At 68.6% G+C, this 108,714-nt stretch carries 109 protein-coding genes, 3 tRNA genes, 1 other RNA gene, 1 pseudogene and 1 riboswitch (1 of these 115 only partly in view); of the genes and pseudogenes, 71 read left to right on the top strand and 43 right to left on the bottom strand.

Annotation, left to right across the window (positions count from 1 at the left end; all coding sequences use genetic code 11):
- Positions 1-77 precede the first annotated feature (77 nt).
- From AC3A3G_RS11635 to AC3A3G_RS11625, 3 genes are all read left to right on the top strand, one after another.
- Positions 78-2,933, top strand: coding sequence for an SEL1-like repeat protein (locus AC3A3G_RS11635; RefSeq protein WP_487488249.1), 2,856 nt, complete (start codon positions 78-80; stop codon positions 2,931-2,933).
- 119 nt (positions 2,934-3,052) lie between these two features.
- Positions 3,053-3,976 (top strand): sulfite exporter TauE/SafE family protein, encoded by a 924-nt coding sequence (locus AC3A3G_RS11630; RefSeq protein ID WP_087138814.1) that lies wholly within the window; start codon positions 3,053-3,055, stop codon positions 3,974-3,976.
- Complete coding sequence (locus tag AC3A3G_RS11625; protein ID WP_200166280.1) at positions 3,976-4,794, top strand: TIGR02186 family protein; 819 nt, start codon at positions 3,976-3,978, stop codon at positions 4,792-4,794. Before AC3A3G_RS11630 ends, AC3A3G_RS11625 begins: the two co-directional genes overlap by 1 nt.
- 242 nt (positions 4,795-5,036) lie before the next feature.
- Here AC3A3G_RS11625 and AC3A3G_RS11620 read toward each other — a convergent pair whose 3' ends face one another.
- The 3 genes from AC3A3G_RS11620 to AC3A3G_RS11610 form a co-directional block, all read right to left on the bottom strand.
- Complete coding sequence (locus tag AC3A3G_RS11620) at positions 5,037-7,229, bottom strand: 3-hydroxyacyl-CoA dehydrogenase NAD-binding domain-containing protein (RefSeq protein ID WP_487488248.1); 2,193 nt, start codon at positions 7,227-7,229, stop codon at positions 5,037-5,039.
- A gap of 17 nt (positions 7,230-7,246) precedes the next feature.
- Positions 7,247-8,452 carry an acetyl-CoA C-acetyltransferase gene (locus AC3A3G_RS11615; RefSeq protein WP_292056697.1) on the bottom strand — a complete coding sequence of 402 codons (1,206 nt, stop codon included), beginning with the start codon at positions 8,450-8,452 and terminating at the stop codon, positions 7,247-7,249.
- A gap of 292 nt (positions 8,453-8,744) precedes the next feature.
- Positions 8,745-9,977: a PQQ-dependent sugar dehydrogenase gene (locus AC3A3G_RS11610; RefSeq protein WP_487488289.1), complete on the bottom strand. Its 1,233-nt coding sequence runs from the start codon at positions 9,975-9,977 to the stop codon at positions 8,745-8,747.
- A 198-nt stretch (positions 9,978-10,175) separates the two neighbouring features.
- Between AC3A3G_RS11610 and AC3A3G_RS11605 the strand changes: the two genes are divergently transcribed.
- Positions 10,176-10,252, top strand: a tRNA-Met gene (locus tag AC3A3G_RS11605).
- A gap of 362 nt (positions 10,253-10,614) precedes the next feature.
- On the opposite strand, the gene AC3A3G_RS11600 is transcribed toward AC3A3G_RS11605, so the two are convergent.
- From AC3A3G_RS11600 to AC3A3G_RS11590, 3 genes are all read right to left on the bottom strand, one after another.
- Complete coding sequence (locus AC3A3G_RS11600) at positions 10,615-10,809, bottom strand: hypothetical protein (RefSeq protein WP_200166284.1); 195 nt, start codon at positions 10,807-10,809, stop codon at positions 10,615-10,617.
- A 324-nt stretch (positions 10,810-11,133) separates the two neighbouring features.
- Positions 11,134-11,361, bottom strand: coding sequence for a hypothetical protein (locus AC3A3G_RS11595; RefSeq protein WP_200166286.1), 228 nt, complete (start codon positions 11,359-11,361; stop codon positions 11,134-11,136).
- A 74-nt stretch (positions 11,362-11,435) separates the two neighbouring features.
- Entirely contained in the window at positions 11,436-12,026 is a 591-nt protein-coding gene (locus AC3A3G_RS11590; RefSeq protein ID WP_200166288.1) for a manganese efflux pump MntP, read from the bottom strand.
- A gap of 4 nt (positions 12,027-12,030) precedes the next feature.
- Positions 12,031-12,206, bottom strand: a riboswitch (yybP-ykoY riboswitch).
- Positions 12,207-12,324: 118 nt separating this feature from the next.
- On the opposite strand from AC3A3G_RS11590, the gene rlmN reads away from it, so the two are divergent.
- The 3 genes from rlmN to AC3A3G_RS11575 all read left to right on the top strand — a co-directional run bounded on the left by rlmN (position 12,325) and on the right by AC3A3G_RS11575 (position 14,898).
- Positions 12,325-13,488, top strand: a complete 1,164-nt coding sequence (gene rlmN, locus AC3A3G_RS11585) for a dual-specificity RNA methyltransferase RlmN (protein ID WP_200166290.1) — start codon at positions 12,325-12,327, stop codon at positions 13,486-13,488.
- A gap of 131 nt (positions 13,489-13,619) precedes the next feature.
- Positions 13,620-14,063, top strand: coding sequence for a DUF350 domain-containing protein (locus tag AC3A3G_RS11580; protein WP_003166326.1), 444 nt, complete (start codon positions 13,620-13,622; stop codon positions 14,061-14,063).
- A 10-nt stretch (positions 14,064-14,073) separates the two neighbouring features.
- Positions 14,074-14,898 carry a S1 family peptidase gene (locus tag AC3A3G_RS11575; RefSeq protein ID WP_088410597.1) on the top strand — a complete coding sequence of 275 codons (825 nt, stop codon included), beginning with the start codon at positions 14,074-14,076 and terminating at the stop codon, positions 14,896-14,898.
- A 160-nt stretch (positions 14,899-15,058) separates the two neighbouring features.
- Here the strand turns inward: AC3A3G_RS11575 and AC3A3G_RS11570 are convergent, their stop codons facing one another.
- Entirely contained in the window at positions 15,059-17,914 is a 2,856-nt protein-coding gene (locus AC3A3G_RS11570; RefSeq protein ID WP_487488247.1) for a M16 family metallopeptidase, read from the bottom strand.
- Between the two features lie 106 nt (positions 17,915-18,020).
- Positions 18,021-18,896 (bottom strand): isoaspartyl peptidase/L-asparaginase family protein, encoded by an 876-nt coding sequence (locus AC3A3G_RS11565; RefSeq protein ID WP_487488246.1) that lies wholly within the window; start codon positions 18,894-18,896, stop codon positions 18,021-18,023.
- Between the two features lie 107 nt (positions 18,897-19,003).
- Here AC3A3G_RS11565 and AC3A3G_RS11560 point away from each other — a divergent pair, with 107 nt between their 5' ends.
- Positions 19,004-20,005 carry an NADPH:quinone oxidoreductase family protein gene (locus AC3A3G_RS11560; protein ID WP_487488245.1) on the top strand — a complete coding sequence of 334 codons (1,002 nt, stop codon included), beginning with the start codon at positions 19,004-19,006 and terminating at the stop codon, positions 20,003-20,005.
- A gap of 2 nt (positions 20,006-20,007) precedes the next feature.
- Here AC3A3G_RS11560 and AC3A3G_RS11555 read toward each other — a convergent pair whose 3' ends face one another.
- On the bottom strand, positions 20,008-20,412 hold the full coding sequence (locus AC3A3G_RS11555) for a YkvA family protein (RefSeq protein WP_125900359.1): 405 nt from the start codon (positions 20,410-20,412) through the stop codon (positions 20,008-20,010).
- Positions 20,413-20,466: 54 nt separating this feature from the next.
- Here AC3A3G_RS11555 and AC3A3G_RS11550 point away from each other — a divergent pair, with 54 nt between their 5' ends.
- The gene (locus AC3A3G_RS11550) at positions 20,467-21,249 is read left to right on the top strand and encodes an SDR family oxidoreductase (protein WP_087141363.1); all 783 of its coding nucleotides are present in this window, start codon (positions 20,467-20,469) and stop codon (positions 21,247-21,249) included.
- A 271-nt stretch (positions 21,250-21,520) separates the two neighbouring features.
- Positions 21,521-21,595 (top strand) — tRNA-Gly (locus tag AC3A3G_RS11545).
- A gap of 240 nt (positions 21,596-21,835) precedes the next feature.
- Here the strand turns inward: AC3A3G_RS11545 and AC3A3G_RS11540 are convergent.
- Positions 21,836-22,942 (bottom strand): phytase, encoded by a 1,107-nt coding sequence (locus AC3A3G_RS11540; RefSeq protein WP_487488244.1) that lies wholly within the window; start codon positions 22,940-22,942, stop codon positions 21,836-21,838.
- 253 nt (positions 22,943-23,195) lie between these two features.
- Here AC3A3G_RS11540 and AC3A3G_RS11535 point away from each other — a divergent pair, with 253 nt between their 5' ends.
- The 3 genes from AC3A3G_RS11535 to AC3A3G_RS11525 all read left to right on the top strand — a co-directional run bounded on the left by AC3A3G_RS11535 (position 23,196) and on the right by AC3A3G_RS11525 (position 28,855).
- On the top strand, positions 23,196-26,000 hold the full coding sequence (locus tag AC3A3G_RS11535; protein ID WP_487488243.1) for a TonB-dependent receptor: 2,805 nt from the start codon (positions 23,196-23,198) through the stop codon (positions 25,998-26,000).
- Between the two features lie 201 nt (positions 26,001-26,201).
- Complete coding sequence (gene lpdA / locus AC3A3G_RS11530) at positions 26,202-27,623, top strand: dihydrolipoyl dehydrogenase (protein WP_368923409.1); 1,422 nt, start codon at positions 26,202-26,204, stop codon at positions 27,621-27,623.
- Between the two features lie 149 nt (positions 27,624-27,772).
- Complete coding sequence (locus AC3A3G_RS11525) at positions 27,773-28,855, top strand: DUF5694 domain-containing protein (RefSeq protein WP_487488242.1); 1,083 nt, start codon at positions 27,773-27,775, stop codon at positions 28,853-28,855.
- Here AC3A3G_RS11525 and AC3A3G_RS11520 read toward each other — a convergent pair.
- Positions 28,830-29,405: a GNAT family N-acetyltransferase gene (locus AC3A3G_RS11520; RefSeq protein ID WP_487488241.1), complete on the bottom strand. Its 576-nt coding sequence runs from the start codon at positions 29,403-29,405 to the stop codon at positions 28,830-28,832. The two genes, AC3A3G_RS11525 and AC3A3G_RS11520, sit on opposite strands and share 26 nt — an antisense overlap.
- A gap of 69 nt (positions 29,406-29,474) precedes the next feature.
- On the opposite strand from AC3A3G_RS11520, the gene AC3A3G_RS11515 reads away from it, so the two are divergent.
- The gene (locus AC3A3G_RS11515; protein WP_200166310.1) at positions 29,475-30,266 is read left to right on the top strand and encodes an SDR family oxidoreductase; all 792 of its coding nucleotides are present in this window, start codon (positions 29,475-29,477) and stop codon (positions 30,264-30,266) included.
- Here AC3A3G_RS11515 and AC3A3G_RS11510 read toward each other — a convergent pair.
- From AC3A3G_RS11510 to fsa, 4 genes are all read right to left on the bottom strand, one after another.
- Positions 30,253-31,281, bottom strand: coding sequence for an aspartyl protease family protein (locus AC3A3G_RS11510; RefSeq protein WP_487488240.1), 1,029 nt, complete (start codon positions 31,279-31,281; stop codon positions 30,253-30,255). The genes AC3A3G_RS11515 and AC3A3G_RS11510 overlap by 14 nt on opposite strands.
- A 65-nt stretch (positions 31,282-31,346) precedes the next feature.
- A complete protein-coding gene (locus AC3A3G_RS11505) occupies positions 31,347-32,276 on the bottom strand; it encodes a tyrosine recombinase XerC (protein WP_487488239.1) in 930 nt (309 codons plus the stop codon).
- Positions 32,258-32,959, bottom strand: a complete 702-nt coding sequence (locus AC3A3G_RS11500; protein WP_487488238.1) for a DUF484 family protein — start codon at positions 32,957-32,959, stop codon at positions 32,258-32,260. The genes AC3A3G_RS11505 and AC3A3G_RS11500 overlap by 19 nt, the downstream gene beginning before the upstream one ends.
- A gap of 24 nt (positions 32,960-32,983) precedes the next feature.
- The gene (gene fsa, locus AC3A3G_RS11495; RefSeq protein ID WP_003166309.1) at positions 32,984-33,637 is read right to left on the bottom strand and encodes a fructose-6-phosphate aldolase; all 654 of its coding nucleotides are present in this window, start codon (positions 33,635-33,637) and stop codon (positions 32,984-32,986) included.
- Between the two features lie 203 nt (positions 33,638-33,840).
- Here fsa and AC3A3G_RS11490 point away from each other — a divergent pair, with 203 nt between their 5' ends.
- Entirely contained in the window at positions 33,841-36,003 is a 2,163-nt protein-coding gene (locus AC3A3G_RS11490) for a primosomal protein N' (protein WP_487488237.1), read from the top strand.
- 170 nt (positions 36,004-36,173) lie between these two features.
- On the opposite strand, the gene AC3A3G_RS11485 is transcribed toward AC3A3G_RS11490, so the two are convergent.
- Positions 36,174-36,959: a glutaminyl-peptide cyclotransferase gene (locus AC3A3G_RS11485; RefSeq protein WP_487488288.1), complete on the bottom strand. Its 786-nt coding sequence runs from the start codon at positions 36,957-36,959 to the stop codon at positions 36,174-36,176.
- A 26-nt stretch (positions 36,960-36,985) separates the two neighbouring features.
- The gene (locus AC3A3G_RS11480) at positions 36,986-37,813 is read right to left on the bottom strand and encodes a TerC family protein (RefSeq protein ID WP_200166318.1); all 828 of its coding nucleotides are present in this window, start codon (positions 37,811-37,813) and stop codon (positions 36,986-36,988) included.
- Positions 37,814-38,145: 332 nt separating this feature from the next.
- Here AC3A3G_RS11480 and AC3A3G_RS11475 point away from each other — a divergent pair, with 332 nt between their 5' ends.
- From AC3A3G_RS11475 to AC3A3G_RS11455, 5 genes are all read left to right on the top strand, one after another.
- Complete coding sequence (locus tag AC3A3G_RS11475; RefSeq protein WP_200166320.1) at positions 38,146-38,700, top strand: F0F1 ATP synthase subunit delta; 555 nt, start codon at positions 38,146-38,148, stop codon at positions 38,698-38,700.
- Positions 38,701-38,767: 67 nt separating this feature from the next.
- Positions 38,768-40,300, top strand: coding sequence for a F0F1 ATP synthase subunit alpha (gene atpA, locus AC3A3G_RS11470; protein WP_200166322.1), 1,533 nt, complete (start codon positions 38,768-38,770; stop codon positions 40,298-40,300).
- A gap of 37 nt (positions 40,301-40,337) precedes the next feature.
- Positions 40,338-41,207 (top strand): F0F1 ATP synthase subunit gamma, encoded by an 870-nt coding sequence (locus AC3A3G_RS11465; protein WP_125900373.1) that lies wholly within the window; start codon positions 40,338-40,340, stop codon positions 41,205-41,207.
- A 37-nt stretch (positions 41,208-41,244) separates the two neighbouring features.
- Positions 41,245-42,768: a F0F1 ATP synthase subunit beta gene (gene atpD, locus AC3A3G_RS11460; protein WP_087140936.1), complete on the top strand. Its 1,524-nt coding sequence runs from the start codon at positions 41,245-41,247 to the stop codon at positions 42,766-42,768.
- 3 nt (positions 42,769-42,771) lie between these two features.
- Positions 42,772-43,041 (top strand): ATP synthase F1 subunit epsilon, encoded by a 270-nt coding sequence (locus AC3A3G_RS11455; RefSeq protein WP_003166300.1) that lies wholly within the window; start codon positions 42,772-42,774, stop codon positions 43,039-43,041.
- Between the two features lie 254 nt (positions 43,042-43,295).
- On the opposite strand, the gene AC3A3G_RS11450 is transcribed toward AC3A3G_RS11455, so the two are convergent.
- Positions 43,296-43,775 carry an RNA pyrophosphohydrolase gene (locus tag AC3A3G_RS11450; protein ID WP_368923429.1) on the bottom strand — a complete coding sequence of 160 codons (480 nt, stop codon included), beginning with the start codon at positions 43,773-43,775 and terminating at the stop codon, positions 43,296-43,298.
- Positions 43,776-43,853: 78 nt separating this feature from the next.
- Between AC3A3G_RS11450 and AC3A3G_RS11445 the strand changes: the two genes are divergently transcribed.
- Complete coding sequence (locus tag AC3A3G_RS11445; RefSeq protein ID WP_487488236.1) at positions 43,854-44,264, top strand: Tat pathway signal protein; 411 nt, start codon at positions 43,854-43,856, stop codon at positions 44,262-44,264.
- A gap of 224 nt (positions 44,265-44,488) precedes the next feature.
- On the opposite strand, the gene AC3A3G_RS11440 is transcribed toward AC3A3G_RS11445, so the two are convergent.
- Positions 44,489-45,463 (bottom strand): ABC transporter ATP-binding protein, encoded by a 975-nt coding sequence (locus AC3A3G_RS11440; protein WP_487488235.1) that lies wholly within the window; start codon positions 45,461-45,463, stop codon positions 44,489-44,491.
- 186 nt (positions 45,464-45,649) lie between these two features.
- On the opposite strand from AC3A3G_RS11440, the gene AC3A3G_RS11435 reads away from it, so the two are divergent.
- The 5 genes from AC3A3G_RS11435 (at position 45,650) to AC3A3G_RS11415 (ending at position 48,136) form a co-directional block, all read left to right on the top strand.
- On the top strand, positions 45,650-45,940 hold the full coding sequence (locus tag AC3A3G_RS11435; RefSeq protein ID WP_368923432.1) for a hypothetical protein: 291 nt from the start codon (positions 45,650-45,652) through the stop codon (positions 45,938-45,940).
- Between the two features lie 57 nt (positions 45,941-45,997).
- Complete coding sequence (locus tag AC3A3G_RS11430; protein ID WP_125900379.1) at positions 45,998-46,237, top strand: zinc-finger domain-containing protein; 240 nt, start codon at positions 45,998-46,000, stop codon at positions 46,235-46,237.
- Between the two features lie 8 nt (positions 46,238-46,245).
- The gene (locus tag AC3A3G_RS11425; RefSeq protein WP_312219560.1) at positions 46,246-46,686 is read left to right on the top strand and encodes a VOC family protein; all 441 of its coding nucleotides are present in this window, start codon (positions 46,246-46,248) and stop codon (positions 46,684-46,686) included.
- Positions 46,683-47,300 (top strand): DUF6655 family protein, encoded by a 618-nt coding sequence (locus AC3A3G_RS11420; protein ID WP_125900381.1) that lies wholly within the window; start codon positions 46,683-46,685, stop codon positions 47,298-47,300. Before AC3A3G_RS11425 ends, AC3A3G_RS11420 begins: the two co-directional genes overlap by 4 nt.
- 173 nt (positions 47,301-47,473) lie before the next feature.
- Positions 47,474-48,136 carry a nicotinate-nucleotide adenylyltransferase gene (locus AC3A3G_RS11415; protein ID WP_200166332.1) on the top strand — a complete coding sequence of 221 codons (663 nt, stop codon included), beginning with the start codon at positions 47,474-47,476 and terminating at the stop codon, positions 48,134-48,136.
- A gap of 18 nt (positions 48,137-48,154) precedes the next feature.
- Here AC3A3G_RS11415 and AC3A3G_RS11410 read toward each other — a convergent pair whose 3' ends face one another.
- Both AC3A3G_RS11410 and AC3A3G_RS11405 read right to left on the bottom strand, forming a co-directional pair.
- Positions 48,155-48,679 (bottom strand): YybH family protein, encoded by a 525-nt coding sequence (locus tag AC3A3G_RS11410; protein WP_368923438.1) that lies wholly within the window; start codon positions 48,677-48,679, stop codon positions 48,155-48,157.
- Positions 48,676-49,869, bottom strand: coding sequence for an acyltransferase family protein (locus AC3A3G_RS11405; protein ID WP_487488234.1), 1,194 nt, complete (start codon positions 49,867-49,869; stop codon positions 48,676-48,678). The genes AC3A3G_RS11410 and AC3A3G_RS11405 overlap by 4 nt, the downstream gene beginning before the upstream one ends.
- Positions 49,870-50,099: 230 nt before the next feature.
- On the opposite strand from AC3A3G_RS11405, the gene rsfS reads away from it, so the two are divergent.
- The 8 genes from rsfS to AC3A3G_RS11365 all read left to right on the top strand — a co-directional run bounded on the left by rsfS (position 50,100) and on the right by AC3A3G_RS11365 (position 57,012).
- A complete protein-coding gene (gene rsfS / locus AC3A3G_RS11400) occupies positions 50,100-50,534 on the top strand; it encodes a ribosome silencing factor (protein WP_368923443.1) in 435 nt (144 codons plus the stop codon).
- Positions 50,535-50,538: 4 nt separating this feature from the next.
- Positions 50,539-51,003, top strand: coding sequence for a 23S rRNA (pseudouridine(1915)-N(3))-methyltransferase RlmH (rlmH, locus tag AC3A3G_RS11395; protein WP_487488233.1), 465 nt, complete (start codon positions 50,539-50,541; stop codon positions 51,001-51,003).
- The gene (locus AC3A3G_RS11390) at positions 51,003-52,097 is read left to right on the top strand and encodes a murein hydrolase activator EnvC family protein (RefSeq protein WP_487488232.1); all 1,095 of its coding nucleotides are present in this window, start codon (positions 51,003-51,005) and stop codon (positions 52,095-52,097) included. Before rlmH ends, AC3A3G_RS11390 begins: the two co-directional genes overlap by 1 nt.
- 354 nt (positions 52,098-52,451) lie before the next feature.
- Positions 52,452-53,894 carry a S41 family peptidase gene (locus tag AC3A3G_RS11385; protein WP_368923449.1) on the top strand — a complete coding sequence of 481 codons (1,443 nt, stop codon included), beginning with the start codon at positions 52,452-52,454 and terminating at the stop codon, positions 53,892-53,894.
- 121 nt (positions 53,895-54,015) lie between these two features.
- The gene (locus tag AC3A3G_RS11380) at positions 54,016-55,218 is read left to right on the top strand and encodes a divergent polysaccharide deacetylase family protein (RefSeq protein ID WP_200166485.1); all 1,203 of its coding nucleotides are present in this window, start codon (positions 54,016-54,018) and stop codon (positions 55,216-55,218) included.
- A gap of 182 nt (positions 55,219-55,400) precedes the next feature.
- The gene (locus AC3A3G_RS11375; protein ID WP_487488231.1) at positions 55,401-56,366 is read left to right on the top strand and encodes a hypothetical protein; all 966 of its coding nucleotides are present in this window, start codon (positions 55,401-55,403) and stop codon (positions 56,364-56,366) included.
- 50 nt (positions 56,367-56,416) lie between these two features.
- Positions 56,417-56,614, top strand: coding sequence for a hypothetical protein (locus AC3A3G_RS11370; RefSeq protein ID WP_125900388.1), 198 nt, complete (start codon positions 56,417-56,419; stop codon positions 56,612-56,614).
- 53 nt (positions 56,615-56,667) lie between these two features.
- The gene (locus AC3A3G_RS11365; RefSeq protein ID WP_200166343.1) at positions 56,668-57,012 is read left to right on the top strand and encodes a hypothetical protein; all 345 of its coding nucleotides are present in this window, start codon (positions 56,668-56,670) and stop codon (positions 57,010-57,012) included.
- Here AC3A3G_RS11365 and AC3A3G_RS11360 read toward each other — a convergent pair.
- The 4 genes and pseudogenes from AC3A3G_RS11360 to AC3A3G_RS11345 form a co-directional block, all read right to left on the bottom strand.
- A pseudogene (locus AC3A3G_RS11360) lies at positions 57,009-57,332 on the bottom strand (GNAT family N-acetyltransferase); the annotation flags it as partial. The gene AC3A3G_RS11365 and the pseudogene AC3A3G_RS11360 sit on opposite strands and share 4 nt — an antisense overlap.
- A gap of 15 nt (positions 57,333-57,347) precedes the next feature.
- The gene (locus AC3A3G_RS11355) at positions 57,348-57,515 is read right to left on the bottom strand and encodes a hypothetical protein (protein WP_487488230.1); all 168 of its coding nucleotides are present in this window, start codon (positions 57,513-57,515) and stop codon (positions 57,348-57,350) included.
- Entirely contained in the window at positions 57,512-58,528 is a 1,017-nt protein-coding gene (bioB, locus tag AC3A3G_RS11350) for a biotin synthase BioB (RefSeq protein WP_487488229.1), read from the bottom strand. Before bioB ends, AC3A3G_RS11355 begins: the two co-directional genes overlap by 4 nt.
- 132 nt (positions 58,529-58,660) lie before the next feature.
- A complete protein-coding gene (locus AC3A3G_RS11345; RefSeq protein ID WP_200166348.1) occupies positions 58,661-60,154 on the bottom strand; it encodes a methyl-accepting chemotaxis protein in 1,494 nt (497 codons plus the stop codon).
- Between the two features lie 235 nt (positions 60,155-60,389).
- Here AC3A3G_RS11345 and ahcY point away from each other — a divergent pair, with 235 nt between their 5' ends.
- Positions 60,390-61,781, top strand: coding sequence for an adenosylhomocysteinase (ahcY, locus tag AC3A3G_RS11340; RefSeq protein ID WP_412876356.1), 1,392 nt, complete (start codon positions 60,390-60,392; stop codon positions 61,779-61,781).
- A 65-nt stretch (positions 61,782-61,846) separates the two neighbouring features.
- On the opposite strand, the gene AC3A3G_RS11335 is transcribed toward ahcY, so the two are convergent.
- Together AC3A3G_RS11335 and AC3A3G_RS11330 are read right to left on the bottom strand one after the other, a co-directional pair.
- Positions 61,847-62,968: a hypothetical protein gene (locus AC3A3G_RS11335; RefSeq protein WP_412876355.1), complete on the bottom strand. Its 1,122-nt coding sequence runs from the start codon at positions 62,966-62,968 to the stop codon at positions 61,847-61,849.
- Between the two features lie 118 nt (positions 62,969-63,086).
- Entirely contained in the window at positions 63,087-65,243 is a 2,157-nt protein-coding gene (locus AC3A3G_RS11330; protein ID WP_487488228.1) for a TonB-dependent receptor domain-containing protein, read from the bottom strand.
- Positions 65,244-65,385: 142 nt separating this feature from the next.
- On the opposite strand from AC3A3G_RS11330, the gene AC3A3G_RS11325 reads away from it, so the two are divergent.
- Both AC3A3G_RS11325 and AC3A3G_RS11320 read left to right on the top strand, forming a co-directional pair.
- Positions 65,386-65,589, top strand: a complete 204-nt coding sequence (locus tag AC3A3G_RS11325; RefSeq protein ID WP_087139562.1) for a twin transmembrane helix small protein — start codon at positions 65,386-65,388, stop codon at positions 65,587-65,589.
- Positions 65,590-65,623: 34 nt separating this feature from the next.
- Positions 65,624-66,196: a cob(I)yrinic acid a,c-diamide adenosyltransferase gene (locus tag AC3A3G_RS11320; RefSeq protein WP_200215539.1), complete on the top strand. Its 573-nt coding sequence runs from the start codon at positions 65,624-65,626 to the stop codon at positions 66,194-66,196.
- A 9-nt stretch (positions 66,197-66,205) separates the two neighbouring features.
- On the opposite strand, the gene AC3A3G_RS11315 is transcribed toward AC3A3G_RS11320, so the two are convergent.
- On the bottom strand, positions 66,206-66,547 hold the full coding sequence (locus tag AC3A3G_RS11315; RefSeq protein ID WP_125900396.1) for a hypothetical protein: 342 nt from the start codon (positions 66,545-66,547) through the stop codon (positions 66,206-66,208).
- Between the two features lie 124 nt (positions 66,548-66,671).
- On the opposite strand from AC3A3G_RS11315, the gene AC3A3G_RS11310 reads away from it, so the two are divergent.
- The 5 genes from AC3A3G_RS11310 (at position 66,672) to AC3A3G_RS11290 (ending at position 71,866) form a co-directional block, all read left to right on the top strand.
- Complete coding sequence (locus tag AC3A3G_RS11310; RefSeq protein ID WP_200166360.1) at positions 66,672-67,436, top strand: electron transfer flavoprotein subunit beta/FixA family protein; 765 nt, start codon at positions 66,672-66,674, stop codon at positions 67,434-67,436.
- The gene (locus tag AC3A3G_RS11305) at positions 67,436-68,365 is read left to right on the top strand and encodes an electron transfer flavoprotein subunit alpha/FixB family protein (protein ID WP_200215541.1); all 930 of its coding nucleotides are present in this window, start codon (positions 67,436-67,438) and stop codon (positions 68,363-68,365) included. The genes AC3A3G_RS11310 and AC3A3G_RS11305 overlap by 1 nt, the downstream gene beginning before the upstream one ends.
- A gap of 271 nt (positions 68,366-68,636) precedes the next feature.
- Positions 68,637-68,918, top strand: coding sequence for a DUF167 family protein (locus AC3A3G_RS11300; RefSeq protein WP_200215542.1), 282 nt, complete (start codon positions 68,637-68,639; stop codon positions 68,916-68,918).
- A 104-nt stretch (positions 68,919-69,022) separates the two neighbouring features.
- Positions 69,023-70,519 carry an amidohydrolase gene (locus tag AC3A3G_RS11295; RefSeq protein WP_200215544.1) on the top strand — a complete coding sequence of 499 codons (1,497 nt, stop codon included), beginning with the start codon at positions 69,023-69,025 and terminating at the stop codon, positions 70,517-70,519.
- A gap of 3 nt (positions 70,520-70,522) precedes the next feature.
- Positions 70,523-71,866, top strand: a complete 1,344-nt coding sequence (locus AC3A3G_RS11290) for an amidohydrolase family protein (protein WP_487488227.1) — start codon at positions 70,523-70,525, stop codon at positions 71,864-71,866.
- Between the two features lie 209 nt (positions 71,867-72,075).
- Here the strand turns inward: AC3A3G_RS11290 and AC3A3G_RS11285 are convergent, their stop codons facing one another.
- Positions 72,076-72,870 carry an SDR family oxidoreductase gene (locus AC3A3G_RS11285; RefSeq protein ID WP_487488226.1) on the bottom strand — a complete coding sequence of 265 codons (795 nt, stop codon included), beginning with the start codon at positions 72,868-72,870 and terminating at the stop codon, positions 72,076-72,078.
- On the bottom strand, positions 72,867-73,163 hold the full coding sequence (locus tag AC3A3G_RS11280; RefSeq protein ID WP_191743950.1) for a 4a-hydroxytetrahydrobiopterin dehydratase: 297 nt from the start codon (positions 73,161-73,163) through the stop codon (positions 72,867-72,869). The genes AC3A3G_RS11285 and AC3A3G_RS11280 overlap by 4 nt, the downstream gene beginning before the upstream one ends.
- Positions 73,164-73,287: 124 nt before the next feature.
- On the opposite strand from AC3A3G_RS11280, the gene AC3A3G_RS11275 reads away from it, so the two are divergent.
- The 3 genes from AC3A3G_RS11275 to AC3A3G_RS11265 are packed head-to-tail and all read left to right on the top strand — an operon-like array spanning position 73,288 to position 76,168.
- Positions 73,288-74,073, top strand: a complete 786-nt coding sequence (locus tag AC3A3G_RS11275) for a class I SAM-dependent methyltransferase (RefSeq protein ID WP_487488225.1) — start codon at positions 73,288-73,290, stop codon at positions 74,071-74,073.
- Positions 74,061-75,644 carry a 2-polyprenylphenol 6-hydroxylase gene (gene ubiB / locus AC3A3G_RS11270; RefSeq protein WP_487488224.1) on the top strand — a complete coding sequence of 528 codons (1,584 nt, stop codon included), beginning with the start codon at positions 74,061-74,063 and terminating at the stop codon, positions 75,642-75,644. Before AC3A3G_RS11275 ends, ubiB begins: the two co-directional genes overlap by 13 nt.
- Positions 75,645-75,664: 20 nt before the next feature.
- Positions 75,665-76,168 carry a hypothetical protein gene (locus AC3A3G_RS11265; RefSeq protein ID WP_487488223.1) on the top strand — a complete coding sequence of 168 codons (504 nt, stop codon included), beginning with the start codon at positions 75,665-75,667 and terminating at the stop codon, positions 76,166-76,168.
- Here AC3A3G_RS11265 and arfB read toward each other — a convergent pair whose 3' ends face one another.
- The 6 genes from arfB to AC3A3G_RS11235 form a co-directional block, all read right to left on the bottom strand.
- A complete protein-coding gene (gene arfB / locus AC3A3G_RS11260) occupies positions 76,169-76,570 on the bottom strand; it encodes an alternative ribosome rescue aminoacyl-tRNA hydrolase ArfB (RefSeq protein WP_487488222.1) in 402 nt (133 codons plus the stop codon).
- Complete coding sequence (locus AC3A3G_RS11255) at positions 76,567-77,025, bottom strand: YaiI/YqxD family protein (RefSeq protein WP_453986530.1); 459 nt, start codon at positions 77,023-77,025, stop codon at positions 76,567-76,569. Before AC3A3G_RS11255 ends, arfB begins: the two co-directional genes overlap by 4 nt.
- Positions 77,026-77,179: 154 nt before the next feature.
- Positions 77,180-79,120: a threonine--tRNA ligase gene (gene thrS / locus AC3A3G_RS11250; protein ID WP_487488221.1), complete on the bottom strand. Its 1,941-nt coding sequence runs from the start codon at positions 79,118-79,120 to the stop codon at positions 77,180-77,182.
- The gene (gene yidD / locus AC3A3G_RS11245; protein WP_412876343.1) at positions 79,117-79,365 is read right to left on the bottom strand and encodes a membrane protein insertion efficiency factor YidD; all 249 of its coding nucleotides are present in this window, start codon (positions 79,363-79,365) and stop codon (positions 79,117-79,119) included. Before yidD ends, thrS begins: the two co-directional genes overlap by 4 nt.
- 80 nt (positions 79,366-79,445) lie before the next feature.
- A complete protein-coding gene (locus tag AC3A3G_RS11240; RefSeq protein ID WP_487488220.1) occupies positions 79,446-79,931 on the bottom strand; it encodes an iron-sulfur cluster assembly scaffold protein in 486 nt (161 codons plus the stop codon).
- A 205-nt stretch (positions 79,932-80,136) separates the two neighbouring features.
- Positions 80,137-80,961: a tetratricopeptide repeat protein gene (locus AC3A3G_RS11235; RefSeq protein WP_200166382.1), complete on the bottom strand. Its 825-nt coding sequence runs from the start codon at positions 80,959-80,961 to the stop codon at positions 80,137-80,139.
- 89 nt (positions 80,962-81,050) lie between these two features.
- Between AC3A3G_RS11235 and AC3A3G_RS11230 the strand changes: the two genes are divergently transcribed.
- Together AC3A3G_RS11230 and AC3A3G_RS11225 are read left to right on the top strand one after the other, a co-directional pair.
- The gene (locus AC3A3G_RS11230) at positions 81,051-82,433 is read left to right on the top strand and encodes a leucyl aminopeptidase family protein (RefSeq protein WP_487488219.1); all 1,383 of its coding nucleotides are present in this window, start codon (positions 81,051-81,053) and stop codon (positions 82,431-82,433) included.
- 80 nt (positions 82,434-82,513) lie between these two features.
- A complete protein-coding gene (locus AC3A3G_RS11225; RefSeq protein WP_487488218.1) occupies positions 82,514-83,314 on the top strand; it encodes a C40 family peptidase in 801 nt (266 codons plus the stop codon).
- Between the two features lie 78 nt (positions 83,315-83,392).
- On the opposite strand, the gene AC3A3G_RS11220 is transcribed toward AC3A3G_RS11225, so the two are convergent.
- Positions 83,393-84,115, bottom strand: a complete 723-nt coding sequence (locus AC3A3G_RS11220) for a c-type cytochrome (RefSeq protein WP_234287597.1) — start codon at positions 84,113-84,115, stop codon at positions 83,393-83,395.
- Positions 84,116-84,247: 132 nt separating this feature from the next.
- On the opposite strand from AC3A3G_RS11220, the gene AC3A3G_RS11215 reads away from it, so the two are divergent.
- A complete protein-coding gene (locus AC3A3G_RS11215) occupies positions 84,248-84,970 on the top strand; it encodes a 3-deoxy-manno-octulosonate cytidylyltransferase (RefSeq protein WP_487488217.1) in 723 nt (240 codons plus the stop codon).
- Between the two features lie 32 nt (positions 84,971-85,002).
- On the opposite strand, the gene nudC is transcribed toward AC3A3G_RS11215, so the two are convergent.
- Positions 85,003-85,920 carry an NAD(+) diphosphatase gene (gene nudC, locus AC3A3G_RS11210; RefSeq protein WP_487488216.1) on the bottom strand — a complete coding sequence of 306 codons (918 nt, stop codon included), beginning with the start codon at positions 85,918-85,920 and terminating at the stop codon, positions 85,003-85,005.
- A 71-nt stretch (positions 85,921-85,991) separates the two neighbouring features.
- Here nudC and ffs point away from each other — a divergent pair.
- From ffs to AC3A3G_RS11195, 3 genes are all read left to right on the top strand, one after another.
- An RNA gene (gene ffs, locus AC3A3G_RS11205) (signal recognition particle sRNA small type) lies at positions 85,992-86,085 on the top strand.
- A 356-nt stretch (positions 86,086-86,441) separates the two neighbouring features.
- Complete coding sequence (locus AC3A3G_RS11200) at positions 86,442-86,840, top strand: DUF3597 domain-containing protein (RefSeq protein WP_368923492.1); 399 nt, start codon at positions 86,442-86,444, stop codon at positions 86,838-86,840.
- A gap of 57 nt (positions 86,841-86,897) precedes the next feature.
- Entirely contained in the window at positions 86,898-88,835 is a 1,938-nt protein-coding gene (locus AC3A3G_RS11195; protein WP_487488215.1) for a DNA polymerase III subunit gamma/tau, read from the top strand.
- A 41-nt stretch (positions 88,836-88,876) separates the two neighbouring features.
- On the opposite strand, the gene AC3A3G_RS11190 is transcribed toward AC3A3G_RS11195, so the two are convergent.
- Positions 88,877-89,491, bottom strand: coding sequence for a malonic semialdehyde reductase (locus AC3A3G_RS11190; protein ID WP_125900417.1), 615 nt, complete (start codon positions 89,489-89,491; stop codon positions 88,877-88,879).
- Positions 89,492-89,665: 174 nt separating this feature from the next.
- On the opposite strand from AC3A3G_RS11190, the gene AC3A3G_RS11185 reads away from it, so the two are divergent.
- The 11 genes from AC3A3G_RS11185 (at position 89,666) to AC3A3G_RS11135 (ending at position 96,785) form a co-directional block, all read left to right on the top strand.
- On the top strand, positions 89,666-89,995 hold the full coding sequence (locus AC3A3G_RS11185) for a YbaB/EbfC family nucleoid-associated protein (RefSeq protein ID WP_003166260.1): 330 nt from the start codon (positions 89,666-89,668) through the stop codon (positions 89,993-89,995).
- The gene (recR, locus tag AC3A3G_RS11180; protein WP_289648097.1) at positions 89,995-90,597 is read left to right on the top strand and encodes a recombination mediator RecR; all 603 of its coding nucleotides are present in this window, start codon (positions 89,995-89,997) and stop codon (positions 90,595-90,597) included. Before AC3A3G_RS11185 ends, recR begins: the two co-directional genes overlap by 1 nt.
- A 65-nt stretch (positions 90,598-90,662) precedes the next feature.
- Positions 90,663-91,877, top strand: a complete 1,215-nt coding sequence (locus tag AC3A3G_RS11175; RefSeq protein ID WP_289648098.1) for a DNA recombination protein RmuC — start codon at positions 90,663-90,665, stop codon at positions 91,875-91,877.
- A 93-nt stretch (positions 91,878-91,970) separates the two neighbouring features.
- Positions 91,971-92,399 carry a hypothetical protein gene (locus AC3A3G_RS11170; protein ID WP_234287598.1) on the top strand — a complete coding sequence of 143 codons (429 nt, stop codon included), beginning with the start codon at positions 91,971-91,973 and terminating at the stop codon, positions 92,397-92,399.
- A 10-nt stretch (positions 92,400-92,409) separates the two neighbouring features.
- The gene (locus AC3A3G_RS11165) at positions 92,410-92,853 is read left to right on the top strand and encodes a hypothetical protein (protein ID WP_200166399.1); all 444 of its coding nucleotides are present in this window, start codon (positions 92,410-92,412) and stop codon (positions 92,851-92,853) included.
- Positions 92,850-93,047 carry a helix-turn-helix transcriptional regulator gene (locus AC3A3G_RS11160; protein ID WP_003164157.1) on the top strand — a complete coding sequence of 66 codons (198 nt, stop codon included), beginning with the start codon at positions 92,850-92,852 and terminating at the stop codon, positions 93,045-93,047. Before AC3A3G_RS11165 ends, AC3A3G_RS11160 begins: the two co-directional genes overlap by 4 nt.
- Positions 93,048-93,084: 37 nt before the next feature.
- Positions 93,085-94,038, top strand: a complete 954-nt coding sequence (locus AC3A3G_RS11155) for a TraB/GumN family protein (RefSeq protein WP_234287599.1) — start codon at positions 93,085-93,087, stop codon at positions 94,036-94,038.
- Between the two features lie 95 nt (positions 94,039-94,133).
- Positions 94,134-94,208, top strand: a tRNA-Gly gene (locus AC3A3G_RS11150).
- A 215-nt stretch (positions 94,209-94,423) separates the two neighbouring features.
- Complete coding sequence (locus tag AC3A3G_RS11145) at positions 94,424-94,606, top strand: hypothetical protein (RefSeq protein ID WP_234287600.1); 183 nt, start codon at positions 94,424-94,426, stop codon at positions 94,604-94,606.
- Positions 94,607-94,699: 93 nt separating this feature from the next.
- Positions 94,700-95,128 carry a TadE/TadG family type IV pilus assembly protein gene (locus AC3A3G_RS11140; RefSeq protein WP_200215553.1) on the top strand — a complete coding sequence of 143 codons (429 nt, stop codon included), beginning with the start codon at positions 94,700-94,702 and terminating at the stop codon, positions 95,126-95,128.
- 16 nt (positions 95,129-95,144) lie between these two features.
- Entirely contained in the window at positions 95,145-96,785 is a 1,641-nt protein-coding gene (locus AC3A3G_RS11135) for a TadG family pilus assembly protein (protein ID WP_487488214.1), read from the top strand.
- A gap of 37 nt (positions 96,786-96,822) precedes the next feature.
- On the opposite strand, the gene AC3A3G_RS11130 is transcribed toward AC3A3G_RS11135, so the two are convergent.
- Positions 96,823-98,178, bottom strand: coding sequence for a M23 family metallopeptidase (locus tag AC3A3G_RS11130; RefSeq protein ID WP_200166403.1), 1,356 nt, complete (start codon positions 98,176-98,178; stop codon positions 96,823-96,825).
- Between the two features lie 426 nt (positions 98,179-98,604).
- Between AC3A3G_RS11130 and AC3A3G_RS11125 the strand changes: the two genes are divergently transcribed.
- The 4 genes from AC3A3G_RS11125 to AC3A3G_RS11110 all read left to right on the top strand — a co-directional run bounded on the left by AC3A3G_RS11125 (position 98,605) and on the right by AC3A3G_RS11110 (position 102,674).
- The gene (locus tag AC3A3G_RS11125; protein ID WP_412878726.1) at positions 98,605-101,700 is read left to right on the top strand and encodes an intermembrane phospholipid transport protein YdbH family protein; all 3,096 of its coding nucleotides are present in this window, start codon (positions 98,605-98,607) and stop codon (positions 101,698-101,700) included.
- 88 nt (positions 101,701-101,788) lie between these two features.
- Positions 101,789-101,977, top strand: a complete 189-nt coding sequence (locus tag AC3A3G_RS11120) for a YnbE family lipoprotein (RefSeq protein ID WP_040346241.1) — start codon at positions 101,789-101,791, stop codon at positions 101,975-101,977.
- Between the two features lie 20 nt (positions 101,978-101,997).
- The gene (locus tag AC3A3G_RS11115) at positions 101,998-102,357 is read left to right on the top strand and encodes a YdbL family probable chaperone protein (protein WP_125900424.1); all 360 of its coding nucleotides are present in this window, start codon (positions 101,998-102,000) and stop codon (positions 102,355-102,357) included.
- Between the two features lie 8 nt (positions 102,358-102,365).
- Positions 102,366-102,674, top strand: coding sequence for a hypothetical protein (locus tag AC3A3G_RS11110; protein ID WP_125900425.1), 309 nt, complete (start codon positions 102,366-102,368; stop codon positions 102,672-102,674).
- Between the two features lie 4 nt (positions 102,675-102,678).
- Here AC3A3G_RS11110 and AC3A3G_RS11105 read toward each other — a convergent pair whose 3' ends face one another.
- The gene (locus AC3A3G_RS11105) at positions 102,679-103,827 is read right to left on the bottom strand and encodes a DNA cytosine methyltransferase (protein WP_487488213.1); all 1,149 of its coding nucleotides are present in this window, start codon (positions 103,825-103,827) and stop codon (positions 102,679-102,681) included.
- Between the two features lie 96 nt (positions 103,828-103,923).
- On the opposite strand from AC3A3G_RS11105, the gene AC3A3G_RS11100 reads away from it, so the two are divergent.
- From AC3A3G_RS11100 to AC3A3G_RS11080, 5 genes are all read left to right on the top strand, one after another.
- Entirely contained in the window at positions 103,924-104,376 is a 453-nt protein-coding gene (locus AC3A3G_RS11100; RefSeq protein ID WP_200166409.1) for a COG3650 family protein, read from the top strand.
- An 82-nt stretch (positions 104,377-104,458) separates the two neighbouring features.
- Positions 104,459-105,592, top strand: coding sequence for an acyltransferase family protein (locus AC3A3G_RS11095; RefSeq protein ID WP_487488212.1), 1,134 nt, complete (start codon positions 104,459-104,461; stop codon positions 105,590-105,592).
- 32 nt (positions 105,593-105,624) lie between these two features.
- Complete coding sequence (locus tag AC3A3G_RS11090) at positions 105,625-106,155, top strand: CHAP domain-containing protein (RefSeq protein WP_200166413.1); 531 nt, start codon at positions 105,625-105,627, stop codon at positions 106,153-106,155.
- 58 nt (positions 106,156-106,213) lie between these two features.
- Positions 106,214-107,056 (top strand): tryptophan 2,3-dioxygenase, encoded by an 843-nt coding sequence (locus tag AC3A3G_RS11085; RefSeq protein WP_487488211.1) that lies wholly within the window; start codon positions 106,214-106,216, stop codon positions 107,054-107,056.
- A 59-nt stretch (positions 107,057-107,115) separates the two neighbouring features.
- On the top strand, positions 107,116-107,586 hold the full coding sequence (locus tag AC3A3G_RS11080) for a PA2169 family four-helix-bundle protein (RefSeq protein WP_234287604.1): 471 nt from the start codon (positions 107,116-107,118) through the stop codon (positions 107,584-107,586).
- A gap of 154 nt (positions 107,587-107,740) precedes the next feature.
- Here AC3A3G_RS11080 and rplS read toward each other — a convergent pair whose 3' ends face one another.
- The gene (gene rplS / locus AC3A3G_RS11075; RefSeq protein ID WP_125900431.1) at positions 107,741-108,157 is read right to left on the bottom strand and encodes a 50S ribosomal protein L19; all 417 of its coding nucleotides are present in this window, start codon (positions 108,155-108,157) and stop codon (positions 107,741-107,743) included.
- A 16-nt stretch (positions 108,158-108,173) separates the two neighbouring features.
- Positions 108,174-108,714, bottom strand: the 3' portion of a protein-coding gene (gene trmD / locus AC3A3G_RS11070) for a tRNA (guanosine(37)-N1)-methyltransferase TrmD (RefSeq protein ID WP_303705396.1). It continues 170 nt past the right edge of the window; 541 of the gene's 711 nt are visible here — the last part of the coding sequence; its start codon lies beyond the right edge, outside the window — the gene reads right to left on this strand; its stop codon occupies positions 108,174-108,176.

Here is a 108,714-nt window from a genome sequence, read left to right as displayed (position 1 = left end):
CATCTAGCGGTTAACGACACGTTTACACGCTTTATCTGGAAGGATACCGTTCGCGCCATGGGTCGGGAGGCGAATCAGTGACCGCAGCGGCGCCGTGGAGCGTGAAGGGCATCGATCCCAAGGCGCGCGAGATCGCCAAGGATCTGGCGCGACGTTCGGGCATGACCCTGGGCGAGTGGCTGAACTCCATGATCATGGACGAGCCGGACGAGGACGACGGCGTCGCCACCCTGCCGCGCCGCTCGCCCATTCCTGATCCTTATGACCGTCGCAGCCGTTCGCGCCGCCTGGACGACGTCTATGGCGAGGACGCGTATCAGCAGCCGGGCATCGGTCGCATGGGCGCCTCGCTGGAAGTGATCGCCGAGCGTCTGGAGGCGGCCGAGCGTCGCTCGACCTTGGCCATTCAGGGCATCGACCAGGCGGTTGCCGGTCTGGTGCGCCGCCTCGAGAAACAGGATGAGGCCGAGACCGCCAAGGCCCGCCGCATCGATGACATCGCTGAAGAACTGCGCGAGGGCCATCGCCGCCTGCGCCGTCTGGAGCAGGACGCCGGGGCCGAGGCGCGCGAAGGGCTGGACAAGCTGGACGCGGCGCTGACCGCCGTCTCCACGCGCCTTTACGACATGGACGAGCGCCAGCGCGCGGGCGTCAGCGAGCTGCGCGACCGCATCGAGGCGATCGAGAAGACGGCCGGGCCGGGCGCCGGAACCTCCCTGCTGTCACAGGTCGGCGTGCGTCTGGACGACGCCCAGTCGCGCACCTCTGACGCGCTAAAGGGGTTGGAGCGGTCGTTCGCCGCCTTGGACCTGCGGATGCGCGACGCCGAGCGCCGCATCGAACCGGATCACGCGCGCGAAGCCTCGCGCTTCGAGAAACTGGCCGAGAGCCTGACGCGCCAAGTCGAGTCCAGCCGCACCGAGATGATCCGTCGCCTCGACGCGGCCGAGACCGAAGGCCGGGTCGACCGCATCGAGCGCGCCCTGGCCGCCATCGGCGAACAGGCGCGCGCCGCCGAGCAGCGCTCGGTCGCCGCCGTCGAGGGCATGGGGCGTGAAATCCTGCGGATCGCCCAGAACCTGAACGGTCGCGTCGAGAAGGTCGAGAAGATCGAAACGGGCGGCGCAGGCGTATCGGAGTCTGGCGTCGACGCCAAGGTCGAGGCCATGGGGCGGGCGCTGGAGCAGAAGCTGCAACGCGATATGGCGCGTCACGCCGAGGCCGTTGATCAACGCATCACTCGTTCTGACGATCAGCACGCCTTGGCGCTGGAGCGGCTGGGCGGCGAGATCACGCGTATCTCGGACCGTCTCAGCGAACGCATCGCCCAGTCCGAGCGTCGCTCGGCTCAGGCCCTTGACGACATCGGCCGCCGCTTGGCGGAAAGCTCGGACAAGCTGGTCCAGCGACATGACCGCGCCTCGGGCGATCTGGCCGAACGCATGCGGCAGAGCGAGGAGCGCACGGCTCGTCTGGTGGCTGACGCGCGCGACAGCATCGAACAACGCGCCGGCCGCGCCGAGCGTCGCGAGACGCCGCTGGAAAGTCCCGAGCCCGCGCCCTGGACCCCGGCCGAGAGCGCGAGCGGCGACTGGCGCGCTGCGGCCTTCGCCGATCCTGTAGAGCCTTGGTCGCAGGATCCTCTAGCGGGGGCGGTCGAGGCCGCGCCCTTCCCGGGCGATACGGACCGACATCCGGACGAGGGGGGCTTTGCTGACCCCTTCGAGGCTGATTTCCTGGAGCCTGGCCAGGGCGCTGCGCCGTTCGGTCGTGTTGCAGCTGAGGCTGTCGCGCCTGCGCCCTCAATCAGCGCGCCCGAGGCCTTTGGCGGCGCCGACATCAGCGATATTCTGGCGGCTTTCGAGGATCCGGCCGCGGACGTTTTTGAGCGCCCTGACGCCGTCTCTGCGACGACGGACGATCGTCCGCTGACGCTGGGCGACGACGAGGACGGCTTCGCCGCCGAACTGGAATTTGTAGATCCTGCGCCGCGCGCGACGTTTGATGACGAGCGCGCCTCGACACGCGACATTCTGGACGCGGCTCGCGCCGCCATGACGCCCGAAAGCGCTGACGACGGCGCCCGTTCGGGCTTCGGCCTGAAGAAGCGCGGCGGCAAGTCCAAGCTGCAGGAGCGGTTGGACAAGCAGGCGGGCCGTCAGGGCTCGACCGTGCGCAAGGCGCTGGGCGCTTCGGCCGTAGCAGCTCTGGTCGTCGGCGGCGGCTACGCCAGCCTGCAGGTGGCCGAGGGCGCAGGCCTGCGCTTTCCTGGCGTGACCCCGCCGGGCGTCGTGGCTGGCGAGACGGGGGCGGCCGCGGAGGCTGCTGCTCCGATTGCGGCTCTGGCCCTGGACGCGACCCCGACCGACGCCGTGCCTTCCCCCGAGGCGGCGGCGACCGAGGGTGCGGCCCTGTTCGCCCGCGCTGGCCTGATCCTGGACAACGGCGACGAAGCGGGCGTCGAGCCCCTGATCCGTGCGGCCAACCTGGGCTATGCGCCGGCGCAGTTGCGCCTGGCCATGCTGTATCAGGACGGTCAGGCGGGCCTGACCGCCGATCCGGTCGAGGCGCGCGCCTGGGCGCGTCGCGCGGCCGAGGGCGGCGAGGCCAAGGCCATGCATCATTACGCCATGCAGTTGTACGACGGCGTCGGCGGGGCCAAGAGCGGACCCGAGGCCCTGGCCTGGCTGAAGAGGGCCGCCGCCGCCGGTCGCGTCGACAGCCAGTACAACGTCGCCAAGATGCTGGAGCAGGGCGACGAGGGCGTTGCGGCCAACCGGTCCGAAGCCTTCAAGTGGTACATGATCGCGGCTCGTCGCGGCGACCAGCAGGCCTTGGCCTCGGTGCAGCGCCTGACGCCCGCCCTGTCGGCTGTGGAGCGTCGCAAGGCGCGCGAGGCCGCCGACGCCTTCACCGCGCCGCCGCTGAGCTGACGTTCAGCGCAAACAGGCGCGGCGCGGGGGTGGCGGTTCGCCGCAGGGGCCGCTAAGACCGGAAGCCTAGTCGCCTTTCCGGCGCCGATTGCCTGTCCTTCCAGCCGAAGGCGCGTGCCGTGGATATTTACCTGCCGATCGCCGAAGTCTCGGTGAACTGGCCGCTCCTGGTTCTGCTGGGGGCGCTGGTCGGATTCGTGTCCGGTCTGTTCGGCATCGGCGGCGGCTTCCTGATGGCGCCGGTTCTGGTCTTCCTCGGCATTCCGCCGACGGTGGCGGTGGCCAGCCAGGCCAGCCACGTCGTCGCCTCCTCGACCTCGGGCGTCATCCGCTATTCCGGCATGAAGGCGGTCGATTATCGCATCGGCGGCATCATGGCTGTCGGCGGGGCGCTGGGCGCCGTGCTAGGCGTTGAGCTGTTCCGCTATCTGCGCCTGCTGGGTCAGGCCGACCTGGTGGTGGCCCTGTCCTATCTGCTGTTCCTCGGCTCCATCGGCAGCATGATGCTGTACGAAAGCCTGACGCAGATCCTGCACCGCGTCAGGGGCGAGACGCCGCCGCGCAAGGAACGCCGCCGCCCCATGTGGCTGTACGGCCTGCCGTTCAAGATGCGCTTCCCGCGCTCGGGCCTCTACATCAGCGCCATTCCGCCGTTCGGCCTGGGCGTGTTCGCGGGCATTCTGTCGGCCATCATGGGGGTGGGCGGCGGCTTCATCCTGGTGCCGGCCATGCTCTATGTGCTGCGGATGAAGGCCAGCGTGGTGGTCGGCACCAGCCTGTTCCAGATCATCATCACCACGGCCATCACCACCGTGCTTCAGGCCGGACGCAACCAGACGGTGGACATCGTCCTGTCCACCATCCTGCTGCTGGGCGGGGTGGTGGGGGCCCAGTACGGCGCCAAGCTGTCGGGCCGCTTCCGCGCCGAGGAAATGCGCGCGGCGCTGGGGCTGATCGTCCTGCTGGTCGGCATCCAGATGGGGCTGGAGCTGTTCGTGCGGCCCAGCGACCTGTTCCTGCTGGCGCCGGGGGTGGCGGACTGATGTTCCAGATCCTGCCACCGGAGCCGCCGCCCCAGGTCGCGGCGCCTGAGATCATCATCGAACGCTCCGCCGCCACGACCGAGGAGGTGCGGGTCGCCGCCGCCCTGACGGACGCGCGGGTGGACGTGGACTCAGGCTTCAAGGGCGCGTCGATCGTCCTCTACGGCGCCGTGTTCAATCCGACCGACACGCCCGCCGATGTGGTGGTGGTGGTGCGCGGTCCCGACGCCCCGGTCCGCCTAGTCAAGAAGACGCGCAACATGGGGGTCTGGCTGAACAGCCGCCCGGTGCTGTTCGAAGGGGCGCCCGGTTTCTACATGACCGCCTCGACGCGGCCGCTGAGCGACATCGCCGACTTCGGCCAGTTGCGCCGTTTGGGCGTGGGCGTCGATCACCTGCGCATCGACGCGCCGGAAGAGGCCCGCACCGTCACCCGCTACGGCGTGCGCGACGTGGTCATCAGCCGCCTGGGCGAGGACTATCTGGACTGGCGCCGCGCCGTCATCCGGCTGAAGGAGGCGGCGGCCCTCTATGACACCGACCCCAAGGGGGTGGAGTTCGTCGATCGAGGCCTGTTCCGCGCCGAGGTCAAGCTGCCCGCCGTGGCGCCGACGGGGAAGTACTACGCCGAGGTCTGGCTGTTCCAGGAAGGGACGCCGGTGTCGGTGTCCAACATGACCCTGACCGTCGAGAAGGTGGGGCTGGAGCGCGACATCTATGAGTTCGCCCACAACCGCCCTTGGAGCTACGGCGTGCTGTGCGTGCTGCTGGCGGCGATGACGGGCTATGCGGCGTCGCGGGTGTTCCGGAGCAGATAATACCCACCCGCTCGTCCCGGCGGACGCCGGGATCCAGTGAGAGCCACGCGCTCCGCCTTTGAAGAAGGCCAAGGCTTCCACGCGCGCGGATGCAGCCAAAGGACTGGATCCCGGCGTCCGCCGGGACGAGCGGAGGTTGGGGCTGCGCTCAAGCAGCGAGCGACCGCGTTGCGAGCGATAGCGCAAAAAAGAAAGGGCGGCCCGCGAAGGCCGCCCTTTCCGTTTCAGCCTGTACCTGAGCCTCAGGCGGCCTTGGTCTGCGGCGCGAAGCGGCCGTAGAAGGTTTCGTCCTTGGCGGCCATGTCGCGCAGAAGCTGCGGAACTTTGAAGCGGTCGCCGTATTTGGCGGCCAGTTCGTCGGCCTTGGCCACGAAGGCCTTCAGGCCGGTCTGGTCCATGAAGGTGATGGGGCCGCCGGTCCAGGGCGCGAAGCCCCAGCCCAGGATGGCGCCCAGGTCGCCCTCGCGCGGGTCGTCGATGACGCCCTCTTCCCAGCAACGGGCCACTTCCACCGCCTGGCGATACAGCAGGCGGGTCTTCAACTCGTCGATGGCGGCCAGGGCCTCGGGGCTTTCGCCGAAGGCGTCGCCCTTGGTGGTCGGGGCCAGTTCGGCCAGGCCCGGCCAGATGACCTTGGGCTTCTGGTCGTAGTCGTAGAAGCCCTTGCCGTTCTTGCGGCCATAGCGGCCCTGCTCGACCATGGTGGCGACGATCTGCTCGCCCTCGGTCGGGACGTATTCAGCGCCCAGATCCTCGCGGGTCTGTTTGGCGATCTTGTACGACAGGTCGAGCGCCACGTCGTCGTGCATCTCCAGCGGGCCGCGCGGCATGCCGGTCATGCGGCCGACGTTGTCGATCAGCACGGGCGAATAGCCCTCTTCCAGCATGGCCATGCCTTCCATCAGGAAGGTCGAGAAGCAGCGCGAGGTGTAGAAGCCGCGGCTGTCGTTGACGACAATCGGCGTCTTCTTGATCTTCAGGACATAGTCCAGCGCCTTGGCCAGGGCCGCGTCGCCGGTCTTCTCGCCCATGATGATCTCGACCAGCATCATCTTGTCGACGGGCGAGAAGAAGTGGATGCCGATGAAGTCCTCGGGCCGGACGCTGGCCTCGGCCAGGCCGGTGATCGGCAGGGTCGAGGTGTTGGAGCCGAACACGGCGCCTTCAGCCAGTTGAGCCTCGGCGCGCTTGGTGACGTCGGCCTTGATCTCGCGGTTTTCGAACACGGCCTCGATGACCAGATCCGAGCCCTTGATCAGGTCATAGTCCGTCGTCGCCGTGACCAGGGCCAGGGTGGCGTCGAACTTCTCCTGCGTCATCTGACCGCGCGACAGGCGCTTCTTCAGCAGTTCCTCGACGTGGGCCTTGCCCTTGTCGGCGGCTTCCTGCGTCTGGTCGATCAGCACGGTCTCGATGCCGGCCATGACCTGAACATAGGCCACGCCCGCGCCCATCATGCCGGCGCCCAGGACGGTGACCTTCTTCGGGTCGGACTTGGGCGCGCCCGCCGGGCGCACGGCGCCCTTGTCCAGTTCCTGCTTGGACAGGAACAGGCTGCGGATCATCGCCTGGGCCTGCGGCGTCATCAGGGTCTTGATGAAGTAGCGCGTCTCGATGCGCAGGCCGGCCTCGATCGGCACCTGCACGCCTTCATAGACGGCCTTCATCATGTTCAGCACGGCCGGGTAGTTGCCGTAGGACTGCTTGCGCAGGATGGCGTTGCCCATGATGAAGACCTGGGCGCCCGCCGGGTGGTAGGGGCCGCCGCCGGGGATCTTGAACTTGGGATCGTCCCACGGTTGGACGGCCTTGCCGCCGTTCTTGATCCAGGCCTTGGCGGCCGCGACCGACTGGCCCTTCTCGACGACCTCATGGACGACGCCGGCGCCCTTGGCGTCGTTCGGGCGCCAGGATTTGCCCTCGGCCATCTGCATCAGGGCGGTCTGCACCCCGATCAGGCGCGTCAGGCGCTGGGTGCCGCCGCCGCCGGGGAAGAGGCCGACCTTGATCTCGGGCAGGCCCAGCTGGATCTTCGGGTCGTTCTCGACGACGCGATAGTGGCAGGCCAGGGTGAACTCCAGCCCGCCGCCCAGCGCCAGACCGTTGATGGCCGCCGCCACCGGCTTGCCCGAGGTTTCCAGCGCGCGGAAGGCGCCGTTCAGCGCCCAGCCGGTGTCGAACGCCTTCTGCAGGTCGCCGCCGCCGGCCAGCATGCCCGAGGCCATGTCGCCCAGGTCCGCCCCGGCGCAGAAGCCGGTCGTCTTGCCCGAGGTCAGGACCACGCCCTTGATGGCGTCGTCGGTCTTGATCTTTTCGACCAGGGCCGGGATCTCGGCGATCACGGCCGAGGTCAGGGTGTTCATCGAACGGCCCGGCACGTCGAAGGCGACCGTGGCGATGCCGTCGGCGTCGATGTCGATCTTGAAGTTTTCCATAGTCAGTCGCTCCCGGATCAGACGCGTTCGATGACGGTGGCGGTGCCCATGCCGCCGCCGATGCACAGGGTGGCCAGGGCCGTCGACTTGTTCGAGCGTTCCAGCTCGTCCAGCACCGTGCCCAGGATCATGGCGCCGGTGGCGCCCAGGGGGTGGCCCATGGCGATGGCGCCGCCGCAGACGTTGATCTTGTCGTGCGGGATGTCGAGCGCCTGCATGTAGCGCAGCACCACGGCCGCGAAGGCCTCGTTCAGTTCATACAGGTCGATGTCGCCCGGCTGCATGCCGAGCTTGCCCAGCAGCTTGCGGGTGACGGGCTCGGGGCCGGTCAGCATGATCGACGGCTCGGAGCCGATCGAGGCGCCGCCCAGGATCTTCGCGCGCGGCTTCAGGCCCAGGGCCTCGCCCATCTCCTTGGAGCCGACCAGGATGCCCGCCGCGCCGTCGACGATGCCGGACGAATTGCCCGGGGTGTGGACGTGGTTGACGCCGGCCGCCTCGGGGTAGCGCTGGTTGATCACGGCGTCGAAGCCCATGCCGCCCATCATGACGAAGGAGGGGTTCAGCCCGCCCAGGGTCTGCATGTCCGTCTTCGGACGAATGGTCTCGTCACGGTCCAGCTGGGTCAGGCCGAGCTGGTTCTTGACCGCGATCACCGACCTGTCGAAGCGGCGCTCGGCCCAGGACTGGGCGGCGCGCTTGTGGCTTTCGACCGAATAGGCGTCCACGTCGTCGCGGCTGAAGCCGTATTTAGTGGCGATCATGTCGGCCGAGACGCCCTGCGGCACGAAATAGGTCGGGAAGGCCGCCGAGGGATCGGTCGGCCAGGCGCCGCCGTCGGAGCCCATGGGCACGCGGCTCATGGCCTCGACGCCGCCGCCGACGGCCATGTCGGCCTCGCCGGACTTCACCTTGGCGGCGGCCATGTTCACGGCTTCCAGACCCGAGGCGCAGAAGCGGTTGATCTGCACGCCCGCCGTCTCCTGGCCCCAGCCGGCCGACAGCACGGCGGTGCGGGCGATGTCCGAGCCCTGCTCGCCCACCGGCGACACCACGCCCAGGATCACGTCGTCGACCTTGGAGGTGTCCAGGCCGTTGCGGTCGCGCAGGGCTTCCAGAACCTGGGTCGCCAGGCTCAGGGCCGTGATCTCGTGCAGGCTGCCGTCCTTCTTGCCCTTGCCGCGCGGGGTGCGCACGGCGTCGTAGATGTAGGCGTCGGCCATGGGGCGTCTCTCTTCTTTTGTGTCCCTACCGTTCGCTGCGCGGCGGCGAACTGCATGAGGGACGGTTTTCTGGTGTCCCTATCGCTCGGCGCGCGACGCCTCGCTGCATGAGGGACGGTTGTCGTCTTGGTTGGGAGGCGGTGGGCGGATGGATCCGATCATCGCGTCTGGAATTGAAACTCAGGTCGTTAGAAAGCCGACGTTTACGTCAACGTCAAGTAACAAGGCGCGTGAGGTCGCGGGATATGAAAAGGGCGGGCCGTTGTGCGCGGCCCGCCCTGTCTTCTTAGCCTCAGCGGCGCGCCAACCGCACCAGCTTGCCGTTCTCCTCGTCGGTGACGACCCAGACGGCGCCGTCAGGCCCGACCGCCACGTCGCGGATGCGCTCGCCCAGGCCGGTCAGCAGACGCTCTTCGCCGACCACGCGGCCGTCCTGCAGCACCAGGCGGACCAGATGCTTGCCGCCCAGGCCGCCGATCAGGGCGTTCCCCTTCCAGTCGGGGAACATGGCGCCGTCGTAGAAGATCATGCCGCCCGGCGCGATCACCGGATCCCAGTAGTAGACGGGCTGGACCGTGCCTTCCTGCGTCGTCGTGGCGCCGGGGATGGCGTCGCCGCTGTACTCGATGCCGTAGGCCGCGCCGGGCCAGCCGTAGTTGGCGCCCGCCTTCTCCAGGTTCAGTTCGTCGCCGCCGCGCGTGCCGTGCTCGATGCTCCAGACCGCCCCGGTTCCTGGCTGGACGGCGATGCCCTGCGGGTTGCGGTGGCCGTAGGACCAGATCTCGGGCAGGGCGCCCTCGCGGCCGACGAAGGGGTTGTCGGACGGGACCGAGCCGTCGGCGTTGATGCGGATGACCTTGCCGTGGTGCGAGGCCAGGCTCTGGGCCGTCGGCCGCATCGGCTTGTCCGACCGTTCGCCGATGGTGATGTACAGCTTGCCGTCCGGGCCGAAGACCAGGGAGGAGCCGAAATGCTTGTCCCCGTCATAGGTGTCCTTGACCTGGAAGACGACCTGCACGTTCTCGACGCGGCTCAGATCGTCCGACAGGCGGCCGCGGGCCACCGCCGTGCCGTTGCCGCCGTTGCGCGGCTGGGCGTAGGACCAGTAGATCATCCGGTCCTGGGCGAAGGTCGGGCTCAGGATCACGTCCAGCAGGCCGCCCTGGCCGCGCGCCGCCACGGCGGGCAGGCCGCTGATCGGCGCGCCGATCCGGCCCTGGGCGCTGACCACGCGCATCCGGCCGGGCTTCTCCGTCACCAGCCACTGGCCGTCCGGCAGCAGGGCCAGGCCCCAGGGGTGCTCCAGACTCTCGGCCACGACGGCGTGTTGCATGGCGATCGTGGTGCTGACCGACGGCGCGCGGGTCTGGCCTTCGACGGCCGGCTTCTGATCCGGGTTGTTGGGCGGACGAGTCTCGACCGGCGCGCCGGTGGGGGCGGAGGACGGCGCCTCATCCTGACCATTGGCCCCGCAGGCGGCGAGAGCCAGGGCGGCGACGGAAGCGGCGAAGAGGGCGGGGCGCAGCATGACGGCTCCTAAACGGCGTGGCTTTGAGGGGCAGTCTGCCGCCAGACCGCGCTTTGCGCGAGCCGAAACGCGCCGCGACCGATAGTCCCGCACGAAATCCGCATCGAAGCGGCTTGAACCGGAGAGAAGGCGGCGATATACGCACCCCTCTCGCGCTCAGGGGTCGTTCTCGATCCGGCGCGATGCTCCGTAAGGGGTTGGGTAGCTCAGATGGTTAGAGCGGTGGATTCATAACCCACAGGTCGGCGGTTCGATCCCGCCTCCAACCACCACGGATTTTCCAAGCATTGTTATAGCCTGACGTCGTTTTCAGCTTCGTTGGTCTTTGGCCGGCAGCAAATGTCGCTTCCGAATTTGGCGGCTTCAGTGGTTCAGTCGAAATTGAACTCGCATCAACTGATCGAAGGCCGATCGCCGCTTCGGCGCTATCGCGCAGATCATGGCCGCGTCAGCCTGAATGACTGACTCTGCTCGCAGATCGGCTTGCGACAGCAAAGTCCGTTGCTCCTCGTCGTTGCGCCGCTCATGGACGAGACTCTCACGAAATCTGACGGTTGATTGACGGCGGGGCGGAGCATAGGAGGGCCCGCCGCTCCTGAGAGGCGGCGGGCCAGAAATTCAGTCTTGAATTTAATTACAGCTGTTTGAATCTCTTAGGGTAGTTCGGAAGTTCGGCGCAGGCTCCATAGCCAAGCATCCACATGATGGCGCATCCGAGTTCATAGCCTGCCTCTCCGCGCGGGGAGTAGCGAGAGCTGGCGTGAGCGGCGCTCGCGACAGACGAGAACATCAAGGCAGCACAGGCGCCGGCGATCAGTTTCTTCTTCATAGTAGCCTCCCTCTACTGCTCACCCAGTGTGAGCGTGAAAACTCTACACAGGGCGATGTCGTTGCCGCTGTGGCAATTCGACGCTATCTGACAGTCAATGTCCGCAATGCTTGGGGGCTGCTATCGCAAGAGGGCTCATACAGCGATGGGTCTTGCGGCGGCGAAGCTGTATTGAGTCGTTCAGGATGATATCCGTGGCGAGGCGCACGACTTCGGTCGAGCGCGGGCGTTCTAGCCGTGCCGGAGAGCGGCTCCAGGCGGCGCCGGGAAGATGGAGATTGTCGCTGTTCTTGGCCAGGCAGGTTCTTGGCCTGCGAGGAGGTCTCAGCCTTGCGGGATTCGAGTTGCTACGCCCGTGATCTTGCAGGCATAATCCGTCTGAGGGCGACCTGTCTGACCGCCGGTGGGCGACAGGATGCCGCCGCGGTCGCGGCATTCGGTTTCCAGCTTGTCCATTTCCTGCTGATAGGTCGGCAAGGGTCGGCCCGAGGCGCAGGCGGCGAGCGCCAGCGGGGCGAGGATGGCGGCGGCGGCGAACAGGGGTGCGCGCATGACAATCTCCTTCGACAGGTGAAACGAGCGACGAGGCGCGATGATCTCTCCGAACGTTCCGCCGAGCAAGCGGTTCAGCCCGCCAGAACGCCCAGATGCTCCAGCAGGATCTTCAGGCCCAGCGCGATCAGGGCCACGCCGCCGATCAGTTCGACGATCTTGCCCAGCCGCGCGCCCGCCGCCTTGCCGACCAGCAGGCCCAGGGTCGCCAGGGCGAAGGTGGTGAAGCCGATGCAGGCGGCGATCAGCCAGATGTTGGCGTCCAGCAGGGCCAGGCCGACCCCCACGGCGCCGGCGTCGATCGAGGTGCCGACGGCGGTGGCGACCAGGGCCAGCAACCCGCGCGACGCGGCCTTGCCGCCGGCGTCAGCCGCCTCGACGGTTTCTTCGTCGCGCTTCAGCGCCTCCCAGATCATCTTGGCCCCGACCGCGCCCAGCAGGCCGAAGGCGATCCAGTGATCGATCGCCGCGACGAAGCCGGCGGCCGCCACGCCCAGGGCGAAGCCGATCAGGGGGGTGATGGCCTCGATCACGCCGAACACCAGGCCCGAGCGCAGGGCCTGGGACACCGTCGGCCGGTGCTGGGCGCCGCGCCCGATGGCGGCGGCGAAGGCGTCGGCGGACATGCTGACGGACAGGACGGCGATGGCGACGGGGGACATCATGGGAAAACACACTCGGCCGGACGCATGACAGCACGCTCCACGCGCGGGCCGGCCCCGCAGGTGCAGCATGCTGGTCTCGCTAGGCGGAGGTGATCCGCTGGTCGCGCCATGCCCCTGAATGACAGGAGGCAAGTGTGTTGACGCGACCCCGGCTGGGATATGCCGGAAGCTACTCCCCAACGGCCGCCCCTCTAACGCCTCGTTCCGAGTCTATCAACCCGCGCATGGCCAAAGGCGACAAGACGCCCCATCTGTGCTAGACGCCGCCGCTTCATTCTTCGCCGCAGGACATCCGCCCTTGAGCATTTCGCTCGATCTCTCGCGCGCCAGCGCCCCGGTAAAAGCGCCCGTCAACCTCAGCGGTCTGACGCGCGACGAGCTGCGCCAGGCCCTGATCGACGCCGAAATCTGTCCGCCTGAAAAGGCCAAGATGCGCGCCTCCCAGGTTTGGCGCTGGATTCACCACTACGGCGTCACTGACTTCGACCTGATGAGCGACGTGGGCAAGGACACGCGCGCCAAGCTGGCCGAGGCCTTCACCCTGGCCCGTCCCGAGATCGTCGAGCGTCAGGTGTCGAAGGACGGCACGCGCAAATGGCTGATCCGCACGGCGCCGGGCATCGAGATCGAGACCGTCTACATTCCCGACGTGGGTCGGGCGGGCGCCCTGTGCGTCTCGTCCCAGGTCGGCTGCACCCTGAACTGCACCTTCTGCCACACCGGCACGCAGAAACTGGTCCGCAACCTGACCACGGCCGAGATCGTGGCCCAGGTCCAGGTGGCCCGCGACGACCTGGACGAGTGGCCCTCGCCCAAGGAAGACCGCCGCCTGTCGAACATCGTCTTCATGGGCATGGGCGAGCCGCTCTACAATCTGGACCACGTCGCCAACGCCATCGACATCATCTCGGACAATGAGGGCATCGCCCTGTCGCGGCGCCGGATCACCGTGTCGACCTCAGGCGTCGTGCCGCAGTTGAACGCCCTGGGCGAGCGCACGGCGTCCATGCTGGCCATCAGCCTGCACGCCACCAACGACCCCTTGCGCGACCAGCTGGTGCCGTTGAACAAGAAGTATCCGCTGGATCAGCTGATGGCGGCCATCCGCGCCTATCCCGGCCTGTCCAACGCGCGCCGGGTGACGTTCGAATACGTCATGCTGAAGGGCGTCAACGACAGCCCGGCCGAGGCGCGCGCTCTGATCAAGCTGATCGAGGGCATTCCGTCCAAGGTGAACCTGATCCCGTTCAACCCCTGGCCGGGCACGGACTATCAGTGCTCGGACTGGAAGACGATCGAGACCTTCGCCGCCATCCTCAACAAGGCCGGCTACGCCTCGCCGATCCGCACCCCGCGCGGCCGCGACATCCTGGCCGCCTGCGGCCAGCTGAAGTCCGAGAGCGAGAAGCTGCGGGCCAGCGCGCGGATCAAGGCGGAACGCGAAGAGGCTGACGCGGCCTGAGACGCCCACCGTCCGGCTGGACGCTTTGTCCGCCGACTGTGGCGCGGGCGCCCTAGCGGAAGGGCCAAGCTTTCGGGCAAGGGTGTTTTGGTTTCGTTCCCCTTCAGGCTGGGAGGCTAGGGTTCGTCGTCATGGAGACCTCGTCGTTGCCGGGCGTGCTGTCGACGCCTGAACTCCAGGCGTTTGCGACGGGCTTTCCGATCCTGATGCTGCACCTGGCCGTGACCTTCGGCCTGCTGGCGGCGGGGGCGGCGGTCTATGCGCTGCTGACGCCGTGGCGCGAGATCGCCCTGATCCGCCAGGGCAATCCGGCCGCCGCCGTGGCCTTTTCCGGGGTGCTGGTGGGCCTGGCCATTCCGCTGGCGGTGTCCCTGTCGGTGTCGACCTCGATCCGCGACATCGCCATCTGGGGCGTGGCGACGGTGGTGCTGCAACTGCTGGCTTTCCGCGTCGTCGACTTCCTGCTGCACGGCTTGCCGCAACGGATAGAGAAGGGCGAGACCTCCGCCGCCGTGGTCCTGGCCGGGGCCAAGCTGTCGACCGCCTTGATCCTGGCGGCCGCCCTGACGGGTTGAGGGGGCGGCCTTGCGCTTTCCCCACCTTCCCGACTGGACCATCTACGCCGCCGTCATCGGGGTGATCCTGATTGCGTCCCTGAACCGGGGCGAGCGGGCTGATGCGCCGCACGACTTCCATGCCGAAGAACCGACAGGGCCGTTGCTGGGGCCGATCACCCCCTTTGATCCGTCCGTCACGGTCGACACCTCGGACGAGCATGAGCCGGTGTCGGGCACGGCCTTCTCCATCGCCGGGGACGGGCGCTGGATCACTGCGCGCCACGTGGTCGAGGGCTGCCGCAAGCCGGCCCTGGTGATCGACAAGACCCGCGCCCTGGCCGCCGACGTGCGCCTGGCCGCGCGGGCGGACGTGGCCCTGCTACTGACCGACGGCGGGCCGCCCGCCCTGCCGATCGCGCCCCAGGCGCCGCTCTACAAGGGCCAGCGCGCCTTCCACCCCGGCTTCCCCCAGGGGCGGCCGGGCGAGGTGGCCTCGCGCCTGATCGGCCGCGAGACGCTGAAGATACGCGGTCACCGCTCCTATGACGAGCCGGTGCTGGCCTGGGCCGAAGCCGGCCGCACGCGCGGGCTGAAGGGCACCTTGTCGGGACTGTCCGGGGCGCCGGTGCTGGATCGTCGCGGGCGGGTGCTGGGCGTGACCATCGCCGAGTCGCCGCGGCGCGGCCGTATCTACACCACGGCGCCCGACACCTTCGTCCCCACGGTTGGCGCCCAGCAGCGCGCCGATGAGGCCGCCCTGGGCCAGGCGGTGACGACCCAGAACTACGGCGCCGTCTCCGATCGCCTGCGTCAGGATCTGCGCGTCGCCCAGGTGGTCTGCCTGACGACGTGAGCGAATGATTTTCCTCCCTGTTCGCGAAGCGGACGGGGAGGTGGATCGGCGGCGTAGCCGGCGAGACGGAGGGGCCGCTTGGTTCCGCCGTCCTAGCCCCTCCACCGCTTTCGCGGTCCCCCTCCCCATTTGCATGGGGAGGAAAAGATCGCCCCGCGCCCTACTTCAGCGTCGCGCTGTCCAGATTGAGTTCGGTCAGCGGGATGACCTCGACGTTCGGATACTTGGCCCGCAGGCCGTCGATGAACTTCGAGGCGTCGCCGACCACGACCAGGCTGGCTCGGTCGGTCGGCAGGTGCTCGGCGAAGGCGGCCTCGACCTGCTGCGGCGTGACCGCGCGGACGCGTCCGGCGTAGTCGGCCAGGTCGCTCATCGGCAGGTCGTAGAGGGCCAGGTTGGCGACCAGGCCGCCCAGGCCGTCGACCGTCTCCAGCGAGCGGCCGAAGGCGCCGATCAGGGTGGCGCGGCGCGGAGCCAGTTCGGTCTCGGTCGCCGGGGCGTCGCCCAGCTTGCCGATCTCGGCCAGCATCAGCTCGACCACTTCGGTCGCCGACTCGTTCTTGGTCTGGGTCGAGGCGGTGAAGACGCCCGCGTCCGCCCGCGCGCCGAGAGACGATCCGGCGCCGTAGGACAGGCCCTTCTCGATGCGGATCTTCTGGTTCAGCCGCGAGGAATAGCCGCCGCCCAGCAGGGTGTTGCCGACCGTCAGCGGGAAGAAGTCGGCGTCGGTGCGGCTGACGCCGCGAATGGCGGCGACGACCGCCGCCTGGCCGGCGCCCGGCTGGTCGATGACGACGACGCGCGGGGCCAGGGCCTGACCCGCCTTGTCGATGGCGGCCGGCGCCGGACCGGCGTCGCGCCAGTCGCCGAAGGCCTCGTCCGCCAGGGCGCGGGCCTCGGCCGGGGTCACGTCGCCCGAGAAGACCAGGGTCGCCTGCGACGGGCGGAAGCGGTCGGAGTGGAACACCGCCACGTCATCGCGCGTCAGGGCGGGGATGCTGTTCACCGTGCCCGAGCCCGGCGCGCCGTAGGGGGCGTCGCCGTAGATCACGCGGCCCACCGACTGGGAGGCGATGGAGCCCGGCTGGCTCAGCGCCACGCGCAGGCCGTCCAGGGTCTGGGACTGCTGACGCTCCAGCTCCTCGGCGGCGAAGGTCGGGTTGCGCACCAGATCGGCCATCAGGGTCAGGGTCCGGCCGAACACGTCCTTGGGCGCATTGGCGTAGATATTGGTGAAGTCGGCGCCCGCGCCCGCGCCGATGCTGGCGCCCAGCTGCTCGATGGCGGTGGCGATTTCCGGCGCCGCCTTGGTCGTCGTGCCCTGGGTCAGCAGGGCGGCGGTCATGGAGGCCACCCCCGGCTTGCCCGCCGGATCATGGGCCGAACCGGCGTTGAGGTTCAGCCGCGCCGAAACCAGCGGCAGCCCCTGCGTCGGGGCGACCAGCACGCGCAGGCCGTTGTCCAGACGGAAGTCGGCGATGGCCGGGGTGGCGGGCGACACTTCCGCCCCCGGCTGGGGCAGGCGGGCGCGCTCGGCTTCCGGCAGCAGGACCGCGACCGGGCCGGCCGGGGCCAGGGCGGCGACCGTGACGGGGGCGTCGACGTTCTTCTTCTGCTCGCTGGGCGCGTTGGCGTCGTCGGCGGGCAGGTAGTTGATGGTGATCTGGCGCTGCGGCGTCAGATAGCGGCGGGCCACGCGCTGCACGTCGGCGGCGGTGACGGCCTGGATCTCGGCGATCTCGCGGTCGGCGGCGGTGGCGTCGCCGGTCATGATCAGGGCCATGCCCAGGGTGGTGGCGCGGTCGTCGATGCTTTCACGCCCGCGCAGGGCGTCGGCGACCAGCTCGTTCTTGGCCTCGGCCAGTTCGGCGGCGGTGACGGGCTCGTCGCGCAGGCGCGCGATCTCGGCCTCCAGCGCGGCCTTGCCGGTCTCGACCGTCTCGCCGCCCGCCATGATGGCGTAGGCGGCCAGATTGCCCGCCTGCTGGGCGAAGTCGGGGCTGGAGCCGATCGAGGCGGCGATCTGCTTGTCATAAACCAGCGAGCGGTACAGGCGGCTGCTCTCGCCGGTCGACAGGATGCCGTCCAGCACCGTCAGGGCCGCGCGGTCGGCGTCCTTGTAGGCCACGGTGTTCCAGGCCAGGGCGACGGCGGGCAGGGGCACGTTCGGCGCATAATAGGTGGCGGTGCGCGGGCCGGTCGGCTCGGGCTCCTTCACATCATTGGCGGGCATGGGCGTCGCCGGACGCTTCAGCGGGGCGAAGTATTCGTCGACCCAGCCGTCCAGTTGCGCCTGATCGAAATTGCCCGCCACGATCAGCATGGCGTTGTCCGGCCGGTAGTAGGTGGCGTGGAAACGCAGCACGTCGTCCAGGGTCGCGGCGTCCAGCTCCTCGATCGAGCCGATGCCGGGGCGGCGATAGGGGTGGTCCTGGTAGATGGTCTCGGGCGTGAACAGGCCGAACAGACGGCCGTAGGGGCTGGCCAGGATGCGCTGGCGGTATTCCTCCTTCACCACGTCGCGCTCGGAGGCGAAATTGGCCTCATCGACGACCAGCGAGCCCATGCGGTCGGCCTCGGCGAACAGGATGCGCTGAAGGTGGTTGGCCGGGACGACCTCGTAATAGGCGGTCACGTCGTCGGCGGTGAAGGCGTTGTTGAAGCCGCCGACGTCCTCGGTCAGACGGTCGAACGTCTCGGACGGCATGTTCTTCGTCGCCTTGAACAACAGGTGCTCGAACAGGTGGGCGAAGCCCGAACGGCCCGCCGGATCGTCCTTGGACCCCACGCGATACCAGACCTGGACCGTGACGTTGGAGGTCGAGGCGTCGCGCGCCGTATAGACCTCCATGCCGTTGGCCAGCACCCGCTTGGCGAAGCCCAGCGGCGGCACCTCGACCCCGCCCTGGGCGGCAGACGCGGCGGCGGGCGGCGCCTTGGCCCAGGCCGGGGCGGCGGCGGGCAGGCCGAGCAGCAGCGCCGAGGCGCAGGCGGTCAGGATCAGGCGTTTCTTCATGAGGGGCGGCTTTCCAACGCCCGCAGTCGAAGAAACGGGCGCTGAAAGCCTAGCAGGGCGAAGAGCCGCCGCGCACCTTACGGAGATGTAATGAAACGGGGAGCCGTTACCGCCCGAATACCTCGACGCCGATGCCGCCGTCGGTCGCCAGCCAGGCGCGCTTCATGCCCTGGCTGTTGTAGGGCTGGGCGATGTTCCCTTCGCGGTCCAGGGCGATCAGGCCGCCGTCGCCGCCCAGGGCGCCGATGCGGTCGATGACGGCTTGCGACGCCTCGGCCAGCGACTGACCGGCGGCCACGCCGATGGCGGTGCGCGCGGCGGCGGCGACGCGGATGAAATACTCGCCCTGGCCGGTGCAGGAGATGGCGGCGTGCTCGTCGGCCCAGGTTCCGGCGGCGGGGATGGGGGTGTCGCCGACGCGGCCCGGCATCTTGCCGAACACGCCCGCCGTCGAGGTGGCGGCGGCCAGGCGGCCCTGGCTGTCCAGCACGCAGCAGCCGACGGTGCCGTGGCTCAGGCCACTGGGCGGATGGTTGTCCTCGCCCTGACCGGCGCGGGTGTACCAGGCCTCGGGGTCTTCGACGCGCGCCAGACCCTGTTCGGCGGCGAAGCGGGCGGCGCCGTTCCCGGCCAGCATGACGTGGGGGGTGCGGTCCATCACCGCGCGGGCGGCGACGACTGGGTTGCGGAATCCTTGCAGGGCGGCGACGGCCCCGGCCTTGCCGGTGACGCCGTCCATCAGGCTGGCGTCCAGCTCATAGTCGCCCGCCAGATTGGGCGAGGCGCCGCGCCCGGCGACATAGAGGCCCGAATCCTCCAGCATGACGACCGCCTCGACCGCTACATCCAGCGCCGAGGCCCCGGCGTCCAGCCGCGCCTTCATCGCCTCGACGACTTCGCGCATGTGCACCACCTCCGCGTCATAGTTGCGCTCGCGCCGGGCGCCGGCGCCGCCGTGAAGGATGAGGGCGGTTTTCGCCATGATCGTCTCCTTGCCTCGTTTGGCCTCTTTGCATCCGGCCGTGCGCTGATTAGCGTCGTGATCGTGTCGGCGCCAAGGCCGATGGGGGATAGCTGAAAAGAGTTCCTATGCGTGCAGTCCTGTCCAAGGCCCCCGGCGGCCCGGAATCGCTCGTCGTCGAGGAGGTCATGGACCCCACGCCCGGTCCGGGCGAGGTGGTGATCGAGGTCAAGGCTGTGGGCGTCAACTATCCCGACGCCCTGATCATCGCCGACAAATACCAGTTCAAGCCCGAGCGCCCCTTCGCGCCGGGGGCCGAGGTCGCGGGCGTGGTCGACGCCGTCGGCGAGGGGGTGAAGGGCGTGTTCCGGGGCGACCGCGTCGTCGCCGTGCCCGGCTGGGGCGGCATGGTCGAACGGCTGAAGGTCAAGGCCGAGACCCTGATCCCCATCCCCGACGGCATGGACTATGAGACCGCCGCCGCCTTCATCATGACCTACGGCACCAGCTATTACGCCCTGAAGGACCGGGCGCAGTTGCAGCCGGGCGAGACCCTGCTGGTGCTGGGCGCGGCGGGGGGCGTCGGCGCCGCCGCCGTCGAGCTGGGCAAGGCGATGGGCGCGCGCGTGGTCGCCGCCGCCTCGACCAACGACAAGGTCGAGTTCGCGCTGGAGCTGGGCGCGGACAATGGCCTGATCTACCCCTCCGGTCCGATGGACAAGGCGGCCCAGAAGGAGCTGTCGGGCGAGTTCAAGCTGTCGACCGGCCGCGACGGCGCCGATGTGGTGTTCGACGGGGTGGGCGGCGATTACGCCGAGCCGGCCCTGCGCGCGATGGACTGGAACGGCCGCTATCTGGTGGTGGGCTTCCCGGCGGGGATTCCGTCCCTGCCGCTGAACCTGACCCTGCTGAAGTCGGTGGCGGTGGTCGGCGTCTTCTGGGGCGCCGCCGTCGCCCGCGATCCCAAGGCCCACGCCGCCAACATGGCCGAGCTGATGCAGCTCTACGCCGAGGGCAAGATCAAGCCGCGCGTCAGCCGCACCTTCCCGCTGGAACGCGCCCATGAGGCCATTCAGGCCCTCAGCGACCGCTCGGCCGTCGGCAAGATCGTGGTGAAGGTGGAGGACTAGGTCTAGCCCTCGTCTTCCCGCAGCCGCTTCAACGCCTGCGCCGCCTGATCGTGGTGGCGGGGCTTGAGGTGGGCGCCCAGGGTGGCCAGCACCGCCGCGATCACCGCCGCGTCGTCGGTGAAGCCGATGCCGGCGAAGATGTCGGGAATGGCGTCCACCGGCATGACGAAATAGGCCAGCGCCCCCAGGATCAGCCCCTTGGCCGCCAGCGGCGTCTTGGGATCCTGGGCGGCGTACCAGGCGGCCATCGCCTGTCCGGCGAAGGGGATGCGGGCGGCGGTGCGCCGCATCTTGGGCCAGAAGCCCTTGCGCACGCGCATCTCGTTCACCTTCTGCACGGCGGGAACCAGAGCCTTTTCAGGATTGATGGCGTCATCGGGCGACACCCCGTTGGTCTTTGCGGTCATGGCCGCTAAATCCTCGCACGAGCACTCGGTTCAATCGAATATAGGACGACTTTCATGAAACTCGACGCTTCGATCGCAGCAGTGGTGACGGGCGGGGCTTCGGGCCTCGGCGAAGGCACGGCGCGCGCCCTGGCGGCCAAGGGCGTCAAGGTCGCCCTGTTCGACCTGAACGAAGAGCGCGGCGAGGTCATCGCCCAGGAGATCGGCGGCGTCTTCTGCAAGGTGGACGTGACCTCGGACGACAGCGTCGCCGCCGGCTTCGCCAAGGCCCGCGCCGCCCACGGCCAGGAACGCCTGACCGTCAACTGCGCCGGCATCGCCACCGGCCAGAAGACCGTCAGCCGCAAGCGTGAGACCGGCGAGATCCGCGCCCATGACATGGCGCAGTTCGAGCGTACCGTCTCGATCAACCTGTTCGGCACCTTCCGCGTCCTGTCGCAGTCGGCGGCGGGCATGGTCACGCTGGAGCCGATGGACGACGGCGAGCGCGGCCTGATCGTCAACACCGCCTCGGTGGCGGCCCAGGACGGCCAGATCGGCCAGGCGGCCTATTCGGCGTCCAAGGGCGGCGTCTACGCCATGACCCTGCCCGTCGCGCGCGACCTGATGAACGAGGGCGTGCGGGTCAACACCATCCTGCCGGGCATCATGTGGACGCCGATGATGGCGGGCATGGACCAGAAGGTGCAGGACGCCCTGGCCGCCATGATCCCCTTCCCCAAGCGCCTGGGCACGCCGGCCGACTACGCCGCCCTGGCCCTGCATCTGGCGGAGAACACCTACATCAACGGCGAGTGCATCCGTCTGGACGGGGCGATCCGCCTGGCGCCTCGCTAAGGCGAGGAGCGGAAGGCCGCTAACGCTCGCCGCGCGGCGGCTCGCTGCTTGAGCGGGCGGGGCGCGTAGCGGCGGCAGCAGCTGCGCTTTGAAGCGGCCTCCGAGGCGTCCGCGCGGGCGTTTCGGGGGCCGTTTTCGTGTGAAGTTTCAGGGCTATTCGAAAAAAATCGACGGATTGGACGAAAATCGAAAAAGGGGCTTGCGCGATCCGAAGTCGGTCCGCTATACGCCCCTTCCTCGACGGGGAGCAGCACATCGCTCCCAACGGAGTGCGGGCGTAGCTCAGGGGTAGAGCATCACCTTGCCAAGGTGAGGGTCGGGCGTTCGAATCGCCTCGCCCGCTCCAGTCGAAAGGGAAAACGGGGTCCGGCCGCAAGGTCGGGCCCCGTTTCCTTTTGCGCTCAGACCTGTGACGTCCTTCGATACTCAAGTATCGTCACCCTCGGGCTTGTCCCGAGGGGCCAGGGTTGCTCCAGGCTTCGATGAAGGGGGTTCGAGCGAGAGCTCTTGAACGATCTTTCAGGTGCGTCTGCAATCTGGCCTAGCCCCTCGGGACAAGCCCGAGGGTGACGAGTGGGGTTCAACCCTACAGCCCCAGCGCGGCGCGGATGTCCCGCCAGTCGACGTATTTGAAGTTCTGGGTTCCGGTGTCGTTGACGTCGTCCTGGATCACCACCAGGCCCTCGGGGAAGGGGCCGACCGGACCGCCCAGAGCGGCCAGGCCGTCGGTGCCCGTCACCCCGTCGACCGTCCCGTCCACGACCACGAAGCGGCCCTCGTATTGCGGCGCAGCGCCGTCGATGCGCCAGACGGGGAAGGTCGAGTCGCCCTGGCTGGAGGCGATCAGATAACGTGCGGCGCCGTCGGTCAGCGTCGTCAGCCCTTCGGCGTCGGCGACCAGCAGCCCCGGCGCGACCGGCTGGACCAGGGTGCGCGTCCCGCCCGAGGCCGGGTCGAGGCCGTAGCGCCACAGGCCGACGTTCTCCTCGTTGACGTACAGGGCGTCGGTCGCCGGATCGGCGGCGCAGCCTTCGGAGATGGAGCCGATCTCGGCGCGGCGGACCAACTGTGCGGCGGGGCGGCCGTCGGGTCCGGCGGCGACGATGAACTGACGCAGCTCGCCCTCATGGCCGACCAGGACGGCGTGAACCTCTTCGCCGCGCCGGGCGAAGCAGAAGCCGTAGGGCTCGACCACGTCGGTGGCGATGGAGCCCCAGTAGCGCACCTTGTTGTCGCCGGTCCCGGCCGGGTCGAACAGGTAGAGGGCGACGCCGGTGCGGCCCGGCGTGCGGTCGCTGGCCCCGATCAGCAACTGCGGGCGGCCGTCGAGGCTCAGGCCCTCGACCACGTCGACGTTGTTCAACAGCCCCTCGGGCATGAACTGCAGGATGGCCCCGTCGAAGCCATAGACGTAGAGGCCCGCCTTCTTGTCGGTGCCGACGACGAAGCCGGGGGTCTGGACGCCGCCGATGGTAACGGGGGTCTTGAAAGCCCAGACGGCGGGATCGTCGGCCGCGTCGTCGCCGACCGTGCCGACCGAGGGCGTCTCCAGCACGGCGCGCACGGGCGCGCCCTGGCCGACGAAGCCGCCGCCCTCGCCCTGATAGTCCACCTCATGCCCGGCGCAGGCGGCCAGAAGCAGGGCGGGGGCCAGAAGGCCGGCGAGCGAACGCAGGGGCAGGGAGGCGAGCATGAGCGGGGCTTTCCGTCCGAATGAGGAATGTCCGCCCGAAACACGCGCGCGACCGAGCGGTCAACGGCGCCGCCGCGACGGTTCGGCGATGGTTCGACAACGGATGATCCGGGTCGGGACGAACTGTCGTCATCCCGTGTTCCGCTCGCAGATTCCTTTTCGTGAAACCGTCGCGGCCGCGTCGTCGCGGCGCATTAGCCATCCCGCCAGATCCGGGCCGCCAGAAGCGGCGCCGGCCTTCGGGGATATGGACATGAAGCTTAGACTTCTTCTCAGCGCGGCGAGCCTGCCGCTGGTTTTCGCTGTCGCCGCCCAAGCTGCCGACGTTGCGGTTGACGCCGCTCCGGCCGTCGCGGCCGCCCCGGCGGGCGACGGCCTGATCGGCCGTGTCGTCAACGCCGACGGTTCGCCCCTGCCGGGCGCCGAGATCATCGACCGCGTCAGCGGCCGCCGCGCCGTCAGCAACAGCCAGGGCGAGTTCAACCTGGGCGGCGTCTCGGGCCAGCTCACGCTGGAAGCGCGCTACATCGGCCTGCCGACCGCGACCCAGACGGTCGCCGCCGCGCCGGGCCGCCTGACCTCGGTCACGGTCATGATGGGCTCGGGCGATGCGGTCGCCGTGGCCGACGTCATCGTCAACGGCGTCATCACCGAGGGCGTGGCCCGCTCGCTGAACCAGCAGAAGAACGCCGATGGCGTGATCAACGTCCTGTCGGCCGACGCCATCGGCCGCTACCCCGACCCGAACGTGGCGGAATCGCTGCAGCGCGTGCCGGGCATCGCCATCCAGCGCGACCAGGGCGAGGGCCGCTACATCAACGTGCGCGGCGCGCCGTCGGCCTTCACCGCCGTGTCGGTGGACGGGGTGACGGTTCCGGCCGTCGATCCGGGCACGCGCGCGGTCGACCTGGACACCCTGCCCAGCGACATCGTCTCCAACATCGAGATCTCCAAGACCCTGCTGCCGAGCCAGGACGCCGACTCCATCGCCGGCGCCGTCAACATCAAGACCCGCTCGCCCTTCGACCAGCGTCGCCTGGCCGTCAGCGGCTATGCCGGCGGCAGCTACAACGACTACGGCGGCGAGGACATCCGTGCGGGCGCCACGGCGTCGAACGTCTTCGGCGCGGACCAGACCTTCGGCGGCCTGCTGTCCTACTCCTACTCCAAGACCAACCGCCGCCCCGACAACGTCGAGTCAGGCTGGACCAAGATGGAGACCCCCGAAGGCGGCGAAGTGTTCGCCCTCGAGGAAAGCCTGTTCAAGGACTACGACACCGAGCGCACGCGTCAGTCGATCAACGGCTCGCTGGAGTTCCGCCCGTCGGACGCCTATCGCGCCTGGGTCCGCGGCTCGTTCGCCCAGTTCGAGGACGACGAATACCGCAACCAACTGCTGCTGACCTATGACGAGGACAATCTTCAGGCCGGTGCGACCGACCGCAAGGCGACCTTCGACGAGGTGACGGTCGAGCGCCAGCTGCGCCACCGCACCCAGAAGAACGAGATCCTGACCCTGACGACCGGGGCCGAGCGCATCTTCGGCAACGGCGCCGTGTGGGACGCCAACATCTCCTGGGCCAGCAGCGAGCAGACCTATCCGAACCGCAACGAGCTGCTGTTCCGGTCGCGGGCCAAGCCGTCGGTCACCTATGACTTCACCGGCGATCACTATCAGCCGACCTATTCGATCTTCACGACCGGCGAACACATGGATGCGGCGCAATACCGCTTCCGCGAGAACGCCTTCCGTTCCAGCACGACCGAGCAGGAAGAGCTGACCTTCCAGACCAATTTCGAGCTGCCCTCGGTCATCGGCGGCCGGGAAGTCACCTGGAAGTTCGGCGGCAAATACCGCACCCGCGACGTCTCGGCCGACGAGGACCGCTTCCGCAGCCGTGACGCCGCCCATGCGCCGTCGCAGTCCTACGCCGACCTACTGACGGGCTCGGACTCGCGCAACTACGACTATCTGCTGGGCAAGAAGTTCAACAACGGCCTGGTGGACGACTACTTCGGCCAGATGCGCCCGCTGTCGCCGATCCGTCCGGCGGATTCCATCGCGGCGGACTACACCGCCAAGGAAGACATTCTGTCGGCCTACGCCCAGGGTCGCCTCGACGTCGGCGCGACCAACATCATCTTCGGCCTGCGCGTCGAGAACACCAAGTTCGAGGGCGAGGCCGCCAGCCTGATCGATAACGACGGCACCAAGCCCTATGACATGGCGCGGGTCGATCGCGACGACACCGAGTTCTTCCCCAACCTGACGGTCCGCCACAGCTTCTCGGACAATCTGATCGGCCGTTTCGCCATGACGCGCTCGATCTCGCGCCCCGAGTTCAACCAGATCGTCCCGCGCCGCATCGAGCAGACCGACGGCTCCAAGGTGTCTTATGAGATCGGCAATCCGGACCTGCAACCGACTCTGTCGAACAACGTCGACTTCGGCCTGGAATACTACTTCGCCTCCCTGGGCGTGGTGTCGGCCAACGCCTTCTACAAGGATCTGACCGACTATCGTTATATCCTGAACTTTGGCGACGAGTTCGCGGCCTATGAGACTCCCATCAACGCCCCGAACGGCCATCTGATGGGGCTGGAGCTGAACTGGCAGCAGAAGTTCAGCTTCCTGCCGGGCTGGGCCTCGGGCTTCGGCGTCTTCGCCAACTACACCTGGACCGACGCCGAGATCGAAACGGCCCAGGCCTATGGCGGCCGCAACAAGTTCTCGCTGCCGGGCCAGTCGGAGAACAACTACAACCTGGCGCTCTTCTATGAGATGGCCGGCTTCAGCGCCCGCCTCAGCTACACCAAGCGCAGCGACTATCTGGAAGAGATCAACGCCGACGATCCCGACTTCGACCTGTTCGTCGAGGGCCGCGAGCAGCTGGACTTCACCGCCTCCTACGACTTCGGCAACGGGGTCGAGGTGTTCGGCGAGGCCAAGAACCTGACCGACTCGGCGGGCGTCCGCTACTACGGCTCGCGCGAGCGGACCTATGAGTACGAGAAGTTCGGCTACAACGTCTTCATGGGCGTCCGCTTCAAATACTGATCGGCCGCTGAGGCGACACGGAGGGCCGGGCGGCGACGCCTGGCCCTTTTGCCTTGCGGCTTTGGGCCGCTTTGCCTTTGGTCGGCATGGCCCCGGGCGCAAACCGGGCCTATATGGAGCCTGGCGGTTGACCCCGCCGGGGTCGGCGCTAGTGTCCGCGCCGTTTCCCGAACCCTGCGCCAGACCGATCAGAGGACTTCCATGGCCGACGCTTCCCAGACCTACGACGTGGTGATCATCGGGGGCGGGCCGGGCGGCTACAACGCCGCCATTCGCGCCGGCCAACTGGGCCTCAAGGTCGCCTGCGTCGAGATGCGCTCGACCCTGGGCGGCACCTGCCTGAACGTCGGCTGCATGCCCTCCAAGGCCCTGCTGCACGCTTCGGAACTGTATGAGGCCGCGGGCAAGGACTTCGCCGGCATCGGCATCGAGGTGAAACCCAAGCTGAACCTGGGCCAGATGCACAAGGCCAAGGACGACAGCGTCGAGGCCCTGACCAAGGGCATCGAATTCCTGTTCAAGAAGAACAAGGTCGACTGGCTGAAGGGCCGCGGCCGCATCGCCGGCCATGACGGGACTTTGGGCAAGGTCGAGGTCGAGGCCGCCGACGGCTCGAAGGCGACCTATGACGCCAAGAACATCATCATCGCCACCGGCTCCGAGCCGACCCCGCTGCCGGGCGTCGCCTTCGAAGAGGGCAAGGTCATCGACTCGACCGGCGCCCTGTTCCTGCCCAAGGTGCCCAAGCACATGATCGTCATCGGCGCGGGCGTGATCGGCCTGGAGCTGGGCTCGGTCTGGCGCCGCCTGGGCGCCGAAGTCACTGTCGTCGAATATCTGGACAAGGTCGGCGCCGGCATGGACGCCGAGGTCGCCACCGCCTTCCAGCGCGGCATGGCCAAACAGGGCATGACCTTCCGTATGGGGACCAAGGTCACCGGCGCCAAGTCGGTCAAGGACGGCGTCGAGCTGACGGTCGAGCCCGCCGCTGGCGGCGCCGCTGAAACGATCAAGGGCGACGTCGTCCTGGTCGCCATCGGCCGTCGTCCCTACACCGAGGGCCTGGGCCTGGAGACGGTCGGCGTCACGCCGGACCAGCGCGGCTTCGTCGGCCACGACCACTTCAAGACCTCGGCGCCGGGCGTCTGGGTCATCGGCGACGTGACCCACGGCCCGATGCTGGCCCACAAGGCCGAGGAAGACGCCGTCGCCACGGTCGAGCTGATCGCCGGCAAGCCGGGCCACGTCGACTACGACCTGGTTCCGTCGGTCATCTACACCACGCCGGAAGTGGCCTGGGTCGGCAAGACCGAGGAGCAGCTGAAGGCCGCGGGCGTCAACTACAAGAAGGGCAAGTTCCCCTTCGCCGCCAACAGCCGCGCCAAGATCAACCACGAGACCGACGGCTTCGTGAAGGTGCTGGCCGATGCGACGACCGACAAGCTGCTGGGCGTCCACATCTATGGTCCGCAGGCCGGCGAACTGATCAGCGAAGCGACCATGACCATGGCGTTCGGCGGCTCGTCCGAAGACATCGCCCGCACCTGCCACCCGCACCCGACCCGCGCTGAAGCCGTACGCCAGGCGGCCATGGGCGTCGAAGGCTGGACCATGCAGGCCTAAGCCTCACCGGCTTCCAGACCGCGATCAGAACGGCGCGCTCCGCACGGGGCGCGCCGTTTTCGTCTGGGGCGGATTGCGGAAACTTAACTTGTCGGGACGCGGCCCCGCCCGCAGCTTCGCTACGGTTTCGCGAGAACGAGGGTGAGGCGATGCGTCTGGGAATCTGGCTGGCGGCGGCGTGGGTGGCGATCGGTTCGGCCGCCTCGGCGCAGGCGTATCGGCCCTCGTTTCACCCCGACCAGCTGAAGGGACCGCCGGCAGGCGCCCTCAATGAGGTGCTGGTGCTGGGTTCGCCGCACCTGTCCAGCCTGCCGGACAGCTTCCGTCCCGAGCAGCTGGAGCCCTTGCTGGCGCGGCTGGAAGCCTGGCGTCCGACCGCAGTCGCCATCGAAAACCTGTCCGGCCTGCAGTGCGACGCCATGCGGCGCTATCCCTCGCGCTACGCCGAGTCGGTCGCAACCTACTGCTATGATCCGAGCGCCGAGGGGCAGGCCCTGGGCCTGGACGTGCCTGCGGCCAACGCCGAGGCCGAACGCCTGCTGGCGGACTGGCCCGCTGCTCCGACGGCGGCCCAGCGGCGACGGCTGGCGAGCCTCTTCCTCGCGGCGGGCGAGCCGTCCTCGGCCCTGGTGCAGTGGCTGCGGCTGCCTGAGGGCGAGCGCCAGGCTCAGGACGGCCTGACGGCGGATATGGCGGCCAAGCTGAACCGGCGCATGACGCGCAAGAACGAGTCCGATCTGCTGGCCGCCGTCCTGGCGGCGCGGCTGGGCCAGGAGCGTCTGTGGGCGGTGGATGACCACACGGCGGACTCCGCCACCCGTCCCGAAGAAGAGGCGGCGCAGGCCAAGGCGATCATGGCGGCCTGGGACAATCCCTATGTCCAGGCGCGCAAGGACATGGATCAGCCCCTGTTTGAAAACCTGGCTCAGGCTGACGGTCTGTTGAACATCTACCGCGCCTACAACACGCCGGAGGCGCAGATGCTCGCCTATCGTTCTGACTTCGGCGCGACCCACGTCGAGCCGTCGCCCGAGGCGTTCGGACGACGCTACCTGGGCTATTGGGAGACCCGCAACCTGCGCATGGTCGCCAATATGCGCGACGTGCTGGGGCGCTATCCGGGCACGCGGATGCTGACCATCGTGGGCGCCTCGCACAAGGGCTACTACGAGGCCTATCTGGACCAGATGCACGACGTGCGGCTGGTCAGTTCGGACGAGGTGCTGCGTTAGCGGCGGCCCACTCCGCAGCCAGCACGGCGTAGATGAATTCGTCGCCCCAGACGCCGTTGAACCGGTCGTTCTGGATCAGGTGCGCCTCGCGCCGAAAGCGCAGCCGTTCGACCACGCCGATGGAGCCGCGATTATCGGCGTCTAGTCGAGCGAATATGCGGTGCATGCCAAGCGTGGCGAAACCGGCGGCGACCAAGGCGCCGACGGCCTCGGTTGCGTAACCCTGCCCGTTGAAGTCGGGATTGAAGATGTAGCCGACTTCGGCCTGGAGCGCGCTCAGGCTGGCGAGTTTGAGCAAGACCTCGCCCAACAAGGCGTTGTCCGTTCGGCGCGAGACCGCCAACCGCATGACATCGCCGTCCTTGGCGAATGCGGGAAGGGTTGCGGCGGTGAAGGCGGCGCGCGCCTCCTCGGCGCCGGGCGGCGCGGCGTAGAGAAAACGATAGACCTCGGGGCGAGCGTGGTAGTCGCGATAGGCCTCAAAATCGTCCGCACGGAAGGGGCGAAGCGACAGGCGTCGGGTTTCGATCGGTAGGGGCGGAAGCGACATAGGAGCCTTGTTTGGGCGGTCGGGCTTCGTACATGTGAAGTCTATCGCCTATCGCAACGGGAAATCGGCATGGACCTTCAACTCACCGGCAAGCGCGCCTTGATCTGCGGCGGCTCCAGCGGCCTGGGGCGGGCGGTGGCGACGGCCCTGGTGGCCGAGGGGGCGCATGTGGCCCTGCTGTCGCGCGATGCGGCCAAGCTGCAGGCCGTGGCTGACGAACTGAACGCCATGGGGCCGGGCAAGGCGGTCATCGCTCCGGCCGATCTGGCCGACCACGACGCCCTACTGAAGGCGGTCGACGTCGCCGAGACGGCGCTGGGCGGGCCGATCCAGATCTTGCTGAACAACACCGGCGGGCCGTCGCCGTCGGGCGTGGCGGGTCTCGACCCGACGGTCTGGCGCGATCAGTTCGAGGCCATGGTGCTGTCGGTTTTCCGGCTGACCGACCGGGTCATGCCGGGGATGCGGGCCATGGGTTGGGGGCGCGTCCTGAACGTCGCCTCGACCAGCGTGATCGAGCCGATCGGGACGCTGGGCGTATCCAACACCCTGCGCGCCTCGGTGGCGGCCTGGGCCAAGACCTTGGCGGGTGAAGTCGCGGCCAATGGGGTGACGGTCAATACCCTGCTGCCGGGCCGGATCGACACCCCGCGCATCGAGCGGCTGGACGCCGCCCGCGCCGCCGCCACGGGCGCGACGCCGCAGGACGCGCGCGCCGAGTCGGTCAAGTCCATCCCCGCTGGGCGCATCGGCACGACCGAGGAATTCGGCGCGGTGGCCGCCTTCCTGGCCAGTCCGCTGGCGGGCTATGTCACCGGCTCCCTGATCCGCATCGACGGGGGGGCTGTCAGGGCGATCTGACGCCAGGCGCGGGCGCAGGAAGCGGCGGCGGGCGCCGCATCACCCCGCCGAAGCGGATGCGTTTGGCGCCATAGTCCAGAATGATCCGGTTGAAGCGCGTCAGCACGTCTGCGCCCAGCAGCAGGGTCGGGCTCTCGATCAGGTTCAGCACATGAAAGACGTGCAGGTCGGCGAACAGCAGGGGCGTGGACCCCAGATCGCGTCGGTGAAATTGCAGGTTCGCGACCTGGCCCGCCTCGGCCGTCAGTGACTGGCCGGTGACGCCATAGACGCGCACCTGCGGGCGGCTGGAGCCGCCCAGGCGCGCGTCCAGCGCTCGGAGCAGGGCGCGGTTGCCGATGGAGTACTGCGCGCCCGTGTCGATGAAGGCCGCGGCATCGACGCCGTCTGCAACGATGCGGGTGATCAGCAGGCGGCGGAACAGGTCTTCGTGCGACAGACTCTCGACGGACGGAAGACGGCTGGCTCGTCCCTCGCCGAACAGGCCCGCCGATCCCGGCCCGAAAGACGGCGCCAGCAGCACGCGCCGGTTCCTGAAGTCTAGGGTCAGGCGAAACGGGGCCAAGGCGTCCAGCCCCAGCAATCCGTCCGCTCCCAGCAGGGCGTAAGGGAAGACCGGCGCGATCAGGTCCAGGAAACGTCGGCGTGAAAAGCCCAGGCGCGGCAGGCGAACGGTCGGCACGAGCTCTGACGATGTGATCCCGTGCACGCGGATCAGCGGCCCTGGTTCGAGTTGAAGCCTTTGCGCCAACTGGTCCGAGATCGAGGTGCGTTCCGCCCCCGTGTCGATGACGAAGACGCTGCGGCGCGCCCCCAGATCGACCTCGATCGCCATTCGCGTCAGCAGATTGGTCAGCAGCCGGGCCTCTCCATCCGGCGGAGGCGCAGGGGCGCCAGCCTGGGGCGCGGCGATGACAGGCGACGCCAGGGTCAGCCCGCCCACCGACAGCAATCGAGTCAGCAGGGTGCGCCGATCAGCGCCGAGAGGCGGTTCAGGGGCGTTGGCTGTCCACACGCGCGAACTCCCGTCCCGCGATCATCCCGGCCCGAAATCTGGCGCCTTTTCCATGCGCTGAATAGTCAGCCGCGCGGGTGGGCCTGGGCGTAGGCGGCCAGCAGGCGGGCGGCGTCGACCTGGGTGTATTTCTGCGTCGTCGATAGGCTGGCGTGGCCCAGCAGCTCCTGGATCGAGCGCAGGTCGGCGCCGGCGCCCAGCAGGTGGGTGGCGAAGCTGTGCCTCAGCACATGGGGCGTGGCCGAGGCGGGCAGGCCGAGGCGCCCCCGCAGCCGCTGCACCGTCGCCTGCACATGGCGAGCGCTCAGGGGGCCGCCGCGCTTCGCTCGGAACAGGGCCTGGTCGGCGTCGATGATGAAGGGCTGCAGCGCCAGATAGGCGTTCGTCGCCTCGCGCACCTGCGGCAGGACGGGGACCATCCGCGTCTTGTCGCCCTTGCCGGTGATGCGAAGGCTGTCGGGCAGGGGGGCGTCAGACCGCTTCAGCGACAGGGCCTCCGAAATCCGCAGGCCGCAACCGTAGAGCAGGGTCAGTACGGCGCGGTCGCGTGCGGCCTCCCACGGCTCCATGTCGGGGTCGGCTTCGGGTTCGTGCAGCAGGCCCTTGGCCTGATCCTCGCTGACCGGACGGGGCAGGGACGGCTTGACCTTGGGGCCGTGCACCAGGGCCAGTTGCGGCGTCGCCACGCCCAAGCGCCGGTCGAGGAAGGCGTGAAAGCCCCGGATGGCGGCCAGGGTCTGGCTGAGCGAGCGGGCGTTCAGCGGGCGATCCCCGCTGCGGCGCTCGGCCAGATGGGCGCGGGCCTCGGCCGCCGTGACCGAGCCCAGATCGGCCGCGCTCTGCGGCCCGCCGCGATGGCGCTCCAGAAAGGCCAGGTACAGCCGCCCGATGTGGCCATAGGCCTCCAGCGTGCGCGGCGACAGGCGGCGCTCGTGGGCCAGATGCTCCAGCCAGGCGGCCAGAGCCTCCTGCGCGGTCAGGCTTCCAGCGGCCATCGCTCGGCCATGCGTTCGACGACGCGGGCGACGAAGGCCACCAGTTCGCAGCCCATGGCGGGGGTGAAGCCGTCGTCCTCGCCCGAGCCGAAGGCGCACAGGGCGGCGCGCGGCGCGGCGGCGCCCGGCAGGCGCAGGTTCATCCGCACCAGGGCGACCGAGGCGACGTCGCCCTCGGCCGGGCCGAACAGGCTGAGGCCGGTGAAGTTGGGACCGAGCCAGTGCAGGCCGTCCTCGCCCAGCAGGGCGTCGACGCGGCCCGGCTCCAGCGCCTTCCAGCCGAAGGGGACGGCGCCCGGCTTTTCGATCGCCACGGCGGCGCCGGCCAGGCCGAACCGGCCCTGGGCCACCGCGTCGAGATGACGCGCCAGTTCGGCGTGGGTCTGGGCCTCCATCAGGTCGAGGGCGGCGACGTGGGTCTGGGTCTGGGCGGCGAAGTTGGCGCGGGCGATCTCTTCGATGAGCCTGCGCGCCCCGGCCTCGCGCTGGGCGACGGCCTCCAGCCGCGCCAGGGCGGCGCGGCCGAAGTCGACGACGTTGCGGCCCGTGGCGGTCAGGCCCAGCTCTTCCAGCAGGGCGCGGTCGTCCAGCAGGTGTTCGGCGTGATCGCCCAGCCAGGCGCGCACCTGCGGCCAGTGCAGGCCCGCCGCCGGGTTGGTGGAGAGGTCCAGGGAAGTGCTCAAGCGGACCTCTCGTCGGGTCAGAAACTACAGAATCGACTGACCGGTCTTGCCCCAGTCCGCCAGGAAGGCATCCAAACCCTTGTCGGTTAACGGGTGCTTTACCAGGGCCTTGAAAACGTCGGCCGGAATGGTCGAGGCGTCGGCGCCGGCCAGGGCGGCGGCGGTCACATGGTCCGCATTGCGCACCGAGGCGGCCAGGATTTCCGTGCTGAAGTCGTGGATGTCGTACAGGGTGCGGATGTCTTCCAGCAGGCCCACGCCGTCGGCGCCGACATCGTCCAGACGGCCGACGAAAGGCGAGATGAAGGTCGCGCCCGCCTTGGCCGCCAGCATGGCCTGGGCCGCCGAGAAGCACAGGGTGACGTTGGTCTTGATCCCCTTGTCGGCGAAGGCGCGGGTGGCGCGCAGGCCGTCCCAGGTCAGCGGCAGCTTGACCACGACGTTGGGGGCGATGGAGGCCAGCTTGTCGCCCTCCTTGACCATGGTCTCGAAATCGGTCGCCACGGCCTCGGCCGAGATCGGCCCCTCGACCAGGGCGCAGATTTCGGCGATGACCTCGGCGATGTTGCGACCCGACTTGGCGATCAGGCTAGGATTGGTGGTGACGCCGTCCACCATCCCGGTGGGCAGCAAGTCCTTGATGACGGCGACGTCGGCGGTGTCGAGAAAGAGTTTCATGGGACCAGTTTTAGCGCCGAGTTGTGACGGAAGCGACCGTCTTTCGCGGCCAGGGAAGTTTCAGACTCCGTGATCGAAAAAACAGAGTCCAATTCGTCTGAATCGTCTGAAATCGCTTCGCCGGGCGTGGCGGAAGGCGGCGATCATGGCAGGGCGCGACGTCGGTATCGGACGTCGGCGTTGCGGACGTGCGAGGGCGCGCGGTGAAGGTCGCTTCCGTCCTCATTCCCCTGCCGGTGCCGGAAGCCTTCGACTATGCGGTTCCGGAGGATCTGACCGTCATGCGCGGCGATCAGGTCGCCGTGCCGCTGGGCCCGCGCCTGATCCGGGGCGTGGTGGCCGAGGTGTTCGAGACGACCGGCTCCAATCGCAAGCTGAAGGCGGTCGAGCAGGTGCTGGACGATCCGCGCCTGCCGGAGCGCACGCTGGACTTCGTCGAATGGGCGGCGCGCTGGACCCTCAGCCCGCCCGGCGAGATGGCGGCGACGGCGTTGAAGGGTCTGCGCGCGCCCCGGCCCCGGCCCGAGCGGCGGGTGCGGCGCGTCGAGGGACGCAGTCCCGCCCGCCCGACGGCGGCGCGCGCGGCGGTGCTGGAGGCGCTGGGCGCGCGGTCCATGCCCGGCCCCGATCTGGCGCGGGAGGCGGGCGTCTCGTCCGGCGTGGTCAAGGGACTGGTCGACGAAGGGGTGCTGGAGGCGTTCGAGGTCGAGGCGGTCGCCGCCTTCGATCCGCCCGATCCCGACCATGCGCCCGCGACCCTGAATCCGGATCAGGCGGTCTCTGCTGCGGCCATTGCGGATGCCGTGGCGATGCGCGGTTTCGCCCCCTTCCTGCTGGACGGGGTGACGGGCTCGGGCAAGACCGAGGCCTATCTGGAGGCGGCGGCGCGGGCGTTGCGGGCCGATCCGACGGCGCAGGTGCTGATCCTCCTGCCCGAGATCGCCCTGACCCAGGCGGTGATCGAGCGCATCACCGCCCGTTTCGGCGTCGCCCCGGCCGAGTGGCATTCCGGCGTCGCCCCGCCGCGCCGTCGACAGGCGTGGGAGGCGGTGGTCGCCGGGCGCTGCAACATCGTGGTCGGCGCGCGTTCGGCCCTGTTCCTGCCCTACGCCAACCTGCGCCTGATCGTGGTGGACGAGGAGCACGACGGCTCGTTCAAACAGGAGGAGGGGCTGGTCTATCACGGCCGCGACCTGGCCGTGGCGCGGGCGCGGATCGAAGGGGCGGCGGTGGTGCTGGCCTCTGCCACCCCGTCGCTGGAGACGCTGTGGAACGCCCATCAGGGGCGGTATCGCTGGCTGAAGCTGGCGGCGCGGCACGGGGCGGCGGTGCTGCCGGAGATCGGCCTGATCGACCTGCGCGAATGTCCTCCCGATCCCCAGACCTGGCTGTCCCAGCCCTTGCGCGAAGCCATCGGCGAGACGCTGGCGCGGGGCGAACAGAGCCTGCTGTTCCTCAACCGACGCGGCTATGCGCCGGTGGTGTTGTGCCGCGCCTGCGGGCATCGGCTGACGGCGCCGGATACGGATTCCTGGCTGGTCGAGCATCGCTACACCGGGCGGCTGGTCTGCCACCTGACCGGCTTTTCCATGCCCAAGCCCAAGGCCTGTCCTTCGTGCGGGGCAGAGGATTCGCTGGTCCCGGTCGGGCCGGGGGTCGAGCGGGTTGAGGAGGAGGTGCGCCAACTCTTCCCTCAGGCGCGCACGGCCGTCTTCAGCTCGGACACCGTGCCGGACGGCAAGTCGGCCCGCGCCCTGATACAGAGCATGGCCGACGGCGAGATCGACATTCTGGTCGCCACCCAGGCTGCGGCGAAAGGCCACAACTTCCCGCGCCTGACGCTGGTGGGCGTGGTGGATGCGGACCTGGGCTTACGCGGCGGCGATCTGCGTGCGGCCGAGCGCACCTATCAGCTGCTGGCCCAGGCCACGGGCCGGGCGGGGCGGGCGGATAAGCCGGGCCGGGCCCTGCTGCAGACGTGGACGCCCGAGCATCCGGTGTTGCAGGCGCTGGCGGCGGGCGACCGCGACGCCTTCGTCGAGGCGGAGATGGCCGAGCGCGAGGCGGCCTCCCTGCCGCCGCACGGCCGTCTGGCGGCGCTGATCCTGTCCAGCGAGAACGCCATGGCGGTCGAGAAGGTCGCCCGCGATCTGGCCGAGGCCATCCCCAACGCCGAGCGGTTGGAGGTCTACGGCCCCGCCGACGCGCCGCTGGCCCTGGTGCGAGGGCGGCGGAGGAAGCGGCTGCTGGTGCGGGCCGACCGCGACGTGAACCTGCAGGCCTTCCTGCGCGCCTGGCTGGCGCGGGTGAAGGTTCCGGCCTCGGTGCGGCTGACGGTCGATGTGGATCCGTACAGCTTTTTGTAGGGCGCTTTTTATGAGGCGCTATCGCTCGCCGCGCGGCGGCTCGCTGCTTGAGCGCGTTCCTTTCATCCGCTCACCCGGCGGGCGCCGGGGCCCAGTGAGAGCTGCAAGCGCGCGTCTGGGGCCAAAGGACTGGATCCCGGCGTCCGCCGGGATGAGCGGGAAGACGGGGCTTATCGCGGCCCGGTCAGCCTGATCTCGAACAGGCTGGGCCAGTTCTTGCCGGTGACGAACAGGCGGCGGTTCTGTGCGTCCCAGGCGATGCCGTTCAGCACGTCGTCGACCGGATCCTTCACCTGATCCCTGGGCAACAGGCCGCTGAGGTCGATGACGCCGACTACCCGGCCGGTCGCAGGATCGATGCGGAGGATGTAGTCGGTCTGCCAGACGTTGGCCCAGACCTCGCCGTCGATCCATTCCAGCTCGTTCAACTGGCGCACCGGGCGGCCGTTCAGGGTGACGGAGACGCGGCCGGTCTCGGCCTGGGTGTCGGGATCGAGGAAGCGCAGGGCCGCCGATCCGTCCGACAGGATCAGGCGCGTTCCGTCGTGCGTCAGCCCCCAGCCTTCGCCCGCATAGGCGAAGCGGGAGACGGGCTTCAGGTCGTCCGCGCTCCAGATGAAGCCGACGCCGTTGATCCACGACAGGGAGAAGACGCGGCCGTCCTTCTCGGTCAGCCCTTCGCCGAAATATTCGGGGTCGAGATCGCGCTTCTGCAGCACGACGCCGTCCTCCAGCCGCACGCGGCGCACGCTGGAAGGGTTGCGGCCGGTGCTCTCGATCAGCACGCCGTCGCGAATGACCAGCCCCTGGGTGAAGGCGGTCGGGTCGTGGGGGAAGGTTCGCACCACCTCATAGCCGTAGACCGGAACGCGAGCCGGTGCGGGCTGAGAGGAAGAAGAAGGGGCCGGCCCCGGCGCTTGCGCCGCCGCTGACGCGGGAAGCGCCAGCAGAAGCATCGCCAGGACCGGCCCGATACGCACGTTTAGACGCCGGGCTCGGCGGTTTCGGCCTTGTTGAGGGCGGCCTGAGCGGCTTCCTCGGCCTGGTTCTTTCTGATCTGGGCGTTGCGCGACCACATGTTCAGGCCCTCGACCAGGGCCGAGAAGGCCATGGCGGCGTAGATGTAGCCCTTGGGCACGTGGACGCCGAAGCCGTCGGCGATCAGCACGGCGCCGATCATCAGCAGGAAGCCCAGGGCCAGCATGACCACGGTCGGGTTCTTGTCGATGAAGTTGGCCAGCGGATCGGCGGCCAGCAGCATGACGGTCACGGCGATGATGACCGCGATCATCATGATCGGGATGTGATCGGTCATGCCCACGGCGGTCAGGATGGAGTCGACCGAGAACACCAGGTCCAGCAGGATGATCTGGAAGATGGCCGAACCGACGTTGTTGATGACGACGTCCTTCTTGTCCTTCTCCAGCATGTCGTTCGACGGGGTGACGTCGACGGCGTGGTGGATCTCCTTGGTGGCCTTCCAGACCAGGAAGAGGCCGCCGGCGATCAGGATCAGATCGCGCCAGGAGAAGGCGGTGTCGAAGGTTTCGCCGTGGAAGCCCAGGTCGAAGACGGGCTGGGTCAGGCCGACGATCCAGCCGATGGTGGCCAGAAGGCCCAGGCGCATGACCAGGGCCAGGCCGATGCCGATACGGCGCGTGCGCTGGCGGTGCTCGGGCGGGAGCTTGTTCGAGAGGATCGAGATGAAGATCAGGTTGTCGATCCCCAGCACCACCTCCATGACCACGAGGGTCACAAGGGCCGCCCAGGCGGCGGGATCGGTCAACAGCGGGGTTATGCTTTCGAGCATCGGGGTTCCTGAAGGGTGTTGGAAGGTTTTCGGTAACGGGAGCGTGAGCGCGCATCAAGCGTCGGATGGCGTCGTCGTCGTCGCAGGCCCTCCTGTCGAACCCAGCTTGACCGGTCCTATTCGACCAAAGAGAGCGCGGGTGCGGCGTTATCGTTCCGCGCCCCTCGGTTGCGAGGCGAGGCCTTGCATGGTATCAGCCGCGCGGCTTTAGCGAAGGGCGTATCGAAAGATGCGTCCTCAGCGTGCTTTCTACAAGCATTTCAGGCCCTTGACTGGCGCAGGCGACTGCGGCCGGTCTTGATCCAAACGCTTCAGACGCGGACCAAATATAAGTGGCGGACGATTTCAGGACGACGGAAGTCGGCGGACGGTATGCACAAGCGCTGTTCGACCTCGCGGACGAGACGGGGGCGCTCGACGCCGTGCGCGCCGATCTGGCTGCGCTAAAGGCGGCCTGGCTGGACAGCGCGGACCTGCGCCGTCTCGCCACCTCGCCCGTCGTGGCGTCGGCGGATCAGGCCAAGGGCCTGGCCGCCATCGCCGACAAGGCCAAGTTCAATGTGACGACGCGCAACTTCCTGGGCCTGCTGGGCCAGAACGGTCGCGCGTCGGACCTGCCGGGCGTGATCGCCGGCTTCGAGGCGCTCTACGCCAAGAAGACGGGCGTCGTGGCCGCCGAGGTGGTCTCGGCCGTGGCGCTGAGCGCCGCCCAGACCAAGAAGATCCAGGCCGAGCTGCGCGCCGCCCTGGGTCGCGACCCCGAACTGACCGCCCGCGTCGATCCGACGATCCTGGGCGGCCTGAAGGTCAAGGTGGGCTCGAAGCTGTTCGACGCCTCGCTGAAGACCAAGCTCGACCAGATGACCTTTGCGCTGAAGCGCGCCTAAGCCCCGAATTCCAGATCAAGCCGGGCCAGCGGGCCCGCACCGAAGACGAAAGCCGAAAGAGCCAATCATGGATATCCGCGCCGCCGAAATCTCGGCCATCCTCAAGTCGCAGATCGCCAACTTCGGCGTGGAAGCCGACGTCTCGGACGTCGGCCAGGTGCTGTCGGTCGGCGACGGCATCGCGCGCATTCACGGTCTGGACAACGTCCAGGCCGGTGAAATGGTCGAGTTCACCAAGGCCGGCGTGAAGGGCATGGCCCTGAACCTGGAGCGCGACAACGTCGGCGCCGTGATCTTCGGTGCGGACGCCGCCATCGCCGAGGGCGACGACGTGCGCCGCCTGGGCGAAATCGTGGACGTGCCGGTCGGCAAGGGCCTGCTGGGCCGCGTCGTCAACCCGCTGGGCGAGCCGATCGACGGCAAGGGCCCGATCCAGTTCACCGAGCGTCGCCGCGTCGACGTGAAGGCCCCCGGCATCATCCCGCGCAAGTCGGTTCACGAGCCGATGCAGACGGGCATGAAGGCGATCGACACCCTGATCCCCGTCGGCCGCGGCCAGCGCGAGCTGATCATCGGCGACCGTCAGGTCGGCAAGACCGCCGTCGCCATCGACACCATCCTGAACCAGAAGACGGTCAACAAGTCGGACGACGAGTCGGCCAAGCTGTACTGCATCTACGTCGCCATCGGTCAGAAGCGCTCGACCGTGGCCCAGATCGTCAAGACCCTCGAAGAGTCGGGCGCGCTGGAATACACCATCGTCGTGGCCGCCACGGCCTCGGAACCGGCCCCGCTGCAGTTCCTGGCTCCGTTCGCCGGCACCGCCATGGGCGAGTATTTCCGCGACAACGGCATGCACGGCCTGATCATCTATGACGATCTGTCGAAGCAAGCCGTGGCCTACCGCCAGATGTCGCTGCTGCTGCGCCGTCCGCCGGGCCGTGAAGCCTATCCGGGCGACGTCTTCTACCTGCATAGCCGCCTGCTGGAGCGTTCGGCCAAGCTGAACGAGGACTACGGCTCGGGCTCGCTGACCGCCCTGCCGATCATCGAAACCCAGGCCAACGACGTGTCGGCCTACATCCCGACCAACGTGATCTCGATCACCGACGGCCAGATCTTCCTGGAATCGGACCTGTTCTATCAGGGCATCCGTCCGGCCGTGAACGTCGGCATCTCGGTGTCGCGCGTCGGCTCCTCGGCCCAGATCAAGGCCATGAAGCAGGTCGCCGGTTCGATTAAGGGCGAGCTGGCCCAGTATCGTGAAATGGCCGCCTTCGCGAAGTTCGGCTCGGACCTGGACATCTCGACCCAGAAGCTGCTGGCGCGCGGCGCCCGCCTGACCGAGCTGCTGAAGCAGCCGCAGTATTCGCCGCTGGCCGTCGAAGAGCAGGTCGTCTCGATCTACGCCGGTACGCGCGGCTACCTGGACGGCATCGCCGTTTCGGACGTCGGCCGTTTCGAGAGCGAACTGCTGGCCCGCGTTCACGCCAACCACGCCTCGCTGCTGGACGGCATCCGCACCAAGAAGGCCCTGACGCCCGAGCTGGAAGCCGAGCTGAAGGACATCCTGGCGGCCTTCGCCAAGACCTTCGCCTAACCGTTCGGCCCTGTAGTCAAAGGAAGAGCAGAGCCGGATGGCTAGCCTCAAGGAAATGCGCGATCGGATCGGAAGCGTCAAAGCGACGCAGAAGATCACGAAAGCCATGCAGATGGTCGCGGCGGCCAAGCTGAAGCGCGCCCAGGAGCAGGCGGAGAACGCCCGCCCCTATGCGTCGCGGATGGCCTCGGTCATCGCCAACCTGGCGGCCGGCGTCGGCGACGACGGCCCGCGCCTGATGACCGGAACCGGCGCCGACCAGAAGCATCTGGTCGTCGTCGCCACGGCCGACAAAGGCCTGGCGGGCGGGTTCTCGACCAACGTCATCCGCGCCGCGCGGGACCACATCAACAGCCTGATCGCCAACGGCAAGACGGTCGAGATCGTGGCCGTCGGCCGCAAGTCGCGCGACCAGCTGACCCGCCTGTTCGGCGACAAGGTCGTCAAGACCTTCGAACTGAGCGAGCACAAGACGGTGGGCCTGCATTCGGCCCAGCCGATCGCCGAGCTGCTGGCCGAGAAGTTCGAAGCGGGCGAGGCCGACAAGGTCACCCTCTTCTACAGCCAGTTCAAGTCGGTGATCTCCCAGGTTCCGTCGCTGCGTCAGCTGGCCCCGGCCGAAGTCGACGCGGACGCCTCGGCCGAGGCCGGCGCGCTCTATGAGTATGAGCCGTCGGAAGAGGACATCCTCGAGACCCTGCTGCCGCGCAACCTGACGACGCAGATCCTGGCCGCCCTGCTGGAAAACCAGGCCGGCTTCTTCGGCGCCCAGATGGCTGCGATGGACAACGCCACGCGCAACGCGGGCGACCTCATCAGCGCCCTGACGTTGCAGTACAACCGTTCCCGCCAGGCTCAGATCACCACCGAGCTGATCGAGATCATCGCCGGCGCTGAAGCGCTCTGATCCCGACACAGCTGACATTCGACACGGACAAGCACCGATGACCGACACCACCGCCCCGAAGAAACCCGCCGCCAAGAAGCCGGCCGCTCCCAAGAAGGCCGCCGCTCCGAAGGCCGCCGCCGCCGTTACCGGCCAGGGCAAGATCGCCCAGGTCATCGGCGCCGTCGTCGACGTTGAGTTCGACGGCCACCTGCCGGGCATCCTGAACGCTCTGGAAACCCAGAACGTCGACCAGAAGACGGGCGAGCCCTTCACCCTGGTCCTGGAAGTCGCCCAGCACCTGGGTGAGAACATGGTCCGCACCATCGCCATGGACACGACCGAAGGTCTGACGCGCGGCCAGGCCGTCGTCGACACCGGCAAGTCGATCATGGCCCCGGTCGGTCCGGGCACGCTGGGCCGCATCATGAACGTCGTCGGCCAGCCGATCGACGAAGCCGGTCCGATCAAGACCACCGAGTTCCGCCCGATCCACCGCGAGGCGCCTTCGTTCGAAGAGCAGTCGACCTCGTCGGAAATCCTGGTCACGGGCATCAAGGTCATCGACCTGATCTGCCCCTACACCAAGGGCGGCAAGACCGGCCTGTTCGGCGGCGCCGGCGTCGGCAAGACCGTGACCATGCAGGAGCTGATCAACAACATCGCCAAGGCTTACGGCGGTTATTCGGTTCTGGCCGGCGTGGGCGAACGCACCCGCGAAGGCAACGACCTGTATCACGAGATGATCGAGTCGAACGTGAACGTCGCCGGCGGCGGCGAAGGCTCCAAGTGCGCCCTGGTCTACGGCCAGATGAACGAGCCCCCCGGCGCCCGCGCCCGCGTGGCCCTGACCGGCCTGGCCCAGGCCGAATACTTCCGCGATGAAGAGGGCAAGGACGTCCTGCTGTTCATCGACAACATCTTCCGCTTCACGCAAGCCGGTTCGGAAATGTCGGCTCTGCTGGGCCGTATCCCGTCGGCCGTGGGCTATCAGCCGACGCTGGCCACCGAGATGGGCAACCTGCAGGAGCGCATCACCTCGACGCAGAAGGGCTCGATCACCTCGATCCAGGCCATCTACGTTCCCGCCGACGACCTGACCGACCCGGCGCCCGCCGCCTCGTTCGCCCACTTGGACGCGACCACGGTTCTGAACCGCGACATCGCCGCCCAGGCCATCTTCCCGGCCGTGGACCCGCTGGACTCCACCTCGCGGATCATGGACCCGCTGGTCATCGGCGAAGAGCACTACCGCGTCGCCCGCCGCGTGCAGGAAACCCTGCAGCAGTACAAGGCGCTGAAGGACATCATCGCCATCCTGGGCATGGACGAGCTGTCGGAAGACGACAAGCTGATCGTGTCGCGCGCCCGCAAGATTCAGCGCTTCCTGTCGCAGCCCTTCTTCGTGGCTGAGCAGTTCACCGGCTCGCCGGGCAAGTTCGTCGAACTGGCCGACACCATCCGCTCGTTCAAGGCGATCTGCGACGGCGAATACGACCACCTGCCGGAAGCCGCCTTCTACATGGTCGGCGCCATCGAAGAGGCTGTCGAGAAGGCCGCCAAGATGGCTGCGGAAGCCTAAGCCATGGCCGGTAAGCTGAACTTCTCCCTCGTCGCCCCGGAACGCGAAGTCTTCGCCGGTTCGGTCGATCAGGTCGATGCGCCGGGCGTCGAGGGCGACTTCGGCGTCCTGCCGGGCCACGCGCCCTTCATGACCACCCTGCGCGAAGGCGTGGTGACGGTCTATGACGGCGCCCAGCGCCGCCGCTTCGAGGTCAAGGGCGGCTTCGCCGACGTCAACGGCGAAGGCCTGACCATCCTGGCCGAAGAGGCTTCGGAGCTCGTCGCGAACTAAGCTTTCGCGACGCTGAAACGATCAAAGGCCCCTCGCTCCGGCGGGGGGCCTTTTTCGTGCGCGATGTGATGCGCTGCCTTCCTCTATTCCGCCATTGCTCACTACTCCACCGTCATCCTCGGGCTTGACCCGAGGATCCAGCCGTCCGCCTGCGGAACCTTGGCCAGGTGGAGCGCGCCCTGCACTGGATCCTCGGGTCAAGCCCGAGGATGACGGCGTGGGAAGAAGGCGGGGGAAGAGGGGGCTGGCTAGCCCTACAGCGCCCATTCCCCGAACACCCGCGCCACCTGCTCATAGACCGGGCGTTTGAACGGCACGATCAGGCCGGGCGCCTCTTCGAGCCGCCCCCAGCGCCAGGCGTCGAATTCCGGCTCGCCGTGGGCGTTCAGGTCGATCTCGTCCTCGGCGCCGGTCAGGCGGAAGGCGAACCATTGCTGGCGCTGGCCCTTCAGCCCCTTCCAGCTCTTGGGGCTCGGCAGGCCCTCGGGGAAGTCATAGGGAATCCACTCGGTCGTGCGGCCCAGCAGGGCGATGGATCGCACGCCCGTCTCCTCGTGCAGTTCGCGGCGGGCGGCGGCTTCCAGGTCTTCGCCGTCGTCGACGCCGCCTTGCGGGAACTGCCAGTTCCACGGCTCGGGCGTGTCGGCGCGGCGGCCGAACCAGACCTGACCGGCCGGATTGAACAGGACGACCCCGACGTTGGGGCGATAGAGGGACAGATCGACAGCGTTCATGCCTTCCCGCATACGCCCCCGTCCTCTCGGGGGCTAGGCGTCAACGTCCGGGAAAGGGAGCGCGTCTAGGGTGGCGTCATGGACAGACGTCATCTGATCGGCCTGACTCTGAGCGGTGTGGCGCTGGGCGGCCTCGCGTTGGCGGGCGCGGCGCACGCTTCGCCCGAGAAGAGCGGGGGCGGCAAGGGCGGCTATCTGTCTCTGCCGACCGCCACGGCCACCGTGCTGCGCCGCGACGGGCGACGCGGGGTGATGACGGTCGAGACGGGCCTCGATATCGCCGACGGCGCCCTGATGGAGCGGGCGCAGCAGTCCCAGCCGCGCCTCAGCGCCGCCTATAATGAAGTGGTCCGCATCGCCGCCGAGCGGCTGTTGCCAGACGCGCCGCCCAATGTCGAATGGCTGGTCGTCGCCTTGCAGCACGCCACCGACGCCATTCTGGGCAAGCCGGGGGCCAAGCTGTTGCTGGGCACGGTGATGGTGGTTTGAGGCGAGGCGACGCTTACATACACGCACATCTTCCACACACGCCCTCATCCGCCGCATATGCCGTCATCCTCGGGCTTGACCCGAGGATCCAGCACAGGGCGCGCTCAACCTAGCTTACGTCGCGTGGGCGGATGACTGGATCCTCGGGTCAAGCCCGAGGATGACGGCGGGGAGAGGGAGCGACGTGCGAAGCGAAGAAGGGGGGCGTCGCGACGCCCGCGCCCTCAGTCCTGCGTCGGGTCGGGGCGGCTGGTGTCGCCGTAGGTCATGGCCAGGAAGACGTCTTCCAGATCCGGGTCTTCGGTGGCGATGTCCTTGATGGTCACGCCCGCCGCGCGCACGGCGGCCAGCACCTGTTCGACGCTGGATTCGCCCGTCCGATAGGTGACGACGAAGGCGCCGTTGGCGCGCGGGGCGACCGCGAATCCGTTCAGGGCGGGCAGGGTCTCGGGCGCCGTCTCGGGCGTCACCACGACGTTGCGGGTGTCCAGTCGCTTCAGCAACTGTTCGGTCGGCTCGCAGGCCACGACCTCGCCGCGGTTGATGATGGCGATGGTGTCGCACAGCTCCTGCGCCTCTTCGAGGTAGTGGGTGGTCAGGATCACCGTCACCCCCTCCTCATTGATCTTGCGGACGTATTCCCACAGCTGGCGGCGCAGTTCGACGTCCACGCCCGCCGTCGGCTCGTCCAGGATCAGCACGGGCGGATTATGCACCAGGGCCTTGGCCACCATCAGGCGCCGCTTCATGCCGCCGGACAGGGCGCGGACATAGGCGTTGGCCTTGTCCGACAGGCCCAGCGCCGCCAGCAGTTCGTCCGAGCGCCGCTCGTTCGCCGGCACGCCGTAGAAGCCGGCCTGGACCTCCAGCGCCTCGCGCGGAGTGAAGAAGACGTCGGCGACGATCTCCTGCGGCACCACGCCCAGCGCCGAGCGGGCGTCGCGCGCCTCATGATCGATGTCGCGATCCCAGATGCGGACCGTGCCCTCGGACTTGTTCACCACGCCCGCGATGATGTTGATCAGGGTCGACTTGCCCGCGCCGTTCGGACCCAGCAGGCCGAACATCGAGCCGCGCTGCACCGTCAGATCGACCCCGCGCAGGGCCGTCTTCGGCGGCGACTTGCGCGAGCCCTTGTAGGTCTTCTTCAGCCCCCTGACCTCGATGGCGTTGACGGGCAGACGGAGCGCTTGGGTCATGAGGCGGACTTCAACTCGGGCAGGGCGGGGCGGACGGCATAGGTAGGGCGCGCAAGGCCGTTCGCCAAGCCGCGGGCGCGTATGGGGACAAGGTTGCGAGACGATATGTAAATGGTGCTTGACGCTCATGAATGATGTGTCTAGGCTACTTGTCATAAAGACAACTTTCATAGACGAGGACACGCCATGACCACCGCCGTCGCCGCCCGCAAACCCCTGACCCGCACCCGCATCATCGGCTTCGCCGCCATGGCCGTCTGCGCCGTCGGCTACGCCGGTTTCGCCCTGGCCCTGCTGGCGGGCAAGCTGGACTATCTGCCGATGGCCCAGGCGGCGATCATCGCCGCGGTCGCCGCCGTGATCGGCGAGATCGGCCTGTGGGTCGGGGCGGGCTGCCTGGGCTTGACCCTGTTCAAGAAGCGCAAGGCCCTGTTCGACAAGGTGATGGGCCGCAAGGCCGCGCCCTCTGACGTTTGACCTGACGGTCCGGTCCGCCTAGGAACGGCGCAAAGCCTTTCCAGACCGGACCGGATCATGCCTCCCCGCCATCTCGACGCCGTCATTCCTCCGCCCGAAGAAGTCGTGGTCTCGACCAAGCGCGTCGCCTGCGACGGCGGCGGCGGGGCCCTGGGCCACCCGCTGGTCTATATGGACATGGGCGAGGACGACTTCATCGAGTGCGGCTATTGCGACCGCCGTTTCGTGCTGTCCGACCATCCGCACCCCGAGAGCGAATATCTCGATCCGGCGGCTCGTCCGCCCGAGGCGCACTGAGGCCGGCCGTGCGTTATCTGCACGCCATGGTCCGGGTGAAGGATCTGGACGCCTCGATGCGCTTCTACCGCGACCTGCTGGGTCTGGAGGAGACTCGCCGCGCGGATTACGAGGCCGGGCGCTTCACCCTGGTCTATCTGGCCGCGCCCGCCGACAAGGCCCGCGCCGAGGCCGAGAAGTCGCCCGAGGTCGAGCTGACCTATAACTGGGACGATCAGGACTACGACGGCGGCCGCAACTTCGGCCATCTGGCGTTTCAGGTCGACGACATCTACGCCGCCTGCCAGCGGCTGATGGACGGCGGCGTCGTCGTCAACCGTCCGCCCCGCGACGGCCACATGGCCTTCGTCCGCTCGCCGGATGGGATTTCGATCGAGCTGCTGCAGGCGGGCGAGCGCCTGGCGCCGGCCGAGCCCTGGGCCTCCATGCCGAACGTGGGCGCCTGGTGAGCGTTTCGGCGCGGCTGATCCTGGGTCTGGCGGTCCTGAGCCTGGGCGCCTGCGCCTCGGTGACGGAGACCAATCCGGCGCGGACGGCCACCGACATGCTGCTGGTCAACCGGGCCGCCGATCGCGCGGTCGAGGGTCTGACCCTGCCGATCCCCCAGGGCGCGCGCGTCTTCGTCGATGAGACCTATTTCCAGGCCGAGAACGCCCGCTATGCGCTGAGCGCCATCCGCGCCGCCCTGTCGGAAGCGGGCTACGCCATCGTGCGCGAGCGCGGCGAGGCCGACGCCATCTTCGAGGTGCGCGCCGGGGCGCTGTCGCTGGACCAACTGCGCCGGGTGGTGGGCATTCCCGACATGCGGGTGCCCATCAACGAGAGCCTGAACGTCGTCTCCCTGCCGGAGCTGTCGCTCTACTCCAACCGCGACCGCATGGGCGTGGCCGAGTTTTCGGGCTTCCTCTACGACGCGCGCACGGGGATGCCGCTGGGCGCCGTCACGCCGATGATCGGCCAGTACAAGATCCGCAGCCACAAGGCCTTCATGATGATCACCTGGGGCCAGCAGCTGGCCCAGCCGGGCGAGCGTGATCCGGGCTCGAGCTGGAAGGAATTCTAGCGCGAATATTTGGACCATTGTTCTGGGTTCAGTTGATTCCGACTGAACCGAAAATGGTCAGGCCTCTCGCTCCGTTCGCGGAGCGAGACAGCCGCTTCGGACCGTGTTAGGGCGCAGGTGAGCATAAGGCGTTGGCCGCGCTCATCTGTTCGCCGCCGCCGCAAGAGACGCCCTTGTCCTTCTTCCACGCCGGTCCCGCGCCGAAAGGCTCCGGTCTTCGCCGAGGCGCCCTGCGCGACGGGCTGGACCTGGCGCCGGGGATGAAGGTCGGCCTGTTCGGCGGCTCGTTCAATCCGGCCCACGACGGCCACGCCCATGTGGCGGCCACCGCCATGCAGCGGCTGGACCTGGACCGGGTGGTCTGGCTGGTCTCGCCGCAGAACCCGCTGAAATCCAACCACGAGACCGCGCCGCTGGCCGAGCGCATGGCCTCGGCGCGCGCCGTGGCGGCGAGCGTCGGTCCAGCCATGATCGTTTCGGATTTCGAGACGCGGGCGGGCACGGGCTGGACCGTCGACACCCTGCGCGCCATCGTCGCCCGCCATCCGGGCGTGCACTTCGTCTGGCTGATGGGATCGGACAATCTGGCGGGCTTCCATCGCTGGCGGGGCTGGACCGACATCATGCGGTTGATGCCGGTGGCGGTCATAGCCCGGCCGGGCAGCCTGTTGGACAGCCGCACGGCCCCGGCGGCGGCGCGGTTCGCCCGCTATCGCATTCCCGCCGCCCAGGCCGGACTGCTGCCCAATCTGGAAGCGCCGGCCTGGACCTATCTGACGGCGCCGCTGAATCACCGCTCCTCCACCGCCATCCGCGCGACGCGCGCGGCGGGGTGAAGGCGCGGGCCCGATCCGTCAGTGCGCCGTGCGCGGCGCCCGCGACGACGAGTGGTAGCTGAGGATGCGCCATTCGCCGTTGCGCCGCTCCAGCACGCTGGTGGCGACGCCTTGCCGCTCGACCGGGGCGCGGGCGGCATCCTTGAAGGCGATGCGGAAGCGATAGGTCTCGGTCGCATAGGCCGTGTCGCCCGCGACGACGGCGCGCACGACCGGGTCGATCATCTCGAAGGCCGAGAAGACCAGCAGCTCCGGCCCCAGATGATGCTCCAGATAGCGGGCGAAGTCGCCCTCGACGCCGCCCTGTTCGAACACCTGGGAGTCCGGCCAGAAGAAGCGGGCGGCGGCCGGAGCGTCCAGGGCGCTGAGGCTGGCGCGATAGCCTTGCAGCACGGCCAGCACCTCGGTCTGCGGCGCCGAGCGCGCGGCGCTGGCCGACTGTGCGGCCTGAGGGGCGGGCTCGTGGGCGGATGCGACGGGGGCATGGGCGATCATGAAGCCGGCCAGGACGGGGGCCAGGACAGCGGCGGGCAGAGGGTTCATCCGGTTTCTCCTTGGGTGAGCGGGGCGCCGGCGCGCACGCCGGGACGGTTGAGCCAGCGACGCAGGAGCCTGCGGCCAGGCTGTTCGACGGCGATGTGGATCACGGCGGCGGCGGCGAGGGTGAGGGCCAGCAACGCGGCCAGTTCGAGGGGGCTCATGCGGTAGTCGCCGGCCAGGCCCAGCAGCGCCTGCATCGCATTGCGCCAGACCATCACCAGCGGAATGTGGACCAGGTAGAGGGCATAGGAGGCCTCGCCCGCGAACAGCCAGACGGGGTTCGACAGGACGGTGCGCGCCCCGGACTTGGCCAGCAGGGCCAGGCTGAGGATCAGCGGCCCGGCCAAGGCCACGATCAGCCGGTCGTCCAGCGCGGCCTGCATGGCGGCCAGCATGGCCAGGCTGGCGAGGATCGCGGCGGCGATCGCGGCCCTGGGGCTGAGGCGCAGGCGCTGGCCCAGGAAGTAGAGACCGATGCCGAACAGGAATTCAGGCAGAATTCTCAGAACGCCCAGATTGTCTTCGGCGCGCGGCAGGATGACGCCGAAGGCCATGCGGTAGCCGGCGTCCAGCACAGCGAACAGCGTGACAGCCAGGGCGATCAGGACGACGGGCCGATCCCTCAGGCGCAAGGCGATCCAGGCGTAGACGGGGAAGATCAGATAGGCGAACCACTCGGCGGACAGGGACCAGGCGGGGCCGTTCCACAGCACCATGGTGGAGCGCGGGAACCAGGCCTGGCTCAGCAGCATGGACTGGATGAAGTCGGGCGCGTTGAAACGGCCAGGCTCCAGGCCGACGCCGACCAGGCCCGCGCCCAGCACCATGACCAGCATCCCCAGCATGATGGCGGCGTGGGCCGGATAGATGCGGGCGAACCGCGCGACGATGAAGCGCCTGTAGTCCGGCGGTCCATCGCCCTGCAGATAGACGTGGGCGAGGATGAAGCCCGACAGGATGAAGAAGACATCGACCCCCAGACGCGCCCGGTTCAGCAGGCCGGCGGCCTCGGGCGGCAGGGTCCACATCAGCTGATAGTGAAAAAGCACCACCCCCAGCGCCAGCAGGAAGCGGACGCTGGTCAGCGGCTCCATCACCGGGGGAAAGGGGTGGGGCGGCGCACGGTCTGACGCCCCGGCCGCCTTGCTTTCGCGCGCAGGCGCAGGCCTGGCGACGGCTTCATTCCTGATCACGGCAGCGCCCCTCCACGAGCCTGGCTCATGATCCGTCTACGCAGTTTTACGGCGTACCCCTCGCCGGAGGCCGACCGGAAGGGAGGCGCGGGGGGCGCTCGTCCCTGGCGTGGGTGACGTTTTGCACGAGGCGTGCTATCATCGGCTTTTAGTAATCGCCTCGGAGCCCTCCGCTGACCCCCTCGACCGCGCACGATGCGCAAGACGCCGTTTCGAACGCGGCGCACGAAATGGACCTGATGGATTCCGTCCATTCCGAAGACGGTCAGGCCGAGGATGGCCCCAGTAGCGACGAGCGCCAGCCTCTGCCGGTCGGCGCGACCGCGTTGGAGCAGGCCATCCTCGCCAAACTCGACGACGACAAGGCGCAGGACATCGTCCTGATCGACCTGCGCGGCAAGAGCCCGATGACCGACGCCATGATCGTGGCTTCGGGGCGCTCGCACCGCCACGTCGGCGCCATCGCCGACCACCTGCTGCGCCTGTTCAAGGAATTGGGCCTGGGCAAGGTGAAGGTCGAGGGCCTGCCGCACTGCGACTGGGTGCTGCTGGATGCGGGCGACGTCGTCGTCCACCTGTTCCGCCCGGAAGTGCGCACCTTCTACAACATCGAAAAGATCTGGGCGGTCGATAGCGCCCACCGCGGCGGCCCCGCCCGGGACTGACCTCATGAAGCTGGCGATCGCGGCCATCGGCAAGCCGGGCCGCGGTCCCGAGGCCGCCCTGGCCGACGACTACGCCCGGCGGGCCACCCTGTCGGGGCGGCCCCTGGGTCTGGGCCCCCTCGAACTCATCGACCTTGAACCGAAGAAGCCCGGCAAGGCGCCGGAGGCCGAGCTGCTGCTCGCCGCCGCCGAGGGTGCGCACTTGATCGCCTGCGACGAGCGGGGCAAGACCTACGCCTCGCGCGCCTTCGCCGACCATGTGGCGGCCCTGCGCGATCAGGGCGAGCGGCGGCTGGTCTTCGTCATCGGCGGCGCCGACGGTCTGGACGAAAGCGTGCGCCGCGCCGCGCGCTCGACCCTGGCCTTCGGGCCGCAGACCTGGCCGCACGCCCTGGCCCGCGCCATGCTGGCCGAACAAATCTATCGGGCCGTGACCATCCTGGCCGGTTCGCCCTATCATCGCGACTGATGCGATCCGGGGCCGTTCTTCTTCTGACGTCTTCCAGCCTGCTGCTGGCCCTGGCCGGGCCAGCGGCCAGCCAGCGCACGGCCCAGCCGAACGCCGAACTGACCCGGCTTCAGGCCGAGTATCGCGACGAGACGGCCCGCGCCCGCCGCCTGAGGGCCGAGGCCGCCGCCGCCGCCGAGGAGATCGTCGACCTGGACCGCCAGTTGCGCGAGCTGCGCCGCGCCGAGGCCGAGGACGACGTGCAACTGGACGCCCAGCGCGCCCGGCTGAAGGAGCTGGGCGATCGTGAAGCGGCCCTGCTGGCCGCCCTGTCGCGCGAGCGCGCGGCGCAGGGACGGCTGCTGTCCGCCCTGCAGATGATGAGCCGCGAGCCGCCGCCGCCGCTGCTGATCCCGGCGGACAAGGCGGTGGACACGGTGCGGGCCTCCATCCTGATCCGCGCCATCACGCCTGAGCTTCAGGACCGGGCCGAAACCCTGGTCGAGCGTCAGGCCGAGATCGGCCGCATCCGCCGTCTGGCCGCCCTGTCCAGCGAGCGGCTGTTCACCGTTGAGAGCGCCCAGAACGACCGTCGCGCCGAGATCGAGGGGCTGACGGCGCGCAAGACCGCCCTGCGGTCTGTTCTGCGGGCCGAGGCGGCGCGGGCCGAGCGCGCGACCAAGGCGCTGGAGGCGCGCATCCGCGAACTGGGCGGGCAGACGCCTCGGGTCGCCGAGGCGCCGGAAGAGGCTCCGGCCGCCCGCCTGCCTGCGGGCCGCAGCCGCCTGACCCCGCCCATCGCGGGGACGCCCTCGCAACGCTTCGGCGGCCGCTCGGCCGGGTGGAGCTGGCGCTCCAGCCATGAGGCGGTCGGCGCGCCGGCGGCGGGCCGCGTCGCCTACGCCGGGCCGCTGAAGGAATGGGGCGAGGTGGTGATCCTCGACCTCGGCCCCGGCTGGCGGGCCGTGATCGCGGGCCTGGACAGGCTGGAGGTCGAGACCGGCCAGCGTGTCGGGGACGGCCAGACCTTGGGCCGCACCGGCGAGGACGGCGAAGCCTATTTCGAACTGCGCCGCCAGGAACGGCCCATCGATCCCGCGCCCTGGTTGCAGTAGCGGGGGCTCTGTCTCCCGCCGTCATCCGCCTTCTCGCCGCTATCCGCCTTCCTGCCGTCCTCCTCGGGCTTGACCCGAGGATCGGGCCTTCCGTCTGCGCGGCCCAGGACAGGTCGGGCGCGTCCTGCACTCGATCCTCGGGTCAAGCCCGAGGATGACGGCCAGCGGGAGAGGCGCAGGTGCAGGCGGCAGGCGACGTCATCCGGCAAGCTCTCTCCCGCCCAACCGCGCGAAATTCCTTTCAAATCGGCGCGGACGCTGTTTGTATCGGCGCAACTGTCGTGCGCGCCGTCGTGGCGCTCGCGCCGCCCTGGACGACCGGAGCCGAAAGCGGATCCGATGGAAAGAGATCGAATGCGTAAACTGCTTCTCGTCGGGGCGGCCGCCCTGGTTCTGGGCGGATCGGCTGCCGCTGTGGCCGGCCAGACGCCGCGTAACGAGACCTTCCGCATGCTGGAGCTGTTCGGCGATGTTCTGGGCATCGTCGAGCAGGCCTATGTCGTTCCTGTCGACAACAAGAAGCTGATCGAGGCCGCCCTGCAGGGGATGATGACGGCGCTCGATCCCCACTCCAACTACCTGCCCGCTAGGGCCTTCGGCGACCTGCGCGAGCGGACCTCTGGCGAATATTCGGGCGTCGGCCTGACCATCACCTCCGAGGGCGGGCTGGTGAAGATCATCTCGCCGATGGACGACAGCCCGGCCGGTCGCGCCGGCGTTCAGGCGGGCGACGTCATCAGCGCCATTGACGGGCAGAATGCGGCCGGGCTGACCGTGTCCGAGGTGTCGGACAAGCTGCGCGGCGCCACGGGCACCAGCGTCACCGTCACCTTCCTGCGCGACGGCGAGGAGCCGCGCGAGGTCGTGCTGACGCGCGAGGTCATCAAGGTCGAATCCGTCACCGGCCGTCTGGAAGGCGACTTCGGCTACCTGCGCATCTCGACCTTCAACGAGAACACCGGCCGCGAGCTGACCGAGACCATCGAGCGGCTGAAGACCGAGAAGCCGGGCCTGAAGGGCTATGTGCTGGACCTGCGCAACAACGGCGGCGGCCTGCTGACGGCGGCCATCGACGTGTCGGACGCCTTCCTGGAGCGCGGCGAGATCGTCAGCCAGCGCGGGCGCAAGCCCGAGGACATCGAACGCTACGCCGCCAAGCCGGGCGACCTGACCGGCGGCCTGCCGGTGGTGGTGCTGATCAACTACGGCTCGGCCTCGGCGTCCGAGATCGTGGCGGGCGCCCTGAAGGACCAGGAGCGGGCCACCGTCGTCGGCCTGACCAGCTTCGGCAAGGGCTCGGTGCAGACGGTGATCCCGCTGCGCGGCGGCCAGGACGGCGCCCTGTCGATCACCACGGCGCGCTACTACACGCCGTCGGGCCGCTCGATCCAGAAGATCGGCATCGAGCCGGACCTGGAGGTCGCTCGTTCCGAGGCCGAGGCGCGCATCGTCTCGCGCTCCAGCTTCATCTATTCCGAGGCGGCCTATTCGACGGCGCTGGACTCCTCCATCGGGGCCGAGCGGAAGGGACCGCACACCCCGCGTGAGGCGCCGGGCGCCGACTACGCCAAGGACAAGGACTATCAGTTGCAGCGGGCGCTGGACGTGCTGCGGGCCGGCGGCGACCTGACCAAACTGGCCGCTGCGCCGGAAGGCGTGGTCATCACCGAACCGGGGCAGGACAAGGTCGAGACCGCCGAGGCTGACACGCCCAAGGTCACGGTCGAGCCGAAAGACCCCCCGGCGCCGCAGCGCGCGCCGGAAATCACGCCGGGGAACGAGCCGAAGAGCGACTGAGGCGCGGCGCTCGAACGTGGTGAACGCGCCGTTAGGCTTTCTTAACCGACGCAGGGCTTAACTGAGGCTGAGGGGCGCCGCGTCTGTGCGGCGCCTGCCAGCCCGAGCCGACGCCCTGACCATGTTCGCCAAGCGCCAGTCCGCCCTCGCCGCCGCCGCAGGCGCGCCGCCGGAGCCCCGGTCGCGCGTCGCTATGGAGCCGGTCCTGAACGCCCTGAAGAAGCCGCCCGTCGCAGCGGGCGCGGCCGGGGTCTTCGTCATCGGCGCCGCCGCCCTGTTCGTCGCCGTGCTGGGCGACCCGCGCGCGGGCGCGCCGACGGCCAGCGCCGTACTGGAGCGGCCCGCCGCCGCCGACACGGCCCCGACCGGCGCCGAGGCCTTCGGCTTCAGCGGTCTGGACATCTATCAAGACCTTGGCCCCATCGACCCGGCCCTGATGGGCGAGGGCGGAGCCGCCGGGGGCGAGGCCCTCATCACCCTGCCGGACGGCGCCAGCGTGGCCTCGGGCCAGGGCTTCAGCGCCCCGGTGCGCGCGCCCTCCAGCCCCCTGCCCAAGGCGCCGATCGCGGGCCTGTTCCAGCCCGGCCCCAACGGTCCCCTGCCGCGTATCGCCGCCGACGGCCGCGTCCCGGCCCAGGCCTACGCTCGGCCCTTCCGCTCGAACGGCAAGCCGATGGTGGCCCTGGTGGTCGGCGGGCTGGGCCTGAACAGCGCCACGACGCGCGCGGCGATCGAGCGCCTGCCCGCCGAGGTGACGCTCTCCTTCGTGCCCTACGCCGAGGGCCTTCAGACGTGGATCGACCTGGCCCGCGCCCACGGCCATGAGGTGATGATCGAACTGCCGATGGAGCCGACCGGTTATCCCGACAACGACCCCGGCCCCTACACCCTGCTGTCGTCCGGCGGCGCCGACGATGTGGCGGTCAAGCTGGACTGGTTGCTGGCGCGCGCCACCGGCTATTTCGGCGTGACCAACTATCTGGGCGACCGGTTCGCGACCTCGGACGAAGGCGTGACGGCCCTGATGACCAACCTGCGCCAGCGCGGCCTGGCCTTCCTCGACGACGGCTCCATGCGCCGCCGCCCCGGCGCCTTCGCCCGCGCCAGCGCCGACCGTGTCGTCGACGAGGAACAGACCCCCGCCGCCATCCTGCGTCAGTTCAACGCCTTGGAGGCCGCCGCCAAGACCAACGGCGCGGCGCTGGGGACCGGCTTCTCCTACCCCGTCACCGTCGAGGCCGCCGCCCGCTGGACGGCGGGTCTGGAGGCTCGCGGCCTCCAGTTGGCGCCCGCTTCGGCGATGACCCGACGGCCAGGACGGTAAGTCGGGAAGACGCCCGCCTGATGGCGGTCAGCGCCATCGGTGCTTCGAACCCGCCAGCCCTTCATCCGGCGCCGTCCTGCGGCCGTCAAAGAAGCCCGTGCTGCTTGCCTTTCTCTTCATGTTGGCGGCCTATGTGGACGGGTAGCGTGGTTATGTGAGATGGCCGCGACATGGAGACCCTTATGCGGAACATGGGAATTGTCGCGGCTGTCGTTCTGAGCCTGTTTGGGACTGCGCATGCACAGGACGCGCCGAGCCCGGACGCCACCGTCTTGCCGGATCTGATGGTGCGAGGCCGACCGGTGCAGGAAGCGGCCCGCGATTTCGTCGGGCGGGTCGGCGCGCCTGCGCGCGGGCGAGGCCTGGCGCTGTGGCGTCGCGAGATTTGCCCTGGTGTCGTCAATCTTGAGCGTGAGGCCGCCCAGGCCGTCATAGATCGGATCACCCAGACCGCCGCAAGCTTGGACCTGCGGACTGGCGAGCCGGGCTGCCATCCCAATGTGGTCGTGATCTTCACGAATGACGGCCGCGGGCTGGCGAGAACGATGAACGCCGACAACCCCCGGCTTTTTCGTCAGAACGTGACGGGCATGCATCGCGACACGACGGCGTTCCAGGATTTTCTGGACGCAGAGCGTCCCGTCCGCTGGTGGTCGCTGAGCCTTCCCGTCGATAGCGAGACCGGTCGGGCGGTCGTAAGGATGCCAGGGGATGCGGTCGGCGGGATAGTCGATAGCCAGCTGGCGGCGATCTTGGGGTGCAATCCCAACGACTGCGTCGCAGCCGCCTCTCCTATTGTGCGTCGAAAGGGGCCGGGCCGTTTGAGCACCCAAGTCGTTGACGCGCTGTTTAAGACCATGGTGATCGTCGACACGGACATGACCGGCGACGTCAACACGACCCAGTTGGGCGACTACATCGCTCTTGTGAGTCTGGCCCAGCTTGACCCGCGGGCGGAAACGCAAGGGTTCGACACGATCCTGAATCTCTTTTCGGGAGATGCGCAGCAGGGTCTTACCGAGTGGGATCGCGCCTATCTCGTCGCCCTTTACGGGCCACGCCCGGACTGGGCGTCGGTCCGGGCGCAGGCGGGAGCGGTGGCGGATGTCATGGCCCGTGATCTGCGTGCTCCGCGAGGCGGATCCTAGGGAACGGGTCTGTCGTCCCTCAGAGGCGCGAACGTGCTACTGTCGTCGGCATGACCATTGACGACGATCACGCCCCCGCCGCCGAACCTGCGGACTCCCTTCCCGGTGAAACGCCCGTGCAGCGGGCGCTGCGGCTCAAGAAGGCGGCGATCGACGCCCGGCCCAAGCCGCCGCGCGGCGGCCGCTTCCAGCGCGAACAGGCGGCTCGCATCAAGAGCGGGGCGTCGCGCCCCTGGATGAGTAAGTAGTCCGGCGGGGCCTTTGGCTTGATCAGCTCGGATAGACGTGATCGTCTGTCGATATGACGGTGTTCGCCCTGTTCCTGGCTCTGACTTCCGTGGCCGTGTTGGCGGCCATGTCCTGGCGCGCCGCGAGAGGCCTGCCGCGCGAGACGCGGCTGCCGATGCAGTGGGGCTTTGACGGGCGGCCCATATGGCGTGCGCCGCGTGACGTCGCCCTGAGTTTCACGCCTGTTCTGGCGGCCTTGACTCTGCTTCCCACGGCGATGGCCAGCTTGTTGGGGCCGCTGGAGAGCGCGGACGCGCGGCGTTACTTCGGCGTCCTGATCGTCATGGGGCTGGTCTGGATCGGCGCTCACGCTCTGCACCTCAGGCTGGTGCGAGGCTGGCTCGCCCGGCAGGGCTAAAGCGTCAGCCGCATGGCGGCGCGGTCGGTCAGGCCGCGGGCGGCCTCTGCGGCCAGGGTCTCGCGCAGATAGGCGGGTGTTTCTGCAAACGTCAGCGCCGCATAGCCCAGGCGCGCATAGAAGGGCGCATTCCACGGAACGGAGCTGAAGGCGGTCAGCGTCAGGGCCTGTTTGGCGCAGGCCTCGGCTGCGTGGCGCGCGGTCGCCATCAGCGCCCGTCCGGCGCCGCGCCCTTGATGGTCAGCAGAGACTGACAACTCAAGGATATGCAGGTCCGCGTCCGCCTCGGCGGCGATCAGGAAGCCGACCGGCTGGTCCTCTGCGTCGACGGCGACTCAGGACAGGCCCTGCGCTACGGCGCGCGCATGAGCGTCAGGTCCGGCGGTGCGGTCGTCGGCGATCCAGGCCAGATCGGGCAGGGCGCGAAACAGCGTCCCGGCCGATCGCTCCACCGCCTCCAGGCGGTTGATGTCCGGTTCGCGCGTCGGCCGGACTGGAATCAATGGGCGTCGCAGCCCTTGGCGGGCATGGGCTTCAGGTCCAACAGGGCGAACAGCTTGGCGTCGTCGTCCTCTTCCGGGTTCGGTGTCGTCAGCAGCTTGCCGCCGACGAAGATGGAGTTGGCGCCGGCCAGGAAGCACAGGGCCTGCATCTCCGGCGTCATGCCCTCGCGTCCGGCTGACAGGCGGACCATCGACTGGGGGCAGACCAGACGGGCGACGGCGACGGTGCGGACGAACTCGATCGGATCGATCTCGCCTTCCTTCAGCACCCGCTCGCCCAGCGGCGTGCCGCCGACGGGGACCAGGGCGTTGACCGGAAGGCTGTCGGGGTGGACGGGCAGGGTGGCGAGCGCATGCAACAGGCCCGCGCGGTCGCGCCTCTTCTCGCCCATGCCGACGATGCCGCCGCAGCAGGTGTTCATCCCTGCGTCGCGGACGTGCTGCAGCGTCTCCAGCCGATCTTGATAGGAACGGGTCGTCACCACCTCGGCGTAATACTCAGGCCCGGTGTCGAGGTTGTGGTTGTAGTAGTCGAGGCCCGCGTCCTTCAGCTGTTTCGCCTGATCGGCGTTCAGCATCCCCAGGGTGGCGCAGGTCTCCAGACCCAGCGCCTTCACGCCGGAGATCATGGCCGCCAGCTTGGGCGTGTCGCGGTCCTTCAGCTCGCGCCAGGCGGCGCCCATGCAGAAGCGGCTGGCGCCGCCCGCCTTGGCCGCCATGGCCTCGGCGATGACGGCGGTGGGCTCCATCAGCTTCTCGGCCTTGAGCCCGGTCTTGAAGCTGGCCGACTGCGAGCAGTAGCCGCAGTTCTCGGCGCAGCCGCCGGTCTTGATCGACAGAAGTTGCGACTTCTGCACCTCATTCGGGTCGAAGGTGCGCCGGTGCACCGTCGCCGCCTCGAACACCAGCTCCATGAAGGGGCGGGCGAACAGGGCCTCGACCTCCTCCAGGGTCCAGTCATGACGGGGGATCGAGAAATCGCGGGCGGGTCGGATCGATGCGTCGTCAGCCATGGGACGACGGCTTAGACGACTTGCTCCCGATCCGCCAAGCCTGTGTTGATCGCACGGCGTTGCGCCACTGTGTGATCTCGGCGACGCGGGCTGCGTCATACTGCTCTGAGAAGTCTTTGAACGCGCGTCGGATCAGGCGACCAGGCGCGGTCCCGTCGCGGCGGCGCCGGCGGCGACCGAGCGATCCAGGCGGAAGCGGGCGACCTGCTGGTTCAGGCTGACGGCTTCATTGGCCAACTGGCGGGCGGCGGCGGTGGCCTCTTCGGTCATGGCGGCGTTCTGCTGGGTGATGTCGTCCATCTCGCCCATGGCGCGGCGGACGCGGGCCAGGCCGTCGGACTGTTCCTGGGCGGAGCCGGCGATGCCGCCCGCCAGGCCGTCGACGGCCGAGACCTTGGCGCCGATGCGCTCCAGCGCCGCGCCGGTGCGTTCGACCAGATCGACGCCGCGCGCCACCTGGGCCGAGGAGGTGGAGATCAGGGTGCGGATCTCGCCCGAGGCCTCGGACGAGCGCTGGGCCAGGGCGCGCACTTCCTGGGCCACCACGGCGAAGCCGCGACCGGCGTCGCCGGCGCGGGCGGCCTCGACCCCGGCGTTCAGGGCCAGCAGGTTGGTCTGGAAGGCGATCTCGTCGATCAGGCTGGTGAAGCGGCCGATCTCGGTCGAGGATTCGGCGATGGCGTGGATGGCGGATACGGCGTCGCCGACCACCCGGGTCGTGTGTTCGACATCGGCGCGGGCGGCGGCCAGGGCCTCGGCGGTCTGGCGCGCGCCGTCGGCGGTCGAGGCGACCTGGCGGGCGATGGCGTCGGCCTCGTTGACGGTGCGCTCCAGATTGGCGGCCTGACGCTCGGTGCGGCTGGCCAGATCCTCGGAGGCGACGGCCAACTGGCTGGAGCCGGCGCTCAGGCTCTCGACGCTGTCGGCCACGGCGCGCACGGCGGTGCGCAGGGCGCGGGTCGCGGCGTGGAAGTCGTTCTGAAGCGAGCGGTATTCCTCGGGGAAGACGTCCGGGATGGTCACGGACAGGTCGTTGTCGGCCAGGCTGTGCAGGGCGGCGCCCAGGGCGCGCACGACCTCGGCCTGGCGGGCCTCGGCGGCGGCGTGCTCGGCCTGCACGCGATCGCGCTCTTCCTGCAGGGCGTCCAGGTAGATGGAGATGGCCAGGTCCATGTCCAGCATGACCCGCTGGTTCAGCTCGGCCACGGCCTCGGCGGTGATGCGGTCGTGTTCGCGGCGATTGGCGAACAGCTTTCTCGGCCGCTCGATGATGGCGCGGGTCAGATGGGCCAGGATGACGCTGTAGCCGCCGATGTACCAGCGCGGCTCCAGGCCGATGCGGGCGTGGACGCGGCCGATGGCGCGCACCGAGGCGGCGTAGTCTTCGTCGGCGCGGCCGTCGATGATGGCGTCCCAGTGTCGCTGCTGGGCGTTGCTGGCCGCGGTGATATGGCCTTCGTCACGGAAGAAGCGGCGGGTCTCGGGCTCGGCGCGCACCTTGTCGTAGAAGGCGGCCAGGGCCAGGGGCGCGTTGCGGCGCAGAAGGGGGGAGATGGCGCTGTAACCGGCGGACGGCCGACCCAGCCCCATGAAATTCATGCGACGGTCGATCTCGTGGGAAGCCATGACGCAAACTCGTTTCAACGGCAGGGCGGGGGAGAGCCCTAATACCCCTTGTCACCAAGAGGGTATTGGCCGGGTTAAGCCCGGATTGCGTAGATTCCCTTAACCGTCTTGAGACGTCCCCGATTCAGACGAGCCGCCGCTCATATAAAGACATCCTTATGTCTTGATTGCTCCCGTGGCCGCGCCGCGCTATAGCGGCGACAATCCCCCGACAGTGGCCGAAAGACATTTCAGCATGACCGACTACATCGTCCGCGACATCTCCCTGGCCGACTTCGGCAACAAGGAAATCGCCATCGCCGAAACCGAGATGCCGGGCCTGATGGCGCTGCGCGCGGAATACGGGGCGTCCCAGCCGCTGAAGGGCGCCCGCATCGCCGGCAGCCTGCACATGACCATTCAGACGGCCGTGCTGATTCAGACGCTGGAAGCCCTGGGCGCCGAAGTGCGCTGGGCCTCGTGCAACATCTTCTCGACCCAGGACCACGCCGCCGCCGCCATCGCCGCGTCGGGCACGCCGGTCTTCGCCTTCAAGGGCGAGACCCTGGTCGAGTACTGGGACTACGCCCACAAGATCTTCGAATGGGCGGATGGCGGCTATCCGAACCTGATCCTGGACGACGGCGGCGACGCCACCCTGCTGTGCGTGCTGGGGCCGAAGGCCGAGAAGGACGCCAGCGTCCTCGACAACCCGCAGAACGAGGAAGAGGAAGCCCTCTTCTCGGTCATGAAGCGCTATCTGAAGGAGAAGCCGGGCTTCTATTCGGCCATCCGCGACGCCATCGGCGGCGTGTCGGAAGAGACGACCACGGGCGTCCACCGCCTGTATCAGATGGCCGAGCGCGGCGAGCTGCCGTTCCCGGCGATCAACGTCAACGACAGCGTCACCAAGTCGAAGTTCGACAACCTGTACGGCTGCCGTGAATCCCTGGTCGACGCCATCCGTCGCGGCACCGACGTCATGCTGTCGGGCAAGGTGGCGGTGGTCTGCGGCTACGGCGACGTGGGCAAGGGCTCGGCTGCCAGCTTGCGCAACGGCGGCGCCCGCGTCATCGTCACCGAGATCGACCCGATCTGCGCCCTGCAGGCGGCGATGGAAGGCTATGAGGTCCAGACCCTGGAGGACGTCGCCGACAAGGCCGATATCTTCGTCACCACCACGGGCAACAAGGACGTCATCCGCGTCGAGCACATGCGCGCCATGCGCAACAACGCCATCGTCTGCAACATCGGCCACTTCGACAGCGAAATTCAGGTCGCGGGCCTGAAGAACTTCAAGTGGGACAAGATCAAGGATCAGGTCCACCACGTCGAGTTCCCGGACGGCAAGAAGATCATCCTGCTGTCGGAAGGCCGTCTGGTGAACCTGGGCAACGCGACCGGCCACCCGTCCTTCGTGATGTCGGCCTCCTTCACCAACCAGACGCTGGCCCAGATCGAGCTGTGGACCAACGCCAAGGCCTATGAGAACCAGGTCTACACCCTGCCCAAGCACCTGGACGAGAAGGTCGCCTTCCTGCACCTGGCCAAGCTGGGCGCCAAGCTGACGACGCTCAGCAAGGACCAGGCCGACTACATCTCGGTGCCTGTGGAAGGCCCGTTCAAGCCGGAGCACTACCGCTACTGAGACCTGTCTCGGGTCTGAAAGTCAGAACTCCGCGCCGGCGACGGCGCGGGGTTTTTTCTTTGTGCCTAGGCCGCGTCGCGCGGATCGTAGGCGTCGGCTTCGCGGCCCATCAGGCCGGTTTCAAAGTCCATGAAGATGTCGATCAGCTCCTCTACCCCCACCGGCGGCGCCTTGGGATTGAAGCGGAAGCTCCAGAAGCTGACGATGTGCTGGACCGCTCCCAGCTGGTCGCCAAGGCGGGTGAACAGGGCCGGCGCTTCCAACAGGAAGTCGCGGAACGCCACGGGATTGCCCTCGCGCGTCAGCCCGGCATAGGCGTCGTCGTAGTAGCGTAGGGTGCGACCCACCTCGTCGCAGGTCTTCATGATCCGTCCGCGCAAAACCCCGCGCCCGCGCTGAATGTATTCCGCGGCGGCGCGGTCGCTGGGGCCGACCGGCTGGACCGTCACCACCTCGTCAGCCACGTTGACGATATCGCCCATCAGGCTGTTCAGCGCCCATTTGTAATAGAGGAAACCCTTCCAGCAGAAGACGCCCTCCTGATACTGCTCCGGTTCCAGCTTCAGAGTCAGGCGCAGGGCTTCCAATCGGTCGCCCGGCGCGTTGGACAGTATCTTCGCCGCCATGCGCGCGGACGAGGCGACCGCCGCCACCCCGTCGCCGACGCTGAGCGTGACCAGGGGCTCTATCTCCTTCTGAACGAACTCCAGCATCCGCTCCAGGTCCGCCTCGCTGAGGGCGAAGTAGCAGGGGGCGGCGTCCACGTTTCCGCGCCGCAATTGTTCGCGCAGCAGGAACGGATCCAGCGACGGCAGGCGATCCATCAACCGCAGGGTCTTCAGATCGGCATGGTCGGCGTCGACGCCGAAGGCTTCGTGCATGGCGCGCTCGAAGCCGATCTGGTTGACGAAGATGAACCGGCCGCCGGTCTTCAGGTCGGTGCTGTCGATCGGCACGATGATCTTGGTCGCCACCTGGCGACGACCAGGAAAGGCGTCGGTCTCGTTACGCCGCAGGCGATGCTTGACGATGAGGGAGCGATTGAGCGCAGGCGTGCAGAACATCGGACGCTCGGACCAGTCGTCTGTGTCGCCGTGCTCGTCATAGACCTTGAGCAAGTTCAGCACGCGCGCCGTCGAGGCGGTACGGCGCAGGTGTTCGAGATTGCGGATGGCGCGATCAGTCATGGCGGCCACCCTGCCAGTCAAAGGTGACCAACGGCTTAGTTTGGCGCGGCTCAAAAAAAAACGGGCCGCATCCCAAGAGAGGCGGCCCGGTCAGTCGGGGAGGAAACTGAAGAGGGGTTTAGAAGGTCGTCGTCACCGACATCCACAGACGACGCGGCTCCTGGTTGTTGGCGTATTCCGGCGAATAGGCGACGGGCGTCCCGTAAGGGGCCAGGCGAACGAAGTCCTTGTCGAACAGGTTGTAGATCGCCGCGTTGACCGTCACGCGATCATTGACCTCGTACGAGCCGCCGATGTGGAACAGCTCATAGGCCTTGAAGTCGCCCAAGGCGTCGCGGGCGGCGCCCTCGCCGCGCCAGCGCTCCGAGCGGTACTCGCCGCGCACCCAGGTCGACAGGCGGTCGGTCGCCTGCCAGCGCAGCTGGGCGTTGACCATGTGCTCGGGCGTGTCGGTCAGGGGCTGGCCGGCCTGCGATCCGGTCTTCTGTTCACTGTCGGTGTAGGTGTAGTTGCCGTGCAGGCTCCAGGCGTCGGCGAAGCGCCAGCGGGCGGCGACTTCCAGGCCCTGCGTCGTGGCCTCGTCGATGTTCACGCTCTGGCCGAATTCCTTGATCGCCGACCAGAAGCCGACATCGGCGCAACCGGTCTTGGAATAGTCGCCAGCGTCATACTGGGCCTGGGTCAGGCCGAAGGTGCAGTTGGCGATCGGCTGGCCCGAGGCGATCTTGTCCTCGAAGTCGTTGCGGAAGACGGTGGCGTTGGCGCGGAAGGTCGAGCCGTTGTCGAAATAGACGCCGAACTCATAGGCTACGCTGGTTTCCGGGGTCAGGCCGGGGCTGCCGATCAGCGGTAGGGCGCCCTGGCGGCCGAAGCCGTTGATGCCGGGGGTCAGCTGTTCCAGGCGCGGGGTCTTGTAGCCGCCGCTGACGCCGCCCTTCAGGGTCCATTGCTCGTTGGCGTTCCAGACTAGATAGGCGCGCGGGCTGACGTGGTCGCCGAAGCTGGAGTGGTCGTCGTAGCGGAGGCCGACGGTCAGGGCCAGGTCGTCGCGCAGCCGCCATTCGTCCTCGGCGAACAGGGCCCACTGCTCGAAAGTGAAGTTGCCGGCCGCCACGCCGTCGGTCATTTCAGCGTCCATATACTGGCCGCCGACGGTGAAGGTGTGGTTGCGCCACTGGCTGTTCAGCTTGGTGTCGAACAGGGTGGTGGTGGTCTCTAGGGTGCGGTCATCGCCGGCGCCGGGAACGCCGCGCGGGATCAGACGGCCCAGCGTCTCGGTCTTGTTGTGCGACAGGGTCGATTCCAGCGTGCCGAAGCCAAGACGCCAGTTATGGGCCAGCAGGTACTGCTCGCGGTTGAACTCCAGGAAGTCCTTGTAGCCGCCGGCGACGGTGTTGGTGCCCATCTGGCCCTTGGCGTTGTCGTACCACTGGCTGGCGGCATCGACGTCCAGCCATAGGTCATGGTCGGCGTTCGGCGTCAGGCTGAGGCGGGCGCCCAGGGTCCAGATCTCATAGGCGGTGGCGCTGCGGCCGAAGCCGGTGACGTCGACCTCATTGCCGTTCACGTCGCGGTATTTCAGGTCCGACTGCTCGCGTTCGGACCACGAGCCGCGCAGGGCCAGGCCCAGGCGGTCGGCGATCAGCGGGCCCGAGGCGTAGCCGTTGATCCCCCAGAAGTCGCCAAACTCGTCATCGCCTTGCAGGGTGTAGTTGGCCGAGGCCGAGCCGGTCCAGGCGTCGCCGACCTTGCGGGTGATGATGTTGACCACCCCGCCCATCGCGTCCGAGCCGTAGAGGGTGGCGACCGGGCCGCGCACGACCTCGACCCGCTCGATGGCCGAGACCGGCGGCAGGAAGCTGTTGGACGTTTCGCCGAAGCCGTTCGGCGTGACGCTGCCCGCCGTGTTCTGGCGGCGGCCGTCGATCAGGATCAGGGTATAGTCCGAGCCCATGCCGCGGATGTTGATGGTCTGGCCGCCGGTCTTGCCGACGCCCGAACCCGTGTCGACGCCCTCGATGTTGTTCAGGATCTCGGCGATCGAGGTGGCGCGGATCTCCTCGATCTCTTCGCGCGGCAGGACACTGATCGAAGCGGGCGCCTGGGTGATCTTCTGCTCGAAGCCCGAGGCCGTGACCACGACGTCGGCGACCTTGTGCGTCTGTTCCATCGTCGCCGCGGCTTCGTCAGCCAGGGCGGGCGCGCCGGCGCCGACGGTCATCAGGGCGGTGGCGGCCAGCAGGGACGAGCGGCGTGACGAGCGGAAGCAGGACATTTGGAGAGGGAGCCTTTAAAAATGAGAACGCCTCTCAACAGCGTTCGCATTCTCAGTGCAATGGGGGTGTGCGAATAGGTCGCAATTGCGCCCCGTTTCGACACGTCTGGCGCGGGATGGCGGGCGGGCCTAAGAAGCGGGCATGGACCTCATCGACATTCTAATCCTGATCGCCGTGGCCGGCGTCGTCGTCACCTTGGGCTTCGGCCTCTACAATCTGAACAAGGGCGGGGAAGGCGCGAGCGTCCGCTCGAACAAGCTGATGCGGCTGCGCATCATCCTTCAGGCGGTGGCGGTGCTGCTGCTGATGATCGGCATGTGGCTGAAGCGGACGCACGCGGGCTGAGGCGCGCGCCAATAGGAACAGGGGAGGGCGCGTCATGGTGACGCTGAACAAGATCTACACCCGCACCGGCGACGCCGGGCAGACGCGGCTGGCTTCGGGCGCTCCGGTGTCCAAGACGGATCAGCGGGTCGAGGCCTATGGCGCGGTGGACGAACTGAACGCCGTCATCGGCGTGGCGCGCCTGAACAGCGGCCAGAACGACCGCATCGACGCCATGCTGGGCCGCATCCAGAACGAGCTGTTCGACCTCGGCGCCGATCTGGCGACGCCGATGGAGCCGGCGCCCAAGTGGGAGGCCCTGCGCATCATCGCCTCCCAGGTCGAGCGGCTGGAATCAGAGATCGACTGGATGAATGAGAGCCTCAAGCCGCTGGACAGCTTCATCCTGTCGGGCGGTTCGCCGTTGTCGGCGCATCTGCACCTGGCGCGCACCGTGTGCCGTCGGGCCGAGCGCGAGGCCGTGCGCCTGGTCGGATCGGGCGAGGTCGTGAACCCGGAGGCGGTGCGTTACCTCAACCGTCTGTCGGACCTGCTGTTCGTCGCCGCCCGTCGCGCCAACGCCAATGGCGCCGGCGACGTCCTGTGGCGTCCCGGCGCGACGCGCTGAGGCGTCGCGTTACTGAGCCTGCAGCGCTTTCACCCGCTCGCGTTCCGCCTCAGTGGCGGCGGCGCGGGCGCGTTTCTCGGCATTGACCTGATCCTCCAGGCTAAGCAGTTCCTGATTGGCCTTGTTCGACGCTTCGGCGCGCGTCGTCCCGGCCGGGCGGCCGGTGATGTCGGGGATGTAGATGGGTTGGGCGCAGATACGCGACTCCATATCGTACCAGTGGCCCTTGGCCGAACAGCGCTCGCCCGGATCAACCCAGACGCGCTGCAGGACGAACAGGCCGACCAGCATCAGGGCGAACACGCCGAAGAACAGGATGCTGAGACGACGAAAGGTCAGGAAGCGTTTCATGCAGGCTACATAGCCGAAAATTGACCGCTGAACACGAACGCAGTTCACGTAGCGTTACGTTGACAGGCCGGTTTCATCGGTCCAATCCCTCGACCGACATTTCGATGACCAAGTGGATAGGCTCATGAAGGTACTCGTCCCGGTGAAACGGGTGATCGACAGCAACGTTAAGGCCCGCGTGAAGGCGGACCAGACCGGCGTCGACCTGGCCAACGTCAAGATGAGCATGAACCCCTTCGACGAGATCGCCGTCGAAGAGGCCGTGCGTCTGAAGGAAGGCAAGGAACACCATGCCGCGGGCACGGCGACGGAGATCGTCGTCGTCTCCATCGGCGTGACCCAGGCGCAGGAAACCATCCGCACGGCCCTGGCCATGGGCGCGGATCGCGGCGTCCTGGTGCAGTCGGACACGGACCTGGAGCCGCTGGCCGTCGCCAAGGTGCTGAAGGCCGTGGTGGACGAAGAGAAGCCCGACCTGGTGCTGCTGGGCAAGCAGTCGATCGACGGCGACAACAACGCCGTGGGCCAGATGCTGGCGGCCCTGCTGGACTGGCCGCAGGCCACCTTCGCCGGCAAGCTGGCGATCGAAGGCGGCAAGGCTGTCGTCACCCGTGAAGTCGACGGCGGTCTGCAGACCGTTTCGGCCGAACTGCCCGCCGTGGTGTCGGTCGACCTGCGCCTGAACACGCCGCGCTATGCGTCGCTGCCGAACATCATGAAGGCCAAGAAGAAGGAGATCGCCGTGAAGGCGGTCGCCGACTACGGCGTCGACACGGCCGACCGCCTCAAGGTGCTGAAGGTGACGGAGCCGCCGAAGCGTTCGGCGGGCGTCAAGGTCGCCGATGCGGCCGAACTGGTTTCCAAGCTCAAAGACGCAGGGGTTCTGTAATGGCCGTTCTCGTCATCGCCGACCACGACGGCTCGGTCGTTCGCGACACCACCCACAAGACCGTGACGGCCGCCCTGGCCCTGTCGTCGGACGTGGACGTTCTGGTGCTGGGCAAGGGCGCTCAGGCCGTGGCTGACGCCGCCGCCAAGATCGCGGGCGTGCGCAAGGTGCTGCTGGCCGAGGGCGGCGCCGTCGCCCACGGTCTGGCCGAGGCCGTAGAGGCCACCGTCCTGCCGCTGGCCGGGAACTACGACGCCATCCTGACGCCGGCCAACACCGACGGTAAGAATTTCGCCCCGCGCATCGCCGCCAAGCTGGACACGGCGCCGATCTCGGACATCGTGGAAGTCGTCTCGGCCGACACCTTCGTGCGCCCGATCTATGCGGGCAATGCGCTGGAGACGGTGCAATCGGCCGACGCCAAGAAGGTCATCACCGTGCGCCCGACGGCCTTCGCCGCCGCCGCCGAAGGCGGCTCGGCCTCGGTCGAGAGCGTCGCCGCCGGCGAAGCGCCCAAGACCGCCTTCGTGTCGGAAGAAATGGTCAAGTCGGATCGCCCCGAACTGGGCGCCGCCAAGATCGTCGTCTCGGGCGGCCGCGCCCTGGGCTCGGCTGAAGAGTTCCACGCCGTCATGGACCCTCTGGCCGACAAGCTGGGCGCCGCCGTCGGCGCCTCGCGCGCGGCGGTCGATGCGGGCTACGCCCCCAATGACTATCAGGTCGGTCAGACCGGCAAGGTCGTGGCTCCGGCTCTCTACATCGCCATCGGCATCTCGGGCGCTATCCAGCACCTGGCCGGGATGAAGGACTCCAAGGTGATCGTCGCGATCAACAAGGACGCCGACGCCCCGATCTTCCAGGTCGCCGACTACGGCCTGGTCGCCGACTACAAGACCGCCGTGCCGGAACTGATGGCCGCCCTGGGCTGATCGGTTTCACACGCTGAACATGAAGCGCGCCGGGCGAGGGATCGTCCGGCGCGTTTTCTTTTTGCGCCCTCTCTATCCGCTCATCCCGGCGGACGCCGGGATCCAGTGCTTTGGCTTTAGATGCAGCGCTCGGCATAGGCGCAAATTCCACGGTGGAGCGCGTGGCTCTTACTGGATCCCGGCGTCCGCCGGGATGAGCGGGAGAGGGATGGAACGCCCCCTTTTCTCTGCGTGGCTTGCGCCGTTTGACCGGGATGACGGATAGGGGGCCATGACCGCCCGCCTCGCCATCAAACTGACCCCGCGCGCTTCTGCTGACCGCATCGACGGCTGGGACGTCGACCCGGACGGCCGCCCGGTGCTGAAGGTCCGCGTCCGCGCACAGCCGGTGGAGGGCGAGGCCAACGCCGCCCTGACCGCCTTCCTCGCCAAGGCTCTGGGCGTGCCCAAGCGCGATGTGGCGCTGGCGCGCGGCGGCCAGTCGCGGCTGAAGATGATCGAGATCGAGGGCCTGACCGACGCCGAGGTCCGCGCCCGCCTATCCAGCGCCTGACTTTGCCGCGAGCGGCGGCTTTTAAAGCTTTACCCTGACGGAAACTGGCGATTGTATACGCGCCGTTGTCTGCCCGCAGTTCGCGGGCGCGAGGGGGCTCGCCCATGTTGTTCAGTCGCCTGCGGGGTCCAAGCCTCGCCGTTCTCACCTGCGCGCTCGGCGCGCTCAGCCTGTCGGCCTGCGCCACGACCGGCGACGCCGCGCCCAAGACCGAGACGGCCTCCGCCGCGTCGTCCTCCAAGGACCGGACGATGGCGCCGGGTCTGGACGGCTGGGCCAATACGGACCCCTATCCCTCGACCTATCGCGGCCTGCCGCGCCAGAACATGGCCATCGTCGGCGCGACGGTGCTGACCGGCGCGGGCCAGAAGATCGAGGGCGGCGTCGTCGTCGTCACCGACGGCCGCATCGCCGCCGTCGGCGGGGCGAACACTCCGGTTCCGGCGGGCCACCAGGTGGTCGATGCGCGCGGCCGCTTCGTCACGCCGGGCATCATCGACATTCACAGCCACCTGGGCGTCTATCCTTCGCCGGGCGTCATGGGCATGAGCGACGGCAACGAAGCCACCAACCCCAACACCGCCCAGGTTTGGTCCGAGCACTCGATCTGGCCTCAGGATCCCGGTTTCAACACCGCCCGCGCGGGCGGGGTGACGACGATGCAGATCCTGCCCGGTTCGGCCAATCTGTTCGGCGGTCGCGGCGTGACCCTGCGCAATGTGCCGTCGGTCACCATGCAGGGAATGAAGTTCCCCAACGCCCCCTACGGCCTGAAGATGGCCTGCGGCGAGAACCCGTCACGGGTCTATGGTTCGCGCAACACCTCGCCGGCCACCGGCATGGGCAATGTCGCGGGCTATCGCGCCGGCTTCATCGCCGCGCGCGACTACAAGGCCAAGTGGGACAAGTGGCGCGAGACGGGCGAGGGCACGCCCCCGACCCGCAACCTGCAGCTTGAGACCCTGGCGGGCGTTCTGGACGGGTCGATCCTGATCCAGAACCACTGCTATCGCGCCGACGAGATGGCGGTGATGCTCGATGTGGCCAAGGAGTTCGGCTACAAGATCACCACCTTCCACCACGCGGTCGAGGCCTACAAGATCGCGCCGCTGCTGGCGCGTGAAGGCGTCTGCGCCGCCATGTGGACCGGCTGGTGGGGCTTCAAGATGGAGGCCCTGGACGGCATCGAGGAGAACGCCGCCCTGACCGACGCGCCCGAGGGCTCGTGCGCCGTCATCCACTCGGACGACGCCGAACTGATCCAGCGCCTGAACCAGGAAGCCGCCGCCGCCCTATCGGCCGGTCGCCGCGCCGGGATGAACATTTCCGAAGAGCACGCCATCAGCTGGATCACGCTGAACGCGGCCCGCTCCATCGGGATCGACAAGGAGACCGGCTCGCTGGAGAGCGGCAAGCGCGCCGACGTGGTGATCTGGAGCGCCGACCCCTTCTCGATCTACGCCCGCGCCGATCAGGTCTTCATCGACGGCGGCCTGGCCTTCGATCGCCAGAACCCCGCCTTCCAGCCCGTGTCCGATTTCGAACTGGGCCAGCCCGGCTTCGGCCAGGCCGCCGCCGGCGTCGCCCAGGGAGCTCGCTGAACCATGCGTATCAAAACTCTCCTCGCGGGTGCTGTCGCGGCGCTCGCCCTCGCTGGACCCGCCCTGGCCCAGGACGTCGCCATCACCGGCGGCCAGGTGCTGACCGGAACCTCGATGATCGAGAACGGCACCGTCGTCATCCGTAACGGCAAGATCGTCTCGGTCGGAACCGGCGGCGCGCCGGCCGGTCTGCGGGTCATCGACGCGCGCGGCAAGATCGTCACGCCCGGCTTCGTCGCCGTGGATTCCGGCCTGGCCGGGACCGAGGTCGGCTCGGTGCGGGGCTCAAACGATCTGTCGAACAACGCCAACACCCTGACCGCGGCTTTCGACCTGTCCTACGGCCTGGACCCCTGGTCCTTCACCCTGCCGACGGCCCGTCTGGGCGGCGTCACCCGCGCGGTGGTCACGCCGCAGCACGCGGGCTCGGGCGGCGGTCACAGCCATGACGACAGCGATTTCGCCGGGGCTGGTCACGGCGGCTATCAGTCGCCGGGCCTGTTCGCGGGCCAGGCGGCGGTCATCAAGCTGGGCGGCGCCGACATCCTGGTGAAGCCGCGCGTGGCCATGGTCGCGCCCTTCGGCGAGGCCGGGAAGGGCGTGGCGGGCGGCGCGCGCGGCGCCGAGTTCGTCCTGTTCAAGGAGACCATGGCCGAGACGCGCCTCTATGCGCGCAACAAGGCGGCCTATGACCGGGCGGCGCTGCGCGATCTGTCTCTGTCGCGCGCCGACCTGGAGGCCCTGATCCCGGTGGCCAATGGTTCGATGCCGCTGATCGTCACCGTCAACCGCGCCTCGGATATCCAGCAGGTGCTGCGGCTGGCGCGCGAGGAGGGGATCAAGATCATCCTCGACGGCGCCGCCGAAGGCTGGCTGGTGGCCGATGAGATCGCGGCAGCCAATGTGCCGGTCCTGCTGCACCCTCTGACCAACCTGCCGGGCAATTTCGAAAGCCGGGCGGCGCGGATGCAGAACGCGGCGGCGCTGAACGCGGCCGGCGTGGTCATCGCCATCAAGGGCAATGAGGGTTCGGCCCACCGCGCCCGCGACATCCGCTACAACGCCGGCAACGCCGTGTCGCACGGCCTGCCGTTCGCGGCGGCCATCCAGGCGATCACGGTCAACCCGGCCCGCATCTTCGGCTTCGACGGCCAGTTCGGCGAACTGAAGGCCGGGGCGGCGGGCGACGTCGTGGTCTGGTCGGGCGATCCGCTGGAGCCGCTGAGCCAGCCCTCGGCCGTGCTGATCGACGGGGTGGATCAGCCGCTGCAGGCGCGCAATCTGCTGCTGCGCGACCGCTACCGCACCGGCGGAGAAGGGGCCATGCCGCCTGCCTACGGCGACTGAGGCTTCACGGCCTGAAGACGGAAGGGCGCTGCGGGAGACCGCGGCGCCCTTTTCCATTCCCCTTCCATTGCCCTTTCGTCATCCTCGGGCTTGACCCGAGGATCGAGTGTGGCGGCGCGACTCTGACAGTCGGGCGTCGAATGGGAGGATGGCCCGATCCTCCGATCAAGTCGGAGGATGACGGAGAATGTGGGCTGGGCCCGCGCCGCCTACTGCGCCGTCAGCCCGCCGTCGATCTTGAACTCGGCGCCGGTCACGAACTTGGACTCGTCCGAGGCCAGGTAAAGCACGCAATAGGCCACGTCGTCCGGCTCGCCGATGCGCTTCAGCGGGATGCCCCGCGCCAGCTTTTCGTGCGCGCTGGCCTCGTCCCCGCCCGCCATGGCGACGAAGGGATCGAGGATCGGCGTCTTGATGAAGACTGGGTGCACCGAGTTGGCGCGTACGTTCCAGCCCGCCTTGGCCGCTTCCAGCGCCACGGTCTTGGTGTAGAGCCAGACCGCCGCCTTGGTGGCGTTGTAGGCGCCCATGCCCGGCGCCGCCGCCAGTCCCGCGATGGATGAGATGTTGACGATCGACCCCGCGCCCGAGGCTCTGAGCGGCGCCATGGCGTGCTTGCAGCCCAGCATGACTGATTCCAGATTGATCGCCTGGACCTTGCGCCAGTTCTCCAGCGTGTCCTGCTCGGCCCACAAAAGCTGGCCGCCGATCCCGGCGTTGTTCACCAGGATGCTGAGCCCGCCCATGTCCTGAACCGCCGCGCCGACGACGCGGACCCAGTCGTCCTCGCGCGTGACGTCGTGCTCATAGGCGAAGGCCATGCCGGGGTGGTCGGCGTTGATCGTTTCGGCCAGGGCCCGCGCGCCGTTCAGGTCGACGTCGCTGAGGGCCACCTTCGCGCCCTCGCGGACCAGCATCCGCGCCATCGCCTGGCCCAGACCCCCGGCCGCGCCGGTGATCAGCGCCGACTTGCCCGCGACGCGGCCCGGTCGGGGGGCCGTCACTCGACCTGGCCCTTGACCGCCGCGTCGATGAAGCGGGCCATCGCCACGTCGCGCTCCGTCACCCCGTCGGCGTCATGAGTGGTCAGCAGCACCTCGACGCGGTTGTAGACGTTGGACCATTCAGGATGATGGTCGACCTTGTCGGCCAAGAGGGCGACGCGGGTCATGAAGCCGAAGGCGGCGTTGAAATCGGCGAAGCGCAGGGTGCGCGCGATGGCCGGGCGCGGGTCGTCGGCGCGGCGCCAGTCGGGCAGGCCCGCCAGAACTTCGGTCACGTCGAGGGCGGCGGTCATGGGCGTCTCCTTGGATTTTGTTCAGGCGTATCGCGCGCTCCGTGACGCGACAAGCCGCAAGCCTGCGTCAGATGCGACGCTTCCCCGGATGACGGCGGCGACGGGAGGCGTTACACCCCCATCCATGACCCAGGCCGATCCCTCCTCCGACGCTTCCGGCAAGACCTCCTCCTTCGGCTTCCGCGACGTGGACGCCAAGGAAAAGGTGCAGATGGTGCGCGGCGTGTTCAACTCCGTCGCCTCCAACTACGACCTGATGAACGACCTGATGAGCGCGGGCGTGCACCGCATCTGGAAGGACGCCACGGCGGCCAAGCTGAACGTCCGGCCGGGCGAGGTGGTGCTGGACATGGCCGGGGGCACCGGCGACATGGCCCGCCGCTATTCCAAGATGGCCCGCGCGGCCCAGGACCGGCGCGGGGGCGAGGACGCCACCGTCATCGTCATGGACTACAACGCGGAGATGATCCTGAACGGCGTGGCCAAGGGCGGCGAGCCCGAGATGGCCTGGGGCGTCGGCGACGCCATGCACCTGCCGCTGCCGGACGCCTCGATCGACGCCTATTCGATCAGCTTCGGCATCCGCAACGTGGCCGACATTCCGCAGGCCCTGCGCGAGGCGCGTCGCGCGCTGAAGCCGGGCGGCCGCTTCATCTGCCTGGAGTTCTCGCGGCCCACGACGGGCGCGCTGAGGAAGGCCTATGACGCCTGGTCCTTCCACGCCATTCCGCGCATCGGCCAGCTGGTCGCCAAGGACCGCGATTCCTATCAGTATCTGGTCGAGAGCATCCGCCGCTTCCCCGATCAGCAGACGTTCAAGCGGATGATCGAGGAGGCGGGCTTCAGCCGCGTCAGCGTCACCAATCTTTCGGGCGGGATCGCCGCCATCCACCACGGGTGGGCGATCTGAGCCGGTTGACCTTCAACGCCCCGCCGCCGACGCCTCAGGCCCAGCCGGTCCGCCATCCGGTGGGCGCGGCCTTCCGCATGGTCCGCTGGGGCTGGGTGCTGGCGCGCCACGACGCCCTGATCCCGCGCGAGGCCAACCCCCTGTTGCCCGCCTGGGGCCGCCCGTTCGCCCGCCTGATCCAGATGTTCGCCAGCCGCAAACATCGCGCCGGGCGGCCCGGCCAGCGCGTCGGCCAGGCCTTCGAGCATCTCGGCCCCGTCGCCATCAAGCTGGGCCAGGTGCTGGCCACCCGCGCCGACATCTTCGGCCTGCAGTTCGCTCAGGATCTGGGGCGTCTGAAGGACAAGCTGCCGCCCTTCCCGCTGGAGGAGGCCAAGCGCGAGATCGAGCGTTCGCTGGGCCGCCCGGCCGAGAGTCTGTTCATCGATCTGACCGAACCGATGGGCGCCGCTTCGCTGGCCCAGGCGCACCCGGCCTGGCTGGCGGACGGGCGCAAGGTGGCGGTCAAGGTGCTGCGCCCCGGCGTCGAGCGCCGCGTAGCCCAGGGACTGGACGCCATGCGTCTGGGGGCCAAGCTGGTCGACCGCTTCGTCGAGCCCGCGCGGCGGCTGGAGCCGCGCGCCTTCGTCGAGATCATCGCCCAGTCGCTGCAGCTTGAGCTGGACATGCGGCTGGAGGCGGCCGCCGCCTCCGAACTGGCCGAGGTCATGGCCAAGGACGGCTATATGTCCGCCCCCGCCGTCGTCTGGGACGGGGTGGGCAAGCGGGTGCTGACCCTGGAATGGGCGCCGGGCCTGCCGATGACCGACCCGGCGCTGGTCGACCTGCCGGGCCTCGACAAGGACGCCCTGGCTGACAAGGTGGTGCGCGCCTTCCTGGTTCAGGCGCTGGACCACGGCGTCTTCCACGCCGATCTGCACGAGGGCAATCTGTTCGCCGACGCGCCCGCGCAACTGACGGCCATCGACTTCGGCATCGTCGGGCGGCTGGGCCCGGCCGAGCGCCGCTACCTGGCCGAGATCCTGTGGGGCTTCATCAGCCGCGACTACGACCGTATCAGCCGCGTCCATTTCGAGGCCGGATACGTGCCACCGCACCATTCGGTCGACACCTTCGCTCAGGCTCTGCGCGCAGTCGGCGAACCGGTGATCGGCCGCCAGGCCAGCCAGGTGTCGATGGGCCGCCTGCTGGGCCAACTGTTCGAGATCACGGCCCTGTTCGACATGCATATGCGGCCCGAACTGGTGCTGCTGCAGAAGACCATGGTCTCGGTCGAGGGGGTGGCGCGCCGCCTCAACCCCGATCACGATCTGTGGGAGGCCGCCAAGCCGGTGGTCGAGCGCTGGATCAAGCGCGAACTGGGACCGCAGGCTCAGATCAAGGAGACGGTCGAGGAGGCGATGGCCGCCCTCAAGGCCCTGTCGCGTCTGGTGCAGAACCCGCCGCCGTCTCAGACGTTGGTGATCGAGAAGGCCGGAACGCGGCCCTGGGTGGTCGCCGCCGTCACCGTCGCCGTATGTGTGTCGGCCGCCGCCTTGGTGCTGACGCTTTGGCCGATGATCGTCGCCTGACGTTTCTTCGGAGCCTGCGCATGAAGACCCTTTCGCTGACCGCCGCCCTGATGGGGGCAAGTTTGCTGGCCGTTCCGGCCCTGGCACAGGCTCAACAGGCGCCCGCCCGTCCGGCGACCGGATCGGGCGCGGCTGCGGCCACCCTGCCGGGCGCTTTCGAGGGCGACGCCGCCCCGGCTCGTCCGCAGACCGCGCCCGCCGCGCCTGCAACCACGACGGCTACAGCTCCGGACATCGCTCGCTCGGAAGAGGCCCTGCGCGCCGTCATCGCCGCCATGCAGTCCGGTCAGATCGACTACGCGGTCTTCACGCCCGACCTGGCCCAGCAAATCCGCGCCCAGTCCGGCCAGGTGGCTCCGTTGATCCAGCAGTTCGGCCCGTTGAAGTCGATCTCGCACCTGGACCAGCAGAACGGCGCCGACGTCTTCCGCGTCGTGTTCGACAAGCAGGCCACGGACTGGATCATTGGCTTCAATGACGAAGACCTCATCGCCGCCCTGCTGTTCCGCCCCGCCGAGGACTGATCAGTCCAGCGACGGCTTGCCGCGTCCGCTCTTGATCGAGGATCGGCTGGACTTGGCCTGCAGCCGACGCTCCTTCGACGCGCGCGTCGGCCGGGTCGGCACGCGATAGACCGGCTTGATCGAGGCTTCGGTCACCATGGCCTCCAGCCGTTCGATAGCGTCGGCCCGGTTGCGCTCCTGGGTGCGGAAGCGCACGGCGCTGATGACGATCACCCCGTCCAGCGTCAGGCGGCTGCCCGCCAGCTTCATCAGCCGCGCCTTCACCGGCTCGGTCAGGCTGGGCGAGTTCTTCACGTCGAACCGCATCTGCACGGCGGTCGAGACCTTGTTGACGTTCTGCCCGCCCGGCCCCCCGGCGCGGAAGAAGCGGAACTCCAGCTCGTCTTCAGGAATGCGGCTCATGACGCCTCTCTGCGCGCCCGCACGACGGCGGCGTCCAGCGCCTGCAGGAAGCGCGAGCGGTCGGCGGCGGAGAAGGGCGGCGGTCCGCTGGTCGGCACGCCCATCGAGCGCAGATGCTCGCCGATCATCCGCCCGGCCAGGGCCGAGCCGATGGAGTCCGCCGTGAACGGCTGGCCGTTCGACTTCAGCGCCTGAGCGCCGGATTTCAGCACCCGGTCGGCCAGCGGGATGTCGGCGGTGATGACGATGTCGCCGCGCTGGGCGCGCTCGGCGATCCAGTCGTCGGCTGCGTCCGGCCCGGCGTCGACGACCACCTGTTCGATCAGCGGTTCGCGCGGGGTGTTGATCCAGGCGTTGGACACCACGAAGACCTTCAGGCCGCAGCGGCGGGCCACGCGATAGACCTCCTCCTTCACGGGGCAGGCGTCGGCGTCGATGTAGAGGGTGGTGGCCATGACAGGCTTATGGCGCCTTTTCCTCCCCATTTCATGGGGAGGGGGACCACGAAGTGGTGGAGGGGCCAGCACGACCGACAGCCCCTCCGTCACGTCGCCTTACGGCTCCGCGCCACCTCCCCACGCAGTGGGGAGGAGAAACGCGCGTTCAATCTTACGCCACGCCGTCGCGGATGCGCTTCAGATCCGGCGCCAGGGCCTCGTCGGTCAACAGGGCGATGGCCTCATCCACCGTGACGATGGTCTGGGCCTGTGAGCCGAAGCGACGGATGGCGACCTTGCCTTCCTCGGCCTCCTTGCGGCCGACCACGGCGATGGCGGGCACCTTGGCGACAGAGTGCTCGCGGATCTTGTAGTTGATCTTCTCGTTGCGCAGGTCGATTTCGGTGCGCAGGCCCGCCGCCCGGAACTTGGCCAGAACCTCCTGCGCATAGCCGTCGGCGTCGGACGTGATGGTCGCCACCACGGCCTGCGTCGGCGCCAGCCACAGCGGGAAGGCCCCGGCGTAGTTCTCGATCATGATGCCGATGAAGCGCTCGAACGAGCCCAGGATCGCGCGGTGCAGCATGACCGGGCGGTGCTTCTGGCCGTCCTCGGCGATGTAGGTCGCATCCAGACGCTCGGGCAGGACATAGTCCAGCTGGATCGTGCCGCAGGTCCATTCGCGGCCGATGGCGTCCTTGACGATGAAGTCCAGCTTGGGCGCGTAGAAGGCGCCGTCGCCTTCGGTGACGACTGGTTCGGTCCCGGCGGCGCGGGCGGCCTCCAGCATCTGGGCCTCGGCCTTGTCCCAGAATTCCTCGGTGCCGGCGCGCAGCTCGGGGCGGGTGCCCAGGCTGATGTATTTGGTCTCCATGCCGAGGTCGGCGTGGACCGAATAGGCCAGCTTGATGAACTCCGCCGTCTCCTCGACGATCTGGTCCTCGCGGCAGAAGATGTGGGCGTCGTCCTGCGTAAAGCCGCGCACGCGCATCAGGCCGTGCAGCGAGCCCGACGGCTCATAGCGGTGGCAGGCGCCGAACTCGGCCATGCGCAGCGGCAGTTCGCGATAGGAGCGCTGGCCCTGATCGAAGATCTGCACGTGGCCGGGGCAGTTCATCGGCTTGAGGCTGAGCGTCTCGCCCTCGACCGTCTCGCAGACGAACATATTGGCGCGGTACTTGTCCCAGTGGCCCGAGGCCTCCCAGAACTTGCGGTCCAGCACCTGCGGCGTCTTGACCTCGACATAGCCTGCGGCGTCCAGACGGCGGCGCATATAGGCCTCCAGCACGCGCCACAGCACCCAGCCCTTGGGGTGCCAGAAGACCATGCCGCGGCCCTCTTCCTGCATGTGGAAGAGCTCCATGGCGCGGCCCAGCTTGCGGTGGTCGCGCTTCTCGGCCTCCTCGATGCGCAGCAGATAGGCGTCCAGATCCTCCTTGGTCGCCCAGGCCGTGCCGTAGATCCGCTGCAGCTGGGCGCGGTTGGAATCGCCGCGCCAATAGGCGCCGGCCAGCTTGGTCAGCTTGAAGGCCTTGCCCACGAACTTGGTCGTCGGGAAGTGCGGCCCCCGGCACAGGTCGGCCCATTCGCCCTGTTTGTAGACGGTGATCGTCTCGCTCTCGGGCAGGTCGCGGATCAGCTCGGCCTTGTAGGTTTCGCCGACGCTTTCGAAGTGGGCGATGGCGGTGTCGCGATCCCAGACCTGACGCTCCAGCTGGGCGCCCCGGTCGATGATCTCGGCCATCTTCTTCTCGATCTTCGGGAAGTCGTCGGTCGAGAAGGGCTCGTCGCGGGCGAAGTCGTAATAGAAGCCGTCCTCGATCGCCGGGCCGATCGTCACCTGGGTGCCGGGGAACAGTTCCTGCACCGCCTGGGCCAGAACGTGGGCGGCGTCGTGACGGATGGTCTCCAGCGCCTCGGGATCGTCGCGCATCAGCAGGCGGAAGTCGCCGTTACCGTCGATGACGCGGTCCAGGTCGCGCTGCTCGCCGTTCCAGACGACCAGGGCCGCCTTCTTGGCCAGGGAGGGCGAGATGGCGGCGGCCACGTCGCGGCCCGTCGAGCCGGCCGGATACTGACGCACGGCGCCGTCGGGGAATTTCAGTTCGATCATGACGGTCGTTCTTTTTCGGTCTTGGCGGGCGGGACGGGATCATAGCCCGAACCGCCGAAGGGATGGCATTTACAGAGGCGCCGCACGGTGAGCCATCCCCCCCGCACCGGACCGTGCTGGATCAGGGCGTCGCGCCCGTAATCTGAACAGGTCGGCAGGAACCGGCACTGCTGGCCGATCAGGGGGGACAGCGTCAGCTTATAGCCCCGATGGGCCGCGCGGACGCTGCGTTCGTAGAGAGACATCGGTCCCTTCGCCGGGGGCTCTGTTTCGGGTTCGTCGCGCTTATCCCTCTTCACAGCAGGGGGATCAACCGACGCGCCGCTCAGGCCGCGCCGGCGAGGCGAGTTCGCGTATCGGTGTGGTGTTTGGCCAATGCTCGATTCTCTTGGGCCTGCTGCACCGCTTCCAGCGTCGCCTCCAGCGCCACCATGGTCGAGGCGTGGCGCGCGGGATAGTCGGCGACCTGCTTCAGGACGCGTAGGGCTTCGAAGCGGCCCTCGGGGCCGTCGCCGCCGGATTTCAGCATGGCCGACATGGCGTCGCGCGCGGCCTCGATCTCCTGAACCGAGGCGCCGAGGATGTTCTCCCCGACCACGCCCGCCGCCGCCTGACCCAGGGCGCAGGTCTTGACCGTCTGGGCGAAGTCGCCGACGCGGCCGTCGGCGTTCAGCGTCACATCGACGATGGCCTTCGACCCGCACAGCTTGGCGACCCGTTCGGCCGAGCCTTCGGGCGCAGGCAGGCGCCCGCTGTGCGGCAGGTTGGCCGCCAGCGACAGAATGCGCGCGCTGTAGAGGTCGTCGATCACGGGATGAAGATAGGCCTTCGCAGGCTGAAGGTGAAGAGAGGCAAGGCTTCTCCCTCCCCTTCATGGGGAGGGTGGTCGCGCAGCGACCGGGTGGGGAGGGCTTGGTGATCTGGGCTCTGCGCTTGAATAGCCTCGCCGCCCCCACCCGACTTCGCCCTTATGGGCTCAGCCACCCTCCCCATGAAGGGGAGGGAGAAGTCGCGTCCTACCCGTCCTGCAACGACGACCACGTCCGCGCGGTCGGCGACGCCTCAGTGAGGGCGGGGGCGACGGCGGGAGAGGGCGCCTGACCCGGCTGCATCCGCGCGGCCAGCCAGCGCAGGTTCTGGTCCGCCGCCTCGGGCGGCAGGTCGCGGCGCAGGATGGCCTCAGCCTCGGCGGTCTTGCCCTGCAGGCCCAGCGCCAGAGCCAGGTTCTGGCGCACCTGCAGACTGGCGCCCGGCTGGGCCGCCGCGCGGCGCAGCAGAATTTCGGCGGACGGGGCGTCGCCCTCGCCGATGCGGGCGATGGCGGCGTTGGTCAGGACGTCGGAGTTGTCAGGCGACAGACGCAGGGCCTCGTTCCAGGCGGCGCGGGCGTCGTCGGGGCGGCGCACCTGCTGATAGGCCACGCCCAGCAGCGACAGGGGCCGCCAGTCGCGCGGCGCGGCGGCCTTGGCCTGCTCCAGCGCGGCGATGCCGTAGAAGGCCTGGCCGCGCGCGATGTGGGCGCGGCCGACCTCCAGCATGGCCTCGACATTGGCGGGCTGGACGACCAGCACGCCCTGGGCCGTCTCGGCCGCCTGATCGAACTGGCCCAGTTCGCGCAGGGCCTGAGACAGCTTGACCCCTGCGACCGGGTCCATCGGATTGAGCTGCTGCTCCTGGGTCCAGAAGACCGAGCGGCTGAGGGCGTCGGCCCGGTCATAGCCCGCGCGCGTCGCGGCGTCGGCAGGGGCGCGGGCTGCGGGCGCGGTCTGGCTCAGGGCCGGGGCGGCGAGGGCCAGAAGCGTCAGGCTGACGGTTGCGGCGAGGGCGGCGTTGCGCGACATGGAAGGGGTCCGTGGCGGTTCAGCCTGTAGGGTCGCGCCGACGGGTCAAGGTTTGGTTAATCGGCGTTAAGCGTCGGAAAGGTCGCCCCATGTCCCCTCAGTCCGAACTGCTGATCGCCGTTTCCGCGACCGCGCGCCCGGTCCGCATCGTCAAGGCGGGCGCGGCGCTGGAGGGACGCATCGCCGCCTGGGCCGAGGCGAACGGCTTCACCGGCAAGGCGGGTCAGCTGCTGGTGGTCCCCGGCGCCGACGGCGCGCCGGAGCAGGCCCTGTTCGGCGCGGGCGAGGCCTTCGATCCCATGACGGCGCGCGGCCTGCCGACGCGCCTGCCTGCGGGCGACTGGCGGCTGGAGGGCGTCGAGGGCGAGGCGGCGCATTCGGCGGCCCTGGCCTTCGCGCTGGGGGGCTATCTGTTCGACCGCTACAAGGCCCGGCCCGAGCGCGGCCGCGCCCGTCTGGTCGCGCCGGACGGCCTCGACCTGACGGCGACGCTGAACATCGCCGCGGCCTGCGCCCTGACGCGCGAGATGGTCGATACACCCGCCGCCGACATGGGGCCGCTGCAGCTTGAGACCATCGCGCGTGAGATCGCCGAGGGCGCGGGCGCGAGCCTGACCGTCACCACCGGCGACGCCTTGCTGGAGGACAACTATCCGGCCGTCCACGCCGTCGGCCGCGCCGCTGCCCCGCATCGCGCGCCGCGCGTGCTGGAGATCGGCTGGAATCTGGACAAGACGGACCTGCCGTTGGTGGCTCTGGTCGGCAAGGGGGTGGTGTTCGACACCGGCGGTCTGGACCTCAAGCCCGCTGCCGGGATGCGCAACATGAAGAAGGACATGGGCGGCGCCGCCCACGTCCTGGCGCTGGGTCGGCTGATCATGCAGGCGGATCTGCCGGTGCGGCTGGTGGTGCTGGTCGCGGCGGTCGAGAACGCGGTGTCGGCCGACGCCTTCCGGCCGGGCGACATCCTGAACAGCCGCAAGGGCCTGACCATAGAGATCGGCAACACCGACGCCGAAGGGCGCCTGATTCTGGCCGATGTCCTGACGCGGGCGGGCGAGCATGAGCCGGACCTGACGCTGGACTTCGCCACTCTGACCGGGGCGGCGCGCATCGCTCTGGGGCCCGAACTGCCGCCGCTCTACACCGACGACGACGCCCTGGCCGAGGGCGTCTTGAGCGCCGGTCGCGCCGTGGGCGACCCCCTGTGGCGGATGCCGTTGTGGGCGGGTTATCGCGCTTCGCTGGACAGCGAGATCGCCGATGTGCGCAACGATTCCGCCGCCTGGGCGCAGGCCGGATCGGTGACGGCGGCCCTGTTCCTGCAGAAGTTCGCCCCGACGACGGGCAGTTGGGCGCACATGGACGTCTTCGCCTGGAACCCGCGCGCCCGGCCAGGCTGGCCCGAAGGCGGCGAGGCCCAGGCCCTGCGCGCCTGCTTCCGCTACCTCAGCGACAAATTCGTCAAATAGCCAAGGCTGTTAACGCCCCCTTCGGGATCGGCGCCTAGGGTGGGCGGCTCGAATTGTCCGAGCCGTCTAGAGACCGCCGCTTGACCGATGTCCTGGCCCTGCTGCCGCCTGGCGCGCCCCTGATCCTGCGGGACGGGGATCGCGTGGTGCTGGCCGAGCAGGCGCTGGAAGGCCTGATGCGGGCCGAGGCCTATCGCCGGACCGACCCCGCTCACTGTCGTCTGCCGGTCGCCGACATCGTCGCCGACGATGGTCAGCGCATCGACCAGCTGCTGTTCGGCGAGGCCTTCGACATTTTGGAGCGTCGGCAAGACCGCGCCTGGGGCCGCGCCCGCCGCGACGGCGTGGTGGGCTGGGTCTCGCTGGAGGCCCTGGCGTCCGGCGCGCCCCTGGCGACGCGCCGCGTCGCCTCCGTCTCCGCCGCCCTGCCGCTGAACGCCCTGATCGGCGACGATGCTCAGGGCCTGGCCGACAGCGACATGCAATCCATCGGCGCGTTCGAGCGCGACCTGGTCGCGGTGGCCGAGCGCCTGCTGGGCCGCCCGCACGCCCTGGGCGCCCGCTCCTCGCTGGAGACGGACTGCTCGGGCCTGGTGCAACAGGCGCTGCTGGCCTGCGGCCGGCCCGGCCCGCGCCGCGCCGCCGATCAGGCCGGTCTCGGCCGCGCCGTGTCGCGAGAGGACGCGCAGCGCGGCGACTTGGTGATCTGGTTGTCGCAGGCCGAGGGCGACTGGACCGGCCATTCGGCCCTGATGATCGACGCCGAGCGCATCATCCACGCGACGGGCGCGCGCGGCGGCGTGGTGGTCGAGACCCTGGCCGAGGTCGAGGCCCGCCTGACCGCCGACGGCTTCGCCTCCGCGATCTTCCGTCGGGTCTGAAACCCTAAAGCCTGATCCTGAAACGAAGAAAGGCGACCCGAAGGCCGCCTTTCCGTCGTCTGTCGTGTCCGCTCGCCCTTAGGCTTTCGGAGCCGGAGGCGTCGCCTGGGTCGCGGGGGCGTCGGCGGCGGGCGCCTCGGCCGGAGCGGCGCCGGCTTCCGTCGCGGCGGCGCCTTCAGCAGCCGGAGCTTCGCCTTCAGCAGCGGCCGGAGCGGCGGCGCCCGGCTGACGGGCGGGGTCCGGCGCCGGGATGGCGAAACCGGCCGAGCCTTGCGAGCGCAGCCAGGCGATCAGGTTGATGCGGGTCTTCTCGTCGCGGATGCCGGCGAAGGACATCTTGGTGCCCGGCACATAGCGGCCCGGCGCGTTGATGAAGTGATCCAGCTCGTCATAGTTCCAGGTCGGGGCTTCGGCCTTGTGCTTGGCCATGGCGTCCGAATAGGCGAAGCCCGCGCGGTGCATGGCGGGGCCGCCGACCACGGCGAACAGGTTCGGCCCGATGCCGTCGGCGCCGCCCGAATTGACGGTGTGGCAGGCCTGGCAGCGCGCGAAGGCGGCTTCACCGGCGGCCAGGTCGGCGGTCGGCAGGACCGTGCCCCAATCGATCGGCAGGGCGGCTTCGGCCGCGCCCGCAGCCGCTTCGTCCGGCGCGTCGACGAAGTAGCCCATCTTCTCGGGCTGCTTGGTCTGGTAGACCATGCCCGAAACCTGCTGGACCACCAGGATGGCAAAGGCGGTGCCCAGGCACGCGCCCATAATCTTGTTCCACTTCAGATCGCCGCTCATTCCGCGTCGTCGCATCCCGTCTCTAGATGAGCCCCCCGACCGCGAAGCGGCGTTCAGGCGTATTCTTGCGTGGGCGTCTCTTACACGCTAGCGCGACCTTCGCAACCGGCCCGGACGTTTCCGGGCGTTTCAGGACGCATGGCGACCATGAATCCTCTGATAATGATACCCGCTCGCATGGCGGCCACCCGTCTGCCCGGCAAACCCCTGGCGGACATCGGCGGCAAGCCGATGATCGTGCGGGCGTGGGAGCAGGCCATGGCCTCGGGCTTCCGCGTCGCCGTGGCGGCGGGCGACCCTGAGATCGTCTCGGCGGTGACGGCGGCGGGCGGGGAGGTTGTGCTGACCGATCCCGACCTGCCCAGCGGTTCGGACCGCATTCTGGCGGCGGCCCAGGCGGTCGATCCTGACGGCGTGCATGAGGTGGTCATCAACATTCAGGGCGACATGCCGTTCGCCTCGCCGGACCTGGCGAAAGCCTGCGCCGAGTTGCTGGCGCGCGAATCAGCCTGCGACATCGCCACCCTGGTCGCGGCCGAGGCGGACGTGTCGGACCGGACCAATCCCGATGTGGTCAAGGCGGTGCTGGCCTTGGCGGATGGCGGGACCAGCGGCCGCGCCCTCTACTTCACCCGCTCGACCCTGTACGGCGACGGCCCCGTGTGGCGTCACGTCGGCATCTACGGCTATCGCCGTGAAGCCCTGGCCCGCTTCTGCGCCGCCCCGCCGTCGCCGTTGGAGAAGCGCGAAAAGCTGGAGCAGCTGCGCGCCCTGGAGATGGGCCTTCAGATCTGGGCCTCGGTGATCGATGAAGCGCCGCTGTCGGTGGACAATCCAGCCGACCTTGAGGCGGCGCGCGCGTTGGCGTGACGCTCTTCCTTCTCCAACAAGGGGAGAAGGCTTTATTCCGCCGCCCAGCTTTCCAGCAGCCGCCGTGCGATGGCGTAGGGCGGCGGGGCGTGGATGGTCGGGTGCGTCTCATCCAGAACGGCGCGCGCTTCGCTGCGTGTCAACCAGGCGACGGCCTCCAACTCGGTCTGGTCGGGGGCGGCCTCGTCGGTCGTGACCTCGGCGATCAGGCCGATCATCAACTGAGCCGGGAAGGGCCAGGGTTGGCTGGAGTGGTAGCGCACGTCCGACACCGTCAGCCCCGCCTCCTCCATCACCTCGCGGGCGCAGGCCTCCTCGATCGCCTCGCCTGGCTCCATGAAGCCGGCCAGCGCCGACATCCGACCGGCGGGCCAGGCGGCCTGACGGCCCAGCAGGCAGCGCGGTTCGGCCCCGCACTTATAGACCGGCAACATGATGACGACCGGATCGACGCGCGGGAAATGCTCGGTCCCGCAGGCCGGGCAGACGCGCTTCCAGCCGCCGGACGCCTGATCCGTCGCCTTGCCGCAGGCGGCGCAGAAGCCGTGACGGCGGCGCCAGTCGAACAGGCTCTTGGCCGTGGCGGCGATGCCGGCGTCGGCTTCGGGCAGAACCACCGCCGCCTCGCGCATCTCGACGAAACGGCCCAGCCCCCCGGCCGGGCCGCTGGTCGGGTCGATCGAGCCTTCGAACTCGGCGGCGAAGACCGACGCCCCCTTCCACAGCCCCAGAAACACATCCCGGTCGCGCGCCAGATCGCGCGCATGGCCCAGCGACAGCCAGACCAGCCGTTCGGCGCCCTCATGGGTTTCGATCAGCGGACGGCCCTCCCACAGGATCATGGCCAGGGCTTCGGGATTGGCTTCCTGCTCGGCCAGCCATGCGGCGTCGTTGCGAAGGTCGCCGGAGCGGTCGAGCGGATTGCCGGAAAAGACGTTGCGATAGGGCATGACGCTTCATAGCCTTGAGCGCGCGTGCAGGGGAGGGCTTGATTCCCGCGCCGTCCGCCGTCATATCCCCTCTCGGAGATCGCGGGCGAAGGCTTCGCCAACCTGGTCAGGGCCGGAAGGCAGCAGCCACAACGAATTCCCCTTCGGGTCGCGGTCTCCACCTTTCCTGATTTTTTAGTGCGCTATCGTCGATCACGCGGTGATCGACTGCTTGAGCGCTTTTTTTGTGCGCTATCGCTCGTGACGCGGTCACTCGCTGCTTGAGCGCGCCGTCCCCTACATCTCCACCGCACCCGCATCTCCGCCGTCATCCTCGGGCTTGACCCGAGGATCGAGTTAAACGGCGTGCTCTGTCTTGCCGATGCCCCGCAGACAGATGGCCCGATCCTCGGGTCAAGCCCGAGGATGACGGCGAGGGAGGGGCGAACGGCGGCGTGGAAGGCCCGTCGTGCAAGCTTCACGGAACCGGGCCGCGCCTCATTCGCTGAAAGGGCTTCGATCCCCTCATCAGGAGCAGGCGAATGAGCATTCTCGGCAAGATTCTCGGCGGCGTCTTCAGGAAGAAGGAGGCCCCGGCGGCGACGCCCGCAGCCCCCGCGCCCGAAGCGGCGGCACCGACCCCGGCGCCCGCGCCCACCGCAGCCGCCGTCGCGCCCCAGCCCGCGGCCGAGGTCGATGTCGCCGGCATCCTCGACTTCATGAACGAGCAGCGCGCGCAGAAGCTGAACTGGCGCACCTCCATCGTCGACCTGATGAAGCTGATCGGCCTGGAATCCTCGCTGGCCGAGCGCAAGGAGCTGGCCGACGAACTGGGCTACACCGGCGACAAGTCGGACACGGCGAGCATGAATATCTGGCTGCACAAGCAGGTGATCCAGAAGATCCGCGACAACGGCGGCCAACTGCCCACCGATCTCTGAACCTCTCTGCGGCGCGAGGGGGTGCGCGACGGCGCCCCTTCGCGCTAAGACAGGACCATGAGCGACGCCAATCAGAGTCTCGATGGTCCTCCGTGGGAGGAAGACGCGCCCGAAGTCGAGGAGCGCGACCCCAACACCGACGACATGTTCGGCGCGCCGTCGCCTGCCGTGACACCAACCGAGGCCTTTGATCAAGCAGTCTCGGATTTACATGCAGCTGTTGAGATTCAGCGCGCTGCGGTTCAAGCATCAATGCTTCAAAGTGCTGAGGCGCTTGGAGGTGTCGCTGCTTCAAGGGAGGGGCCAGAAGCAGCAACTCCAACCGAAAGCGAGGCCTACACCGTCCTGGCCCGCAAATACCGGCCGCGCGCGTTCGAGGATCTGATCGGCCAGGAGGCGATGGTCCGCACCCTGACCAACGCCTTCGCCACCGGTCGCATCGCCCACGCCTTCATGCTGACCGGGGTGCGGGGCGTCGGCAAGACGACGACGGCCCGCCTGCTGGCCCGCGCGCTGAACAACGAAACCGAGACCATCGACAAGCCGTCCCTGGCCCTGAGCCCCACCGGGCGGCACGACGCCGCCATCATGGCGGGCCAGCACATGGACGTGATGGAGATGGACGCCGCGTCGCATACCGGCGTCAATGACATCCGCGACATCCTGGAAAGCGTCCGCTACGCGCCGGTCGAGGCCCGCTACAAGGTCTATGTGCTGGACGAGGTCCACATGCTGTCGACGCAGGCGTTCAACGCCCTGCTGAAGACGCTGGAGGAGCCGCCGCCCCACGCCAAATTCATCTTCGCCACCACCGAGATCCGCAAGGTTCCGGTGACGATCCTGAGCCGCTGCCAGCGCTTCGATCTGCGCCGGGTCGAGCCGGAGATTCTGGTCGGCCATCTGGGCCGCGTCGCCGAGCGCGAAGGCATGAAGATCGAGCAGGAGGCCCTGGCGCTGATCTCGCGCGCGGCCGAAGGGTCGGTGCGCGACGGCCTGTCGCTGCTGGATCAGGCGCTGGTTCAGGCCGAGCGCGGCGCGGTGGTCGAGACGGCCACGGTGCGCGACATGCTGGGTCTGGCCGACCGCACCCAGACCATCGCCCTGTTCGAACAGACGATGGCGGGCAAGACGGCCGAAGCGCTGACGACCTTCCGCACGCTCTATGGCTACGGCGCCGATCCGGTGCAGGTGGCCAACGACCTGCTGGAGCATTGCCACGCGGCCTCGGTCGCCAAGATGCTGGGACCGAACGCCACCCGCCTGCCCGGCGATCAGGCGCAGAAGCTGGCGGCCCTGGGCGCGGCCATCTCGGCCGGGACGCTGTCGCGGACCTGGCAGATGCTGCTGAAGGCGCTGGACGAGGTGCGGCGCGCGCCCAATCCGGCCGATGCCGTGGAGATGGCCATCGTCCGCTTGGCCTACGCCGCCGACCTGCCCAGTCCCGAAGACGCGCTGAAGGCGATCCAGTCGGGCGGCGTCCCCGGCGGCGGGGCTGGACCGCGCGGCGGCGGCTCCGGCAGCGGGGGCGGCGGCGCCTCGGCCATGTTGGCGACCCGCCCGGTTCAGGCGCCCGCCCTGCCGGACCCGCAAAGCTTCGAGGCCGTGGTCGCCCTGATCGGCGAGAAGCGCGAGATCACCCTGCAGATGGACGTGGAGCGCTACGTCCGCGTCGTCAGCTTCCGTCCCGGCGCCATCACCTATGAACCGGCCGAGGGCTCGCCCCACGATCTGGCGCGACGTCTGGCCGGGCGGCTCAAGGAGTGGACCGGCCGCACCTGGCTGATCGCCGCCAACGGACAGGGCGGCGGCGAGACCCTGATCGAGGTCGAGAAGAAGGCCCGCGCCGCCCGTCGCGCGGCGGTCGAGGCCGACCCCTTCGTGGTGTCGATCATGCAGGCCTTCCCCGGCGCCGAGATCAAGGAGATCGTCACCCTGGCCCCGGCCGTCGAGATGCCCGCCATCCCCGACGACGGCGAGGCGGGCGACGACGACTGAGGTCTCACCTCCCCGCCAAGTGGGGAGGAGGGAGATGCCGCTTACAGAATCTGGGCGGCTTCTTCGAAGTCGAGGCGAGGCGAGCGGGGGAACAGGTTCTCGTCCGTGCCGTAGCCCAGGTTCATGATGAAGTTCGGCTCGACATTGCTGTCGGGGAAGAACTCGGCCTTCACCCCCGCCGCGTCGAAGCCCGACATCGGACCCACGTCCAGACCCAGGGCGCGCGCGGCGATGGTCAGATAGCCGCCCTGCAGCGAGGCGTTGCGGAAGGCGGCCTCGCGGCGGCCCGCTTCTTCCGGGAACCAGTCGCGGGCGCCCGGCGCGTGCGGGAACAGCTTGGGCAGGGTCTCGTGGAAGTCGACGTCCTGGGCGATGATCAGATTGACCGGCGCGGCCAGGGTCTTGGCGCGGTTGCCTTCGGCCATGTGCGTCGACAGCCGGGCCTTGGCCTCGGGCGAGGTGACGAAGACGAAGCGAGCCGGGGTCATGTTGACCGCCGTCGGACCGAACTTGGTCAGGTCGTAGAGCTTGCGGATCAGGGCCTCGGGCACGGGGCGATCGCTCCAGCCGTTGCGCGTGCGCGCCTCGGTAAACAGCTGGGCCAGGACCGGTTCGGAGACCGGCATATCACGGGTCGGGAAGGCGTCAAAGGCCATCAGAGCTTCTCCAGAAATTGATTAGTAACTTCAAGTGTGGCTAATTAGGCGTGCGTCGCTGCGCCGTCAAGGGGATCGGCCACATAAGTTGTGACGGATGCGACGTCGCCGGGCGCGGCGCGCTTTCTTCGCCGGGGTCTGGAGCCGCGCGGCGCTTCGCCCTATCTAGGGGCTATGAAAGACCTCAACGCCCTGATGCAACAGGCCCAGGCGATGCAGCAGAAGCTGCAGGACGCCCAGGCGAAAATGGCCGAATCCACCGCCGAGGGCACCTCGGGCGGCGGCCTTGTCACCATCGCACTGAAAGGCCCTGGCGAGATCACCTCGGTGAAGATCGACGACAGCCTGATGGCCCCCGGCGAGGGCGAGATCCTGGCCGACCTGATCGTCGCCGCCCACGCCGACGCCAAGCGCAAGCTGGACGAGATCAACAACGCCTTGATGCGCGACGCCGCCGGGCCGATGGCCGGGATGAACATCCCCGGAATGCCGAAACTCTTCTGATGGCCGCCTCCGCCGGGCCGGAAATCGAACGGCTCATCAGCCTGCTGGCCAAGCTGCCGGGCATGGGTCCGCGCTCGGCCCGGCGCGCGGCGCTCGCCCTGTTGAAGCGGCGCGAGCAACTGCTGGTCCCGCTGGCCGCCTCGCTGGCCGAGACGGCGGACAAGGTCGTCAACTGCTCGGTCTGCGGCTCGCCCGATACGCGCGATCCCTGCTCGGTCTGTTCGGATCAGGCGCGCGACAACACCCTGATCTGCGTGGTCGAAGAGGCGGGCGCCCTGTGGGCCATGGAGCGGTCGGGCGCCTTTCGCGGCAAGTATCACGTGCTGGGCGGCCTGCTGTCGGCGCTGGACGGCGTCGGCCCGGAGCAGCTGCGCATCGCCGAACTGATCGGCCGCGCGAAAGGCGGGGAGGCGAGGGAGGTCGTCCTGGCCCTGCCCGCCACCGTCGACGGCCAGACCACGGCCCACTACCTGGCCGAGCGCCTGTCGGCGGCGGGCGTGCAGGTCACGTCTCTGGCCCGCGGCGTGCCCGTCGGCGGCGAGCTGGACTGGCTGGACGACGGCACCATCATTCAGGCCCTGCGCGCGCGACGCCCGGCCTGAAATTTCCCTCTCCCGATGGGAGAGGGTAACTTCCAACGGGCTCCGACTCCCGCTAGGAACGGAGCATGAACACGCTTGAGCTCATCCTGCTGATCGTCGCGCTCATGGCGGGCGGCGGTTTCCTGTGGGCCTTCATGGGCTGGCAGAAGACGAAGGGCGCGCTGGACGCCGCCGACGCCCGGCTGGAGCTGATGGAGGAGAGCCGCGATTCCATGGCCGAGTTCCTCAAGGCCCAGGCGTCGCAGTCGGCCGAGGCGGTGGCGACCAAGCTGGTCGCCCGCGCCACCGAAACCTTTCAGGTCCAGGATCGCGTCGCGCGCGAGCGGATGGAGGCCCAGCTCAAGCCGGTGTCCGAAACCCTGGCCAAGTTTCAGCAGCACGTCACGGCGCTGGAAAAGGCGCGCGCCGATGAGACAGGCGGGCTGAAGGAGCAGCTCAATCTGCTGATGGCCGCCTCCACCGCCACCCGCGACGAGGCGCGCCGCCTGACCGAGGCGCTGAAGGGGAACACCGGACGTCGCGGCCGCTGGGGCGAGCAGACCTGCCGCAATGTGCTGGAGGCGGCGGGCATGGCCGGCCGCTTCGACTTCGAGGAGCAGAACTCTTCGGCGACCGAGGAGGGCCGCCAGCAGCGCCCCGACTTCATCGTCAAACTGCCCGGCGGCGGCATGTTCGTCATCGACGCCAAGGTGTCCCTGGCCTTCCCTGACGAGGCGGACGGCGACGAGGAGGCCCAGGCCCGCGCCATGTCCCTGCGCACCGCCGCCAGCATGAAGACCCACGTGCGCCAGCTGTCGTCCAAGGCCTATCAGGACCAGTTCAAGCCCAGCCCCGACTTCGTCGCCATGTTCGTGCCCGGCGACGCCTTCCTGGCCGCCGCGCTGGATCACGAGCCGGACCTGATGACCACGGCCATGGCCTCGCGCGTGGTCATCGTCACGCCCACCACCCTGTTCGCCCTGTGCAAGGCCGTCGCCTACGGCTGGCGCGCCGAGGAGCAGGCCCGAAACGCCGAAGACGTCGCCAAGCTGGGCAAGGAGCTCTACAAGCGGCTGTCGGTCATGGGCGGCCACGCCGCTTCGGTCGGCAAGGCGCTGGACGCGGCGGTTTCCCGCTACAACCAGTTCGTCGGCTCGCTGGAAAGCCAGGTCATGGTCTCGGCCCGCCGTTTCGAGGATCTGAAGGTCGATCACGAGGGCAAGGAGCTGCCCGAACTGAACGCCGTCGAACAATCGCCTCGCGTCCTCAGCCGCCCGGAGTTGCTGAACGCCCCGGAGTGACGACTGCGTGTGACAAACATGCTTGACGCCCTGCGGCCGGGCTGTAAAACTTGCTTGTCAAATCAGTTTACGCGCGGCGAGCCTATGAAATCGATGAAACCTCTCGGCCTGAAAGGCGTCGCGGCCATGTTCGGCCTGGTGGTGCTGATCGGCTTCTTCGGCGGACTCGGCAGCGGCTTCCTGGCCGACCAACCCGGTACGGTGGCGTTCTGGACGACTGTCGCCTTCACCGCCGTCACGATGGCCGCCGTCCTGGGCGTGTCCTACTGGTGGTGGAGCCGTCTCGACGAGGCTGCGCGCGAGGCGCACAAATGGGCCTGGTACTGGGGCGGCAGCACGGGGATGTTGGTGGGTCTCGTCCTCATGCTGATGCTGACCACGCGCCCGGGCGACATCGTTCTTCCCGCCAGCCTGGGCGAGACGCCCGCTGATCTGGTCGCCGCCGGCATGATCATGATCTTGGGCTTCCAGCTCATCGGCTACGGCCTGGCCTGGGTCTGGTGGTGGCTGGGCCGTCGTTGAGGAGAATGCCGTGAGCGACAGCGCTTTCCTGGGCGACAGGCCCTTGGCCCGAACCGGTGTGTTGTTCCTGCTGAAGATGGCGGCGGGCGTCGTCTGGCTCGCCGGCGCCGCCTGGGGCGGCGCCTACCTGTCCAAGGGCGGCGACGCGCTGCCTTTGAAGGCGCTGGCCGCCGCCGCCGTGGTTCTGCCTGTCTTCGTCTGGATCGCCGTCCTTCGCCGACAGGCGGCGATCGATGAGCTGGAAGAGCGTTTGGCCTTGATGGCGCAGGCTCAGGGCGGCTGGTGGGCCCTGGCCTACGGCTCGACCCTGTTCGTCATCTCGAGCCTGATGGGCGATGGAGTCAGCCCTGTCATGTTGGCGACCCTGCCTGCGGGCGGTTTCCTGTTCGGCGAGGCGATGGCCCAGGTGGCGCGTTTCAACCTGTCGCGTCCCGGCAAGGAGAGACGCGCATGAAGAACCGCCTCAAGGTGCTGCGCGCCGAGCGCGACTGGAGCCAGGCGCACCTGGCCGACGAACTGGGCGTGTCGCGTCAGACGGTGAACGCGCTCGAGACCGGACGCTACGACCCCTCCCTGCCGCTGGCGTTCAAGATCGCCCGGCTGTTCCAGATGCCGATCGAATCCATCTTCATCGACGAAGAAGGCTGACGGCTGTTTCTTTTTTGCGACTCTTAGGAGCCTGACCATGATCCGCCGACTCTGGAGCCGCGCCGCCGCCTCCGTCTCCGCCGCCGCCCTGACCGCCGTCCTGCTGGCGCCGACGACGCCGGCTTTCGCCCAGGCCGCGCCCGCCGCCGCCGATCCGGCGGCCGTGACCGCCGCCCCGGCCGGGTCCGGCCCGCGCCTGTGGGTGGTCAAGGATGCGGATTCCACCCTCTATCTGTTCGGCACCGTCCATGTGCTGAAGCCCGAGACGCCGTGGGGCAGCGCCAAGCTGGACCGCGCCTTCGCCGGCGCCGACGAATACTGGTTCGAGATCGCCGATCTGAACGACGCGGCCGGCGCCGTGCCGATCATCCAGTCCAAGGGCGTGTCGCCCGACCGTCCCCTGTCCAGCCTGCTGACCGCAGAGGAACAGGCTGACCTCGACGCCGCCGCCCGCTCGATCGGCGCGACGGCGGCCCAGTTGGATCCGCTGCGTCCGTGGTTCGCGGCCCTGCAACTGGCCATGGCCAGCATCACCAAGGCCGGCTACCTGCCGCAGAACGGCGGGGACCAGGTGCTGCACGCCCGCGCCGCCGCGACCGGCAAGCCGATCAAGGGCTTCGAGACCATGCCCCAGCAGATCGGCTTCATCGCCGACATGTCGGAAGAGGCGCAACTGGCCATGCTGCGTTCGGGTCTGAAGGAGTTCGATCAGGCGCCGGAGTTCCTGGGCCGCATGGTCGGCGCCTGGTCGACCGGCGACGTGGATGGCCTGGACGCCCTGATCGGCCAGGAGATGAAGGCGGAATCGCCCGAGATGTACGAGGTCATGCTGACGCGTCGCAACACGGACTGGACCAATCAGATCGTGGCTATGCTGGAAGGCTCGGGCACGGCCTTCATCTCGGTCGGCGCCGGCCACCTGGCGGGGGCCGACAGCGTCCAGGCCATGCTGGCCAAGCGCGGCGTCACGGTCGAGGAAGTGCGCGACTGACCCATCGCGGTCTCTGTCAAAAAATCCAAAGGCCCGGTTCGCCGGGCCTTTTCTTTTGGCCCGCGCCCTATATCTTCGCCGCTCGCTTCGGCGACGCGGGTATAGTTCAGAGGTAGAACGTCAGCTTCCCAAGCTGAATGTCGCGAGTTCGATTCTCGCTACCCGCTCCAACACTTAGCTGGTCTTTTACAGGCGAGTTTTGTCGCCGGTTTTGCGCTTTCTTCCTCCGTTCGGCTTGGTCGATGTGCTGGATGGGTTCGTCGCGCTTCACGTACCGGTCGATAAGTCGCTCCACGCGGACCTCGCACCAGCCCATGACATCCGCGATTTCGCGAGGCGTTAGCTCTGCGCGATAGAATCTCGTTGCCGCCGTCCCTCTCAAGTCATGGAAGTGAAGCTCCTTGGCGCGCGCTTGATTGCAGAGTTCCAGGACGCGCTGAAGCCGGCGCCCAACGGCGACATCCTCCTGGCGTCCGTGAACTGCGTACTCCTGCTGATGTCGCTGATCATTGTCTTGGGTCGGTGGGAGTGGCGCGCGTACGCTCCGCTGCGTGACGCGACTTTGTGACGTCAATTTCAATCCTGGCCTGTGGTATTGAGCGCCTACATTCTCTCTTAAGTTGAATTGAAGCATCCTGTCGGCTCAATCAGGAGCCCAACGATGCAGAAGGCGTGTGGTTCTGGAGGGCGGGGCGTGCGGCGCGAACGGCGCGGCGCGGCCGCCATAGAGTTCGCCATCGTCGGCCCGTTTTTCCTGCTGCTGGTTATAGGCATGATCGTCTATGGCGGCTGGCTGTGGATGGCGCACTCCGTACAGGCGGCAGTGTCTGAAGGCGCGAGGGCCGCCGTCGCCGGACTGGATGCGGCCGAACGGGAAGGGCTGGCCCGCGACGTGGTCGCCGATCATCTGCGCGATCTGGGGCTGAGGAGCGGCGACGCAACGGTCGAGATCGATGCGGATGGTCGCTTCTTCCGCGTCGTAGTGGCCTATGACGCTGGACGGCATCCGTTGATGGCGCTGGCGCCGCTGACCGTGCCGCCGCCCAGGGTCATCCGCCGCACCGCCGTCATTCAGATCAGCGAGGCGTGATATGCTGAGACGACTGATGGAACGAAGCCTGCCCGCGCGCCTGCGTCGGGATCGGCGCGGCGGGGTGACGATCATGTCCGCGGTGTTCGGCGGCCTGATCTGCGTCAGCGCGGCCCTGGCGGTCGATGTCGGGGTGGTCGTTCTCAAGGGGCGCGAGCTTCAGGGCGCGGCCGATCTGTCGGCCCTCGCCGCCGCCGGCGCTCTGAACGACGCCGAGATGGCCGCCGAGACGACGGCGCGCGCCAACATCGCTGATCTGTCAGGCGTTCAGGTGGAAACGGGAGTATATACGCCTGATCCGGCCTTGCAGCCGTCAGAACGATTCGTTGCCGGCGGGCCTGACGTCAATGCGGCGCGGGTCGTGGCGACAGCGCCCGCGCCGTTGTTTTTCGGTCGGTGGATCCTGGGCCGGGAGACAGTCAGCGTCACCAAGCAGGCGACGGCGGCGCGGCCGGGCGGGGCGCCTACGGCCATGTTCTCGATCGGATCGCGCCTGGCGTCGCTGGACGGGGGCCTGGCCAACGCTCTGCTGTCGGCGCTGTTGGGTGCAAGCGTGTCCCTGACCGCGATGGACTATCGCAATCTGGCCGACGCCCAGGTCAGCCTGCTGCAGTTTTCGGACGCTCTGGCCGTGGACCTGGGCGTGACCGCCGGCGACTATGACGCCCTGTTGAAGCATGAGATGGAGACGCGCCGTGTCCTGCGGGTGCTTGAAAGAGTCGCGGGCTCTGACGCGAAAGGCGTGTTGGGCAAGCTGGTCGGCGCGCCCGCCGATGCACGCCTGAAGCTGGGTGATCTGATCGGGGTGGAAGCCGAGGCGCGTCACGGCCTGCGCGAGCGCTTGAACGCGCAGGTGTCGGCCTTGGATCTGCTGATGGCGACGCTGCAGACGGCGAACCAGGAGCGTCAGTTGGCCCTGGACGTCGGCGCTCGGGCCGGGCTGGCGGATCTGGACGTCATGCTGGCGATCGGCGAGCGCCCGAACCGTTCGTCCTGGCTGACGATCACCGGCAAGGGCGAACCGATCATTCGCACGGTGCAGACGCGGCTTTACCTGAAGGCGACGGCGCTAGACCGTGTTCCTCTGGTAGGTGCGCTGGCCCAGGTGAAAGCGCCGATCCTGGTCGAAGTCGCCGGGTCGGAGGCGCGGTTGAAGTCCATCCATTGCGGGGCCTCGCCGCGTGTTCTGGTGGAGGCGAAACCGGGCGTGGCGCGGGTGCGGCTAGGGCAGATCAACGAAAGGCGCCTGCACGATTTCAAGTCCGAGTTGACGGTATCGCCGGCCGCTCTGGTCTCCGTCCTGCTGATCAAGGTTGAGGGTAAGGCCGACATCCAGGTTGCGGACATGACCTGGAGCGAGCTCGGCTTCACCGGCTCGGATATCGGTTCGAGCGAGCCCAAGACGGCGCAGTCGAGCGGTTTCATCAACGGCTTGATGGTCAGTCTGCTTCGCGATTTGGAACTGACGGCCCTGGGGTTGCCGCTGCACATCGTCACCCAGCCGCTGGGCGTGGTGCTGACGCCGCTGGGGCCGGCGCTGGATGCGGTGGTTCAGCCGCTGCTGCAACTGTTGGGCGTGGGGGTGGGCGAAGCCGACGTATGGGTGCACGGCGTGCGCTGCCCCAACCAGGGCGGGACGCCGCAACTGGTCGGTTGAAGCGGGGGCGGGGCGGCGACTTCGGCCCCGCTCGACGTCAGCCTTCGGTCGGGCGCAGGCCGGTGGCGGCTTGCTGCACCGCGGCCGGACGACGTTGGCCGCCGGCGGCGATGACGCGGTCGATGCGGGCCTTTTCGGCGCGGAAGGCGGCCAGATCGGCGCCCGCCAGGACGGTGCCTTCCTGGGTCTTGATGCCGGCCGGATTGATCCGCTGGCCGTTGCGCCAGATTTCATAGTGCAGGTGCGGGCCGGTGGAGGCGCCGGTCGAACCGACGTAGGCCACCACCTGGCCCTGGGTCACGCGCTGACCGGCGCGCATGCCCGAGGCGAAGCGCGACAGGTGGCCGTAGCCGCTTTCCAGCCCATTGGCGTGGCGGATGCGCAGCCAGTTGCCGTAACCGCCCCAGCGACGGGCCTCGACCACCACGCCGTCGGACGGCGCCACGACCGGCGTGCCGGTGGCGGCGGCGAAGTCCATCCCCTGGTGCATCTTGCGGTAGCCCGAGATGGGGTGGGTGCGGACGCCGAAGTTCGAGCTGACGCGGCGGAAGTTCTGCAGCGGGGTGCGCATCATGGCGGTGCGCGTATTCTTGCCCGTGGCGTCGAAATACTGGGCCGTCTTCGAGCCGGCGGGCTGGAAGCGGTAGAAGGCGTGGCCCTTCAGCTCGGCGTAGAGCAGTTCGCCGGTTTCCACCGTCCGGCCCGATTCCGTGACCATGCGGTCGAAGACCAGGGTGAACTCGTCCGAGGCGCGCACGTCGCGCTGCATGTCGAACTTGTGGGCGAACAGCTGGCTGGCGCGGCGCACCACGGCCGAGGTGGCGCCCAGTTCGCGAGCGCTGGCCGACAGGGAGCGCTGCACCTTGTCGTTGGCGACGACGGTTTCCTCTGTGACCTTCTCGTCCAGCGAGCGCAGGCGCAGGGCGCCGTCGAAGCTGCGCGACACGGTCAGCTGGCTGGCCGGGCCGGTGCGCATGGTCAGGCCGATCAGGCGGGCGTCGCCCAGGCCGCCGCGCGGCTTGGACACGGCGGTCTCGAAGCGGAGACCCGCGCGCAAATCCTTGAGATCGAAGGCGCTGGCGACGGTGTCGGCGACAGCGCGGGCTTCATCGGCGCCGACGCCGGTGCGTCGCACGGCCTGTTCGAAGGTTTCGCCGCGACGAATCTGGACGGGAATGGCTTCCGGAGCGGTCATGCCGGCCGGCGCGGCGGCGGCGGCGTAGGCCTGCGCTTCAAGCGATTCGATCTGTTCCGCGGTCAGGACCGGAACTTCCTCGGCCTTCACCTGTTCATATCCACGACCGGCCAGCAGGGCGATGCCCACGGCGGCGCAAGTCGTCAGCAGGTGCGGCGCAAGCCGAACGGGCTGGCGGCGAGGATCGAACTGAGCCATGGGTCCCCGGCATATCGACGACGCTTAAAGCGCCAGACCAGTCGAAATTAGATTCACGCCGGACATTCCTGACCGACAGTGAAGCGAGCCGTATAGCCCGCCTGACCCATATTGGGAAGCGGGTACGTTACATTCAGTTAACTTGGCGGGGGATCGGCGCAGTATTTCAGCGTTCGTTTTGGTGCGGATGTGAATCTTCGCCATTTTTAAGGTCTGGTGGTCCTGTAGTGGCGACATGGACACGGTATAGTTGTCGTGCTGCAACGACTGTCATCGTGGCGCATTTTGTGGCGTTGTCGCCCTCAACCACTAAACGAAGATCGTTCCGCGACCTTGACCGAAGACGCCGATCCTTCCCCGCCGTGCGCGCAGACACGCAAACGCACAGCTTCGATCGCCCTTCTGAAGGGGGCGGGCGTGGCGCTGATGGTTCTGCTGATCCTGGCGGCGACATTGTATCTGAACCGGCGGGCGGCGGCGCGCGAACTGCTGGTCGGCTGGCTGGACCGCAAGGGCATCGACGCCGACGTCGAGGTCGAACGGCTGGAGCTCAACGGCTTCGTCGGCAAGGTCTCCATCGGCGACCCCAAGAACCCCGACTTCAAGGTCGAGCGGGTCGAGGTCGACTACGCCGTGGGCCTGCCGTGGTCGAAGGCCGGGCTGGGGGTGACGCCCAGCCGCGTCCGTCTGGTCCGCCCGATCGTGCGCGCGGCGTGGAAGAACGGCGAGCTGTCGCTGGGCAGCCTCGATCCCTTGGTCGAGGAGTTCACGGGCAAGCCGCCCAAGCCGGATTCCCGCGCGCCCCTGGTCATCGTCGAAGGCGGCCAGGCGCGGCTCGACACCGAATACGGCCCGCTGCGCCTGCTGGCGGACGCGCGGATCGACGACGGCAAGCTGATGCGGCTGTCGGGGCGGATGCCCGCCGCCTCGCTCAAGAGCGGCGAGACCGAGGCGCGCGGCCTGGCCGGCGTCATCGAGGTGACGACCGTGGGCGACCGTACGGCGGTGAAGCTGGACGCCCAGGCCGAGCGCTTCGCCGTGGCGGGCGTCGGCGGGCAGGGGGCGGCCTTGAGCCTCAGCGGCGATCTGCCCTACCCGGACATGAAGACCCGGCGCGGCGACGGCCGGGTCGGCCTGACCGCGCGGTTGACGGCGGATGAACTGGCCGGCGCCGGGACGACGGCGCGTCAGGCGGCGGCGACGATGGAATTCGCCGGGGCGGTCGAAGGCTGGCTCAACGCCTATAGCCTCAAGGGCGAGGCCAAGACGGCGGCGACGGCGGACCGGCTTCAGGGCGAGGGGGTGGAGGTTCGCCAGGCGGCGCTGGACCTCAACCGCGTGACCCTGTCGACGTCGGGAGGAACGGAAGGTCAGGACGTGAAGTGGCGCGCGGCCTCGCCCATGCGGCTGACGGCGGCGTCGGGCCGGTTCGGCGAGGCTCGCCTGACCCAGGCGGTCGTCGCCTCAAGCGCGATCGAGGCGGGCGGTAAGGGCGGCGCCTTCGAGGTGCGGGGTCCGGCGACCCTGAGCGCGCAGCGGCTGGCGACCGGCGATGTGGCCCTGAGCGGCGCGCGCGGCCGCCTGGACTTCGATCTGGTGCGGGACTCCATCACGCGGATCAGCGCGACCGGCGCGCTGGGGGCCGATCGGGTTTCGGCGCCGGTGCTGGGCGCGCCGCTGGCCGACGATCTTCCGGAACTGGCCGAGTTGAAGGGGGCGCTGGGCGCCTTCGCCCTGGATGCGCCCCAGGTGCGGCTGGTCAGCGACAACGCCGGGGTCGAGCTGACCCTGCTGCGGCCGATCACCGCCCGCCCGGCCAACGGCGGCGAGCTGAGACTGTCGGCGGCGACGGGGCCGGTTCTGTCCCTGACGGCGGACGGAGCGACGCGCGGGGCCTTCAGCGTGGCGTCCACGCGCGGCGGCGGCCTGCCCGAGGCGCGCTTTGACGGCGTTGAATGGCGGCTGACGCCGGGCGGCTTCGCGGCGAAGCTGAAGGGGCAGGCGGCCCTGGACTTCGGCCCGGCGCGCGGGATCGCCTTCAGCACCCAGGGCGAACTGGCCTCGGCGGGCGGGAGCCTGACCTATACGGCGAGTGATTGCATTCCGGTGACGCTGGACAAGCTCGACCTGGGCGAGAACTCGGTCGAGGCCGTGTCCGGCCGCGTGTGTCCGACGTCGGCGCCCCTGTTCGCCGCCCGGAACGGCGCCTGGCGCGCTCAGGCGCGTCTGGCCGATGTGGCGGCGACGGCGCCCGTCTTCGAGATCGGAATCTCCGGCGCCGAGGGCGATCTGGTCGTCGACGGCGCGGCCAAGGGGCTGTCGATGCGGGTGGGCGTCAGCAAGGCTCAGGTCGCGGATACGGCCGATCCGGTCCGCTTCCTGCCGCTTCAGGCCAAGGGCGAGGCGCGGCTTGCGGGCGACGTCTGGAGCGCCGGATTTGATCTCAGCCGACTGGACCACGCCATCGGTCGCGTCGAGGTGCGCCACGACGTTCAGGCTGAAGCGGGCGGGGCGGTGATCTCGGCGCCCAGCCTGGCCTTCACCGAACATGGGCTTCAGCCGGACGACCTCAGCCCGCTCGTGGCCGACTATGTGAAGTCGCCGGTCGAAGGCTCGGCCGGGTTCGAGGGGCGGTTCGACTGGGCGGCCGAGGGCGCGACCAGTTCGGGCGTCCTGACCGTGCCGGAGCTGGATTTCACCAGCCCGGCGGGCAAGGTCCAGGGGCTGAAGGGGCGGGTGGAATTCACCAGCCTGACGCCGCTGATCACCGCCCCGAACCAGAAACTGACCGCCGATCGGGTGCAGACGGTGACGCCGCTGACCGATCTTCAGCTGTCCTTCGGCCTGGACGAAAAGGCCCTGACCATCGGCGGCGGCCAGATCCAGGCGGCGGGCGGGCGCATCAGCGTCGAGCCCCTGTCCCTGCCGCTGACGTCGGGCGAAGGCTGGGGCGGGGTGGTCGTGGTGGAGGGCGTGCAGCTGAACGAATTGCTGAAGAGCGCCAATCTTCAGGACAAGGCCGAGTTCGACGCCGTGGTGTCGGGGCGGCTGCCCTTCACCTATGATCCCAAGGACGGCTGGCGCATTGTCGGCGGGGTGCTGAACGGGGTGCGGCCCGGCCGTCTGTCGATCCAGCCCCAGGTGTTCGACGACCTGGCCGCCGGCGGCGGGGGCGAGGCGGGCGTGCCGCCCAACGCCATGCAGGATCTGGCCTATCAGGCCATGCAGGATCTGGCGATCAGCGACCTGACCGCCGAGGTCAACAGCTTGGATCAGGGGCGCCTGGGCGTCCGGTTCCGCATCAACGGCCGCCACGATCCGCCCGAGCGCGAGCAGCTTCGCCTGACCTTCATGGAACTGATCCGCCGCGACTTCATGACCAAGAAGCTGAACCTGCCGTCGGATACGCCGATCGACTTGACGCTGGACACGACCTGGAACGCCAACCAGATCATCTCGGATCTGCTGGAATATGCGCGTCGCGGGGAGACGCCCGTGCTGACGACGGATGAAACGCCTTGAGTCACAGCCGCGCTTTGTTCAGAACCCATTCACACGCCGCTGCGTTTAATGGCGGTGACTTCCAACGCCGCCTTCGGAGACCGGCCTCATGATCAGCAAGCGTCAGATCGTCGCCATGCTCGGCCTCGGCGCCGTCAGCCTGGCCGCATGCGCGCCTACGGTGAACATCAAGTTCAGCGAGCCGCTGCAGATCTATGCCAAGCTCGACGCCGACATCCGCATCAAGCTGGACCAGGAACTGCAGAACCTGCTCCGCGAAAACCCCAACCTGTTCTGAATGTGAAAGGGGGCTTTGACATGACTTACCGCAAACTCTTCGTGGCCGTGGCCGCTGTCGCTGCTCTGGGCGTCGCCGCCGGCGCCGCCGTGGCTCAGACCGCCTCGCAGAAGGCCCTGGTCGATCAGGCCAAGGCCGCCGGCGCGGCGGGCGAGCAGGCTGACGGCTACGTCGGCGTGCGCACCTCGGTGAACGCCGACACCCAGGCCGCCATCAGCGCGACCAACGCCGGCCGCCGCCAGGCCTACGCCCGCAGCGCCGCCGACGCCGGCACCTCGGCCGAAGTGGCCGGCGCCCGGATGTTCGAGACCCAGCTGCTGCCGCGCATCAGCTCGGGCCAGTGGTACAAGAACGCCCAGGGCCAGTGGGTCCAGCGCTGAGCTGAGCCATGAAGGCGACCTTCAGGAGCGGGCGACTTGTCCGGCTTCTGCGGTCGCTGGTTCTCGCCGTCGCCATATCGGCCGTCAGCACGCTTGGGCTGGCGGCCTATTGGCGTCTGATCGGCGGGGGCGAGATGAGCCTGCACGGCTGGATCGCCATGGGGCTGGGCGTGCTGGGCACGGTCGGCCTGGCCTGGGGGCTGATGGCCCTGGCCTTCCGCTCTGATCGCGACGGCTGGGACGATCAGGTCGACAATAGCTTCGACCCCGGCATCGAGAGCGCCGAGGACCGCAAGGACGACGACCTCTACTATTAAGGCTTCAGGCGGCGGCTTCCGCCTGGCCGGAGAGGGCGGGCAGGAACAGGCCGCGCGCCAGGGCGTCCACCACCGGCACGGCCACGGCGTCGCCCATCAGCTTCAGCGCCGCGCTTTCGCTGGCGGGCAGGCGATAGGCGTTGGCCACCCCCATCAGCCGCGCGGCCTCGCGCCCGGTCAGACGGCGCATAGCGACGCGGCCGCTCTCGACGATGACGACATACTGGCGCGACGAACCGCCCGACGGCGTGCGCAGGCATCCGGCCAGACCGTCGAAGCGCATCTCCAGCCGTTGCAGCTTTTTCCCGTCCTTGGTCCGCACCCGGCGGAAGGCCGCGCCCACGCGCCGCTCACCCGAGGCCCGGATCGTTTCCAGCCGCGCCCGGTGCAGCGGCGACAGCATGGCCAACAGGGTCTGCGTCTGGGCCGCGTCGAAACAGGGGGCGTCAGTCTCCAGCACGGCCGCCAGATCGAGGTTGCGGCACGGCGGAACGGCCAGCCGCCACCAGGCCCAGTTGGCCTTCGCCGCTTCGGGTAGGCGCTCCCAAGCGGCGATCAGGCGTGAGGAATGGAAGGGCTGGACCGGGGCGGGCAGGCGCGGCCCCTCGACGCCCCGCATGGCGACGATGAACAGGCGCGGGCGCGACTGCGGCAGCCACAGCTCTGCGTCGATCTCCAGGGCGCCGACCGTATAGCCGGCCTCGGCCATGGCCCCGCAGACAGCGGCGAAATCCTGGCCATCGCCCGAGGTCAGCAGGCCGACGACGTTTTCCAGCACGATGACGGGCGGGGCGCGGCCCTCGGCGTCCAGCCGCTGCATCAGCTTCCAGAAGCCCCAGAAGGCGCCCGAGCGTTGCGCCTTCAGCCCGCCGCGCGCGCCCGCCAGGCTGACGTCCTGACACGGCGACGAGGCCCAGCACAGGTCAGGCGCGCCTGGAACCTGATCCGGCGTCACCGCCCAGACGTCGGCGTGGATAAGCGAGGTCTCGGGATGGTTGGCGCGAAAGGCGCGGGCCTTGGCCGCGTCGATGTCATTGGCCAGGATGGTGCGGAAGCCTGTCAGTCCCAATCCCGCTAGTCCGCCGCCCGCGAAGAACTCGCAGGCCGTGAAGGGGGCGCCTGCGTTTGCTGCGGGGTCGGGACGAATCGGCATGAGGGGACATTAACCCAGGCGAGCCGCTTTGGCGCCTGTCTTGACGGGGGGAAGGCAAACCGGGACTTTGGCTGCGAATTTTCAGAAAGGACCGCCATGCGCGTCGCCCTCCTCTCCGCCGCCGCCCTCTCCCTGGCCTTGGCCGCCTGTTCGCAGCCCGCTGAAAAGACGCCCGCGCCCGCCAAGGCCGAGCCGCGCGCCCTGGCGGGCGTCGATCTGGACCAACCGGTGCGCGTGCTGGGAACCGAGCCCTTCTGGGCGGTGGAGATCAAGCCGGACGGCCTGACCTATTCCGGCGTCGACCGGGCCGAGCAGAAGGCCGCCAACCCCGGCCCGAGCCTGCAGGGCACGGTCGCCAGCTGGACCGCCAAGACCGAGGCCGGGACGGATCTGACCGTCACCCTGACGGCGACGGACTGCTCGGACGGCATGAGCGACCGCACCTATCCCCTGACCGCCAAGGTCGAGATCGGGGATGAGACCCTGACCGGTTGCGCCGCCGCCACGGCCGCCATCGAGAGGGCCGGGGAGAGCGGCCGCGTAGAATAAGGCGAAGCTGGCGCCCGGCTTGCATTGAGCGCTGTTATGCGGCCGGGCTGTCCCCGGTCGGTTCACAGGCCAGGATGGTCCCATGACGCCCGTAGCGACGCCGATCGACATCCGTCCCCTGACTTCGCTCAGGTTCCTGGCGGCCCTGTGGGTCGTGGTCTATCTGATGTGGCCCAATCTGGCGGTCGGCGGCATGCCCGCCCTGGCGGCCAAGGGCTACCTGGGGGTCGAGCTCTTCTTCGTCCTGTCGGGCTTCATCCTCAGCCACGTCTATCTGCAGGCGTTCGGCGAGAAGCGCTTCGGCTACAAGGGCTTCCTGTGGGCGCGCATCGCGCGGGTCTATCCGCTGCACCTGTTTACCCTGTTCGGCGTCATGGCCCTGGGGTTGGCGGCGACGGCGGCGGGCATGGCGATCGACGCCGGCATCCTCAGCTGGAAGACGCTGCTGCCCAACCTGCTGATGGTCCACGCCTGGGGCTTTGCGGGCGAGGCGGGATGGAACCACCCGTCCTGGTCGATCTCGGCCGAGTGGTTCGCCTATCTGACCTTCCCCGTCTTCGCCGCCGCAGCGTGGAAGTTGCGGAACCGACCGTGGCTGGCGACGGGGGCGGCCGCCCTGCTGCTGGTCGCCCTCTACGTCGGGTTTGAGCGCGTCGCCGGCTATCGCCTGACCGAGGCGACGTTCAAGTGGGGGGCGCTGCGGATCGTGCCCTGCTTCGCCTACGGCTGCGCCCTTTACCTGGTCTATCGCCGGGCGCCCTTGCCGCGCGCGGGCCTGCTGGCTCTGGCGGCGGCGGTCGTAACGGCGCTCAGCGCCTCGCTGATGAGCTGGGACGGGATCACCGTCCTGTCCGGGGGGCTGCTGATCCTGGCCCTGGCCAGCATTCCGGCGAACAAGGCGGGCGTGCTGGGCTCCGCGCCCGCAGTCTATCTCGGCGAGATCAGCTATGCGGTCTATATGCTGTGCGCCCCGTGGCAGATTCTGGCGGTCAATGTCGCGGCGCGCCTGACCGGGGCGGAAGACAAGCAGCTTCCTCTCGTATTGTGGCTGGCGATCATCGCAGGCTTGATTGTCGCGGCCGCGATTGTTCATCAACTGATCGAGCGCCCAGCCCGTCGTTTCCTGCGCGGATGGGCGGCGAGGCGGCGATCATCTGTGGATCAGCCGGGGAAACAGTCGGAAACAGTTCTTCAACATTCTGGCCCTATCGTCTAAGGCTTGTCCGCGTTCAGTCGGGAGCACGCCAGATGATGAAACGGCTCACAGCCGCCGCCCTTGCGGCAAGCCTAGGCTTTTTCGCCTTCACCACGACCCCGGCCCAGGCCGGCGATCCCTACTGGCAGTGCGTGACCTTCGCGCGCATGTTCTCGGGCATTCAGATCTTCGGCGACGCCTGGACCTGGTGGCGTCAGGCCGTCAGCAAGTTCCGCACCGGCGACGCGCCTGAGACCGGCTCGGTGCTGGTGTTCCAGCCCCACGGCCGCATGAGCGCCGGCCACGTCGCCGTCGTTTCCGACGTCCTGACCGACCGCGTGATCCGCGTCACCCACGCCAACTGGGGCGGCAGCCGCGGCAAGGTCGAGGAAAACGTCACCGTCGTCGACGTCTCGTCCTCGGGCGACTGGAGCCGGGTGAAGGTCTGGTACAATCCGATCAACGATCTGGGCACGACCGTCTATCCGACCTACGGCTTCATCTATAACGGCGCCCGCGACGCCTTCGCCAACGGCCGCCAGATGGCCGCCAACGCCGTCGCCGAAGACCGCGCCGCCAACTAGGCTTCCCGCGTCGAAAAAGGGTCTGGCCCCGCCCGGCTGATCGGGCGATAGCTGGCGTATGACCGAAGCAAACGACATTCGCGGACACGCTATCGAGACGGCCAAGCATGAGCCGCAGGGCGTGACCTACGCCGGCTATCTGGCGCTCGACGACATCCTGTCCGCCCAGAAACCGCGCTCCGACCAGCATGACGAGATGCTGTTCGTCATCATCCACCAGACCAAGGAACTGTGGCTCAAGCAGATCCTGCACGAGGTGGCGCTGGCGCAGACGCTGGTGCGCGCGGGCGATCTGGTGCCCGCCTACAAGAGCCTGGCTCGCGTCAGCCGCATCCAGTCGGTGATGACCCAGAGCTGGGACATCCTGGCCACCATGACGCCCGCCGACTACCTGAAGTTCCGCGGCGACCTGGGCGCCAGTTCGGGCTTCCAGAGCGACCAGTTCCGCCGTCTGGAGACCATGCTGGGTCTGAAGGATCCGCGCTTCCTGCGCTTCCACGCCGAACGCCCGGACGCCCATGCGGCGCTGCAGGCGGCCCTGGAATCGCCCAGCCTCTACGACGACGCCCTGCGCCAGCTGGCCAAGGCGGGCCTGCCGGTGCCAGAGGCCGTACTCAACCGCGACGTCAGCCAGTCCTATGAGGCGAACGAGGGTGTCGAGGCCGCCTGGCTGGAGGTCTATCGCGACACCGAGCGCTGGTGGCCCCTGTACCAACTGGCCGAAAAGCTGGTCGATCTGGAAGACGCCCTGCTGACGTGGCGGCACAAGCATGTGGTCACGGTCGAGCGCATCATCGGCCGTCGTCAGGGCACGGGCGGCACCGACGGCGTCGGCTATCTGGTCGAGACGCTGAAGCGTCGCTGCTTCCCCGAGCTGTGGTCTCTGCGCACCAAGCTGTGACGCTGGAAACCTTCGCCGCTGGCAGGGGTTTCTCTCTTGAGCAGCAACGGAGGTTTCCGATGGCCGGCAACAGCCACGACATCAAGGTCCTCAACGGTTTGGTCGAGGGGCTGATCGACAGCGCCGACGGCTATCATGAAGCGGCGGTCGAAACCGCCGACGCCGCCTATCGCACCTGGTTCGAAGCGCGAGCGGCCGAGCGCCGCCGGCTGGCCGAGGAGTTCAAGGCGGCCGTGCGTGAACGCGGCGGATCGCCCGAGGAGGACGGCTCGATCCTGGCCAAGGCGCAGCGCGCCTTCATGGACGTGAAGCACGCTTTGCTGCGCAACGACGCTTCGGTGATCGACACGGTCGAGGGCGGCGAGGACCAGTTGAAGGCGCGTTTCGAGCGGGCGTTGGCCGACAACGAGCTGTCGGCCACGACCAAGGAGACCGTCCGCCGCGCCTATGGCGAAGTCCGCGCCGGCCACGACCAGCTCAGCGCCTTGAAGCACAGCCTCGATGTTCGAGGGGGCGCTGCGGGAAGCTAGCGTGTCTCTCCCTCCTCTTGAAGGGGAGGGAAAGGGCGCTCAAGCAGCGAGCCGCCGCGCGGCGAGCGATAGCGCACTTATAGATTTCCCAACAAAAAAGCCCCGGCGTTTCCGCCGGGGCTCTTGATCTTCAGCGCGGAGCCGAAGCCTGAAATCAGGCCTCGTCGCCGGCCTTCTCGGCCGTGCCGGTGGCCGGGACGGCGACCTTGCGGGCCGTCTGGCGCTCGGCGATACGGGCCGACTTGCCGCGACGGTCGCGCAGGTAATACAGCTTGGCGCGACGAACGACGCCGCGGCGCTTCACTTCGATGGACTCGACGTTCGGCGACAGGATCGGGAAGCGACGCTCCACGCCTTCACCGAACGAAATCTTGCGGACCGTGAAGGTCTCGTTGACGCCGCCGCCGTCACGGGCGATGCAGACGCCTTCGAACGCCTGGATGCGTTCGCGCTCGCCTTCCTTGATGCGCACGTTGACGCGCAGGGTGTCGCCCGGCTGGAAGTCGGGGATGGTCTTGCCTTCGAGCAGGCGGGCTTTTTCTTCGGCAGCGAGCTGCTGGACGATGTTCATAGTGTCTCTCCGGAGCTTATTTGCTCTTTAGCTGTAAGTTGGCGAGATGCCGCTCCCAGAGATCCGGGCGCCGCTCCCGCGTGGTCTTTTCCCTTTGCTCCTGACGCCATTTGGCGATCTTCTTGTGATCGCCTGACAACAGGACTTCCGGGATGTCGTGGCCCTCGAACGTCCGCGGCCTAGTGTACTGCGGATGCTCAAGCAGGTCGTCCTCGAAGCTCTCGGTGGACAGGCTTTCCGCCGCACCCAGAACCCCCGGAACCAACCGGACGCACGCCTCGATCGCCACCATGGCCGCCGCCTCGCCGCCGGCGAGCACCGCGTCCCCGACGGAGACCTCCTCGAACCCCCGGGCGTCGAGCACCCGCTGATCCACCCCCTCGAAACGGCCGCACAGGACGACGATTCCGTCGGCCTTGGCCCATTCCGTCACTCGCGCCTGCGTCAGGGGCCGACCGCGTGCGCTCATGTACAAAAGCGGCCGGGATGGACCTTCCAGGCTGTCGAGAGCCCTGGCCACCACGTCCGCTTTAAGCACCTGACCGGGACCGCCACCC

The organism is Brevundimonas sp. Soil_N_31 (assembly GCF_057655995.1).
The sequence above is the reverse complement of the archived record's forward strand: the minus strand, read 5'-3'. Positions and strand labels throughout refer to the sequence as shown.

Coding starts and splice junctions, on each gene's coding strand:
- AC3A3G_RS11105 (WP_487488213.1), bottom strand. CDS start 103,827: ATGCCGATTCGTCCCGACCCCGCAGCAAACGCAGGCGCCCCCTTCACG.
- AC3A3G_RS11505 (WP_487488239.1), bottom strand. CDS start 32,276: ATGGCCGCTGGAAGCCTGACCGCGCAGGAGGCTCTGGCCGCCTGGCTG.
- AC3A3G_RS11135 (WP_487488214.1), top strand. CDS start 95,145: ATGGAACGAAGCCTGCCCGCGCGCCTGCGTCGGGATCGGCGCGGCGGG.
- AC3A3G_RS11080 (WP_234287604.1), top strand. CDS start 107,116: ATGGCCGGCAACAGCCACGACATCAAGGTCCTCAACGGTTTGGTCGAG.
- AC3A3G_RS11595 (WP_200166286.1), bottom strand. CDS start 11,361: ATGCGCGCACCCCTGTTCGCCGCCGCCGCCATCCTCGCCCCGCTGGCG.
- AC3A3G_RS11155 (WP_234287599.1), top strand. CDS start 93,085: ATGATCCGCCGACTCTGGAGCCGCGCCGCCGCCTCCGTCTCCGCCGCC.
- AC3A3G_RS11140 (WP_200215553.1), top strand. CDS start 94,700: ATGCAGAAGGCGTGTGGTTCTGGAGGGCGGGGCGTGCGGCGCGAACGG.
- AC3A3G_RS11450 (WP_368923429.1), bottom strand. CDS start 43,775: ATGAACGCTGTCGATCTGTCCCTCTATCGCCCCAACGTCGGGGTCGTC.
- AC3A3G_RS11265 (WP_487488223.1), top strand. CDS start 75,665: ATGAAGACCCTTTCGCTGACCGCCGCCCTGATGGGGGCAAGTTTGCTG.
- AC3A3G_RS11305 (WP_200215541.1), top strand. CDS start 67,436: ATGGCCGTTCTCGTCATCGCCGACCACGACGGCTCGGTCGTTCGCGAC.
- arfB (WP_487488222.1), bottom strand. CDS start 76,570: ATGAGCCGCATTCCTGAAGACGAGCTGGAGTTCCGCTTCTTCCGCGCC.
- AC3A3G_RS11290 (WP_487488227.1), top strand. CDS start 70,523: ATGCGTATCAAAACTCTCCTCGCGGGTGCTGTCGCGGCGCTCGCCCTC.
- AC3A3G_RS11195 (WP_487488215.1), top strand. CDS start 86,898: ATGAGCGACGCCAATCAGAGTCTCGATGGTCCTCCGTGGGAGGAAGAC.
- AC3A3G_RS11410 (WP_368923438.1), bottom strand. CDS start 48,679: ATGAACCCTCTGCCCGCCGCTGTCCTGGCCCCCGTCCTGGCCGGCTTC.
- AC3A3G_RS11620 (WP_487488248.1), bottom strand. CDS start 7,229: ATGGAAAACTTCAAGATCGACATCGACGCCGACGGCATCGCCACGGTC.
- AC3A3G_RS11550 (WP_087141363.1), top strand. CDS start 20,467: ATGAAACTCGACGCTTCGATCGCAGCAGTGGTGACGGGCGGGGCTTCG.
- AC3A3G_RS11380 (WP_200166485.1), top strand. CDS start 54,016: ATGTTCGCCAAGCGCCAGTCCGCCCTCGCCGCCGCCGCAGGCGCGCCG.
- AC3A3G_RS11085 (WP_487488211.1), top strand. CDS start 106,214: ATGACCGAAGCAAACGACATTCGCGGACACGCTATCGAGACGGCCAAG.
- AC3A3G_RS11385 (WP_368923449.1), top strand. CDS start 52,452: ATGCGTAAACTGCTTCTCGTCGGGGCGGCCGCCCTGGTTCTGGGCGGA.
- AC3A3G_RS11615 (WP_292056697.1), bottom strand. CDS start 8,452: ATGGCCGACGCCTACATCTACGACGCCGTGCGCACCCCGCGCGGCAAG.
- AC3A3G_RS11560 (WP_487488245.1), top strand. CDS start 19,004: ATGCGTGCAGTCCTGTCCAAGGCCCCCGGCGGCCCGGAATCGCTCGTC.
- AC3A3G_RS11515 (WP_200166310.1), top strand. CDS start 29,475: ATGGACCTTCAACTCACCGGCAAGCGCGCCTTGATCTGCGGCGGCTCC.
- AC3A3G_RS11110 (WP_125900425.1), top strand. CDS start 102,366: ATGAAGGCGACCTTCAGGAGCGGGCGACTTGTCCGGCTTCTGCGGTCG.
- AC3A3G_RS11590 (WP_200166288.1), bottom strand. CDS start 12,026: ATGATGTCCCCCGTCGCCATCGCCGTCCTGTCCGTCAGCATGTCCGCC.
- AC3A3G_RS11440 (WP_487488235.1), bottom strand. CDS start 45,463: ATGACCCAAGCGCTCCGTCTGCCCGTCAACGCCATCGAGGTCAGGGGG.
- AC3A3G_RS11370 (WP_125900388.1), top strand. CDS start 56,417: ATGACCATTGACGACGATCACGCCCCCGCCGCCGAACCTGCGGACTCC.
- thrS (WP_487488221.1), bottom strand. CDS start 79,120: ATGATCGAACTGAAATTCCCCGACGGCGCCGTGCGTCAGTATCCGGCC.
- AC3A3G_RS11430 (WP_125900379.1), top strand. CDS start 45,998: ATGCCTCCCCGCCATCTCGACGCCGTCATTCCTCCGCCCGAAGAAGTC.
- AC3A3G_RS11325 (WP_087139562.1), top strand. CDS start 65,386: ATGGACCTCATCGACATTCTAATCCTGATCGCCGTGGCCGGCGTCGTC.
- AC3A3G_RS11255 (WP_453986530.1), bottom strand. CDS start 77,025: ATGGCCACCACCCTCTACATCGACGCCGACGCCTGCCCCGTGAAGGAG.
- rlmH (WP_487488233.1), top strand. CDS start 50,539: ATGAAGCTGGCGATCGCGGCCATCGGCAAGCCGGGCCGCGGTCCCGAG.
- AC3A3G_RS11130 (WP_200166403.1), bottom strand. CDS start 98,178: ATGGCTCAGTTCGATCCTCGCCGCCAGCCCGTTCGGCTTGCGCCGCAC.
- AC3A3G_RS11090 (WP_200166413.1), top strand. CDS start 105,625: ATGATGAAACGGCTCACAGCCGCCGCCCTTGCGGCAAGCCTAGGCTTT.
- AC3A3G_RS11295 (WP_200215544.1), top strand. CDS start 69,023: ATGTTGTTCAGTCGCCTGCGGGGTCCAAGCCTCGCCGTTCTCACCTGC.
- bioB (WP_487488229.1), bottom strand. CDS start 58,528: ATGGCTGACGACGCATCGATCCGACCCGCCCGCGATTTCTCGATCCCC.
- AC3A3G_RS11185 (WP_003166260.1), top strand. CDS start 89,666: ATGAAAGACCTCAACGCCCTGATGCAACAGGCCCAGGCGATGCAGCAG.
- atpD (WP_087140936.1), top strand. CDS start 41,245: ATGACCGACACCACCGCCCCGAAGAAACCCGCCGCCAAGAAGCCGGCC.
- AC3A3G_RS11335 (WP_412876355.1), bottom strand. CDS start 62,968: ATGACTGATCGCGCCATCCGCAATCTCGAACACCTGCGCCGTACCGCC.
- ahcY (WP_412876356.1), top strand. CDS start 60,390: ATGACCGACTACATCGTCCGCGACATCTCCCTGGCCGACTTCGGCAAC.
- AC3A3G_RS11220 (WP_234287597.1), bottom strand. CDS start 84,115: ATGCGACGACGCGGAATGAGCGGCGATCTGAAGTGGAACAAGATTATG.
- AC3A3G_RS11390 (WP_487488232.1), top strand. CDS start 51,003: ATGCGATCCGGGGCCGTTCTTCTTCTGACGTCTTCCAGCCTGCTGCTG.
- AC3A3G_RS11320 (WP_200215539.1), top strand. CDS start 65,624: ATGGTGACGCTGAACAAGATCTACACCCGCACCGGCGACGCCGGGCAG.
- AC3A3G_RS11190 (WP_125900417.1), bottom strand. CDS start 89,491: ATGGCCTTTGACGCCTTCCCGACCCGTGATATGCCGGTCTCCGAACCG.
- AC3A3G_RS11455 (WP_003166300.1), top strand. CDS start 42,772: ATGGCCGGTAAGCTGAACTTCTCCCTCGTCGCCCCGGAACGCGAAGTC.
- AC3A3G_RS11570 (WP_487488247.1), bottom strand. CDS start 17,914: ATGAAGAAACGCCTGATCCTGACCGCCTGCGCCTCGGCGCTGCTGCTC.
- AC3A3G_RS11555 (WP_125900359.1), bottom strand. CDS start 20,412: ATGACCGCAAAGACCAACGGGGTGTCGCCCGATGACGCCATCAATCCT.
- AC3A3G_RS11315 (WP_125900396.1), bottom strand. CDS start 66,547: ATGAAACGCTTCCTGACCTTTCGTCGTCTCAGCATCCTGTTCTTCGGC.
- AC3A3G_RS11235 (WP_200166382.1), bottom strand. CDS start 80,961: ATGTCGCGCAACGCCGCCCTCGCCGCAACCGTCAGCCTGACGCTTCTG.
- AC3A3G_RS11230 (WP_487488219.1), top strand. CDS start 81,051: ATGTCCCCTCAGTCCGAACTGCTGATCGCCGTTTCCGCGACCGCGCGC.
- AC3A3G_RS11520 (WP_487488241.1), bottom strand. CDS start 29,405: ATGTCGCTTCCGCCCCTACCGATCGAAACCCGACGCCTGTCGCTTCGC.
- AC3A3G_RS11300 (WP_200215542.1), top strand. CDS start 68,637: ATGACCGCCCGCCTCGCCATCAAACTGACCCCGCGCGCTTCTGCTGAC.
- AC3A3G_RS11280 (WP_191743950.1), bottom strand. CDS start 73,163: ATGACCGCCGCCCTCGACGTGACCGAAGTTCTGGCGGGCCTGCCCGAC.
- AC3A3G_RS11095 (WP_487488212.1), top strand. CDS start 104,459: ATGACGCCCGTAGCGACGCCGATCGACATCCGTCCCCTGACTTCGCTC.
- AC3A3G_RS11365 (WP_200166343.1), top strand. CDS start 56,668: ATGACGGTGTTCGCCCTGTTCCTGGCTCTGACTTCCGTGGCCGTGTTG.
- recR (WP_289648097.1), top strand. CDS start 89,995: ATGGCCGCCTCCGCCGGGCCGGAAATCGAACGGCTCATCAGCCTGCTG.
- rsfS (WP_368923443.1), top strand. CDS start 50,100: ATGGACCTGATGGATTCCGTCCATTCCGAAGACGGTCAGGCCGAGGAT.
- AC3A3G_RS11600 (WP_200166284.1), bottom strand. CDS start 10,809: ATGAAGAAGAAACTGATCGCCGGCGCCTGTGCTGCCTTGATGTTCTCG.
- AC3A3G_RS11535 (WP_487488243.1), top strand. CDS start 23,196: ATGAAGCTTAGACTTCTTCTCAGCGCGGCGAGCCTGCCGCTGGTTTTC.
- atpA (WP_200166322.1), top strand. CDS start 38,768: ATGGATATCCGCGCCGCCGAAATCTCGGCCATCCTCAAGTCGCAGATC.
- AC3A3G_RS11435 (WP_368923432.1), top strand. CDS start 45,650: ATGACCACCGCCGTCGCCGCCCGCAAACCCCTGACCCGCACCCGCATC.
- AC3A3G_RS11465 (WP_125900373.1), top strand. CDS start 40,338: ATGGCTAGCCTCAAGGAAATGCGCGATCGGATCGGAAGCGTCAAAGCG.
- AC3A3G_RS11565 (WP_487488246.1), bottom strand. CDS start 18,896: ATGGCGAAAACCGCCCTCATCCTTCACGGCGGCGCCGGCGCCCGGCGC.
- AC3A3G_RS11345 (WP_200166348.1), bottom strand. CDS start 60,154: ATGGCTTCCCACGAGATCGACCGTCGCATGAATTTCATGGGGCTGGGT.
- yidD (WP_412876343.1), bottom strand. CDS start 79,365: ATGTCTCTCTACGAACGCAGCGTCCGCGCGGCCCATCGGGGCTATAAG.
- AC3A3G_RS11120 (WP_040346241.1), top strand. CDS start 101,789: ATGATCAGCAAGCGTCAGATCGTCGCCATGCTCGGCCTCGGCGCCGTC.
- AC3A3G_RS11100 (WP_200166409.1), top strand. CDS start 103,924: ATGCGCGTCGCCCTCCTCTCCGCCGCCGCCCTCTCCCTGGCCTTGGCC.
- AC3A3G_RS11175 (WP_289648098.1), top strand. CDS start 90,663: ATGAACACGCTTGAGCTCATCCTGCTGATCGTCGCGCTCATGGCGGGC.
- AC3A3G_RS11580 (WP_003166326.1), top strand. CDS start 13,620: ATGGAGACCTCGTCGTTGCCGGGCGTGCTGTCGACGCCTGAACTCCAG.
- AC3A3G_RS11215 (WP_487488217.1), top strand. CDS start 84,248: ATGAATCCTCTGATAATGATACCCGCTCGCATGGCGGCCACCCGTCTG.
- AC3A3G_RS11170 (WP_234287598.1), top strand. CDS start 91,971: ATGAAACCTCTCGGCCTGAAAGGCGTCGCGGCCATGTTCGGCCTGGTG.
- AC3A3G_RS11480 (WP_200166318.1), bottom strand. CDS start 37,813: ATGCTCGAAAGCATAACCCCGCTGTTGACCGATCCCGCCGCCTGGGCG.
- fsa (WP_003166309.1), bottom strand. CDS start 33,637: ATGAAACTCTTTCTCGACACCGCCGACGTCGCCGTCATCAAGGACTTG.
- AC3A3G_RS11445 (WP_487488236.1), top strand. CDS start 43,854: ATGGACAGACGTCATCTGATCGGCCTGACTCTGAGCGGTGTGGCGCTG.
- AC3A3G_RS11540 (WP_487488244.1), bottom strand. CDS start 22,942: ATGCTCGCCTCCCTGCCCCTGCGTTCGCTCGCCGGCCTTCTGGCCCCC.
- AC3A3G_RS11485 (WP_487488288.1), bottom strand. CDS start 36,959: ATGCTTCTGCTGGCGCTTCCCGCGTCAGCGGCGGCGCAAGCGCCGGGG.
- AC3A3G_RS11330 (WP_487488228.1), bottom strand. CDS start 65,243: ATGTCCTGCTTCCGCTCGTCACGCCGCTCGTCCCTGCTGGCCGCCACC.
- nudC (WP_487488216.1), bottom strand. CDS start 85,920: ATGCCCTATCGCAACGTCTTTTCCGGCAATCCGCTCGACCGCTCCGGC.
- AC3A3G_RS11115 (WP_125900424.1), top strand. CDS start 101,998: ATGACTTACCGCAAACTCTTCGTGGCCGTGGCCGCTGTCGCTGCTCTG.
- AC3A3G_RS11275 (WP_487488225.1), top strand. CDS start 73,288: ATGACCCAGGCCGATCCCTCCTCCGACGCTTCCGGCAAGACCTCCTCC.
- AC3A3G_RS11160 (WP_003164157.1), top strand. CDS start 92,850: ATGAAGAACCGCCTCAAGGTGCTGCGCGCCGAGCGCGACTGGAGCCAG.
- AC3A3G_RS11310 (WP_200166360.1), top strand. CDS start 66,672: ATGAAGGTACTCGTCCCGGTGAAACGGGTGATCGACAGCAACGTTAAG.
- AC3A3G_RS11145 (WP_234287600.1), top strand. CDS start 94,424: ATGGAAGTGAAGCTCCTTGGCGCGCGCTTGATTGCAGAGTTCCAGGAC.
- AC3A3G_RS11525 (WP_487488242.1), top strand. CDS start 27,773: ATGCGTCTGGGAATCTGGCTGGCGGCGGCGTGGGTGGCGATCGGTTCG.
- AC3A3G_RS11200 (WP_368923492.1), top strand. CDS start 86,442: ATGAGCATTCTCGGCAAGATTCTCGGCGGCGTCTTCAGGAAGAAGGAG.
- lpdA (WP_368923409.1), top strand. CDS start 26,202: ATGGCCGACGCTTCCCAGACCTACGACGTGGTGATCATCGGGGGCGGG.
- AC3A3G_RS11125 (WP_412878726.1), top strand. CDS start 98,605: ATGGTTCTGCTGATCCTGGCGGCGACATTGTATCTGAACCGGCGGGCG.
- AC3A3G_RS11625 (WP_200166280.1), top strand. CDS start 3,976: ATGTTCCAGATCCTGCCACCGGAGCCGCCGCCCCAGGTCGCGGCGCCT.
- AC3A3G_RS11375 (WP_487488231.1), top strand. CDS start 55,401: ATGCGGAACATGGGAATTGTCGCGGCTGTCGTTCTGAGCCTGTTTGGG.
- rplS (WP_125900431.1), bottom strand. CDS start 108,157: ATGAACATCGTCCAGCAGCTCGCTGCCGAAGAAAAAGCCCGCCTGCTC.